We start from the raw sequence: 92897 nt of genomic DNA on the forward strand, positions 1-92897 counted from the left end.
GCAAGCGACGCAAAATGCGTTGTCAAAACAGTTTGCGAACAGTGAAAAACAGCAGGCGGACTTGCAGGCAAAACTCAGCCAGCAAGAGCAGAGTTATGCCACCGCACAAGCGCAGCTGAAGCAAGCCAACGCAGACCTGTTGAAGTTACAAAAAGATGTTGAAAAACAAACAGCGCTAATAGGGCAAGCAAGTGACAAGCAAGTTAAAGAGCTAACAATAAACTTAAATAAACAGATTGCCCTATTGAAACAGAAAGAATCAGCTTTAGCTAAGTTAGAATCTGAGAAAAAATCAATTAATGATGCTCTTACTGCCCAAGAAAATGAGAAGAGAAAACTTGAGCAGCAAAATCAGCAATTTGTTAAGCAGACTAAGTCTCAAGAAGACAAAATTAACAAACTTGAAAGTGATATAGCGGCTAAAACAAAGAAACAGTCTGAGGTTGAGCAAAAACTGGCAGACACAAATAAGCTTTTTGGTGATTTAAAAACGACTTCTCAGAAAGAATTAGCATTAGCACAAGAGAAATTGAAAAAATTACAAACAGAGTTAGATTCGCGTAAATCCATTTCGAGTGATGAAACTTTAAAATTACAAATTGCGGACTTGAACCGATTGATAACTCAACTACAAGATGAAAATGATGCATTAAAAGCGAGAAGTGGATCAAAAACGAATACAGGTTTGGCTGGACGAGTTCCGCCTAGTAAAGATTTAAAAGCGATCGCTGCAGAAAATGCGAAGAAAAACCAAAAGATTATTGAACAAATTACTGCTCAAAAATACAGTAAGCTCGATAACAACACTTACTATAAGATCATGCAAGCAGGCTCACCGATAAAAGACGTCAAAAATAAAGATGTAACTTTTATTATGAGGGAACAATTGACGGATGGTAAGGTTACAGTATTGTACACCGATCAAAACCCTGTCACATTGCCTTATAGCCAGTTACCAGCTCCATTAAATTCCTTTGTAGAACGAGCAGGGGAAGGGGGCATGGTTAAGGTATATATTAAGCCTGAAGGAGGGTATGGTGTTGAAGGTATACCTGGTGAAGTACCACCAAACTCCATGTCAATTATTGATTTGAAAATAATTAAAGCAAAATAATATAATTTTTGTCTAAGTTTATCTTAAAGGTAATTTGTCACTGAAAAGGCAAATTACCTTTTTTGTGATGTATTAATTTAAAAGGGAGTATAAGAAGTATAAGAAGTATAAGTAGTATAAGAAGTATAAGAAGTATAAGAAGTATAAGAAGTTTAGGTGAATACTTAAAAGGGGGAGAGCTGCTTGCCGTTCTGCCAGATTATATTTCTATAACTGACAGGGCATGAGTTTGAATATTACTGAGCGGTTAAGCTGCTATTCTTGACCGACTCGGAGTGTATCCAAATCTTTTTCGATAAGTTTGAGTGAAGTAAGATTGACTTGAAAAACCAGCTTCCATTGAAACTTCAACAATACTCATTGTTGTGTTAATTAATAACTGGTGTGCATACATAATACGTTTTTCACTAATCCAAGAACGTGGTGATGTAGCATAAACGGTATTGAACAGCTCTTTAAAGGTTGTTAACCCCATGCCAAAAGTACGTGCAAACTCACTTAATCTCCACTCCTTAAGATAATTATTTTCCATAAATAATTGCAAACGCTCTACTTGGCGACTACTCAGCTGTCTAAAATTAGATAACAATAAAGCACCTTGTTCACTGTAGCTCAGTAATAATAATAACTCGCTTACTCTGAGTGAGAAGATAACATCAGGGTATTCATTATTGATAAATGCATTTAAGCTTGCTTTAATTTCGTTAATGAGAGGAGAAGAATTAAATTTAATTACATCACATGGTAAGCCTTCACCGCGGTCTATTCCACTTAACTCAGCACCATGATTGGAGATGAAGTTACGTAAAAACTTATCATCTAAAGAAATCCAAAGTAAATCACAATTTGTTGTTTCAGCGAGCTGCAATGAGTAAGCGCCTTGTTTGTGATATAAGATATCACCTTCATTTAAACGTTGAGAGTTAGATGGGGTTTCTAGTAATACCGAGCCTTGCTCTACGATTAAAAGCCCTTTGGTTTCTAAATCGATAATGTGATGAGCTGCGTTACTATTAACTTTTATTTGTTTAATTACGTATTGATTTGGTGAATTTACTACTTGCATGACGATACCTTCATTAATTGTATTTAAATATAACTTCAAAATTAAATGTTCAACAATTTCCACCTGGTGATATAAAGCATGGATGTTATTAGTATGTTTGAAATTATATAAATCGATTAATTTTGTGTCACATTGTAATTCCAAATATAAATAAATGTTTCCAAATATATATTTTCCGATCTTTTTCTGCAATTAGCTCGGTATTTATTGGTTTTAAAATGGTATTTTTTCTGTTTATTCCTATAATTTTAATTAGTTTAGATTAAAATTCTAAATTAATAAAATTAGTCGGTTGTTAATATATTATTGTTTATTACACATAAAATGTGTTTTTTTTCTACTTTCTGCTCACTTATCATTTTTAGTATAGTAATATGAATTTTAGCTATGCTAATGATGATATTAGAATTCGTTAAAACTATTATTGATTAATTTCATTAATGTAATAATTAATTACTAACTTCATTTATTTTTGTTTATAATCGTATCGATTAATATTATTTATTAATATGAGGGTAATTGCTGTTAAGGTGTGACTTGAGTCTCATTTTTTAGTAGATAGGTTTGAATGATGGCTCTGATAGGTATTTTAAATATATGTTTTGATAAATAGTTTTTTCTTGTTATTACTTTTCTCGCTTATTATTGTTTAATATACCCGTATTTTATTACTTCTCCTTATACTGTATTTTGCTTAAGTAGAGGGTTAGTTTGAGTTATGGTTACGCTTATCGAGGTTCTTGCTTCCGAGCTGTGCGTTTATTTACTTTGGTAGGTAAATCAGGAACAGGTTTACGATCATCAATTAAATGGCGTATAGCGAGTATTGGGTGATGGATTAACATTTTAGGGCCAGCCCAGCGCATAACTAGCTTCATTTGTTCCCGCATTTTGGGTTGGTAACAATGGATTGGACATTGTTTACATGCTGGTTTTTCTTCCCCATACCGGCATTTTTCTAGCCTATTAACGGCATAGGAAAATAATTTTTGATAAAAATCAGGAGATTCTAGTGGCGCAGGGTAGGCTTTTTCATAGATTTTTATCATTTTTTCAATCGTTTTAATTTCACGATGAATGCGTTTGCCAACCATAGAAAGTCCTTAGAGAATTAAAACATATATTTAATATACAATTTTAAGAGGCGAATGGTTAGCTAATGATGATTTATTCGTGTTTTTATTGATAGAGCTCAATTAAATGGTGAATTTTTAGACGCAATAAAAAGAGGGTAAAAAATTACCCTCTTATATTAGTGTGAAAAACCACTTAGCTAAGACTAAATGAATCAATATAATATCGTCATTTTTAGAATGTTAGCTAAGTTTGTGATTTTCGTTATGTGAGAAAAATACCAGATATTATTATCGTGATAAGCTATTGACTCGAGAGCATTATCTTTTGCATTTCATCTTTAAGATGTAATTTTTCTTTTTTTAGCTTAGCGACATGCTCATTGTAACCAGCTCCAGAAGGACCTTCTAATTTACTGATTTCTTTGTCGAGTTGATGGTGTTTTTCATAAAGAGTCTGAAAACGGGGATGTGTAGAGATTAATTTTGAAACTAAATCTTGATCTGCTGATAACATACTACCTCCTCAGAATGTATTAAGCCTCAGATTCAGTATAAACATTGCGTACATTTTGTACATCCAAATAGCTTGTAATTTACATAATTTTTATTAGTTTTATGATCTTTCTACTAGAATTAAGTCGTATTACATTGCTTTACCTGAGTTATCTCTATTTTTGTAATTAAGAATCATCTATAGTGATAATTACGACGTAAATGACTTAATATGTATAAAAGTCTGGTTTTAAAAATTAGTTTTATGTTCTTAAATAGGAATAAATAATGAAAAAAGCGATTTTATCTGTAATGGCAGCGGCACTAATTTCATCTTGTGCAGTAGCAACGGAAGATTTGGAAAAGATCGCGCCATATCCAAAAGCTGAATCGGGTATGACTCGTCATGTAATTGAATTAACCAAGCAACAAAATGAAAATGACTTTATGGTTGAGTTAGTTATTGGAAAAACGATCAAAGCAGATTGTAACCGCCAATGGTTTATGGGTGACCTAGACAAAAAGACATTAGAAGGTTGGGGTTATGATTATTATAAACTCGACGAAGTAAAAGGCCCTGCGTCTACCATGATGGGATGTTCTGAGCCGGCAAAAGACCGTTTTGTGACAACTCAGTTAGGTGATGATGCATTTGTGCGTTATAACAGCAAGCTACCAATTGTGGTTTATGCTCCAAAAGATATGCAAGTGAAATATCGCATCTGGTCTACAGACGATAAATTAATTGATTCAGTTAATAAATAAATATTCAAGAAAATGCCGCATTTAGCGGCATTTTTTATAGCAATTAATTTAGCGAATAACAAATACAGATGTTTTCGCATGGCGCACAATAGCGGATGCTGTGGAGCCTAATAGGTAGGTTGAAGTGCTTGGGTGATGAGAGCCAATAACTATTAGGTCGGCACCAATTTCTTGCGCATAATCCAAAATTTCGTCTTTGGCGGAACCAATACCAACTTTGCAGTTAATACGTTCATCAGCAACTTTGATATCTTTAATGACCTCTTCTAATGCACGCATTGCGAGAACTGAGCGTTCTGCAGAATCTTTATTGCTTTCTGGTAAGGCGGCAATTTCAATACCAAAAAATAATTCAAGACTTGGAATAACGGATAGAAAATGAATTTCGGCTGAGCTTAGTTGTGCTAGTGCCTCAACGTGTTTGATGATCTCTTGGTTCAACTCATCTTCTAACAAATCAATAGGAACTAGGATTTTTTTATACATAGCGACCTCATTTTCGTGTTATTTGAAATTAATTACAAAGGCTTATCTTCAATATATCATAAGTTAAATGGAAAGTAATAAATGCTATAACGTGCGTATTTATCGCTTAGAGTTAAGGTAAATATAATTAATTATTTGAAAATAAAGGATAATTATTGTTGAGTCACCCTTTGTTTACAATTATTAGTGAGACTTTTAACAGGAACTATGCGATTATTGATTTTAAATATCATTAACCAATTGATTTAAAAGGTTTATTTGAATGATAATTATTTTGTTTTTCATTAAAGAATACATCATATGAATATGAATAATGCCTCGCCCAAGAAAAAAAGTGAGCTCGAGCTACAGCAAATAAAATTTAATGCAGCGAAGAAAAGTACACTCATCAGTGTCGTTGTTAATACACTCTTATCCATTTGGCAGATAATTATTGGTGTTATTTCACATTCTTCAGGGCTAGTTGCTGATGGTATCCATACCTTGTCTGATTTAATTGCTGATTTTGTCGTATTAATCGCGAATAAAAAAAGCCATAAAAAACCTGATGAAGATCACCCCTATGGCCATTTTCGTTATGAAAATGGTGCCTCATTAATATTAGGAATAATTTTATTAATTGTTGGTGTGGGGATGGTTTGGTCTGCTATTGAAAAGTTACTCAACCCAGATTTAATTCCTGAAGTACATACCATAGCTTTGGTCGCTGCACTGATCGCTTTAGTGGCAAAAGAAGGTTTATTTAGATATATGCTTCATGTTGCTAACAAAGTGAATTCGAGTATGTTAGTTGCAAATGCTTGGCATGCACGCTCTGATGCCGCTTCTTCATTAGTTGTTGCCATCGGTATTATTGGGAGTTTATGCGGTTTACGTATTTTTGACCCGATTGCTGCCCTCATTGTCGGGACTTTTGTTTTTCGCATGGGGTTCAAATTTACGAATCAATCGATGCAAGACTTAATGGATAAAGGCGCGAATGAGGAAACTTTGCAGGAAATTCGTTCTGTTTTAGATAATATAAGTGAGTTATCGGGATATCATGATTTAAAAACACGTAAGTCGGGTGATTTTTTATTAGTAGATGTGCATCTAGAACTTGATGGAAATATGAGTATTACTGTTGGCCATGAGATTGCGGTAAATGTACGTAACAAGTTGATGGAAAACCCATTAATTTTAGATGTTATGACTCACCTTGACCCTTATGATAAAGATGTTAAGCATTAATCATACGTTTATTTTATTTTTCGATAAGAACCGAGCTTTAAAGTGGCTCGGTTTTTTATTGCAAGCTATTATATAAAAACGACTTATTAATTATTGCACCCAGTTGATAACAAGGCGAAAATTAATACGTTGTTTCATAATGGCACAATATAGTATTTGTTCAAAGTATAGGGAACATGTAGCAAACTCTACAAATTTGTACTCTATAGTGATTATTGAATGATTGAGGAAAAAATGCGGTTAACTCAAGAACAATGTCAGACATTTCGCGCCCCAAAAGTTATTGCTCTTACAAATAAAAATGGTATGAAGGTCATTCTTAGTAGCCTTGGGGCTAGTTGGGTTAGCTGTATACTTCCGGTAGCAGCAGGAAAACGAGATGTTATTTTGGGTTCACCCAATATGGCGAAACAGATGGAGCAAGGGGTATATCTTGGTTCGATAGTCGGGCGAGTAGCTAACCATATAAATAACTCACAATTTATGCTAAATGAACAAAAATATCAGGTAACGAATAACCAAGGTATACATTATCAGCGTGGTGGAAAATATAATTTTAGTCATCGTATATGGGGTATTTTTCAACCAACTCCACAGAAAGCTATTTTTTCTTTGGCGTCTCCTGCTGGCGAACAAGGTTTTCCGAGCCAGTTAGACGTTGAAGTGAGTTATGAACTTACAGAAGATAATCAAGTGGTTATCCATCATAACTACCAAGTTACCGAGGCTTGCCCTGTTAACCTTGCGAATCACATCTATTTTAACTTAGCAGGAGAGGATTCGGTTAGAACGGCTTTAGAGCATGATTTATATATTGATGCAGACCAATATTTGCCAACAGATATGGACGGTATTCCAACGGGGGAATGGCATAATGTTGCAGAAACAAATTTTGATTTTCGCCAAAGTAAGCGAATTGGCCGGGATTTTTTACAAGCTGATGTGCAGCGTCGTGTTGGAGGATATGACCATACGTTTATATTAAATAACGCATTAACTGATGGCGAGCAGACAGTCGCAACTCTCAGCGCACCAAGTGGTGATGTATGTCTCAATATCGCCACTACGCAACCTGCATTACATGTGTACAGTGGAAATAACTTGCTTGCAACGTCAGGGAAAACCCGAACGTATGTCCCTTATTCAGGGGTAGTGATGGCTACTCAGTTTCCAACAGACGCCATTAATCATTCGGAGAGGGGCACGCGATACAGCTCGATTGCTCTTTCTCAACAAGTGTATCGAAGCCAAACTCGTTACCAATTTATTTTCTAATCTAGCAGGTGAATATTCAGCGCCTCTATATTAAGGCGCTGAATTGAATTACTGGTTAATAATTATTTAGACTTAAATAACAAACAAATCCAGATATTCATTGACGGGCATTTTTTCTAGCATGGGTTTATCGAGAGAGGCTTTTAGAATTCGAATTTGTTGGGCTTCTGGGAATTGCCTTGCTAAATTAATTCTAAATTTATTCAATAACAATGGCATACCCTCTTTGCGGCGGCGTTTGTGACCAACTGGGTATTCGATAACAACTTCATCAAGCACTTGCCCATCTTTCAATGTGATGGTTAACCCGTTGCTAATCGAACGTTTTTCAGGATCATGATAATCTCGAGTAAACTGTGCATCTTCGGTGCAATACATTTTTGCACGTAATGCATCAATACGCGCATCTTTGGCAATATTGTCTTCATAATCAGCAGCGGTTAAACGGCCAAAAATTAATGGGATAGCAACCATATATTGGATGCAATGATCTCTATCTGCCGGGTTATTTAATGGGCCTTTTTTATCAATAATACGAATACAAGCCTCATGGGTACGAATGGCAATAGACTCAATATCTTGTGCCGATTTCCCTAATTTCTCAAGGGTTTGATAGAGTTGTAAAGCTGCTTCTACCGCTGTTTGGGAATGAAACTCAGCAGGGAAAGAAATCTTAAACAACACATTTTCCATGACATATGAGCCATAAGGGCGTTGAAAACGCAGTGGTTGTCCATTAAATAAAACATCGTAGAAGCCCCATGTTTTTGCGGTTAGCGCCGTTGGGTAGCCCATTTCTCCTTTTTGAGCCATTAAAGCCAACCGAACTGCACGGGATGTGGCATCACCGGCTGCCCATGATTTACGGGACCCTGTATTGGGGCTATGGCGGTAGGTACGTAAGCTGTGCCCATCAATCCATGCTTGGGAAACGGCATTGAGAATTTGATCTCTTTCCAGCCCTAATAAATGTGCAACAACCGCAGTTGAGGCTACTTTAACTAAAATGACATGATCAAGGCCAACTTGGTTAAAGGCGTTTTCTAACGCAATACAACCTTGAATTTCATGCGCTTTAATTAATGCAGTCAAAACATCTCTAATGACTAGTGGCGCTTTGCCTTTAGCAATGTTTTCACGTGAAAGCCAGTCAGCCGTTGCCAAAATACCGCCAAGGTTATCTGATGGATGGCCCCATTCGGCAGCAAGCCACGTGTCATTAAAATCGAGCCAGCGGCACATGGTACCAAGATTAAAAGCGCCTTGCACAGGATCTAATTGAAATTGTGTGCCTGGGATTTTTGCTCCATTTGGCACAATTGTCCCTGGCACTATAGGCCCTAGTAATTTTTTACATGCGGGATATTCAAGGGATTCCATACCGCAACCCAGCGTGTCGAGCAGGCAATGATAAGCTGTATCATAGGCTAGGTCAGAAATAATCGGGTAATCCATTACATAATCAACAATATCGCTGATCACTTTATCAAATTCAATTTGTTGCGAACGCACGGTTTGTGTTGTCATTAGGTTACCTTTTAACGCTGTTCTATAGGAGTAAATAATTGATTTTCAGGCCCAATGTAGTTGGCTGAAGGACGAATAATTTTGTTATCTTGTCGTTGTTCAATAATATGGGCTGACCAGCCAGCGGTACGCGCCATAACAAATAACGGGGTAAACATAGCGGTGGGGATGCCCATCAGGTGATAAGCCACAGCCGAAAACCAATCTAAGTTGGGAAACATGTTTTTCTCACGTTTCATCACGGACTCAATGCGATCCGCAACGGTATAAAGATGCCGGTTTAAGCTTTGTTCTGATAACTGTAAAGCAACAGATTTGATAATGGGATGGCGAGGGTCTGCGAGGGTATAAACTGGATGGCCAAAACCAATGATAACCTCACTATTTTTAATGCGTGCGGTAATATCGTGTTCCGCTTCGTCCATCGAGGCATAACGTTGCTGAATTTCTAAAGAAACTTCATTTGCGCCGCCATGTTTTGGACCACGCAGCGCGGCAATTGCCCCTGTCATCGCTGAGTAAAAATCCGTACCTGTCCCAGCAATAACCCTTGCTGCAAATGTGGATGCGTTAAATTCATGTTCCGCATATAAAATTGCCGTAATATGCATGAATTTTTCCCATTGAGCAGGAGGTTTTTTACCGTGTAATAGGTGTAAGAAATGCGCACCAATCGAATCATCATCTGTTTGGGTTTCAATACGCCGTCCATGGTGGCTAAAGTGGTACCAGTACAACAATATCGACCCTAATGATGCTAATAAGCGATCAGCGATATCTCTAGCACCAGAAAAAGGGTGCGATTCTTTTTCTGGTAAAACACAGCCCATCATTGATACGCCTGTGCGCATGACATCCATCGGGTGTGCGTTAGCGGGTATTGATTCTAACGTCTGTTTAACGTTTGCCGGTAACCCTCGAAGGGATTGCAGTTTTTCTTTGTATGCAACGAGTTCAGTTGCCGTAGGGAGCCTTTCATGGATGAGCAAATGTGCGATTTCTTCAAATTCACATTGTGTTGCCAAGTCGTGAATATCAAACCCGCGATAATGCAGGTCATTACCATTACGCCCAACGGTACAAAGGGCCGTGTTTCCGGCTGCTACACCAGAAAGTGCAACTGATTTTTTAGGTTTAAATTGAGGAGTTTCAGTGTGGTTAAGTTGTTCATTCATCATTTATTCCTTGTAGGGGACTGAGGTAATGCAACTTTCGGTAATAATAAGTAATTAAAAATTAAGATTTTTTCTGTGAAAATAATGCATCCAGTTTTTGCTCATAATCGTAATAATGAATACTCTGATACAGCTCTTCTCGAGTTTGCATTAGCGGAATGACACTTTTTTGCGTGCCTTCTTTACGTAATGTTGTATAAACCTGTTCAGCCGCTTTGTTCATGGCGCGAAATGCAGAAAGTGGATATAGTGCGATGGCAATGCCAACACTGCGTAATTCATCAAGAGTAAACAGTGGGGTTTGGCCAAATTCAGTTAAATTGGCCAGTACGGGAGCAGAGGTGTTATTTGTAAATTTTTGATACATAGAGAGTTCTGTAATAGCTTCTGGGAAAAGCATGTCCGCGCCTGCGTCTAAGTAAGCTTGTGCACGTTCCAGTGCGGCATCAATGCCTTCTACCGCTAATGCATCAGTTCGAGCCATAATCACAAAACTGTCATCGGTTCGTGCATCAACAGCTGCTTTGATGCGGTCGACCATTTCTTGTGTCGAAACAATTTCTTTATTAGGGCGGTGGCCACAACGTTTGGCACCCACTTGGTCTTCAATATGTAACCCTGCTGCACCTGCTTTACAAAAGGATTTCACGGTACGGGCAACGTTAAAAGCGGAAGGGCCAAAGCCAATATCGGCGTCAACCATTAGTGGTAAGTCACAGACGTCGGTAATGCGTCGAATATCAATTAAAACATCATCTAACGTTGAAATACCTAAGTCAGGCATACCTAATGATCCTGCGGCTACGCCACCCCCTGATAAATAAATAGCTTTATAGCCAGCTTGTTTTGCAAGGAGTGCGTGGTTGGCATTGATCGTTCCAACAAGCTGCAATGGCGACTCTTGCTTGATAGCCTCGCGAAATTTGTGTCCTGCACTAAATGATGACATAGCGGCCTCATAAAATGTTAATCAGTTGTAATGAGATTAGGGTAACAATAGTCATATAGCAATTGGCGTGCCAACCTTGAATTAAGAGGCGTGGAAATATAAATGTATTAAAAATCAATTGGATATTGATTTTTCTGGTTTGTGATAGAAAAAACAAAGTTAAAATAATCAGTTGGAATGTTTCATTGAAACAATATATTGTTAAGTGAAACGGAAATGAAACACGATGAGAAGGTATGGCGATGATGGATAAACCGATTATTTGGACGGTTTCAGTGTCCCGGTTATTTACACTGTTTCGAGATATCAGCCCAGAATTTAGTGAACAAGCGGAAATCACACCACTTAATCTTGGTTTTGAACAGGCGGTAGAGGCTGTTCGCCAACGATTACAGGAAGGGCATTGTGACGCCATTATTAGTGCGGGTTCAAATGGTGCTTATTTAAAAAGTCATGTTTCAGTTCCCATTATTAACGTAAAAATCAGTGGGTTCGATGTTATGCAGGCATTAACCAAAGCCCGGGAGATTAGCGATAAAATTGGGATTATTAATTATAAAAAACCGCTTTCGTCATTAGATGAATTTCAGCAGCGTTTTGGTTTGCAAATTGAACAGCGTAGCTATGTTACCGCAGAGGATGCGAGGGCTCAGCTTAAGGCACTGAAAGCTTTGGGGATCTCCGTTGTGGTGGGCGCAGGGTTAATCATGGACTTAGCAGATGAAATGGGGATGACAGGGGTTTTTGTTTATTCCACACAAACCATACGGCAAGCATTTTCAGATGCTATCGAATTAAGCCTGATGTCGAGGCGTGAAAACCATTCGCAAGACAAATATCTCCCCCCTAATCCTGCAAAAGTTCGTTATACCATTAATGACCTGATTGGTTTGTCATTACAGATGGAGCGTGTTAGGCAAACCATTATGTTATATGCACGCTCTGATGCAACGGTATTGGTTCAAGGTGCGAGTGGAACAGGGAAAGAGATGGTGGCACAAGCCATTCATCACGAATATACCTTATTTAATCAACATAAGCGAAGTAAACAACAAATGCCTTTTGTGGCCGTAAACTGCGGAGCAATACCTGAAACATTATTAGAAGCCGAATTATTTGGCTATGAAGAAGGTGCTTTTACGGGGTCTCGCCGCGGTGGCCGAGCAGGCTTATTTGAACTGGCGAATGGGGGAACACTGTTTTTAGATGAAATTGGTGAAATGCCTATTGCATTACAAACAAAGTTATTACGAGTGCTCGAAGAGCGTTCGGTAGTGCGAGTTGGTGGGTATAAACCGTTACAAGTCAATGTTCGGGTCATTTGTGCAACCCACTGTGATTTAGACGGTTGGGTAAAAGAAGGGCGCTTTCGAGCTGATCTATTTTATCGGCTCGGGGTACTAAGAATGCGAGTACCAGCGCTCAATGAACGTGGCGATGATATTTTTGTATTAGCGGAGCGGCTGCTTAAATTAGCCTTTGCAGGATTAAGATTGCCTTTACCTTCCTTTCGTGTACAGCAACTAATTGTATGTAAAGAATTTTTTCTTGAGTATTCATGGCCCGGCAATGTTCGAGAACTCAGAAACTTAATGGAGCGGGTCGCGCTGTATTGCAGTGCTTACCCGGAAAAAGCGATCACAACACAAATGCTAATAAGTTTATCCCCAGAAAGGCAGGGTAGCGAACACAAGGATGTCGTAATAAAAGATAAATCACATGAACCATTAGAAGACGTAATGGCAAGATTTAATGGGGATCGTAAAGCGGTGGCCGAGTATTTAGGAATTAGTAGGACTACGTTATGGCGCCGACTTTCCTCCTATTCCTCCAGACCGAATTCTCGTATTGCACCAAGGAAGAGTAAGAATTAGTATTTTTATGCATTCCCTTAATTCGATTTATAGTGTTTTCACTAAATTTTAATGAATCTCCATTAATTTTTAAATAAAAAGAAAAAATAAGGGAATAACAAACAAAAAAGTGAAATAAATTGTTTTAGTAAATTGAGCAAGGCAAATTTGCTTTATCAATCAGCTTATGCAGCAGGAGAAAACAATAAATAATTTTTTTTGTGATTAAGCACTTTTTAGGTTCCTTATATTTAGTTTAAGTTGTATCTAAAAGTAACAGGGGTGGTTTTGCATGTTGTTTTTATAAATAACTGTTATTTAAGTAATTAGTTTCTTTTTCTTGCCGTTTTTGAACAGGGTTTACCTACAAAAAAAACGTGATTTTTCTCACATAAATTATTTTGTTAGTCACCATTAGATTTTCTCATTTTAACTTCGTGATTGAACGTTCTATATTGCGCTCAAATTAGTCTTATCTTTGTTTTTTTACTACTGCACTAATCGCCGAAATGTATTCTTTCTTGGGAACACAATGTTGTCGTATTCTACGATGTAGTTGCAGCGCATATTATTTATTTTGTTAGTTGGAGAGTGGGGCGTGAATCAGTCCACTACTATTATCATGCGCAAACGCGACAATGCATTCGTTCCTGTTGCAGGGTTAACGATTTTTGCTATTGCATCGGGTTATTTAATGAGCTTAATCCCATTATCGATGGGAAGCTTTGGTATTGATACGCAATATGCCGGCTGGTTAGCGAGCGCGTATTATATTGGTTTATTAATTGGCTCAATGTTAATTGAACCTATTATTGCCAAAATAGGCCATCGTCTTGCGTTTATTGGTTTTTTATTGATGCTTGCCGCAACAGTTATCGTATTGCCATGGACGCCAACCATTGAAGCTTGGTTGCCAAACCGCTTAATTGCAGGGGTTGCGGTGGCGGGGATTTTTGTGGTTGTCGAGTCTTGGTTATTGATTGGCGATAATCCGAAAGAGCGTGCTAAACGTTTAAGTTTTTATATGACGTCATTGTATGGCGGAACAACACTTGGCCAGCTTGCTATTGGTGTCATTGGAACCCATGGTGCCTATCCATTTATGGTGGTATTAGGGTTATTATTATTAGCGGTAATGCCACCGTTATTAGTGCGCCAAGGTCAGCCAGAAAGTGGTTCTCATCAGAAACTCTCATTGAAAAAAATTGCTCGTTTAAGTAAACCTGCAATTATTGGCTGTATGGTTTCTGGTATTACTATGGGAACTATTTATGGGCTAATGCCGTTATCATTGAAAAAAGACCAATTCACCACTGACCAAGTCGGTGTGTTGATGGCCTCAATTATTCTTGGTGGGATGTTAATACAGCCAGTTGTTAGTAAATTATCTATCTTAATGAGTAAAACCTTGTTGCTTGCAATGGTTTCATTATTAGGTGTTTTTGCGATGGGTGTTATTTATATTTCGAGTGATTATTTGGTGATGATCGTTGCTTTAGCGTTACTCGGTATGTCAACTTTTGCCTTATACCCGGTAGCGATAACATTGGCGTGTGATAGCCTAGATTCCTCCTACATTGTGGCAGCAACTCAGGTGATGTTGTTTAGTTACAGTATCGGTTCAGCAATGGGGCCTATCGCCGCCGGAACATTTTTAGGCCAACATAATGGTTTAGTGAATTTTTTCTTTATTGTGCTGTTAGTAACTGCAATTTATATGTTAATTGCCAGCTTACGTCGCAAGGCTAGTGTGTTAGCAAATTAATTTTATCAACAAATAAAACCAATAAATAAAAAGCTCTGTGAATTATTGCAGAGCTTTTTTGTATTCTAATTATTTCTTTTTATTCACGGTTGAAGGTGCCAGTTGTGCTTCAATGGGGGAATGCCTAGTGTTACGTACAATACGTTGTTCCCAAAGCTCCCCTAATTTGAAATCCCATGACAGCGGTGATATTTTTGTTCTACCTGCATTTGGAGCGAAAGTGAGTTCGCTGAAATACAACGTATTTTCATCAGACATCAAAAAATCAGCTCGGCAATAATCAAAAGGAGTGACGAGTATTTCTGCTAACCGTAACATCTCTTTGAATAATGGCGGTTCAGATACGGGTTCTAGCATGTTTGGATAACCAAAAGTCACGGGTTGTAACTGCCAGTTGATATCATAAATATTAATAAATTCATTACCAAATTCGTCGGTATAGTCAATTTCTGCATAGACAGGCTTACCGGAAAAACAATGAACCCGGCATGTTTCTGGTACTAACTTCCGGTTTTTATTAGCGAATAAATCAATATATTCTTCACACATAATTTGTGCGGGAATAGTTTTATAATGACGCTCTCGAGTAATATAGTAAAGATTTTTAGTTAAATGAAAATCCAATTTGTTTTTAGCTTTTAGCCAATTAAATTGTGCTTTGTTTCGACAAATAATACTACTGCCACTGTCGTGATTACATTTTAAAACAAAACGCTCTGGCAGTTTGCTTATATCAATTTCATCGACATTTTTATAAGTATCAATGATAGGAACTAAATATTCATTTCCTATTGTACGTGAGATATATTCCCTTACCGTAAGTTTATCTGCAAATTGTGAATATAATGGGTTTTTATCTCGCAACATTCTAAAATTCACTTTCTCATTAAAGCTTTTTGGGGCTTTAAAGTCAGGGCGGTAATTGAGTTTTTTAGTAAATTTATTAGTGAGATATGTTTTGTCACTCATAATGAGTGTACGTAATTTTTTTATAAAATACTCTGCTTTTTTCATGCGAGCACCAACCATTCTAAAATTGTAGTGTGTAAATGAAATCTAATTTTTATTTGATTATATTTTTTATAACTTAAATAAAACATCAATAAATGTAACGGTCAATTTAATAATTTCTTAATAAATAAATAGTAAACAAAAGATAAATAAAGGTCATTTTGTTAATAATAGCCGGGTATCTGTATGCTTTTATATCAATAATTAAATCAATCGTTTTAATTATTCGTCATTAATAATAAGGGTATTGCCTATTTAAAGTGTAACATAGGCAAGAAAGATAGACCTTAAGGGTTTATTTAGATAATGACCTCTAAACCAATGGATTTAGAAATGGCATTTTAGAAAGTTGTTATTTTTTAAATTACTAAAATTGTTATTGCAGTGGCGGTTGTCCCATTTGTTTTAAAAATCGTATTTGAGCTGCAACGAGTTGTTTGTAATCAATACAACGGTATGGCATATCGTACTGTTGGGCCAATTTGGCTAAGATGTGTGCTAGAGCAGGGTAATGGCGATGGTGCCAATGAGGGAAAAGATGATGTGTAAGGTGATAATTTAGTCCCCCAGTTAAGCGCCATAAAAAATGGGGGGTTGTAGCCAGTCACAAGCCGTGACAAAATTATGGTGGTACCAGCCATGCGTAATTTGTTTATTCTCAGGTGCAGTAAAAAACTGTGTCTCTGCCCAATGTGTTCCTAATAATAAATAAATTACAAAAATGGAAGCAACCATTTGGCTCAACAAGTATGTGATAAATATTGCAGTTAAGCTGCTCCCATGATGGTGAGCCACTATTACTGGGATACCAAGCATCAATATTAAGTGTCCTATCTTGCTACCTAAAAATAACCCCCAACCTAGTTTACCTTCTAAAACTTTCTGTGTTTTTAAGCGTGTTTTCCCCGTTCGATCAGACCAATCAAACACCAGAGCTATCCATGTGAGTGACAATGATGCGACGAAAGGCCAATAAATATGTTGATATTTCATAAAAGGTCGCCAACGCTGAAAGGGTGTTTGGCGGAATATGCCATTTTCTTCAGTGTCTAAATCATAATGTTCGATATTGGCATAATGGTGGTGATAATGAACGTGGCGTGTGCGCCAAAATTCCGGTTCTAATCCTAAGGGTAATGTAACTAAACGCCCAAATAACCGATTTTTCCAGCCGGATTTAAATAAGGTATTATGGCAGGCGTCATGTTGGCCAATCACATTTAATAGCATGATGAGTAAGACAAATACAAAATAGGACAATATGTAAACTGTGGTAGATGTTGTAATGAGAATTGGAAGATAACTCAGAACAGCAACAATAAACAAGACGCCAATTGCAGCAAGGTCAGCTAGGCTGGCATACACGTGATCGTGCTTAGTTTGCAGATATTCCTGACTTGCTTGTTTTAATGCGGTATGAAATTGTTGTTCGTTAGCATTGGCGAACTTGAGTTCGAATTCGGTGTGATGCATGTGATTCTCATTTGAGGTTATCTTCTTTATATTCAAAGAGTATATCTTTACTCAGTAAACCGTCGTAAACAAATATGAAAGGAGGTGGGAGTTTAGGCTTATTCTGAATCAGATATCATCGAAAAAATTAAATCTCGAAAATTTAAATGCGTTTTTTTGATGAAAATAGTAGAAATTAATATTAATGCGGATAAGAGATTAAATACGAGATATGGATTAATTAGATTGATATGTTGTTTTATGAAGCATTTGGTAATAATACGTATTGCTTACCTACTGAGGTACGGAAACTAGCTACATCCTTGTAGAATAATCCTTTAATATTAAAGTATCAGGGAAAAATGTGTCTGTCTGTAATAAATCATGTAAAAAAAACATTTTAACTTAATACTCATCATTAATAATAAATGATTGTTATCATTTTAGGTGGGTTTATTTTAATTACTCGTTATATTTGTTTAGCCTAAGCTAAATTAGGAGCTTACCTATATTAATAATGTGCCAAAATGATGAAATAGCCACAGGTAAATTATTTTTTGAATTAGGAATGTGACATGAAAAAAATACTGTTAATAATTTTATCAACACTGATTATTCCAGTATCCGCTCAAGCCGGTTATAAATATTATGGTTGTGATAAAAAAATCTATCAATTAGAAAAACAGCTAAAATATGCCAAAATGCACGGTAATCGAAATAGAGTCATGGGGTTAGAGCGTGCTATTTCAAATGTACAAAATAACTGCTACGACCATTATTCCGGAGCCACAGGCCCAACTAAATTAAATCATCGATATAGTTTTACTGAAACGGATCATTTAGAGCAGCAGATAGAAGCGTTACAAAGTGAAATTGAACGTTTAAAATCCGCAAAAAATTAGTTAACTAAGTAATATTAAAATCAAATATTATTTATAAACGAAAACCGTGTTGGATGAATTTAGCGCTATTGCCACGTGTCATCATTATTGTGATATTCACTTTAATTTTTGTTTGGCTATAGCGCATTGAATTAATCAATGAAATAATAAGTTAATGTCGTTATCTTAATACAATATGTCTTCTTATGGTTATTCGTCCTCATCAGCACTGGTTTTTTCGGTTATTCGACTGGCATGGTTCTGTACTGTCAAAAATAACATTTCGGCTTTCTCTAAATATAATGATATCTATCGTAGCAGTACTCAGTTTTCAATGGTACGAACGATTAGGTATACACTTAACGATTGCTCCTTTTAGCTTACTGGGGATTGCCATCGCAATCTTCCTCGGTTTTCGTAATAATGCCTGTTACAGCCGTTTGATTGAGGCGCGAACGCTTTGGGCTTCATTATTAATTAATCAAAGAAATATTTTAAGGAATATTAAAGGGTTATTACCTAATGACCAATTAGCTCAAAAGGAGTTTGCGAATCTGTTGATTGCTTTTGGTTGGAGCCTTAAACACGAACTAAGAAAAACCAGTCCAATCATTGACTTGTACCGGTTATTACCTCGAAATATTTTTGATGAGGTTATCCGAAGTCCGTTTCCCACTAGCCGAATATTGTTGCAGATTGGCCTAAAGGTGGGGGAATTACGTGATAAAAAAGTCATCAGCGATGTACTCTTTCAAGCCATTAATAAAGATATTAATGCATTATCGGACGTACTTGGTGGCTGTGAACGTATTTCGAATACGCCGATCCCGTTTGCGTATACGTTAATTTTACAGCGAACAGTCTATCTATTTTGTTCGTTACTTCCTTTTGCATTAGTCGTAGACCTACATTTTATGACGCCATTTGTTTCTGTTTTTATTTCTTATACCTTCCTAGCGTGGGATGCATTAGCAGAAGAACTCGAAGATCCTTTTGGGATTGCTGCAAATGATTTACCGCTTAATGCTATTTGTAATAGTATTGAACGTAATGCATTGGATATGTTAGATATTCAACCACTTCCCCCTCAGTATCAGCCAGATAAATACTTTAACTTGTTGTAGCGTTAATCTATTTCTTATTGAAGACAGTAGAACGTGATATTCACGTTTTACTGTTTAACCTTTATACCTAATATTATTTTGTATTTTGGGGGCATAAAAATAAGCAATTCTGTACAGATAATCCTATAGATACTATACTCCCCCTATGTATATTAAAGAGGCTTAAATATGCCACATTCCCCAAAGGAAAAAAAAGCAGTCCTTACTCGGGTTAGAAAGCTGAAAGGGCAATTGTTTGCCTTGGAGTCGGCCTTGGAGGATGAAGTTGAATGTGCTGCCATTTTACAACAAATTGCTGCTATTCGCGGTGCAGTTAATGGTTTGATGGCAGGGGTATTAGAAAGTCATTTACGAGAAGGGCTTCAAGAGTCTGCGACAACACAGTTGCAAAAAGACTCAGTAGACGATGCTATCTCATTAATTCGTACCTATTTGCGGTAAATAAAGAAGGAATAACGATGAAATCACGTGCAGCAGTCGCATTTGGCCCAGGTGAGCCATTAAAAATTGTCGAAATTGATGTCATGCCACCAAAAGCTGGGGAAGTGTTAGTTAAAATTAGCCATACAGGTGTTTGTCATACTGACGCTTTTACATTGTCAGGAGATGACCCAGAAGGTTTGTTTCCTGTGGTATTAGGGCATGAAGGCGCAGGTGTTGTTGTCGAAGTCGGTGAAGGTGTTACCAGTGTTAGTGTGGGTGACCATGTCATTCCACTTTATACGGCAGAATGTGGGAAATGTGTTTTTTGCGAATCAGGTAAAACAAACTTATGCGTCTCTGTCAGAGAAACACAAGGTAAAGGTGTGATGCCAGATGGAACAACACGTTTTTCTTATAATGGTCAGCCAGTTTATCATTATATGGGCTGTTCAACATTCAGTGAATATACCGTTGTTGCCGAAGTCTCTTTGGCGAAAATTAACCCTCAAGCCAACCATGAAGAAGTTTGTTTACTAGGTTGTGGTGTGACGACCGGTATTGGCGCGGTACATAATACGGCTAAAGTACAAGAAGGCGACTCCGTTGCTGTTTTTGGGCTTGGTGGTATTGGCCTAGCGGTTATTCAAGGGGCAAGGCAAGCAAAGGCTGGCCGTATTATTGCCATTGATACTAACCCCTCTAAGTTTGAATTAGCACGTCAATTTGGTGCGACAGAATGTTTGAATCCTAATGATTTTGATAAGCCAATTCAACAAGTTCTGATCGAGAAAACCCAGTGGGGTGTTGACCATACCTTTGAATGTATTGGTAATGTGAATGTCATGCGTGCAGCACTTGAAAGTGCACATCGCGGGTGGGGGCAATCGATTATCATTGGTGTCGCAGGAGCAGGGCAAGAAATTTCAACTCGTCCATTCCAATTAGTGACAGGGCGTTCATGGCGCGGTACGGCATTTGGTGGTGTGAAAGGCCGTAGCCAATTACCAAAAATGGTTGAAGATGCCATGAAGGGGGATATTGAACTGTCTCCCTTTGTGACGCACACATTGCCATTAGACAGTATTAATGACGCATTCGATTTAATGCATGAAGGTAAATCAATCCGTACCGTTATTCACTATGATTAAGGAGTCTTTGATGGAGAGAATTGAACGCCATGCGTGTTTTGGGGGCTGGCAGGATGTTTATCAACATCAATCCACTGTGCTCGGCTGTGAAATGAAGTTCGCAGCCTATCTACCACCACAAGCGAAAACAGTCGCCTGCCCGGTGATTTATTGGTTATCAGGGTTAACCTGTAATGAGCAAAATTTTATCACTAAGGCGGGAGCCCAACAATTTGCGGCAAAATATGGCGTAATTCTTATTGCACCGGATACCAGCCCTCGCGGTACTGAAGTCGCTGATGACGAGGCCTATGATTTAGGGCAAGGTGCAGGTTTTTATGTGAATGCGCAGCAAGCTCCGTGGCGTAATCATTACAAAATGTATGATTATATTGTGTCTGAGCTACCTGATTTAGTTGAAACACATTTACCTGTATCTGAAAAACGCGCTATTTTTGGCCATTCCATGGGTGGGCACGGGGCTTTAATGATTGGCCTACGCAATACAGGTCGATATTGTAGTTTATCTGCATTTTCTCCGATTGTTGCTCCAACTCAGGTTCCTTGGGGGCAAAAAGCGTTTATGGCTTATTTGGGGGAAGATACGGTTAGTTGGTCTCAATATGACACCGTTGAATTGCTCGAAAAGGCTGAGGCTATTCCACCTATTTTAGTGGATGTCGGTACTGCGGATCCTTTTTACCAAGAGCAACTGAAACCGGAGTTATTTGCGGATATTTGTGATAAAAAACAATTTGAATATTGTTTGAATCTACGTGATGGCTATGATCACAGTTACTACTTTATTAGTAGTTTCATTGGTGAACATATTGCATTTCATGCACGATATTTAAGCGATAATAATTAAATATCATAATAAAGTGAGACCGCTAATGGGTTTCACTTTACTATTTCCATTATTTTATCGTAATAATGCTCAAGTCACCATTCGACCACCTCATTGGAGAGCTTGCTGATTGCTTTAATCGCGCTGATTGCGACATCTTTATTTGGGTCATTACATAATTCAAGTAGGCGGTTAATCGTAATATGTTGTTTCAGTCGTATCTTACAGTCACCTAAAGCGGATATAGCGGCTATTTTTACATCATCATTTTTTCTTTTTGTTAAATCAAGTAATGTATTTATGACTTTGTTATCCCTTTATTATCCTGCTAATAGGTATTAATAAATGAATTAAAACTCATTTATTTATTAATAGGTTAATTTCAATGTTTAAAATGCTACTAGAAGGAGGTGTTTATTGATATCAAAAAACACAACTAATTTGAGTGTAGTGTGGCTGAGCTAGCGTATGAATAGGTAGTAGATATTATTACCTATTCATATTTAGTGACTAGAGAGATCGAGAAAGTTAAATAAGTTTAATTAATAAGTTTTAATTTCAAGAAGCGTATTGATAAAAAGATATTGTTTGTATATTAAAAATGGTCGGAGAGTTTACTTAGCGCTTTTATTGCAGACACTGCGACATCTTTATTTGGGTCTTTACAGAGTTCAAGTAAGCGGTTGATTGCATTTTGTTGTTCAACGGTTACTTTATAATCTCCTAAGGCAGAAATAGCTGCAATTTTAACATCATCATTTCCACGATGCGTTAACTCAATTAATGTTTCAATAATATTGTTTTCCATGTAAACCCTTTGAAATACCTGCGCGATGCTTAGGTATTCTAAGTGAAATTACTTGAGATTTATTTTTGAAATTTACGGGTTTATTAACGGATTATATAGATTTTACACTTTTTTGGGCTAATAACTATTTTATTAACTGAAGTGCATCAAGAGAGTAAATACTATTGATGTAAAAACTAACACTATTAAAAGTTATTGATAACATATTAAAATCGGTATGATTTAATAATTCTTTATTAAGATAAGAATATTAAAGTACTTTACCCTTAAAGTGAGTTGAATAAAGTACTTTTTAGATCTTAGTTAGTGGCGTAAATAAACGTGAGGTGTGTTATTTTCTGGGTGTTGAGTAACACCTAGATCAGCTTGATACCATTGAGTTAAATTTTCAGTTGTTAAAACTTCAATAGGGGAACCTTGAGCAACAAGCTTTCCATCATGAATTAATAACACTTTATCTGCATACAGAGCGGTTAAGTTAAGGTCATGCAATACACAGCAAACACCTAATGGTCGTTGACGCGTCAGTTGATGCAGTAACCGCAAGCTATGCTGTTGGTGATATAAATCAAGTGCTGAAGTGGGTTCATCAAGAAACAAACAAGCGGGTTGAGCTGTTGGTTGCCATAATTGTGCTAATACTCGTGCTAGTTGAACGCGTTGCTGCTCTCCTCCTGAAAGCTGGCGGTAATCCCGTTGCCGTAGTGATTGGCAACTGGTTTGCGTTAACGCTTCATCGATGGCGGTATTTTTATATTCAGAACCGTAGGGGGTTCTTCCCATAGCAACAACATCTTCAACAGTAAAAGCAAATTGTAAGTGGCTATGTTGCTTCATGACGGCACGTTTTTGCGCTAATTCGTTATGATCCCAGTCACTCATCGCTCGGCCTTCAATAAAGCACGTACCATGAGTTGGGGTGTTATAGCCAGTTAGTAATTTTAATAGGCTGGATTTCCCTGCGCCATTTGGCCCAATGATCGCGACAAATTCCCCTTGATCAATGGATAAACTCACATTATCTATCAGTGTCTTTTCACTGATTTTATAAGATAAATTTTGTGCTTCTAACAAGAACGGTTTGGTTTGCATATTTAGATCCTCCCTGCAGGCTGCCGTAAAATTAGCCATAAGAAGTAAGGGCCACCAATCAAGCCTGTCAGCAAGCCAACAGGAATTTCAGCAGGCGCAACCGCAGTTCTCGCTACCGTATCTGCAATCAGTAATAACCCCGCCCCTACGATAGCTGAACCAGGAATGAGCCAGCGATGGTCAGGGCCGAGTGTCATACGAATAAGGTGCGGAACAACGAGACCCACAAAACCAATAACACCACTCATTGCAACAGCACAACCGACTAACATGGCGCTGAGGAATAATAAAATAAATTTGGTGCGTTCAACATTAAGCCCAAGGTAATGTGCATCTTCATCCCCTAATTGCAGAATGTTGAGCTTATTTCCCTGCATTAGGCAGATAACACAAATAGGAAGAATAACTGAAGCGGCAATGGTCAGTGACGTCCAGTCAACATTACCGAGTGTGCCCATCATCCATAAACTAAATGTCCTTAGCTGTTGATCATTACTGATATAACTAAGAACACCGATGAATGACATACACAGTGCATTGATTGCGATGCCCGCGAGAAGTAATTTTGCGAGGTTGCCATTTGATGAACGATTTAAGCTAAAAATAATAAAAGAAACGGTTAGGCTACCAATAAAAGCGGCAGCAACATGGCCATAACCTTGTATCACAGTCGGTAATGAAACAGAGAAAACGATAAATGCGGCAACGGATAAAGCCGCACCACTACTGATACCGAGTAAGCTAGGGTCGGCAAGTGGATTACGAAATAACCCTTGCATAATGGCACCAGACACCGCCAAGGCAAGACCAACTAAGATGGCAATTAACACACGAGGAAGGCGAATATTCAGCCATATCTGCCAATCCGAGTCTGTGGCAGAAGCCTGCCACAGTGCTTTTAATGAAAAGTTCATGGCGCCTGCATTCGACGCGATGAGAACTAAACCACCAAGTGCTAACAATAAAATGATAATCACCAAAAATGGGTTTTTAAAGCGACTCATTGGGATTTTTCTAATGCCTCACGTAGTTGTTGCATGACTTTAGGCGTACCTAAACTGAAGGTGAGCATACCGACATCATCAACAACCAAAAGCGCTTTATTTTTTCCTGCGGGGGTCATTGACATTCCTTGTAAGTTCCACACTTTTTCTATCCCACCTAATGATTTAACCCCTTCCTGAGTAAAAATGATTAAATCAGGCTGGCTTGATAGCAAACCCTCTTGGGATAAAGGACGGTAACTGTCGAAGCTGCTCATGGCATTTTTTGCACCGACTGCGTTAATCACGCTATCTGCAGCAGTGTGCCTTCCTGCGGCTAATGGTAGAACGCCGCCATGACTCATAATGAATAGGACTTTTTTATCGATAGGTGCCGTATTTACTTGGCTAAGTTGTTGGTTAAATTGATTAACCAATTGTTTTCCTTGCTCTGTTTTACCGACCACATTAGCGATAGTGGTAATTTTTTCTGGAATGGCTTCTAAGCTGGGCTTCCCTGTTACCTTAATAATTTTTACGCCACTTTTTTCGATTTGCGAGAGAGCCATTGAGGGTTTAGCTAACTCACTCGCAAGTACTAAAGTCGGACGCATTGACAGCACGCCTTCCGCGTTAAGCATACGCATATAGCCCACGTCAGGGAGCTTGGTCGCTTGCTCTGGATGAAGACTGGTGCTGTCACGGGCAACGAGCTGTTCTTGTGCTCCGAGTGCATACACAATTTCAGTCACATCACCACCTAAGGTGACGATACGTTCTGCTGCATAAGAACTAACAGAGATAAACAGCGTTGATAAGATTAGAAGCCATTGTTTCATAATAAGTTACCTAGGTTTAAATACGGGGTAATGCGGTGACTTGTTGGCGCCATTGCTCTTGCTCTGGAGTCCCTTCCGTACGCTGCCCATACATTTGTGCGATTTGATTTCCTTGGTTATCGAAGACTTCAAGGCTTGTCACATGGCCATCTTGCGTTGGCTTACGTGTAATCCAGCATTCGGCGATACCATTTTCAATCATGTGCAAGGTGAAATCAGGATTGAAAATATTTAGCCACTTTAAGTCTGAACCTTCACTTTGGTATGGCATGATTTTTTTGATTTCACCAGTGAAAATTTGCACACATCCGCGGTTGCCCACAAAAATCATAATTTCGTTTTGATCTTTGAACGCAGTGTTAATCAGCTGATTGAAGGAATCATTAGGCACTTTCCAAGCCAAATCATCACTGACTGCGGCGAAAACTTGCTGGCGGCTGAGGTTATTTTTCTTCAGGAGAACAAAAAATTGGTGAACGTCTGTCATGTTGCGCCATTCTTGTTCTAGTTGTTGTTTTAGCTCTTCACTAACGGGCTGGCTGGTAAATGGAGCTGCTGCTTCATGGATGAGTTCCGGGTTATCTTGGGTAGCATATTTTTCAATCAGTGCTTGCCATGCCGCCATATCCGTTTCATCGGTGGTGTAAACTTTATGTAGCGCATCACCTTGTTTATCAAAGAATTGGATACTATGGCGCTCACCGTGTTTGCTGTCTTCTGTTAAAGCAAAGATAGCGTCCCAATGACTAAAGAACATCCGTAAATCAAGGGCGCGTGGGTTTAAAATCAACCCGCCATGTGGGCTAAATGTCGCATTGTCATAACGGCCAACTTGCTCATGAACCACATATTCGTTGCGTGTAATCGCTTTCACTTTTCCAACAGTGGCTAATTCTGTCAATAAAGTGGGGGCGTCGACGTTTAAACGAACAGCTTTGTCGTGACCAACACGACTATGCAGGAGCTGAGCTTCAGATACATTTAAATAGGCGGCGAGATCGCGAGCGTATTTGGCTTTGTTCTCTGTTTTTGCTTGTTGGTAACGCTCGTAAAGTGCTGAATTCACGTTTATCTCCTTAATATTGTGTGAATTACCATTGGAAGCTGACAAGCAGCTTGGCATTACGTCCATCTTGAGGAATGCCTTGTGATGAGTAGTATTCTTTATCAAAGGCATTACCTAATACGACACTGGTTCCTAACCCTTTGAGCTGCCCGTCACCTTGGTAGCTGACGTAGAAGTCATGCACGGCATAGCCGGCTTGTTGTTCAGCTTTAGAGGCTTTATTGAAGTCGGTATGGCGCGTAAACTCGCCTAACCAGCCCACTGAAAAACCGCTGTCTGCGATAGGCACAGCCAAATTACTGGTGACAGAATCAGGTTTAATTGATGTTATTGATTTTCCATTAGATTCATCTTTTCCTTCAGTATGGTTATAAGCCAAACTCCAATTGAAATAGTCGGTTTTATAATCCATCGAGGCATCCCATCCCCAAATTTTTGCACGTTTAGTATTGATTGATGTGGTGTAGTTATTTTGCAGAACATATCTATCAACATTCACATATGTGTTGATGTAATCTTTCGCTTTGGTATCAAAATAGCTGGCTTTAAATTGCAGGTTATCCCTTTCCATCAATAAGTCATCGAAACGCAGACCAAAACCATATTCTGCCGTACGGGTTGATTCAGGTTTCAGATTAGGGTTTGGTTTCCATCGATTAACGATTGGCCCCATTTGGAAGTGGACCTCGTCGTTATACATTTCCATCATAGAAGGGGCTCGGAAGGCTTCTGAATATGACGCAAATAGCATCGACCACTCTGTTGGTGTGATGCTAACGGCCCCTTTAGATGACCATTTGCCTTTTTTCACATCTTCATTGCCATCGGATGTGGCTTTATAGTGGTCATAGCGCGTACCGACAATAAAGGAAACAGGCAAATCTTTTAGGCTAATTTCATCTTGTAAAAATCCAGATGCAAAGGTGATGTCCGCATCGGGGAATTGGGTGGTATTTGCATAAGGGGTTTGTTTTTGCTTATAAGCTTCACTGCCGTAAGTCAGGTTATGTGACGCTAATGGCAAGTTATAAAAGTTAGAGCGGTTATCTGCTTTTATGCCATAAGTTTTTTGTGTACGGCCTTCATAGGGGGTTCCTTGGCCTTTTGCTGTGATATTAACATCGGAGTAATAAGGCGTGACTTTAAAATTTAACCATTCCTGTGAGCCTGGTTTGATTTGATAAGTCATCTGCGCATCACGTTGGCGGGTGGTGCGGTTCACTTTTAGATTGTCACTCCCCGCATTAATTTCTTGCGGATTTTTCGGCTCATTGGCATCGTTATTATAATAACGCACTTGGCCAGAAAGCTTTTGTGCATCATCGATTTGCCATGTACCTTTCGCCAGCAGGTTACCGATGGTTTCTTTGTTTTTCATGTCATCGCCATTACTCATGCGGACATTACCAGTTTCTTTTGTCACAAAGCTGAATAATCCATCAAGGTCATCACTACGGCCAAATGCGGTACCACCGAAACCGAAGCTATGATCGCCTGTAGCGGCTTCGGTAAAGACACGGAAACCGTGGTCTTGGCCTTCACGCAACAAATCTTTGGCATCAACCGTTTCCCAAGCAATCACACCGCCCATAGCACCACTGCCATAAAGCAAGGCTGAAGGGCCACGGATGATTTCAACTTGCTTAATCAGAGCCGGGTCGATAAACGTGCCATTAACATGGCCTGTATCTGTGCCTTGGCGAATACCATCAACTAAAGTCAAAATGCCGCGTCGATCAAACCCGCGCATATAAATATCTTGCCCATTCGCTCGGCTGGTACCGGTGACGCCAATTCCAGGGACTTTGCGTAAAATATCATTGACCGTGCTGGCCGTTTTTGTTTCAGGTGAATCGTTTTTAATCACGGTAACCATCATCGGAGTTTCGAAGCTGTCACGTTCGCTACCTGTGGCATAGACGGTCATCACATCATGATGATTTTTTTTTGGTGTTGGCTCTGTTGTTTGTGCTTGAGCACTTGCTATCACGCCTAAAATGGCACTGGTCAGGACTGACATTCGCAAAACAGGGGACATAATTGTGATACTCCATATAGTTTTTATCTGTATTAAGCAGAGTGAATTCGCATTAATTGATGACGATGCGTTGGTCTGGAGGACCTGAATTCGGTATGACACAGGAAAAATTGCATGTAAGCAGTGTCTGAACATAGCAAGAGGAGTGAACACATAATGAAAGTATAAAGCTGAGGTAATAGCAGACTACTGGTTTGTGTTCAGCAGGGCTATTTGGGATTTTGCACATGAAAGCGACCGCTGTGCGATAGTAAAGTATCGAGTGACTATCCTTGCTAATTCGATATTTAGCGGTACAAATGTGGAATACAGACGTCAGTTTAAACTCCATAAGAAACCTTTTCCTATGTTTAGATTAAGCTGGCTGCCTGGATAATTGACCTAGGTGGCTTGCGAATTAAGTTTTGGTGCGACTTACTTTGGGTTCGGTTTTACTTAGTTAAGATCAACTTACCTGTACGCGTTTGTCTCAATTGATAAAGTTCGCCATTATGTTGAATTGAGACCTTACCGGCAGGGCCCAATAACTGTTGGCTTTCTATCACGTCAGTTTTAACGGTTTGCTTTGCCGTTTCGACGGTATTTTCTGCAACTGGGGCTGTCATATTATTTACCATACTCAGTTTGTTGATAATCGAAATGATATTGAGAATGATTATCTTTAGAATGATTGCTAATATCAAGCAATTTTCACAATCAAACAACAAAAGAACCACAAACAACTGAGTTCGTACGAAAAAACAGCATTAATCTAGTGGAACCCCACTGACAAGGCTATAATTGAATTTCTCCATTCATTGCATGGGTGAATAAAATGAAAATATTACTGTTAGGCGCGACAGGGCTTGTGGGAAGTCATGTTTTATCCTTGGCTCTTGCAGACTCTCGTGTGACTCAGGTGATAGCACCAACACGACATGCATTAGCAGAACATGAGAAATTACAAGCACCTATTGTAGATTTTAATCATCTGCCTGATGAGGCTGCATTATGGGAAGTCGATGCGGTGATTTGTGCACTGGGTTCAACTCTCAAAGCAGCAGGGTCGAAAGCGGCATTTCGTCAAGTAGACTACACTTATCCTTTAACTTGTGCAGAGCTGGCCAAAAAATGGCACTGCCCGACATTTGTGTTGACTTCTGCTTTGGGGTCAAATGCGAAGTCACCTTTTTTTTATAGCCGAGTAAAAGGGCAGCTCGAACAAGATTTAATGTCACTGGGTTTTGATTCTTTAACTTTGGTTCGGCCGAATGTGATTAGTGGTGACCGCCAAACAGCGCGTTTGGGTGAAGTCGTTGTGATCCGTATTATTTCTTTTCTATCACCTATACTGCCAGCTAGTTGCCAAGTTAGCCCCGCAACAAATATTGCGAAAGCATTATTTGAGGCCGCTGTGGCTCCCTCTAAAGGGGTTCATGTTATTTCATCTAAACAGCTGATATAACACTGAGTCGTTCATTTTTGTTTAGGGTGTTATAGAGGATAGATAAAAATATTCATTTTTGGCCCTCAATTTTTGATTGCTATGGCTGCCGCTGAAAATTCACATAAAAATGCCGCTGGGGCTTCAACCGGGTTTGTCAGCTTATTTGCCTATATTGGGGCATCAATCGCAGGATATCCATTATCAATCGTTATTGAAAAATACCAATGGAATGGTTTCTATTCCTTACTATTAGCCTTATCCATTTTCTTAATTTTACTGCTAATTATTGCAATGGTAATGACGAAGAAAAAAGTCAACATAGAAGGTTGATTCAGACTGGTTTGTTAACGACAGAGCCCACAAATGTGGGCTTTTCATTTTTGAAGATTACCCCTGAATCTGTGCTAATGAACCGTATAAATCATAAAGTATTTCATATTCATCTTGCTGATAAAATCGAATTTTATCCCAGCAAAATTGCTTAGCAACTTCAACGGTAAAGCGTGTGGCATCGATTAACTCACTTTCATAACTAGCGCCTGTTTCACTGCCGGGAACAATCGATTTAGCCGTAATGGCAAGGCCAACAACAGGTGCCTGTGTTGCAATATGCGGTTGCATTATAGAATTAAAGTGATAAACACCGTTATCATAAGGAGAAATGTCTTGTGTGGTGATAGGAAACGTCTTTGCTACATCTCCTGTTGCATACTCCAGTAAGCGTACTAAATCAGGTGCGACGCGTAAAATATAGCCTTGCATAGCCGTGGGAGAAATCGCAATCCCTCGTTGCTTAATGAGGCTGTTTCCCTTTGATGTATCAATGGATAAAATAGCATCCATCTGTTCATCGACTTCATATTGGTTCATGGTATTGGATGAAACTGGCATCCCCATAAAATCAACAGGGTCATGCGGCGTAATTGAAACATGTGTCGCAATGTGGGAGGTAATAATCACATCCCCTTTAAGGCGTTGCCCCTTTGCTGCCATATCCAACAACTTCATCGCGCTGGCAAAAGCGACAATTGAGCCATCCGCATCAGAAACTATCCCAATACGATTTGGTTGTGCCTGCTGTGCACCTAAACGGCCGATAATGCCTAAAGTCGGGTAAGTGCCTCCACGGTGTTTGCCCTCAGAGCCTGGAATTAATACTTTTATAAAATGGCATAACTGACTTATATCCTCTGGGGATTCATAAGGAATAGAAGTCACAGTGATGATGGCATCATTTGAGCCAACAGAATGAAGTAGCGCTGCCATTTTTTCGCCATCAACATCAGGGATGTCTAATAAGTCATAAACTTGGCTTAGATAATTCAAAGACATTATTGTACTCCTTTAATAATATTTAATTTGAATGGCTTGTTGGTGGCAATTTCTTCAATCTTATTAGCTCCCCGTAACCATAGGGCATTTTGCTCACCTAAAATGGTGCCATGGTCGTTTTCAATAAATAATGCAGTTCCTTCATACAGTGCGATCAATTCTTCCATGGGGTTAATCGTTAAAAACTCATTTAATCGCTCTTCACGACTTTCGCCATTATGACCAATCGGTTTACCAGAAATAAAATGAGGGTTAATTTGAAATGGGCAAATATTCAGTGCACTAAATGTAGGAGGTTGGACAATTGGCATATCATTGGTGGTGCGAATACTTGGTGTTGCAACATTACTGCCTGCACTCCATCCCATATAGGGAATGCTTTCATATTTAACTCGTTGTGAAATCAACTCCACTATATTGGCATCATATAGGCGTTTTAATAAGGCAAAGGTATTTCCGCCGCCAATAGCAATCGCTTGTGCTTGTTTAACTGCCGCAACAGGGTCGCTAAAGTGATGAATTGATGTTAATTCATAACCTAAAGCATTAAATACCAGTTTTACAATTGCTTCAAAATCATCAAAACTGAATGTAACTGCGGCATAAGGAATAAATAAAATATTTTGCTTTTTATGTTGTAATAAACGATGAATTTGTTCGTCCGCATGTTGTAAGTAATTCATATTCCCCATACGTGAACTACTCATTAATAACGCATTAGCCATTTTCATATTCCTTTTTTATTTCTTTCATTGAATTAATTAATAAATCGATTTCTTTTTCACTATTAAAATAATGAAGTGATAAGCGGGCCATTTTTTCTATTTGATAGAACTTTAAAATAGCGGTTGCCATAAAGTGACCTGATTCAATAATGATGTTTTTAGCTTCTAATTTTTGCATTAATACATCAGAGGGAATTCCGTTAATATTAAATGGAATTATTCCTATTCGCTGGTGGCTATTATTAGGGCCATAAATTTCGACACCAGAAAGTTGAGATAATTGCTTCATCGCATATTGAGTGAGTGCTTGGTTGCGATTTTCAATTTGTTCAATACCGATATTTACAGCATAGTCTAAAGCTGAATCTAAACTAATAATGGCCGGAACATTTGGGCAGCCTGCTTCAAAACGTTTTGCTGTTTGAGGCAGAATAATGTCCCCTGTTTGTGGGTTAATTGAGCTATTCCACCAACCGACCAGTGTGGGGGTTAATGATGATATCAATGCTTCACGAACAAACAGAATGCCGCTGCCTTCTATCGCTCTTAACCCTTTTCGGCCACATGATGACATAAAGTCACATTGCCATTTTTGAACATTAACGTTATACATTCCAATGGCTTGTGAAGCACTAATATGGCTAAGCACACTATGCTTTCTGGCTATCTCACAAATAGCCTGCACAGGTTGAATTACCCCAGTTATGTTAGATAGTGCAACGAAACTGATGAGCTTTGTCTTAGAGGTTATCGCTTGCTCGATAGATTCAGGTGAAAGGACACCATAGCTATCCGCATTCACCTTAATAATTTTTATTCCTATTTCATGCGCTAACAGTTGCCAAATTGCAATATTGCTGAGCATCTCAGTATCAGGAATTATCACTTCATCGCCAGCTTGCCAAGAAATACCTCTAGCAATCAAGCTGATAGATTCTGTGCCATTTTTGGTAAATGCAATTTCACTGGGTTTTGCACCGATAAATACAGCCAATTTTTGTCGACAAATTTCAACTTGCTCATAAGTTTGCTTGCGGAAGCTCGGTAAATAAATCCCTTGCTCCGCGGTTTTATCAAGATAGCGCTTTACTGCATCTATTACCGGCTTTGGCGGTGGCGCCGCGGCTCCCGTATCAAAATAAGCGTAATGTTGTGAAACTAGAGTGTCTTTTTGCACTTGCGACCAGATATTCGTCATTATTATTCCCTATAAAGTTATTTAGCCCAGAAGGAAAGCAGTTTCGCTTTGAGGGTTGGCAGGAATGCTTTCGCCGTGGAGTAAAGAGCATCGCCGGCAATAAGCCCACCAGCGAAAGTTGAAATTTTATCGGAACTGATATTGAAGAAACGCTCAATGATAATTCGAACCGCGAGTGCAGTAAGAACCGTCCAACCTGCAATAGGGTAGTTGATCATCAAGCCAGTTGAGAAGAGTACGCCAATCTGGTTTTTAGCACCGCCAATTAACTGAATGATGGCACCCGGTATGGCCCACAATAACAACATCATCGCCACATTTGAGGAGCTTCCTGCTTGGATCGTAGCAGCATAAAGCCTTGATGCAGGAACGATTTTATCTTGTTCGAAATAAAAATCGTAGGTAAGTGCAACCACTACCAAGGCGCAGCAAAAACCGATAATAGCGGCAAAATATTGTTGTTTTCTCCCATAATGTTCTGCAGATTGGTTCTTACCATAACCGCGGATCATAAATCCCGTTTTTAGGTCAAAACCCATATCGGCAAAAGCAGGGCCTGTTGCGGCACAAAACCCGACTAAAACGGCTAATGCTTCAGGGGGAAACCCCAGTAAAATACCAATCATCAGTGAGATAAGAGCTGCTGCAGTTGCAGGAAACCAGCCAGAGTGCATAGCCGCCATCCCCACAATCATCTCTTGGATTAAAGCGGCTAAGGTCGCAAAAATGAGGAATCCAATAAGTTGTGGTAATGTCATAGTGACAAATATTTGGCTAATAAATGTGAGTGCTAACGCGGTTAAAAAGTAGAAAGTTGCCCCTTTGATTAAGGTTGATTTGATACGTTTGCTACTTTGGCGTAGCTCATCACTTTCTTCGCTTTGTTGCTGGTTATCTTTCTTGTTACGAAAAACAATGGCTCCGATTTGGATTAATGCGACGATACCTGCACCAATCATCACACCATGTGGGACATAGTTTTCATATAAATTATAAGTAATTAGCCCTGACTCAGAAAAACCACGAATAAGTAGTCCAACAGCAAACATGAATAACGCGAAAATACTGCCAATCAGCGCTATCCCTGCGGATGCCGTTGGAATACCAAAACCTGCACCGATGGCTCCAGCAGCAAAGCCTGTCAGCAATGCGCCAAGCCGCTTTCCACCTTTATTTCCTGCCCACAAAGTTTCTGCGGTGGCAACACCGGCAGGCCAAGAAGCACTGGCAGGATAGGCGCGGGTATTAAACAAGCCATATAAAATAGTGCCATCAATGATAATCGCAATGAAAGCGCCCGCCATCATTGGATAAATTAATTCAGGCATACCCAATACCCAAGGCACACCAATGGCTACTATTAAACCATTTGCTGCAGCAAAGGTTGCGGCAGAGATACTCGTTTGAATTAAATTTTGCGCATCGATAAATTTAAATGATGCGAAAATAGAAAGTGGGACACGTGATAATAAAATAGCAAGAACAGCACCGATAATTGATGTGTTTGCGGAGATACCTAGTGTGACAATAATCTGAATACCAATAATAGCACCAACAAAAGATAATATAATTATTGCGATGAGTAGTGCTGGAGAAAAAATAGATACACGTACCTCAGTATCATTTTTATCATGAGATATATTCATAGAGTTACCTATTTTATTTTAATAATTAATAACTGCTTTCTATCTTATTAATTTCACCATAGATTTAAAATACGGCAGATAATTTACTGGCTGTGGATTTTAATAATGGATAAAACTCGGTTAAATTTTTACTTTGGCTTGATGCTGCAATGCATAACGAGCCTAATACCCCTTTTTCAAAAGAAAATATAGGAACGGATAACCCTTGTGTTCCTGCTAAATAAGCTTCTTTTGAATAGGCATATCCTTCTTCAGCATAGAGACTTAATTGCTTTTTTAATAAGGTGTTATTTTGCAAATTATGTTTAGAAAGATATTCATCAATATATGAAATATCCATTGAGCTTAAAATGATTTGTGTAAATGGGGCTTCATGCAAGCTCAACGCTTCTCCTTCTTTAGATGTAAAGCGGATAAGATGGTCACTTTCTAAAATGAAATTACAAATAGCGATATCATTGTAACGGCGATAAATAAATATGGTTTCATGGGTTTTATCAGCGAGAGGGCGTAAGTAGTCACTCGCTAATTGTGAAAACTGGCGTGTGTTATTGGCTAAATGACCGATTTCAATACACCGCAAGCCTAATAAGTATTCTTTATTCTTATTTTTTTGTAAGAAACCTTGCTCTTCTAGAATATTAAAACCCCGCTGTACGACGGAAGGGCTCTTATCAAGATGACGAGCTAACTCACGCACTCCCCATATGGGCTTGTTGATTGAAAAGCAATCTAACAAGGTTAATACGAATCCAGCGGATTGTAGTCGGTTATTCATAGTTTCCCCTGTTGTAATCAATTGAATTAGCACTATTGTTATATTTTTGTTCCTTATACGGGAACAGTGTGCCGTTTGGTAATACAAACATATTTAGATGAAACAATATGCAAAGTAAATGATTTGTTGCGTCCGTGTTAAGTGGGTCACTAAAACAGTTCTTATCATTTATCTATTTTTTCTTGCTTTTTTTATAATCATTTGAAGTTAATATGTTTTTTTTAGTTTTTAGCTGTTCCTACTAGCGAAACAATAAAAAGGATGCAAATGGACAAATGAGTTATTGGTGAGAACAGGAGAATTTGTTTTCCTTGAATGATCTTTTCCTGATGCGGTTCATCTATGTGAGAAATAGGTTATTTTATATTTTTGTGTAAACGTTTACACTAAATCGAGATTGATCACAGATTCTTATCTAAACTCGTTGTTATACTGCGTAGTAATGACAAGTTGGAAGACAGAGTGCAATTTAAGCAGTATTGGGAGATGAGAGATGCAACAGGATCAACGATTGATGATAGGGCTGTGGGTGGCTGCGGATAGCAATCAAATATCCCCAATGGTGATGAAGTTGAGGAGACAGATAAGATGAATACAATGCCATTTAACCCTTCGGATTGCCCCCATCGTCGCTATAACCCATTAACGGGCCAATGGGTGTTAGTGTCTCCTCACCGAGCAAAACGTCCATGGAGCGGTAAAGATGAAAAGCCATCAATAGAAGATTTACCTCAGTATGATGCACATTGCTTTCTTTGCCCGGGTAATACAAGGGTTTCAGGGGAGAGCAATCCTAACTACCAAGGGACTTATGTATTCCAAAATGACCATGGTGCGTTATTAGCACAACCTTGTGCCCAACCTGATAATCAATCTGAGTTGTTTCAATCACAATCGGTGAGTGGTGTTAGCCGAGTGATCTGTTTCTCTCCTGATCACAGTAAAACACTGCCAGAGCTGTCTGTGCCTGAACTTGAAGACGTTATCGAAACATGGCAGCAACAAATCGCTGAATTAAGTGAACACTATACTTGGGTTCAAGTTTTTGAAAATAAAGGGGAAATAATGGGGTGTTCTCAACCTCATCCTCATGGGCAAATTTGGGCGAGTGATTTCTTACCTAATGAAATTGCACGTAAGGACCACTTTCTCGCTCAATATTATCAACGTCATGGCTGTAACTTATTAATTGATTATATTAAAGCAGAACAACAAGATGGCTCACGAATTGTTGTTGAAACTCAAGAGTGGATTGCACTTGTCCCTTATTGGGCGGCTTGGCCATTTGAGACGCTGTTACTACCAAAACGACATATTCGCCGCATGGATGAAATGAATGAAACCATTCGCGCAGACCTTGCTATAGCGCTAAAAAAACTCACAAGTCGCTACGATAACCTATTTCATTGCTCTTTCCCTTATTCAATGGGATGGCACTTTGCGCCTTTTATGAATGAAAGCCAAAGTGTCGAACATTGGCAATTGCATGCTTTATTTTATCCACCATTACTGCGTTCAGCGACAGTGAAAAAGTTCATGGTGGGGTATGAAATGTTAGCGGAAACCCAGAGAGACCTCACGCCAGAACAAGCCGCGCAACGTTTACGTGAGGTAAGTGACTGCCATTATAAACAAAGTCAAACCGCTAAATAATTTATCAAATTGTAATTAACTTGGCTGTTGGCTGGGTTACCAAATGACGTATTAAGGATAATTAAAAATGGAAACGTTAAAGCAAACAGTTGCCACATCGTTTGAACAAACCTTTGGTTATCAACCTGAAATATATGTTCAAGCGCCAGGGCGAGTGAATCTTATCGGCGAACATACAGACTACAATGATGGTTTTGTTTTGCCTTGTGCGATTAACTACCAAACGATGACTGCAGCGGCAAAACGTGATGATCGTATCATTCGAGTCGTTGCGGCTGACTATCATAATGAGTGTGATGAATTCAGCTTGGATAGCGATATTACATTTTTGCCTGAAAAAATGTGGGCGAACTATATACGCGGTGTAGTGAAGTTTCTTTTACAAAGAGGGTTTTCGTTTAATGGTTGCGATATTGCAGTCAGTGGAAACGTACCGCAAGGAGCGGGCTTAAGCTCTTCAGCTTCACTAGAAGTTGTGATTGGACAAACACTTAAAGCCTTGTATCAATTAGATATTAGTCAACAAGATATCGCGCTGAATGGCCAACAAGCTGAAAACCAATTTGTTGGTTGTAACTGCGGTATTATGGACCAACTGATTTCAGCTTGTGGTGATGCAGGCCATGCTTTACTTATTGATTGCCGTAGCTTGGCGCTATTTCCTATTTCCATACCTGATGATTTGGTTGTGATGATAATCAATTCAAATAAGCAACGAGGCTTAGTTGGGAGTGAATACAATACACGCCGCCAACAATGTGAAGAAGCCGCCAATTTGTTTGGAGTGAAAGCGTTGCGCGATGTCACATTTGATGATTTTTTGCAGCAGCAACACCAATTATCTCCTGTCGTTGCTAAGCGAGCCAAACATGTGATCAGTGAGAACGAGCGTACTTTGGCGGCAGCAAAAGCATTAACGCAAAATGATTTGTTGCAACTAAGCGAATTAATGGCGCAGTCACATATTTCCATGCGTGATGATTTCGAAATCACAGTTAAAGAAATTGATACTTTAGTGGATATCGTTAAGTCCGTTTTAGGTGTTCAAGGCGGGGTACGTATGACCGGAGGGGGCTTTGGTGGCTGTGTGGTTGCGGTGATGCTGCAGCAATGTGTTCAACCAGTGATTGATGCGGTAGAAGCGCAATACCAGAAAGTGACAGGCTTACAAGCCGATATTTATGTATGCCAACCTAGCTCAGGTGCGAGTGTGGTGCGTTAAAAGCAAATCAACACATTGAGAAGTTGAAATAACATGATGTTTACTCAAGAAAAAAATCAGGCATTAGGTTCACCCAAAGTCGTCGTGTTAACCAATAAAAATGATATGGAAATTACCCTGACAAGTTTAGGGGCAAGTTGGCTAAGTTGTATTTTACCGCTAGCGAGTGGGAAACGAGACGTTGTCCTAGGTTCGCCAAATATGGATAAACAGAAGGAACAAGACGTGTATTTGGGGGCGACAGTGGGGCGCGTGGCTAACCGTATCGCGAATGCACGCTTTTCTATTCATGGTGAAAATTATTTAGTATCAGCCAACCAAGGGGTGAATTGCTTACATGGTGGGAAAGATAATTTTAGCTATCGAGTTTGGGCAGTTTCACAGCCTAGTGCTCAACAGGTTATTTTTTCACTTATTTCGCCAGATGGTGACCAAGGTTTTCCTGGGGAATTGAACGTTGAGGTGAGTTATGAATTAACGGATGAAAACCAAGTGATTATCCGCTATAAACACCAAACTACAAAGAGCTGCCCTGTGAACCTAACCAATCATGCTTATTTTAATTTGGCAGGTGAATGTAGTGAAAAAACAGCTCTAGATCACGCTCTTACGATTTACAGTGATTGTTATTTACCGACAGATAAAACAGGGATCCCCAGTGGAGAGTGGCGTAATGTGACTGGTGGCAATTTTGATTTTCGCCAAAGCAAACTCATTGGCCGTGACTTTCTCCAAGATAACGACCAAGTTTCTGCCGGGGGATATGATCACACATTTATTCTCGATACAGCTCGTATTGATGGACGGCAAACGGTGGCATCGCTGTGTGCTCCTGAAGGGGACGTAAACATGAATATTTCTACAACGATGCCCAGCATGCAGCTTTATACAGGGAATTATTTGATTTCAGTTGCGGGTAAAACAAAATCGTATACGCCTTTTTCTGGTGTTGCATTTGAAACGCAATTTCCACCTGATGCGATTAACCACCCTGAATGGGGGGAGCGATACAGCCCGATTTCACAGCCTAATCAAATATATTGTAGTGAAACGTGTTATCAATTTATTTTCTAAGTATATTGTTGATTAACACCGCTGAAATGCGGTGTTTTGTTTTTCTATATTATGCATTGATGAGTTTTAGCTAAATAATTTTAATATGCGCTATGCCATTGTTTTTAATTCTAGCTCATTGTTTAATAAGCCATCCTAATTGTAGAGGTGCACGATGGCGACAATCAAAGATGTGGCAAAAGAAGCAGGTGTTTCTGTTGCAACTGTTTCACGGGTGATTAATCAATCACCTAAGGCAAGCCAAGCTTCTATTGCATCAGTAAAAAATGCAATGAATAAGCTAGGGTACCGCCCAAATGCGGCGGCTCGCGCGTTAGTGAACCAAAGCTCAAATACAATTGGGGTGCTCGTTAACGATGTGTCAGACCCATTTTTCGGTGTTATGGTTAAAGCTGTTGATGCGGTAGCCCATAAAAATGGTAAACATATCTTGATTTGTAACGGTTATCATAATGCAAAAGAAGAACGCCAATCTATTGAGCTGTTGATTAACAACCGCTGTGATGCTTTGGTCATTCACTCTAAAGCCCTTGATGATGCTGAACTACTCCAATATGCGAACGAAGTCCCGAGTATGGTACTGATCAACCGCCATATTGATGAGATTGCAACCCGCTGTATTTCATTAAATAACTACAAAGGTGCCTATTTAGCGACGGAACACCTTATTCGACATGGGCACACTAAAATTGCGTACATCTCTTCAAATCACCAAATTGAGGATGCGATACAACGTTTACAGGGCTATCGAGACGCATTAAAAAATAATGGTATTCAACTGTCTGATAGCTATGTTGAATATGGTGCTCCTTATGGGGAAGGTGGCGAGCAAGCGATGACTAACTTGCTGATAAAATCACTCGAGATCACTGCGGTCGTGGGCTACAACGATTTTATGGCTGCGGGGGCCATCGCGGTATTAGATGAAAATGAAATTCACTCGCCAGAACAAGTTTCGGTTATTGGTTTTGATGATGTATTGATTGCCCGCTATATCCATCCACGCTTAACAACGATTCGTTATCCCATTCAAATGATGGCAGAAAAAGCCACTCAGTTAGCACTTTCCTTAGCAAGAGGGGAAAAAACGACAGTTGAAAGTTTGATTTACTCACCGACACTGGTTCAACGTAATTCAGTTAGGCCTTTGCACGCCTAGTGATTTTATAGGTACAGGATTACGGTTATTTATGTAAACGTTATCATTAATATTTGATGAGCTTCACGGAACCATCAAAAAGTAGATTACTTTCCAGTAATTCGCCTTCGTTATTTTCTGAAAATTTGCATTAAAATCTGTTATTTAACCCACTAAGTTAACGTTGTTGAGGATATTGTGAAAATATGTGATTCATTTAACGGTGATATTTTGTGGTAACGTTTACACTTACTTCGTTATCATTTAGCGAAGGAATTTGATTATGCAAACTGAAGGGGTTGGGTTAAGCACATTAGATTACGGAATATTCATTCTGTATGTGCTTATCATTATTAGTGTGGGTCTTTGGGTTTCTCGAGATAAAAAAGGGCAAAAAAAAGGTACAAAAGACTATTTTCTGGCAGGAAAAACATTACCTTGGTGGGCGATAGGTTCTTCACTGATTGCGGCAAATATCTCTGCAGAGCAGTTTATTGGTATGTCCGGCTCTGGATTTTCAATTGGTTTGGCCATCGCATCCTATGAATGGATGGCAGCACTAACTCTGATTATTGTCGCAAAATACTTTATGCCCGTATTTATTGATAAAGGCATTTTTACCATTCCAGAATTTGTTGAAAAACGCTTTAATAAAACGTTAAAAACGATCTTAGCCGTATTCTGGTTGGCACTATTTATCTTTGTTAATTTAACTTCAGTTCTCTATTTAGGGTCGTTAGCATTACAGACAATCCTAGGTATTCCAATGCATTATGCTATTTTTGGCTTAGCATTATTTGCAGTGATTTACTCTCTTTATGGCGGGCTATCTGCGGTTGCGTGGACGGATGTCGTACAAGTTTTCTTTTTAATTTTAGGCGGTTTTTTAACCACAATAATGGCGGTGAGCTATATTGGTGGTGATGCGGGTTTATTCGCGGGTATGAGCCGTATGGCAAGTGAAGCGCCTGCACATTTTGAAATGATTTTAAGCCAAGACAACCCGCAATTTAGCAATTTACCCGGTATTGCCGTATTAATTGGCGGACTATGGGTTGCCAATTTATATTACTGGGGCTTCAACCAATATATTATTCAACGTGCATTAGCGGCCAAATCTATTAATGAAGCTCAAAAAGGCTTGGTTTTTGCGGCATTTCTCAAACTGATTGTCCCAATCCTTGTTGTTGTACCGGGTATTGCTGCATTTGTGATTGTTTCTGACCCTGCATTACTGGCGGGATTAGGAACAATGGCACAAGAGCATATACCAACACTGGCCCAAGCGGACAAAGCCTATCCATGGTTAACTCAATTCTTACCTGTCGGCGCTAAAGGGGTCGTATTCGCGGCATTAGCTGCGGCTATCGTTTCTTCTTTAGCTTCCATGTTGAACTCAGTGGCAACTATTTTCACCATGGATATCTACAAAGAATACATTGCTCCATCAACCGCGGATCATAAGCTAGTGAATGTCGGGCGGATTAGTGCAGTTGTTGCGTTAATTGTGGCATGTTTTATCGCACCATTATTAGGCAACATTGGACAAGCTTTCCAATATATTCAAGAGTATACGGGGTTAGTTAGTCCGGGTATTTTAGCGGTATTCTTACTAGGCTTATTTTGGAAGAAAACCAATGCAAAAGGCGCGATTATCGGTGTGCTGCTCTCAATTCCGTTTGCACTATTCTTAAAACTGATGCCATTAGGCATGCCATTCCTTGACCAAATGATGTACACCTTCTTCTTTACTGCGGTTGTGATTGGTTTAATTAGCCTGACAACGGCAAAAGAAGATGACTGTGAGGGGGCGATTATTTTAACGTCCGAGACCTTTAAAACGTCGACAGGTTTCAATATCGCATCCTACGCAATTATGGTTATCTTGTGCGTGTTATATGCGTTGTTTTGGTAGCGCAATATTTCTAACAACCTGATAAGTAAATGATAGCACTAGGCGGGAAGGAACACTCCCGCCTTATTTTTTGCATTTATTAACTTAAATAATGACCTAACATTTAGTATCGAAATCATTTTCGTTATTCTCGCTTAATAATCTCCCTTCCTTATGTATGGTTAATTGTGTCTAAATTGATTTTTTTAATAACTATTTGTTATAAGTAAATATGCCAAATTGATTTTAATTTGACTTATTTTTAGGAATAATACTGAGACTTATTATTATTATCATTGGAACTATTTTGTGAAAAATTTAGGTTTATTTCGTTTACATCAGGTTGCCATTTTCACCTTGTTAGCGCTGGCTGTTCAAAACCAATCCATGGCAAATGAACAAAATAGCGACAAACAAGACTCTTTCGTTGTCAGTGCGCAAGCACTCAAAGTGAATACTGCGCTGCAAGAAACGCCAAAATCTGTTTCGATTATTACGGAACAAGATTTGACTATACATGCTCCACAAAAAATTGATGAAGCACTTCGTTATACCTCGGGGGTTGTTGCACAACCTTACGGGGCTGATAATGATACTGATTGGTTCAAAGTTCGCGGTTTTGATGCCGCAACCTATTTAGATAATAGCCGGTTATATAGAGATGGCTACTATACTTGGTTGCTTGAGCCTTATGGGTTGGAAAGTATTGAAGTCGTGAAGGGGTCATCAGCCGTTCTCTTTGGCGAATCCACTCCTGGAGGCGCTGTTAATTTAGTAACGAAAAAACCATCTATTAATGCAAAAAATGAAATATTTTTAGAAGCGGGTAATAACGATCACCAAGCGCTAGGTTTTGATCTTTCTACGGCGTCAGTCGATGCAGGTGCCCGCTACCGTTTAGTGGGAACGATGAAAAAATCAGATGGGGAACTCAAAGACACAGATAATAAACGTATTTATCTGGCGCCAAGTGCGGCATTTGACTTGTCTGATCAGACTATACTTACGTTAATGGGAACGTATCTGCACGATGATGGTACGCCCACGAATCCTTTTTTCCCAGCAGCGGGAACATTAATTCACTCTAATTATGGCAAAATTAAACCATCAACCAATTTAGGTGAGCCTGATTACGATAAATATAAGCGAACTCAGTTCTCAGTGGGTTATTTATTAGAACATCAATTTAATGATGAGTGGCGTTTTGCTCAGCGTGTGAATTATGGTTACAACGACCTAACACTCAGAAGTGTTTATGCTTTCTTTAATGCAGACCCTACCGTGCAGGAATTGGGGCAAGGTATTGTTTTTCGCGATGGTAAAAACCAAAGTTTTAGTTTTGATAACAATATCGTCGGTGAATGGGATAGTGAGCGGTTTGAAAATACCTTACTTTCGGGTATTGAATTCCAATATCATCAAACCAAAGGCGATGAACAGGATAATTATGCTTTTGGTAAAATTAACCCGTGGAAGCCAGTTTATGGGCACTATACCCCACTTGACCCATCAAATAACATTCATCGCACTATTGATAAAACACAAGCTAGTATTTATTCACAATACCAAACAAAGCTTGATAGCAAATGGATTGGGGTCGTTGGTGCACGTTATGATTGGGTAAAAACTGAAAATAAAGCACATAAAAAAGCAGAAGATGAGTCTAGAAATGATGGGCAGATGAGTTTAAATGCGGGTTTAATGTATATTGCTGACAATGGCATTTCACCTTATTTAAATTACTCTCAATCTTTTGAAGTTCAATCGACAATCGACCCAACCACCCAAAAACTATATAAACCACTTAAAGGTGAGCAATTTGAAGCAGGTATCAAATATACACCTTATTTTATGGATGGTTATTGGAATATTGCTTGGTTCGATATCGAACAAAAAAATGCGTTAGTCACAACTCCTGAACACCCTGTTGCAACACAAACAGGTGAAGTCACTTCACAAGGTATAGAAACAGAACTATTTGCAAGTGTTACTGATAATTGGGATATTAAAGCGACATACACTTATACCAATGCGAAAACAGATCAAACAGGTGGTAAGGGACGTAAACAGGCTGGTATGATCCCCAAACATATGGCGACTGTCTGGACTGACTACGAAATTCCAATCGTGAGTAACCAGTCGTTAAAACTCGGAACTGGTATTCGCTATTATGGTCAATCAAAAGACAACCCAGCGAGCAGCAACCGTTCTGTTCCTAGTGCGATGCTCTGGGATATGGCCGCGATATATCAATTATCGAATAATTGGCAGTTCCAGTTCAATATGAATAACATTCTCAATAAAGAGTATGTTTCATCTTGTGATACCTGGTGCTACTACGGCCAATCGCGTTCATTTGTGTTACAAACAAAGTACACTTGGTAATTTTAAAAAAGGCATGCTAATAACCTTGGCATGTCTTGAGTCCTTTCTATGTTTCGATTAACAAATATTAATATCGTTCGCGATCATCGTGCTATTTTATCTATAGATTCGTTAAATATACCGACAACAGAACTCACAGTGGTTCTTGGTCATAATGGCTCTGGAAAATCTACACTGGTTAATCTTCTTTCAGGGCAGATGGCACCGGATAGCGGACAAATCGATTTAAATGGCATGAGTCTTTCTCGATATAAAACGAAAGAATTAGCGCAGAAAATCGCGTATTTACCACAAAAACTGCCAGCCTCAGCGGGGCTGTCTGTGAAAGAACTTGTACGGTTAGGTCGTTTTCCGTGCCGAGGTGCACTTGGTCGCTGGCAAGCTGACGATGAAATTATTATCCAGCAAGCAATGGAAAAAGCGGGAGTTGAGGGGTTTTCTTCGAGCTTAGCAGACAATTTGTCTGGTGGAGAGCGCCAGCGCGCATGGGTTGCCATGTTACTTGCCCAACAATCACCGGTTTTAATACTGGATGAACCGACTTCTGCATTAGATATTCACCATCAATACCAGTTAATGAATTTATTGAGTGAGCTTAATAAAGTTCATGGGATTGGTGTGATTGTGATCCTTCATGACCTCAACCTTTCTCTACGCTACGCAACACACATAGTGGCATTAAAAAAAGGGAAAATAGAATTTGAGGGAAAAAGTGTTCTTCTTCATGATGAAGCAAGGCTATCGTCACTCTACGATACCCCGATTAAGTTAATACCACACCCTAATTTTCCAGAGTCAGAACATCATAGGGTTGCTATCGTATGCGCTTAAGAATCAATTTGCTTGGCCTTATTTTATTAACAAGTACATTATTATGCTCATTTTATACACGGGCTTATTCTGTTACGGACAGTCGTGGTATTATCGAGTTCAATTCGCCGCCTCAGCGCGTTGTGGTTTTAGATTGGGATTTACTGGAGCAGCTATTAACCCTTGAAGTTACCCCTATTGGCGCCACGGAATTAGAGAGTTACCAGCAATGGGTTGTTGACCCTGTTGTTCCTTCTTCAGTCAAAGAGGTAGGAACCCGGGCTGAGCCTAATTTAGAGCAAATTGCCGCATTGAAACCTGATGTTATTATTGCAAGTAGCGCGCAAGAAGATTTACTGCCTTTATTGGAAAAAATAGCGCCAGTCGTTTATTTATCAAATTTTGCACGCCAAGATGACTCAGGGCTTGTAGCCATTGCGCATTTTAAAACGTTGGCTCGCTTATTTGACAAGACCTCTTTTGCTGATGAATATCTAATGAAAATGGATAAACGTTTTGCTGAATTAAGATCACAGCTTGAACGAGCTTTTTCCACGAAACCAAATGTTGCTGTTATCCGGTTTTCAAGTTTAAGCACTATTTTTCTTTATACTGAGAACTCAACGCTAAATTATGTTCTTGAACAGCTTGCATTAAAGCCCGCTATTTTAGTTCCCGCACGTGCTTGGGGAATAGAACAGAGACGAATAAATTCATTACAGTTTATTAATGATGGGTACGTGTTATATATCAAACCATTTGTAGAAGAAAAAAAACTAAATGATTCTATTTTATGGCAGTCGATGCCCTTTGTTAAACAAGGGCGGATAAATAGTGTTCGTCCCGTTTGGAATTATGGTGGTGTATTTTCCTTGCAATTAATGGCGGAAGCATTAACAGAAAGCTTATTACAGGTTGCTCCTCATAATGACAACTAAACAGTACTCAATACCTTTTTTTGTATTAATGGTGTTTGCGCTGATTAATCTTCAGCTCGAACCTGGGGTTATACTCAGTCAGCAATTATTTTTAATTATTCATCCTGCTTCAGCCGATACATTTGCTGATTATTTTTATTTATATGGCCAATTACCACGCCTTGCTATGGCATTATTAGTGGGCGCGACTTTTGGTTTATTGGGCAGTTTGATGCAGCAATTAACACAAAATAATCTTACTTCACCACTGACATTAGGTTCATCATCCGGTGCTTGGTTAGCATTAGTGGTAGTCAATATTTGGTTTAGTAATGAGATTGGGTTATATCAAACGCTAGCTGCGATGGTGGGAGCATTACTTGCATTTGGGTTGGTAATATTAATTGCAGGTATTCGCAATATGACAGGCATTCCGTTAGTTGTTTCGGGAATGGTCATCAATATTTTGTTTGGTGCTATAGCAACTGCATTAATTACATTAAATTCTCAATTTGCACAAAACATTTTTATGTGGGGAGCTGGAAATCTAGCGCAAGATGGCTGGCAAAAAGTGGTTGGTTTATTACCTTTATTGTTCCCTATCATTATTATTATCTGTTTTGCACCTCGTATTTTGACATTATTGAAATTAGGTCATGAGGGGGCTAAAGCTCGTGGCTTATCCGTTTTACCTACTTTCTTGTTTTTTATTGTTTTAGCATCTTGGTTAGTGGCGGCGACTATTTCAACTGTAGGGGTTATTAGTTTTATTGGTTTATTAGCCCCAAATATAGTACGGCGAATGGGTAATATGAGTGCAAGGCAAGAGTTATTAAACAGTGCAGTTGTAGGCGCTATTTTATTGCTTCTTGCAGACAGCGGGGCTATCGCACTAACAAACTACCTTAATATTGTGGTTCCTACGGGGGTAATGACTGCTGCTATTGGTGCTCCTTTATTGATCTGGTTTAGCCGCCGAGCAATGACAGCCCAAGATCAATTATCGATAGGTCTATTACCAACAAAAATAATACTTTCCAAAACCACGGTATGTATTCTTATTTTATTGTTAGCAAGTGGAGTTGTATTTTCACTTTGCTTACAAACGAATGGTGAACAATATTATTGGCAACTGCCATCAAGTTTTCAATGGGATATTAAATGGCCTCGTTTATTAGCGGCTATATTCTCTGGCTTAGCATTGAGTATTGCAGGCGTTTTATTACAAAGAATTATTTATAACCCGTTGGCCAGCCCAGATATTTTAGGGGTTTCTTCAGGTGCTACAGCGGCACTTGTTCTATTTAGTTTACTATTAGGCACTGCTATTCAAACCTCATTTTGGGGTATTGCTTTAATCGGGAGCCTGATTGTATTAGGGATATTGTTGTACCTAGGTAAGCGACACCAATACGCACCAGCAAGCTTAATTTTGACAGGGATCTGCCTAACGGCAACGTTAGAAGCTTTTGTTCAGTTCTTTTTAGCTCAAGGTACATTGAGTAGCTATCGGATATTATTATGGCTTTCAGGGTCAACTTATCGTGTGGAAGGGCAACAGGCCATTATTTTTTCAATCAGTATTGTTGTGTTAGCTATATTAGCGATCACGTTAAATCGTTGGCTAGTTTTATTATCAATTAGTCGGTCATTTGCACAGGGAAGAGGACTAAATTCACAATTAGCGACTATATTGCTATTAATCTTAGTTGCATTATTGTGTGCTTTTGTCACTTCTACTGTTGGCCCTATTGCATTTCTTGGTTTAGTTGCACCCCATATGGCTTTTTTAGTTGGCGCTAAAAAGGCGAAACAACAACTTATTATTAGTGGGTTGATCGGCAGTATATTAATGGTTTGGGCAGATTGGTTAGGACAAATTATTATTTATCCAACACAGATAGCTGCTGGAATATTTGTCGCCATTTTAGGTGGCGGGTATTTTTTATTGCTGATGGCGATGAATAAAATCAAGTCATAATTTATGGTGTAAATATGGCTAACCAAATCGCTACTCAAAAAGACCTAACTAATATTGATAAGTCAGGTCATATCGCGATAGCCATAAAAAAAGATAAATACGAAAAGAAAATAGTAGTATTTATCTTATCCGTATTATTTCAATACCACAGCCCCAGAATGGCAGTAAAAAGGTGAGTTAAGTTGAGCCACGCTCAATTAATTGCCATTCGAGGATTTCATGGCTGTCATCGAGTTGCGGGTGCTTAATTTTATTGAGTAGCAGTTGAACGCTACGGATGCCAAATTGATGCATCGGCTGTACAATAGTACTTAATGGCGGCGTGGTTACTTGACCGAAGGGCACACCATCAAACCCTAACACGGCAATATCATTGGGAATATGCAACCCCTGCTGATGTAAAACACTCATTGCACCGCCTGCGATGACATCAGAAATCGCGAATACGGCATCGGGTTTGGGCGCATTTTGCAGTAACTTTTCCATGGCCTTCGCCCCCGCGGTGTAATCTAATTCTTCTACATATTCGATTTTACAATACTCAAAGCCAAGTTCAGCGAGCGCCTTTCGATACCCTTGTTCCCGTTGTTGCGAATAGAGGTAACGCATATCACTGTTAATTAATGCAATGCGTTGGCGATTTTTCGTTGCTAAATGATAAACGCCAGCGCTAGCGGCTTGTGAATTATCAATAGTAACCGAAGAAGCACGAAATTCTGGATCTCCCTCACCACACTGTACCCACGGAAAATCCCCAATCATATCAGTAAGTCCAGGCAAACAACTCACTGCATCCATAGTGATGACGCCATCAACAACCTTACCTCTGAGTAAACTCAGATAAGCGGATTCACGTGTTGGATTGGATTCAGAATTACATAACAAAATATGATAGCCGTGGCGTTCCGCTTCTTCTTCAATACCTCGTACAACGAGTGAACAAAAGGGGTTAGTGATATTAGACACCAACACCAATAGCATACGACTACGCGAGGTACGTAGTTGGCGCGCTAATAAATTAGGCTGATAATTACACTGAGCGATGGCGGCGAGAACTTTATCGCGAGTTGCGGGTTTGACAATATGTTGATCATTCAATACCCGTGAAACCGTTGCGGCAGAGACTCCTGCGATTTTCGCCACTTTTTCTATCGACATTGTTCACTTTTCCTTTTGTCTATTGCCATGCACAGTATGCAACATCGTGATGAAAAGTACGATTGATACAAGCAACTTGTGATGCAGATTGCAAATTTACCTTTTAGGTCATTATTGAACCATTCAGCTAGTTGCTGAAAGAAACAATTTGGCTATATTTTATAAATGAAATCGATTTCAGTAAAAATGTAATCGATTTCATTTTGGAGTTTAGCTGCCATTTAGTGAAAAGCCTCATTTTATAAACAATAAAACATGAGAGGTAATGAATGGATATACAACTACAGCTTGCGAAATACACTGATCGGAGTGAAGTCGCGCATTTGATTTATCACTCAACGAATGTCTGGTATCAGCAACATGGTTTAGGCGCAATATTTCAGTCTGCGCCTGAAGAGTGCCACTTATTTGTTGATGTATACCAACAACTTGATCCTGACTACCACTGGGTAGCCCGTGATCCACAACTTAATATTCTTGGCTCGTGTTTTTTTCACCCACGTGAAACCCATTTGGGCCTTGGGATTATGAATGTCCATCCCGATGCATTCGGACAGGGTATTGCAAAGAAATTATTGTCCAAAGCGGATGAATTAGCAGGAAATTTACCCATTCGCTTAATTTCAAGTGCCCTGAATTTAGACTCTTATTCTCTTTATCGCCGTGGCGGTTTTACACCTTACGCAATATACCAAGACATGGTGATTTCAGTACCCGAGCAAGGTGTAAATTTCCCTCGTTTGACCGAAGGAATTGTGCGAGATGCTCGAACCGAGGACTTACCAGCTATTTTACAATTGGAAGCGGATTTATTGGGTATTAGCCGTCAGCGGGATATTGAATATTTTTTGAATGACACTAGCGGGTTATGGCGAATTGCAGTCTGGGAGCATAACCAGTGCATCGAAGGTTATCTTGCCTCTATCGCACATCCCGCATCGAGGATGTTAGGACCCGGTTGCAGCTATCGTGATGAGGTAGCACTGGATTTACTCGGTTGGATGTTAGACAAACATCATCGTGGTGCGATGCCAGTCGTTTTAGTTCCCGTAGAGCGAAATGCACTGTGCCAAGCGCTATTGCGATGGGGCGGTCTAATTTGTGAACTGCATCTTGCGCAAGCCAAAGGTTATGCGCAGAAACCAAGCGGCGTGGTTATGCCGTCCTTTTTACCTGAAAGTGGCTAATAAAGAATAGAAATTATTGGGGGTCTTATGGGTACAAATAGTCTTACTCAAGGTGGTAAAAATACTGCCCATGTATGGGTAGTACCGCGATTGGCGTTAATGATGTTCCTTCAATTTTTTGTGTGGGGGGCATGGTATGTCACGCTAGGGGTTGTCATGGGGAAATATGGTTTATCAGCAATTATTGGTGATGCCTATTCGACAGGGCCCATCGCCTCTATTTTATCTCCTTTTGTACTAGGGATGGTAGTTGACCGTTTTTTTGCATCACAAAAAGTGCTTGGCGTGCTGCATCTCATTGGTGCCGGTTTGTTATGGATGATCCCAAGTTACTTTACGGGGGACCATAGCGGTCTGTTATGGATAATCTTTGGTTATATGCTTTGCTATATGCCAACTATTGCTCTTAGTAACAACGTTGCCTTTTATAGTTTACCGAACAGTGAGAAAGCGTTCCCAGTTGTGCGTGCATTCGGTACATTTGGTTGGATTGTTGCGGGGCTGATTGTCGGTTCAACAGGGTTATCAGATAGTACAGAAATTTTCACCTTGGCGGCAGCGGCTTCGTTGGTACTAGCGATTTACAGCTTTACATTACCACACACGCCAGCACCAGAGCGTGGTAAACCTGTTGCGATGCGCGACTTGTTATGTGCGGATGCGTTTGCCATGCTTAAGCAACGTCATTTCTTAGTTTTCATCATTTGTGCAATGCTGATCTCCATCCCATTGGCGGCTTACTATGCCTATGCGGCGCCATTTGTTGCAGCGACAGGGTTTACTAACGTTGGTGGCGTGATGTCTTTAGGGCAGATGTCAGAACTGTTCTTTATGTTATTGATACCCTTCTTCTTTGCACGTCTTGGCATTAAAGTGATGTTACTCATTGGGATGCTGTCTTGGTGCTTACGTTATGTCATGTTTGCCTTAGGGATCGCTGAAGAACTGCGCTGGATGATTTATATCGGCATTTTCTTACATGGTATGTGCTATGACTTCTTCTTTGTTATTGGTTTTATCTATACAGACAAAGTTGCTGGCGAGAAAGTAAAAGGGCAGGCGCAGAGCTTGTTGGTTTTGTTTACCTATGGCGTGGGGATGTTAATTGGTTCACAAATCAGTGGCATGCTGTTCAATAGCATTGTTACAACGGAAGGCGCAGCGGCTCTGCCACAATGGCAAAGTTTCTGGTGGTACCCAGCGATAGGTGCGTTACTGATTGCCGCATTGTTCTTCTTCGCGTTCAACTATAAAGAAAAGCCAGTGGAGGGGAAATAAGATGGCTAATTTACGCGTCTTAGTCGTTGGTTGCGGCAATATGGGAGCCTCTCATGCAGAGGCTTACCACCGAATGGAAGGGGTTGATATCTGCGGGCTGGTGGCTCGTGGTCATTCAAAAGACATTCTCAATGAACATTTAGGTGGTGAATATGCCACGTTTGATAATTACGAACAGGCATTAAAAGCAACGCAACCAGATGCGGTTTGCTTAACGACATACCCTGATACTCATGAAGCTTATGCATTGCTAGCACTCAAGGCAGGCTGTCATGTGTTTATTGAAAAGCCATTAGCCACTACGGTTGAAGGGGCTAAGCGTGTCATTGCTGCGGCTAAACAAGCCCATCGACAAGTGGTGGTAGGTTATATTTTGCGTCATCACCCATCGTGGCAACAATTCATTCATCTAGCTCATGAGCTGGGTAAGCCATTAGTGATGAGAATGAATTTGAATCAACAAAGCCATGGTCAGATGTGGAATGTACACCGTAACTTGATGCAATCACTATCACCGATAGTTGACTGCGGCGTTCATTATTTAGATGTGATGTGCCAAATGACACAAGCTCAACCAGTGAGTGTCAGCGCTATTGGCGCAAGATTGACCGATGAATTACCAGACAACATGTATAACTATGGTCAATTACAGGTTCGTTTTGATGATGGCTCAGTGGGTTGGTATGAGGCGGCTTGGGGGCCAATGATCAGCGAAACGGCGTATTTTATCAAAGATGTCATAGGCCCTCGAGGTGCGGTTTCGATAATGGCTCGCCATGGAGAGGGAAATAGTGATAATGTCGATGGGCACACGCGCACTGACTCTTTACGTATTCACTATGCAGAGCTTGATAAAAACAATGCCTTTAAGCATCCCGACCGTTGGGTTGACTGCCAAGACGAGCCAGGCCATTTGGCGCTATGCCTAAGTGAACAACGTTATTTTGTTCAAGCGATTACGGAACAATTTTCATTAGAACAGCATTTACAAGACGCACTCAATAGCTTGCGAATTGTTCTTGCTGCGGATGAAGCTGTGCGTACACAGCGCACCGTGATTTTAGGGAGTGAGTCATGAAAACAATCCAAGGCCCCGGAATCTTTTTGGCACAATTTATTGGCGAAAAAGCCCCTTTTAACTCATTAGAAGGCCTCGCTGAATGGGCATCAAGCCTAGGTTTTACCCATATCCAAGTGCCAACGATCGACCCACATATCTTTGATTTAGATTTGGCCGCCACAAGCCAAACTTATTGCGATGAGCTGGTTGCCATGTTACAGCAATATGGTATTCAGATCAGTGAGTTATCGACCCATATACAAGGCCAATTAATTGCGGTACATCCAGCGTATGACACGGTTTTTGATGGTTTTGCACCAGCGAGTGTTAGAGGTAATCCTCAAAAGCGCCAGCAGTGGGCGGTAGAGCAACTCATCAAAGCGGCAAAAGCCTCGCAGCACCTAAAGCTAACTACGCACGTGACTTTCTCAGGCGCGCTGGCGTGGCCTTATTTTTACCCTTGGCCCCCTCACAATGCACAACTGTTTGATGAAGCATTTGCTGAACTTGCGCTGCGTTGGTTGCCTATTCTGAATGTGTTTGACGAGTGTGGCGTTGATGTGTGTTACGAGTTGCATCCAGGGGAAGACTTACACGATGGCGTGACATTTGAGCGTTTTCTCGGCCTTGTCGATAACCACCCGCGTTGCCATATTCTCTACGACCCAAGCCATTTATTGCTCCAGCAAATGGATTATCTCGCGTTTATTGATTGCTATCACCAACGCATTCGCGCATTTCATGTCAAAGATGCGGAATATTCACCAAATGGCCGTAGCGGTGTCTATGGTGGCTATCAATCATGGGTTGAGCGCGCAGGGCGTTTTCGTTCGTTAGGGGATGGCCAGATTGATTTTGTCTCTATTTTCAGCAAATTAACCCAGTACGGTTTTTCCGGTATCGCCACAATGGAATGGGAGTGTTGCCTTAAATCTCCAGATGTCGGGGCGAAAGAGGGAGCTGATTTTATCGCCAATCATATTATTCCAGCGGTTGATCATGCCTTTGATGATTTTGCAGCGGTAGATACTAATCTTCAACAAATCAGAGCGTTACTTGGGATCGTGAGTGATAAATAAAGGATAAGGCGATGAGACTAAAGCTGGGAATGGTTGGAGGTGGGGAAGGTGCATTTATTGGTGCAGTGCATCGATTAGCGGCTCGTATGGATGATGAGTTTGAGTTAGTCGCAGGCGCATTTTCTTCGAACGAGCAAAATTGTCAACGTACAGGGCAACGGCTGCACCTTGCGCCTGAACGATGCTACGCTAGCTATCAGCAAATGGCGCAAAGCGAGGCGGCACGTGGTAATGGCATTGATGTGGTTGCGATTGTCACGCCTAATCACTTGCATGCCCCTATTGCCGTTGAATTTTTGCGCTCAGGTATCGACGTGATCTGTGATAAGCCATTGTGTACATCATACTCAGAAGCTTTGCAGCTTGCCGATGTTGTGAGAGAAACGGGTAGGCAACTGATTCTCACGCATAATTACAGTGCTTATCCGCTAATTCGCGAAGCGCGCAGCCGGATATTAGCAGGGGAACTAGGCGAAATTCGTTATATTGAAGTGGAGTATTTGCAGCAATGGCTAGCAACACGATTAGAGGAAACTGAAAACAAGCAAGCGAGTTGGCGTACCGATCCACAAAAAGCGGGAGCGGGCTGTATCGGCGATATCGGTACTCATGCGTGGCAGTTAGCTTCATTTGTCACAGGGATGTTGCCAGAGGCCATTTGTGCGGAACTCACATCAATGATCCCTGAAAGAGTGCTAGATGATGATGTGCGTGTGCAAATGCGTTATCACAACGGAGCAAAAGGGCGTCTATGGGCGAGCCAAGTGGCCTGTGGTGAAGAAAACGGGCTGCGACTACGCATATATGGCAGCCAAGGGAGTCTTTCATTTTCCCAAGAAAATCCTAACCAGTTATGGTTAAAACCGTTTGATTCGCCAATGTATTGTGTGACACGGGGATCAATGTCTCAATGGGAGGAAAACCGTGCGATGTCAAGGGTTCCAGCCGGGCATCCCGAAGGATATTTAGAGGGTTTTGCTCAGGTTTATCGTGAGGCGGCAACTCGTTTACGCGAGGGAAGCGGTGCATCACCGTTATTACCAGGTATTGAAACTGGCCTACAGGGGATGGCATTTATTGATGCCGCAAAACGTAGCCATGATAGCTGCGGTCAATGGATTGATTTTACGCAATATCGTTGCTCATCATAATCTCTGCGATGGATGGTCTGAGGTTAATGAGTTGGTATAATCTATAACCTTTATGAAATATATTTCGGCACAGAGGCTGTAATAATGATTTTTTCTTTGTAATACGGATAAGCAAAAGCGACGAGGGGGAGTGAGCCGGAAAGCTATACTGCTTGATAGAATCAGTTAAAAGGAGAGGATACCTCTCCTAGTGATGTTACACCACCAGCGTGGTGTAACAAAAAATGTTTCAATGTCGGTATGTATCTTGTTACGTGTGCAACTTAATGTCGTTATTTAATCCATTCTTGTTGAATAATTTCGACACTCAATGAGTAATTGATTTAGAGAACAGCTGGATAATAACAATTCCCAGCGCAATGCATGCTAGACCAATTAATGCTGGAAAATCAAGTTTCTGTTTATAAACAAAAAATGATAATGCTGAAACAAGAAATATTCCCGCTCCAGCCCATATCGCATAGGCGATACCAATATTCATACTTTTTACAACTTGGGATAATCCATAAAAAGAAATGGCATAACCAATAACGACAATAATACTGGGTACTAACTTAGTAAACCCATCAGACGCCTTCATCATGGTTGTCGCGGTTGTTTCAGCTATGATAGACACCATTAAGATTGCGTACACTTTCAGCATAAAAACCTCTTTAACTTATTTAGCAAACATTCCAAAATGACAATTTTAAACTATGTTTGAGATAAAAATGTCTAATGGCTATGAAACTCAACGCCTAAGTAAGCGTTTATACCAAGGGACTGGAACTGGGTGTACAATAGCCCGCAAAGCACGTGCATAATCCATAATTAATCCAGGGGTCCATGCCATCATCAGTGCACGCCGACGAATTTGAGCCGCAATCCATAACTCTGGCATGCAAAGTACATTTAAAATCCCGATAAAATCACTTCTCTTTTGCATAGACAAAACACCATCTAATGCAGCCTCCAAACCATATGCAACACTGCTGGAGCAGTTTTGGTATGTTAGGTTATAAATAGGATATTGGCGATATTTTTCCCAAAAACTCAATAAAGAAGCATAGTTATAAACATTGAAAACAATCTGTCTGTCAGATTCACACCATTCGGATGCTTCAGTTTGATAATTAGGCAAGAAACGCCCCGGAACATTATTATCAGCGGTTGCTTTTAGTAGCCTGAAAAACTCTGATGGAGAACGATCAATATCTTCTTCAGGGTACAAGCTGATATAGAGGTGCGGGTAGAGTTCTAGAGATGCATGCCCCGTCGAGATTACTCCTTCAGAATCAACAGCCGCAATATAACGATTAATAATTGGCCGTGGTACAGGGCGTTGGTTTGCGGAGCCTTCGGGGGTCCAGATATGAACAGTCAAAATAGTATCTTGTTCAGTTTCTCTACTTATAGTGGAAGATTGTGGGGTCTCTGTTATGGGTCGCATTGCCCCTTTTTTCTTAAACGACACAGGTAAAGGACGCATCAGTTCAAATATGGATGTTCCTCGTTGGATATGACGGGCTCGAAATGCTAACTTCAGGCATCCAAATCCACTTCCTATCATCAAAAAACCGATAAAAAAAGAAATTGTTGCTTGGTGATGGGTAAACAGAAAAAAGGCAAACAGCATTTCAATTACGCCCCATAATAGGATTAATTGCCATCCAGGAAAACGTACGATCCAAGCTGATGCAACAACAAATAATCCGGTAATAAAAAAAACAAAACCGAACATTGCTGACAATAATACATTGCTATATGTTTGATTAATCAAGATAACCAATGCACAGAACAAAAATAGACCACCTTTAAAGAAAAGTATCGTTTTTTGTGTTCCAATTCCGCTTGAAGCGACACTTAATGTGATCAGACTTTCAAGTAACAATAGAATACCAAACAAATGTATTGGAAAAAAAAGAATACCATCAACACCATCGATGAAAATAAATATACCAATAAAACACCAAAGGAGCCCAATCCCCCAGAGGTAATGTGCTTTTCCTCTGATAAATTCGGCACCGAAAAGTAATAATGCAATTTGTAGCATCACTTATCCTTTGTTATTACATCAATTTTAGGATACTTCACCTAAAATAAACCAATTCCCAACAATCATTACTGGCTTGTTATGACTAAAAATAACACTTCCACGATCTTCTATATTCCACCAACGACCTTCTTTATCTTTCAGACAAAAGGTTATTATTGGAAGAGTGGTTTGAGCTTGCTCTTGTTCCCAATGTCGAGCGAGTTTTTCTCGGTCGTCAGGATGAATAGATTCCATAATTTGCCTTAGATCGGAAAGGGTTGTTAAATCAGCCTTCGGATATGAACAATCTGTATTTCCCCATTCTATAGCACCATTATCTAGATTAAGTTGATATACTAGGTGCTGCGGTTTATAAGCTCCTTGTGTGTCATCAATACTATGAGTACTTCGAGCGACAACTCGTAAAAAAACCATTAATAATGATATTACGGTCAAATACCCCTGTATTAACCACAGTGACTCATGGCGAAATAGGCCATGAAGATAAAAAGGCCCGTGCTGATTACGAGTGTAATAGATTGTAATAGTGGCAAGTATTAATAGTGCTATTGATCCCCCTCTGTTTCCCCACAGCATAGACAGGGTAACAGCAAGCAAAATAGGGATACAGAGTAGCGATAATTTAGCAGTATTACGATGATGATAAAAATAGGAATGGTATATCTGTATCGCAGTATCATTGAATATTAATATAGTGCTAATAATAAGAAGAATAAAAACAATACTTCCCCAAACTATATTAATTTTGAAAGAAGGCACCACCCTTTTGAAATGGGTATTAATTAGCCCCATAATCACTGTTGTGGCAAAGATGTTGCCAGTAATATCAGCAATAAAACCATCCCAAAAAATATCATTAAGTGATGTATTATCAAGCCAATACAAACTGATAGAAAATAGAACTGCATCTGCAAAACTGACAATTATTGTTGCCGATAGCCATAACAATATTAGTTGCAGATCATCTCCTCGTTGAGCATACCTACGGACAATCCAAGCAATAGCAATACAAGAAAGTACTGCCAGAGCGGCGTATATAAGTGAAAGGGTGATTTGCTCACTATCAAAGCCATTCAGAATTAAGTTTAATACAATGAAGCCAATCAGTAATGGTAGCCATTGGCGTTTGTGCATACATAAAAAAGCGGTTGTTGCGACCCCCGCAGGAAACCAAACAACAGAAATATCTGAGTTCTCTGGTGTCAGTATTTCGGAGATTTCACCTGTTACGTAATAAAGTAATAGCCATCCTATTATTACGATTAACGTAGTCTTATTTGATAGTAAAGATGTTTTCATAGTTTATTTCAGGTTATGCATCATAAAGTTATGTTTGGCCTTATCTTAATGCGAAAAGGTCTACATCATTTCTCTTTTCAAAAAATATCAAAATGATATCTTGAGGTATAGCTATTATTATATTTTTTCCTGTATTTTTAGACACTTTTTATTTTATTCTGAGTTCGGCGCTGTAGGTACTTCAATGAACATTACGCGTCTAGAAAAAGCCAATAGCGCACCTAATCTGAATTTCTTAAAAAGAAAAACACGGCTTGTTGTTTTCATAGACAGCTATTCGTGAAAGATACCCACGTTATATAAAGCAGTAGCCGAGCAATAATGGCAAAAATTGAGCGTGTCCACCACAATTAAAAATAGCTAACAAGAGTTAGCTATTTTTGAGACAATACCAATGAGATAACACTATAAAAATACTAAAATAAGTATCTGACACCAAATACAACTTCTTGAGATTTAAGGTGTGCTTTCATTTGCTCGTCTTGTAAGCCTCGAGCATTAGCAAATCGGTTCATGCCACTTTCGATTTTACCTAGATCCACATAACGGTAGCTTAAGTCAAAATTGAGTTTATTAATAGGTTCATAGCTGACGCCGCCACCGAGAGAATATACCAAGTTTGTATCAGTGTTACTTGCGTATTGACGTGAAACATTTCCTTGCCATCCAGACGATTTTACTTTTGCGATACCAACACCAACGGTTCCATAAATAGAAACTCCCTGATAAATTTCATAATCACGGTAAGCATTTAGCATTAATCGTTGGGACTCTGTTTTATGGTGATTCAAGCTGGTCGGAAAAGTGGTTGATCCACTTGTATATTCTGCCTTTTTATTGAAAGTATATTCTGCTTCTGTACGCCAACCATTACCAAATTGATAGCCAGCAGCTAAAGAGCCATTATAAAAATCATCTTTATCATCACCCGAGACAAATTGACCAATACCAGGTCTACTACTGGTATCCATATTATCTGCTTTTTGCCATACCTTCGAGAGCCTTGCAGCACCATAATAGCCCTCATCATTCGTAGAGGCTAAGGCATTTCCAGCTGCACTTCCAAATACAGCAATTACTAATAATAAGTGTAATTTAGTCATGTTATAGTTTCCTTTGTGTATTATATTGAGATGGGATTATTGCAGGTAGTGGTTATTAGTAAAGGGGAGTTATTTGATTGATATGTTCAATTTATTTCAACAAAATGATATAGATGTTACTTGGATTACCGCATTCTTCATGAAATGAGCATTTCATCTTCTAATTAATGCTTCATATTGCTAAGATTTTTTTATCCTTAAAAGATATAAAACTTGCCGTTCTTTTTTGCTGGCGGGGTTGAACCCGTGTCCGTAATTTTTTAATTGGTTGATTATTAAAGGGTATCTTTACTAAGCTTCAATCATGTGCACTTGGCGTGCACATGGAGGTCATTGTGTAAGTACTTTGGAGGTATTTTACATTCAGTTTATACGGCTTGATTTATAGAGAAAATATTCATAAATTCTTTTTTTAGCTGAATAGCTATTTCTCTATAATCAATTTCATTATTTTTACTATTCTTATGCATAAATAAACGTTTATCTCTCATTATATCTGAAAAGTAGAAATCTATTTTTTCTCTAATAAGAAGCTCACATAAATATGTTTTTGATGTATCTAAAACTTGGACTGGTTCAACTTCGAGCAATGATGTGCACACTTATACCTATTCAGGGAATACGGAAACTTAGGTTTAGGAACAGCTTTGGTAGTAACAAACGCCTATATCATGCTGATGGGGCGGTATCGAGTTAGTTAAAACTAATAACTACAGAGATACATTATTGTTTGGCTTTCTATTTTTTAATTGTGAAAGCCAAATATTATTACCTCTTTTCCCTTTTATTTTTAAAATCGTGTATAGAACATAATGATAAAATGATGATAAATATTTTTCTTTGTATCTAAAGTGCTTAGACGCATACTTGTGGTGTGTGATATTTTGAGGTGTCATTAAATCTATATCTTTCCATGGAGATTTTTCTTTGGCGTTTAGGAAGCAACGAACTTCATGATAATACTTAGACCAATTATGCCAAGGTTTAGTCGAACCAATGAAGTGTACAAAAACAGCATTAGAAATATCGTTGTTTTTCTTATGCTTATATCTATCATTTAAGTTTATTCTATGATATAAAAATATTATCTAATTTTAACCAATCACCATGAACAGCGATGTTAATAGCATCTTGGTCATAATATTTGATAACTGGTTGTAATTTTTTATCAGTAAATACTGACATTGATTTTTCAGTTAGCTGCCTATAATTCCACTCATCAGGGTTTATCAGCATAACGCCCGAGTTAAAATATCCTTTTTTAATCCCTTCAACGTTAAATAAGTTAGCCATTTCTACCGAATGAGGCTCACTGATATCCATAACAGCAGCGATAGGCATAGAGGATAAATTTAGTGATTTAAGAATTTGAATACTTCCGGTGCAAACCACATCAGAATCCAAATACAAAACTTTGTCACATTTCTTATAAAAATAGTCGGCAATAATAAGCCTGAAATAAATAGCATGGGACCATACCTGGTTTGTTGGTAGTTTTTTTAATATATCCATATTTAACGTATGGAGTGTGACGCTAGTTTTGTACTGCTTACTAATTTGACTAAATAGTTGAATATCTTTATCGCTTAAAAAGTCAGTAAAAACATGAAAGTGGAAATTTATATCTTTATTATTTAGCAGAACAGAGACAATGGATACTCCTGTGCCGAACAAGAAATTTTTATCGGCACCATATGCAACATTAAATTTTTTCTTTGATAAATCTTTATTTACATCTTTGTTGGTGAATGACGTTTTTCCCTGTACTGCATTTTCAAAAAAAATCATTTATGTATCCAATTTATGTTTAGTTTATCATGAATTATAGCTCTGAAATGAGATGTGTCATAGCCCTTATTATGTGTTTAAATGCTGATTTAGCATAGGTTGTCAAGGTTTTTCATGTTTTTAAATGACATTTAATTAATGGATATAGTACTACATTGGAAAAACTCTAGTATGTAGTGGTATAGTTAACAGATGAAAAATTCTAGTTTAGGCCAGTATAAGGAATGATTGGGTCTTAATTAAGATGAAAAGCGCAAAGTTAACTTAACGCATTCCTATCATTCAATATTCTCTTTAATGGTAAAGTAGAATTTCTTTAATAGCATATCTCGTATTCGATAGTATTGATAATTTTTGAACATTTTTTTTAGATTGCTTCTATAACGCTCTCTAGCTTTTAATAAAGGAGCTCTACCTTCCTCCAAGGATGAATTTAGTTTTGATTCATCATCAGAGATAACCAGAGTAGGGATATGCCCATAAATATTCGCGCAATTAAAATATCTAAAATACCTCCACATATCAGACTCATATTTGATGGGGCTTTGAATTTTAATGATGTTTTTTGCTGCTTTTACGTTTATAACATATGCATGGGAGCCAATAGCTTGATAGACTTTAAAAATATTATCATTTAGGTTTTGATTTTTTATGTAACTATCTATTTTAGATAATAAAAATATGTTAGGCTTTCTGATTTTATCAAAAAATTTTATTTGTGAAATTATATCTTCGATGTTATGAGGTAATATAGCATCGTCTTCTAGCACTAATGCCTGTTCGATATTCTCATTTGCCATTTTTTTATAAATAGATAAATGGCTTAGTGCGCACCCAATTTCACCTTTTGTTAGCATGCAATTTGGGTAGTCATGAGTAGCCTTTTTAAGTTCAGTGTCTGATAGATTTTTTCCGTTTACCGCATTGATGAATTCATATTTTAGTTTAGTTTTATCGAGTTGAGCTTGCATTTTCATTCGACGCTCAGAACTTTCTTTTAGGTTGATAATAAAAACAATCACTTGAATACCTAAGTAGGGTTGATTTAATGATGTATTATAGCGCCGAGAATATGGCACTTACACAAATGGCAATCACTGAACCGATAATGACAATTACTCTCAAGTTACATGCCTAATTTTTTAGCTTTTCTATCAGTATGTAAAAAGTAGTAAGCTATTTACACCATCGAGAAAAAATAGAGGATTTATACTATCAAATAGTAACGCTATCTAACAGCAAAAAGCTACCGTTATGGTGTGGCTTATCACCTATTTCAAAATACAAGTTGATATTCAGGTGAAATGAGATATCTAATTTCACTTTTTTACAAAAAAGAAAACCCGCACTTTGAAGTGACCCCCAATAGTTGGACTACCAATTATTGGGGGTCTTTTAATGTCAAAATACAGCCGCGATTTAAAAATTATCATCGCTAACCAATGCTTAGCAGGAGAAGCATCTCGAAAGCTTTCTAAAATATATTCCATATCCTCTCGCCAAATTCGATATTGGGCACAAGTCGTTGCCATCCATGGTGATAAAGTGTTCCTCCCCACTCCCCATTTACGTTGTGCAAAAACAAGGTTATAGGCACTGAAACTTATGTGGACAAATGATTGGTCTAGCGCCATTCTGAACTTAACTACGTCTGGCATCCTCTCTATCTGGCTTGATAGATATAATGAAAATGGATTCAAAGGGCTTGAATGTGGACCTAGAGGAAGACCACCAATGAAACTCCCCCGCACAGCAGCTGTTTGTTCTGACGATGAAAAACACTTGAGGAACTTAAAGAGGAACTTGCGTATCTGCGTGCGGAAAATGCTGTCCTAAAAAAGTTGGAAGAGCTGAAACAAATGAAACGACGACAAACAAAGAAAAAACGTTAGTTGTTTTAGCTCTGAAAGATAAATACCCATTGAATCACTTACTTCATGCCATAAGGCTTGCAAAAAGTGTCTTTTATTATCATGTTAGCGCGCAGAAAAGACCTAAACAGTATACGCAAGAACTTGTGCGTATTGAGAGTATTTACCATGAACACAAAGGGCGTTATGGTTACCGCCGCATCCATTTAACACTGAGAAATGAAGGTATTTTGCTCAACCATAAGACGGTACAGCGGTTAATGAAACGGCTTAACTTAAAATCGACAGTAAGAGCCAAAAAATACCGTTCATATCGTGGTGACGTAGGAAAAACAGCACCTAATCATCTTAAAAGAGATTTTACGGCATCAAAACCGAATGAAAAATGGGTAACCGATGTGACAGAGTCTAAAGTGAATGAACAAAAAGTGTATCTTTCACCTATAATTGACTTATATAATCAAGAGGTTATTGCATATAAAGTGGCTAAAAACACACACTTAACGTTGGTTATAGAGATGCTAAAAAGTGGATTATCTCGATTAACCAAAACACAAAAACCGTTATTACACAGTGATCAAGGTTGGCAATACCGAAACCCTAGCTATCAGAAACAGCTCGCTGATAATGGGATTAAACAAAGTATGTCAAATAAGGGTAATTATTTCGATAGTGCCGTTGCTGAAAATTTTTTCGGGTTATTAAAATCAGAAATGTGTCATGGTCATCATTTTCAAAATGCAGATGAACTCATTGATAAAATTGACGAATACATAGAGTGCTACAATACCAAGCGGATCAAAGTCAAATTAAAAGGCCTGACTCCGGTTGAATATCGAAATCAGGCCTTGCAAGCCGCTTAACTAAAAGTGTCCAACTTTATGAGGTCACTTCAGAATGACCTGAATGAAGTGGGCTTTTAGTAACTCGCTGGCGGAGTCTGAATTCGTCGCTTAACTAAATGATTTTATAGTGCTAATGTTCAATTCAACTTTTCAAAAGTGCCTAATAAGGTGCCTAAAAATGAATTAGTTTATTTCTTGAGTCTATGATTACTTAAATTCACGTAAAAAACTATATTTTTTTCGGTTAGCTTTAAATAAGGTATAATTTTTCATATTGGAAATATTCATAGTGGCTGTAATACTATTAATTTTCTAATAACCTTTAAGGTTTATTCATTATTGGCTCTTGTATAAAACATAATGGATGTTGTTCAGGATATGAATAATGTTGTTTAAAACCTAGAATAACATCCTTAGTTCTTACGGTATTGAATATTATTGGCCATAATTTAAATTAACCAGAAACTTTAACTTATTGATAATTATTGTGAAATGTGGGTTTTACTGAAGGTAAATTATAATTAGTCAATTAGAAATTAAACTAAAAAAGGCCCACATGCCTAATGCGGGCCATAATATTTTTCGGTTAACATAAGTTTTAATATCTATCTTCATTAATTGAGACGTATTCATATAGATATTAATAGTACCTTCGATAGATTCATTGGTGTAATTTTAACTAATCTGTTGTTTTTTTTAAAGAAAATCAGAAAGTTCTGGTGATAAATTTTGGCTGCCCATTTTAGGTGATGGCGTTTGCTGGTTACGATTTGGCTGGGGAACGTACTTTGCTAGAGTGAGTGCCGTTGAAATGGTTACTGCGAGATTATCAATCAGTGGAACACTTACTCGCTCATGAAGGATTGCGGGGAAACCTGCGAGTGCAGCTCCCCCCAAAATGACACAGGATGCCCCATCTTTTTGTGCACAGGTATCGCTGAGTTTCACTATCATTTCATAAGCTTTATCTGGATTGTTAACGATTTCTGCGCCTGTCATTGAAACAGTTCTCACGGAAGCTAACCGGTTTGCTAGGCCAAAATTTTCAACTTGTTTTTCCAAACTGCTTACGTTGAGCATTTGACTGTAGTTGTGCTAAATCTTTACAACTATAAATGCCAAGATCGAAATCAACGCCTTCATACTTTAAGTTTCACTGTGATGGAAAGGTAATGTCGTAGTTCTTTGAATTAGAATATTGATTTGAAGTGATGGCACTTTGACAATTGATACTAACTGTTACAAACGATACCGTGGTTTATGCTATGCTTTTAAAGTTCATAAATAATCCCAATAGTGATTTTTTCTTTATGTAGCCATAAGTAAGTCTTAAGGTTACATTTATTTGTTTTCGAGTATTATCTTTCGGTTTTATAAACCCTTGGCCCGCAAGATTATTAATTTGTTTACCGAATACTTTACCTGTGGTACCTCCAATTCCACCACCGATAATTATGCCAACACTAGGGAGGATGAATGAACCGATGATTGCACCTGCTTTGGCTCCTACAACAAATCCACCTACGTTTGAAAAGAAGAAGAATTAGGCTTGATAGTGTTGCATTACCTTTACGGAGTATCTAAATGTAGTATTGCAAAAAATAGAAACTGAGTGAAGGACGAATTCGTCAAATGATCAAAGTCGCTGAGGGATTTGTTGATGGTTGTTTAGCTATGCTGGATGTGACTCTAGAAATGGATAACGAGGTAGTTAATAAAGTAAAAGTGATAGATAGTAAAAAGGTATTAGTGAACTACGCAAATTTGATGCTATTGTGATAAGAGTGAATGCGTTGCAACCAAAATCATAGAATGAAATATCGGAATGCGGGGTTCTTTATTGCCTCATCATTTCATCTTTAATAATATTATCGACCTAAATTAAATAGATATCGGATGTTCATATTTAATGAGGGATAATTAAATGAGTAGATTATTCTCAGTAGTACTAACCATCTCAATTATGGCTGTATCAAGCAGCACTTTAGCAGCGGAGAGAGATCTGAATAAGGAGGAAGAAGCAAAGGTAGTTAGCCTAATAAAAAACCACCTTAAATTACCAGCATCTGCAAAGTTTAAACTCGGCAAAATGATTGCTAATCCATATGATGCATACTGCGGGTCATTCGCTGAATCAAATAAAGAGACAATCCCTTTTATTCTTTCAATGCCTGCGCCTATAGGTCAGATTGACTTACGTCGAGTTGTCCTCGTTGGTGATAATGAATACAAGTACAACAGTATTATTGAGCAATGTGCAGGGTATGGATATAAATTAAATTAATGCTGTACGGCGGCCTTGAAAAAAATAAATACCACTCCGATTTACTTAATCATGGCGTCCCATACTAGGTAAATCTGGATTGCGGTATAGAGCCGTCAGCAATGGCGGTTTTTTTGCTTTCTGATTATTAATCGCGCTAATTTATAGTTGATGTGTTATAGTGTCTAAGTTATCATACCTCATTGCAATAAAAAGCAAATCTTGCACTTGCGAGTTTTTATCTAAACAAGAAATGTGGTATCCAAGGGAGTAACTCCCAAGGAGCTCCTCATGAAATGGTCAACCTTCTATAGGCGCGTTGTGATATTCTCACAGAATATGATTATTGCTGTTGTAATGGTTGTGCTATTCATTCTTTTTGTTTCCTATCTGACCAATCTAGCTAAATAACTTTATACCGCCATTAGCTCAACAGGAAGACCAATTAGTCTTAGCAAAACTAAGAGTCGGGGTTAGATGCCTCGATGGCGGTTCATATTAGCTGTACCCCTTTGTATATAAATGGGAAGGCATATTAACTATTACATTCATGCGACAGCGAAATTACACAAGAGTTATCAAATTCATAAAGTTGAATGCTTCCTTTTCATTGTGGAAAATACTAAAGCCACTTTATACCAGTAATAGCCTGATGTAATGAACGAAAGGGGCGCAAGATTTGTGAATATCCGGCAAAAGGATAGATATAAAGTTTATAGATTAATTGTAAGTCAAAAGCATATCTAAATAAGATATGCTTACATTTATGTAGAAGTCATTAATAGATTGGAGGATTAAATTACGGCATCAAGAATTTTACTAAGAGTCTCATGGCGTATAGCAGAGCCCTTTTCCGCTTCTGAATCTCCATTTTTAGCGATGAGGTTATTGTACTCATAAGCTCTTAACTTAACTCGCGACTTTTGCTCATTGCTTAGCTGGTGAATAACCATAGTTAACAGTATTTCTATGGCACTATTTTCAGCCTTAATCTCATCAATCTGAGAAACCAACTCATTTAAAGATAATTCATTGATTGTGCTAGACATACAATTCATTCCTTGTTTACGTTGGTGATTAAATTATACACAAGTTAGTGGCATTAGGGAATGAAATAACCACTCAGTCTGAAGTGGTTACATGCAATGGGAACCTAAATAAATACACTCTCAGTATGTGCCTCTACAACACCATTTCTAACAACAAAATATTCCATAAATTATTACAAGAACTGCGCTTCACGTTCGCTTTAGACTGTTGTGATCGAGAAGCCCTTCATTGGGCAGCTAGCACGGGAGGCTTTGACAGTGAAACCGTGCAAGATGTCATGATGGGTGCAGTGGAGTATCGCTTCGGTAATGGGTTACCGACAAAATCAGTAGAGTGGTTGACCGATAATGGTTCAGCATATCGAGCCCATGAAACGCGCTGGTTCGCTAAACAAGTTGGTTTATCCCCTAGACATACGACGGTACGTAGTCCACAAAGTAACGGTATTGCTGAAAGCTTTGTAAAAATCATGAAGCGAGACTACATAAGTTTAATGCCAAAACCTAATGGATTAACGGCAGTAAAGAATCTTGCGGCAGCCTTCGAGCATTACAATGAATGGCATCCTCACCGTGAACTGGGTTATCGTTTTCCGCGAGAGTACCTGCGGCGTCGAACTCATAATGAAATAAGTGATAAAAAGTGTCTGGAAATATAGGGGCAATTACAGTGGATTTCTGTTAACTAAGCATCTGAACACTCTGTAGGGAAAATATTTATTCTTGGTTTGTTGATTTTTGCTGCTGATGTTTATGATATTAATGATTTAATAGGGAGAAAGAGACTAATATCATAAAAATATTGCTGGAGAATAAATGATGTTTAGCCTAACAAAAATAACGAAAGCAGATTGGGATTTTTTTAGGAAGTTATATAGCGACGCTGGAATAATGAGGTTTATTTCTGACCCACTAAGTGATGAGCAAATTAAAGATGCCTTTGAAGGCCGTCTACCAGAGTGGGACTTGGAGTCTTCTCATTGGTTATGTTTAGTGATCAGAAGAGAAGTTGACGGGATTCCAATGGGGCTAATTGGCTTAAAGATGGTTCGAGAAAGTGGCAAGCCAGTGGCTGAGGTTGGTTATATGATAGCGAGTGAGTTTTCAGGTATGTCTTTAGCAACGGACTCATTAGCAGCCTTATTGGCATTACCTGAATTATCCGCCATTTCACGGTATCAAGCTGTGGTTACTGGCGGAAACAATGCATCAGCTCGAGTTCTGGGAAAAAATGGATTTACCCTTACAGAAATCATTAAAGATAATTACGCTATTGGCGGAGTTTTGTTCGATGACTGTATTTATATATTGGAACAATAAATAACAATATAAAATCATCTATCAGATAGCTCTGAGTGGCAAGTTAGTTTAATTAGCAATCAATTACAAAGGTTACCTAGTGTGGCCTTTCTTTGTAAATAGTCACAGTAAATCATCCACATATAGTTTAATTACTGCAATGATCTTGCGGATGGCTACTTATTAATTCAATAAACCGGAACACTCCGCAGGGTGGGGATATGCGTATGCATGAAAAAAACTCAAGCCCTTTTTCCTATGCTCTCGGAGTAATTACTACAGCGGCAGGAGCATTATTCCTAGGTCAATGTGCGCCGATCTCCAAAACACTAACCGAACCAGTACCACTACTGCCAGCACATTAACTTATTGCCAAGCGGTACTATGGATAACTCTTTGTTATCAGCTTTAGATAAAGCTAATGAGCAATTAAAAGGTATTCGAGAGATTGAAGCGACTAGAAGCAATAACTAAAAGAAGGAAAGCATCATGTTTAATGATTCATATGTGTCAGCTTTCCTTATCCTCGGTATTGTATGTGCGGTGCGCGGATGGGGAGTCATTGAAGGTCTGATTTATCTCTGCTGCAAGTGGATGTTTTAGACAAGAAAGCAATATGGGAAATAGAACAACAACGAGCCTCCAATTAGGGTGCTTTTTAATATCAATAGGAGTACTAAATGTCTAACCCAATTATGAAATATTTTGAATACCAACATTTACTCGCTCACTTACAAGAAGTTAGTAAGCCGATTGGCGATCTATCTAAGCAGATGGGTGCACAGTTACCTGATGATACTGAAAAGTCAGTAGGGCTTCGCAAGTTACTTGAAGCTAAAGACTGTCTTTTTCATACAAAATTAGGTTAAATTTCCATTTAACTACTTCTTAATACGAATAAATAGCGTATAGCGGCTCATTGGATTTCGACTGTCCTCCTCAAATGTTTCATGCAGTATTACGATGTCGCCTCGTTTAAGGCTTAGCTTTGGATCTCCCACTGATAAAGATTGTCGATATTTTTTGTCTATATATTGATGACATCCCTTATCCGCGCGGCCAGAGGGCCTTGTATTAATTATTTTCCCACTAACTAGAATAGATATTTCCTTGTGGCTACAAATATTTTCATCCATATCAAGACAAGACGTTTGTGCGGAAGTATTTTCTAGAATATTAATATCCAGATTGCATGAGTTGACATATGAAGCCCATGATAATTGGGGTATTGATATTAAAAACAATAGTAGAATTCGTTGCATCATAGATCTCTATGGTTAGCATGTGTTTATAATTATTTATAATTACAAGTTAGTTTTGTCCTCTGTTGTTATAATTAGAGGCGATTTAAGATGTTGGAGTGGAGAGAAAAAATAGACCCACGTGTCTAATGAGGGTCTGAATTATGGGCTACAGTATGTCTTATTATTATGCCTAATGAGTAGGTGTACTACATGAGTTAGTCAACAGTACATTACTGATCAAATAATAGCCAACTTATATTTGTAAAGGTTTATAGTTATCAGCTGATCACTGGTGGTTTTTTCATTTAAGGTAATTGATAAAAAGTGTCTGGAAATATAGGATCAAATACAGAATTGTATTAACACTAGAATAAATTAACTCTTTTCATGGGTTTGAACAAGAAGGAGGGTAATCATCTTATAGTATTGGAGTGGCGATCATTTTTGCTGGTACTGAAATCTATTATGAAGGTTTGATTGCTTATTTAGGCTCGGAAGAACATGGCGCTCTGCAACTGGAGGACTAAAGATAAAAAAATAGCCCATCATGGATGAGCAAATAATGCAGTAATTTCACTATATCCTTGTCACGGGATAGTAAACAATGAGTTAGCATAAATCTTATTGTTATTCCCAATGACACTGGGTGTACTGCATGAGGCCAATGACAATACGTGTTTATTCAAACAATAGCTATCTTATATTTGTAAATATTCATAGCCATAAGCTAATCGTTGGTAGCTTTTATTTATGAATAAAGTCATGTGAAACAAAGAAAAAACAAGAGGAATTGACTCGATAAAGATTAAAAAAAAGCCTACTTTGTGAGTAGGCTAAAGGATAAATAATTCTTAATAACATACTTAAGTTAACAATGACGAATGATACATATGAAAATGATGAGATATTGTAATAAAGAGTAATAAAGAACGAGTACTCTTGCATTTACTGGGTCATTTTTAATGAAAAAAAGCTTACACAGGAGTAGGCTAAGAGATGTTACTTCATACAATTGAATATCATTTTAAACATAATAGGTGTTTTAAAGTATGCAAATTATTTCTAAGTATTTTAAATTGATAGTCGATTAAGTGTACAATGAGCCTCCATTTGGTGGCTTTTTAGTAGCCAGATATTGAATAGCCCTCTCAGCAGCCTTTAAGTTGATATGACCAATCATTAATAATTTGAAATATCTAGGTTTACATCTACCCTTTAATTACTCATAATTAGTGTAATTAACATTGGTTTTTTTAGCTATATTATAGATTAGTTACGGTGAATAAAAAATTAGTAAGAGTAAAGCAGTTAACTTACGAAATTTAATCTATTGATTAAAGTTATATAATTAGCTAAATCAATTAGATAGTTATTTCAATTAAATTACTCTGCGATGGATAATGACATTCAGAGGTTATTAACCAAGTAAAAGTATGGCTAATGTGTTATAGTGATTTAAATAATTATACCCCATTGCTATAAAAAGCAAACCTTGCATTCGTAAGCTTTTATCTAAAAAATAGATGTGGTATCTAAAGGAATCGTTTCCTAAGGAATTACCTATGAATTTATCTGCATTATATCATCGTTTTTTATCATTTACAGAAAATGTGTTAATTATAACGGTATTACTTCTGGCTACTTTTGCACTTGTATACTGGATGTAAAATTATTTGACAGTTAGCTAAAACTAAATGAGTAATGAGTTTTAACAACGCTGATATTCGAGGACTAATTTATGGTGGAAAAATATTGGTATAGCACCTTTGAAAAATAAAGGAGAGATAAATGAATTATTATATTCAGACTATAGTTGAACCACTGGGTGGTTATAAAATACATAAGGTTGGATGCAAGAATATGCCTATGGCTGCAAATAGATTTTACCTTGGTAACTTTTTTAATGCTATGCAAGCGATTGAAGCTGCTAAAAAATCACGCTATAAGATTGTTAAGATATGCTCTGATTGTATAAAAAATAGAATGAAACACTAAATTATAAGCAATAAAATTAAAAAAACTGTAGATTTTTTACATTTATTCCAGTAAGACAGGTGCTAACTCAGAGAAAAAGTCGTCATTTTCAAAGTAATTTCTTTTTTAAGATTTGTATTGAAAAGGAATTCGTTAAATAATAATTTATCTTATAAGTGGAGTGAAAAATAAAACTTGCTATAATCGGGGGGGTGTGGCTTAATGCCCTTACTGTTTTGGACGTACAAACCTATTTATGTTAGTCAGTTTCAAGTTGTTCACCATTTAGCGTTATCCCTGATATCACTTCATCGCGAATTCCTTCTAATTAATTCCCATAAGTAAAAATTGAAAACAAACGCTATTATGCTTTATGGCAAATATTAAATAATTAAAGGAATTTCTATGTCTAATATATTAACTGGTTCAGTAAAATGGTTTAACGATGATAAAGGCTTCGGTTTTATTACTCCAGCAGATGGTAGTAAAGATGTATTTGTCCATTTTTCTGCTATTCAGAGCGATGACTTTAAATCGTTAATTGAAGGCCAACAAGTCTCATTCACCATCGAGAATGGAATGAAAGGCCCTGCAGCTGGAAACGTGGTGGCACTATAAAAATCTATTTGTATTTTAAATGTCCTTGCTGTAGTGGATCCCAGTATAGAACTTCACAGTTTGATGTTTCGATCAATAATCCACATGGTGCAAAATGTATCTTTTGTAAAAGTGTCATGAAAGCTCAAGTTAGCTGATAAATAATTTGATTCATATTTAAATCTCTTTTTAATGAGGTTTTATCGCATTAATCGTATTTATTTAAGCTGACGTGGTATGCTTGTTTGATAATTATACCCCATTGCTATGAACAGCAAATCTTGCCTCTGCAAGCTTTTATCTAAAAAATAGATGTGGTATCCAAGGGAATCACTTTCCTAAGGAAACACGAATGAATAAGCAAACATTTTATAGTCGAGTTCTAAGTATCTATAAAAAAATTCTCATTGTGGCTGTACTAATTATCGTCGTTCTTGGTGTAATTTATTTGTTCGATAGTTCATCATGGAGCCAGCTCGGTGGTGGATACATTTTCCCTAAAAACTAACACTAATCAAATGTAATAGCTTTTCTAAAGTATTATGTTGTTGTGAATAAAGATCCTATTAACCAGTGTATGCTCTATGTCATGTTTTAAAGCGAGTAGTATTCTTAATTCAGTTCTTATAGTAATTAATTGAAAAATTACAATTCTCTGAGTGTTAGCAATTTAAAGTATCTCATTACCATAACTCTTGCATTTACAAAATATTATCTGAAAGGTAAGTGAGATTTCTAAGGTATTATTTATGAAATGGTCAAATCTTTATCAACGTATTTTGAATTTTTCACAAAACATGCTTGTTGTTCTTGTACTGATTATCATATTCATTCTAATTATTGCATATATTATAAATTTAGCTAAATAAATTTATTCCACCATTAACTCAATTGGAAGAGTATTTAGTCCTGACAAAACTAAACGTCGAGGTTCGAGGCCTCGATGGTGGTCCATTTAAATATTTAATGATGCTATATTCTTAATGAGAAAGGTTAAACTCCTGAGGAGTTACCATGTCAGGACTAAGTCAATCAAAATTAATATGTAGAGTGTTGCAGTGGATTAGCAGTGCTGCGCTGATTTTACTTGCTATTATATTAATTTCTTTTTTAATAAAAGAAACTATTATTTTATCGAAGCTACTATTTTCCGCTAGTGATTCCATTTCGATTTATTTGCTGGTCGATGAGCTTATTATATATTTTCTATATTTTGAATTTGTTGCTTTGATTATCAAGTACTTTCAGTCAAATTACCATTTTCCATTACAATATTTTATTTATATTGCAATTACAGCAGTAATTCGGCTTATTATAGTTGAACATAATGAACCTCAGATTTTTATTATTTACTCTGTTTCAATACTAATACTTATTATTGCCCTGTACATTGCTAATGCTGATAGACTTAAACCCAAAGAATAAAAATTGTCATAAGGTGGCTACTTTTATCTTGAAAAATATTTAACTGGTTATATTTTATTTAGCACTATTTTAGTTAACAGCGTAAAAATTAAATTTCTTTTATAAATATAATGCTGTAGCAAGAATAATTTTTTCGGTGTGGAAATATATAATTTTTTATAAATTATGTTCTATAAGGAATTTTTATTATTCTTTAGGTGGTATTTGTTATCAAAGGCTAACTTCATAGTGATAATGCATTTAAAACAAACGAAATTAAATAATAATTGTCTAAGCTTCATACAATAAAGAGGGGTGAGTTATGGCTGATAGCAGAACAAGTGAAATAATGATTGAAATCGGATATGCAACCGTCAAGTTGTTGTTTGGAAATATGATGGTATTTAAGTCGACACTAGTGAACGAGTTAACCGAAAGGATGGTAGCATCAGGAGATGATGAATATAAAAAATTATTGAATGAGTCCATTGAGTTTTTGCATAGAAATGTTGGTTAGATTGAAAACTATACAAATCTTATCTGGGCATTATATCAATAAAGTGCTACTGTCGAGTGAATAGGCAGAGGTGATTATGGATACAGACAAAGATGTAATTTATATGCGGATATGCCAAGTAGTTGGTAGGGCTGTTATGTTGCTAAATGAATCAAAACATAACATCACAGGAGAGCGTATATCTGCAATTTTAAAAGAGCAGAGAGAAAGTGAGCAAGAAAAATACATGATTGTCATATATGGTATAGCAATTGATTTAATGGAGTCTAGGCGTTGGAGTTAGGTTTTAATCATTAAATAGTATATAATAATGTTTTATATTTGAATAAATAGTGGTTATCAAAATTAATTTTTTATGTTATCAATGGATTAGAAAATATGTTTTTAGCATACTAAAAACAATAAATTATTAATAATAACAATAAATATCAGTTGATTATGAACTATTAGGCTATGTACTGCTACGTCAAATGGGGTGGATTTAAATTATAAATGACTGTAATATTCGATAGGCAATAAAAAAACCCACCGAAGTGGGCTTTTAGTAACTCTCAAATGCGCGTGCATTCCACGAGTACTTTCTAGTCCAACTGATTTTGCTAACTTCCTATTTTTAAATCTGTTGTCTTATTACTGAGCCATAATTTGGCGGAATCTGGATTAGCCGATTAAATAATTGATTTTATATTGATGATGTTCAATTCAACTTTTTATTTGAGCCTAAAGTTTGTTTTGCTAGTTGTTACATTCTACAAAGCTATTTAATTATATTAGAGAGCTGATTAATCGTTATCATTAGGAATGTTGGATATGGTTATAAAAGCAGACAAATCCAAACTTTGTTAATTATTTTTATTATAATATCAATGGATTATATTATAACTTTTTGATTGGTTTTTTTAGGATTAATTTTATTTTAGATGAATCTTTCACTTTTCTCTTAACTTAAAGAATTTTGTTTAGTTAACTTGTTTTTAACACTAGAGCTTAATGAAGTCTAATTATAAAGATAATGGTTTTATATCCCAGATATTTTCTGCATAATCACTTATTGTGCGATCAGAAGAAAAATAGCCCATACCACCAATGGTCAACAAGGTTTTTTGGGTCCACTTATCAGGTAATTGATAGAGTTTATCAACCTGCTCTTGTGCCTCAATATAACTACGATAGTCGGCAAGTAATTGGTAACTATCTCCAAAATTAATCAAGGTATCAAATAAGTTATCGTAACGTGTTGGTTCTTCATTATTAAATACTCCCATCTTAATTTGGAGGAGAGTTCTTTTTAGCTCTTCATCCTGCTCATAAATATCCCGGGGTTTATATTTATTTTGGTGTAATTGTTTAACCTCTTCGGCAGTATGTCCAAAAATAAACATATTTTCTTCACCAATATGCTCGCAGATTTCAACGGTGGCACCATCCATGGTGCCGATAGTGAGGGCTCCATTCAAGGCTAATTTCATATTACTTGTGCCTGAAGCTTCTGTTCCTGCAAGAGAAATTTGCTGAGATAAATCTGCTGCTGGTATAATTTTTTGAGCTAAACTCACACCGTAGTTTGGAATAAAAATGACTTTTAATGCATCATTTATCCGCTCATCATGATTAATTGTCTTTGCAATGTCATTTATCAGGTGAATGATTTGCTTAGCAACGGCATAAGACGAGGCTGCCTTGCCTGCAAAAATGACAACTCGAGGAACCCAATTCATATTTGGGTTTTCCAAAATACGGTTGTAACGAGTGATAACATGTAATACATTGAGTAATTGACGTTTATATTCATGAATTCGTTTAACTTGTACATCAAATAAAGCATGAGGATTAACATCGATATTTAATGTTTGTTTTATATGATGCGCTAACCGTTGTTTATTGATAAATTTCGCATTCTGTAGTTTATGGATCAATATTGAATCATTAAGATACGGTTTGATCTTAGAAATTAAATTGAGATCGATACGCCAATGAGGGCCAATATAAGAGTCCAATATTTGAGATAACGGTTTATTTGCCAAGCTTAACCAGCGTCGTGGTGTAATACCGTTAGTTTTATTACAAAATTTATGAGGAAAGATTTTCGAGAAATTAGAAAATAGAGATTTAACCATTAAGTCACTGTGTAGTATGGAGACCCCATTCACTTTACGACATGCGATAACAGCCAACCAAGCCATTCTTACTAAACGTTCATTTGTTTCATCTATAATGGAAACTTGGCGAAGAAATTCAGTATCAGCAGAAAATTGCTCTTTTACTTGCCTCAAAAACTGATCATTTATTTGAAAAATAAGTTGTAAATGACGAGGTAAAATTTTTCCTATCATATCTACAGGCCATGTTTCTAGCGCTTCTCTCATCAACGTATGATTTGTATAAGAAAAAATTAATGTGGTTTGTTCCCATGCAGTTTCCCAATCGAAATGATGTTCATCAATTAATAATCGGAGTAATTCGGGGATGGCTAAAACGGGGTGAGTATCGTTCAGATGAATGGCAACTTTATCGGATAAATTGTTATAAGTGTTATGTATAACCCAGTGATTATTAAGAATATTTTGTAAGGATGCGGAAACTAAAAAGTATTCCTGCCGTAGACGTAATTCGCGACCTGAATACGAGGAGTCATCAGGGTATAATACTCGTGAGACGTTTTCTGAAATGTTTTTATCTTCTACAGCTGCAAAATAATCACCTTGATTGAATTTATCTAAATTAATTTGATTACTGGCTTGGGCACTCCATAATCGAATTGTACTTGTTGTATCTGTTTTAAAGCCAGGCACAATTTGATCATATGCACAGGCTAAGATTTCTTCAGTACCGACCCAATGAGGCATATTACCTTCTTGCTGAATTCTCCCTCCGAATCGGATAGAGTAACGAATATGATACCGAGAAAACTCCCATGGATAGCCGAATTCTAACCAATTATCAGGGGATTCTGCTTGTTTTCCATCAATCAAACTTTGTTTAAACATGCCATAGTCATAGCGAATACCATACCCACACCCTGGCAAGTGTAAGGTTGCTATCGAGTCAAAAAAACAAGCGGCGAGTCGACCTAAGCCACCATTGCCTAGTCCAGGATCCATCTCTTGTTCGATTAAAGTTTCGAGGTCCAATCCTATTTCATCTAATGCTTGTTTGACTTCATCGTATATATCTAGTGACATCATTGCATTTGAGAGTGTTTGTCCAAGAAGAAACTCCATAGATAAATAATAAACTTGACGAACATCTTGTGAATATTGTGCGCGATTTGAACGTAGCCACCGTTCAACCATTCTATCTCGAATTACAAATAGAGTAGCATTTAACCAATCGTGGTCGTTAGCGATCAGTGGGTCTTTCCCTATTGAAAAAACAAGTTTATAAGTGATTGCTTTTTTTAGTTCATCAACGGAAACCATTGGGGATATGTAATTGGACTGAGAAAATAATGTCATAACACAAAAATCCTTAATCTGATGAAAGTAATTGTTGATAAATCGATAAATAAGCGTTAGCAGAGATATGCCAGCCAAAATCCTGTGTCATCGCATTATGCTGAACCTGCTCCCAAATATTTGCTTTTTCCCAAAGTGTAAATGCTCGCTGAACCGTACTATATAAAGCATCTGAAGTTGCCATATCAAATGTAAAGCCTGTTGCGATACGTTTGGTTAAGTTTTTTGATGTACAATCTATTACCGTATCTGCTAAACCACCTGTATGACGAACAAGTGGTAAGGTTCCATAAGCCAGTCCATATAATTGAGTTAATCCACAGGGCTCAAAACGGCTAGGTACCATTATGATGTCTGCGCCTGCAATAATTTGATGAGATAAGGATTCGTTATAGCAAATATTAACACTGATGCTATGAGGATAAAGTTTAGATATTTCTTTAAAGCAATTTTCGAGCTGTGGATCGCCATTTCCCAACAGAACAAACTGCCCGCCACGATGAATAAGTGCAGGTAAAATAGCTAATACTAAGTCCAAACCTTTTTGCTCGGTTAAACGGCTGATAATGCCGAATATGAGTTTCTTGTTATCGACAGTTAATGATAGATTAGCCTGAAGTTTGGCTTTATTGCGTAATTTGGTTTGAATATTTTTGGTATCATATGGATATGATAGTATTTTATCATTTTTGGGGTTCCATACAGTGGTATCAATACCATTTAAAATCCCATGCAAACACCCTTGCTCATAGCGAGTTTTTAATAGCCCTTCAAGGCCATACCCGTATTCTGAATAGGTAATTTCTTTTGCGTAAGTAGGGCTTACAGTTGTTACTTGATCTGCGTAATAAACTCCTGCTTTTAAATAAGACATTTCACCGTAAAACTCTAATCCATTAATACTAAAAAATGAATTTGCTAATCCGATTTTATGGAAGAGAGCACTCGGAAACGACCCTCTGTATGCTAAATTATGGATTGTGAAGACTGAGGGAATCGGTCGACCACGAGCGATCAAGTATGCACATGCTAATCCAGCATGCCAATCATGAGCATGTAAAATATCGGGTTGCCAATTATCATCAATACCACATGAAATCTCACTTGCTATCCATCCTAATATAGCAAAACGGAGATAATTATCTTCATGGTCTTGTTTATGAGCATCTTGATAAGGACCTCCAGTTCGTTGGTACAAATGAGGTGCATCAATCAAATAAATGCCTACATTGTTATAAGTACCGTAACGCAAAGTTACAAAACCTGCAAAAGTATTTAGGTTTACGACATGTGTAGTATAAGAAAACTCTTCTTGTAAAGCTGGATAAGCAGGGATCAATAAACGGACATCTGCTCCCGCTTTTATTTGAGCTGCAGGTAAAGCTCCCATAACATCTGCAAGTCCTCCAGTTTTTAATAAAGGGAAAAACTCTGCACAAATATGTAAAATTTTCATATTTATTCCCTTTAATTTGTTAAGCGGGCTAGCATTTCTCGTGTTACTAAGACCGTACCCTCTTCAGAACGATAAAAACGTTCACTATCATCTTTGGCATTTTCACCAATAATTGTGCCTTCTGGCAGGATACAAGCACGATCAATAATGCAGCGCCGTAAACGGCAAGATCGTCCCAGAGTGACATCGGGCAGTAATATGACAGAATCTAATGAACAGAATGAATTAATTCGGATACGAGGAAAAAGAACAGAATTGAGCAGAACAGACCCCGAGATAATGCATCCACCAGAAATCAATGAATTTATCGTTATGCCATGACTCCCCTGAAGGTCTTGAACAAATTTTGTAGGAGGTAACGGTTCCATATAGGTATGGATTGGCCAATTTCGGTCATACATATCAAGTTGTGGCGTTACAGATGCTAAATCCAAATTCGCTGACAAATAGGCTTCTAGTGTCCCCACATCTCTCCAATAGGGGGGAGCATCTGGTGTACTTACTACGCAAGATAATTCAAATGGATGAGCAAATGCCTGACCTTGTTTAGTTATCTTTGGGATAATATCGTTTCCAAAATCATGGCTTGAATTAGGATCACGATGGTCTTCCTCTAATAATTCGAATAAGTAATCACGGTTAAAGACATAAATTCCCATACTTGCGAGTGAGTGGGTTGGATTATGAGGTAATCCGGGCGGATTTTCTGGTTTTTCCAAAAATTGAAGAATATGGCGATACTCATCTATTTCCATTATACCGAATGCATATGCTTCTTGGCGTGGCACAGTAATACACGCCACCGTGCATTTAGCATCGTGTTCAACGTGGTCTAATAACAATTGAGAGTAATCCATTTTGTAAATGTGATCACCCGCTAAAATGACAACAAATTCAGAATTATAGCGGTAGATAATATCTAAATTTTGATATATTGCATCAGCAGTTCCTTTATACCATTCATCAGTTGTTTCTCGTTGCTGAGCAGGTAAAAGGTCGACAAATTCATTCATTTCTTCATTTAAGAATGACCAACCGCGTTGAATATGTTGCACCAATGTGTGGGAATGGTACTGAGTAATTACACCAATTTTACGGATCCCAGAGTTCAAACAATTTGATAAAGCAAAATCTATAATACGAAATTTACCACCGAAATGAACGGCAGGTTTTGCACGCCTAGCTGTTAGATCCTTTAAGCGACTTCCGCGACCACCAGCTAGAATGAGTGCGACAGCTTTTTTCGGCAAATGCCGAGCTAGCATTAATTGGTTATTATTTTTTAATTGAGCCATAATTTCTCCTGACCGAAGAACAGATCCTATTTTTGAATTAAACGAAGACGATGTTAATTTATTACGGTGCTGGATATCTGCGAGTATTACATTCAATAAATGATGAAATTATTTGATGTGAGCTACTGATTGTAATAGGAAATTTTGCAAATAATTACCTAACATCTTGAATTAAATAAATAGTGGTGAGTGGTGGCAGAGTAAGACGTAGTGAATACGATTTTCCATGACTGTCATATGCTTCACTTTGTACACCACCTAGATTACCTCTGTTGTTCCCCCCATAAAAAAAAGAATCTGTATTTATTCGTTCTCGGTAATATCCCCAATCATTAACACCAATTCGATAATTGTGATAAGTCTGTTCTGCAAAGTTACTCACCACAATGATTTCACGATGTTGATCATCATATCGGGCGAATGCAAATACTGAGTTTTTATCATCATCGACAACTAGCCATTCAAAGCCTTCAATTTGGTAATCACAGGCATAAAAAGGCGGGTTCTCTAGATAACAATGATTTAAATCGCGAATAAGATTCTGTATACCAGAATGAAGCCCATGCGGTTTTTTTAATAGATCCCAATCAAGGGCACAATCATGATTCCATTCTTTTTCTTGTGCGAATTCACATCCCATAAAAATTAATTTCTTACCTGGATATCCCCACATGAAACCAAAATAGGCTCTTAGATTGGCAAATTTTTGCCATAATGTTCCAGGCATTCGATTCAGCAATGCCTGTTTACCATGTACGACTTCATCATGAGAAATGGGTAAAATGAAGTATTCGCTGAAAGCATACAGCATGCCAAAAGACATTTTTTGATGATGATGTTTGCGTAATTCAGGAGGTTGTTGCATATAAAATAAGGTGTCATTCATCCACCCCAAATTCCATTTGTATTGAAAACCTAATCCAGAACTACCATGCGCTATCGTGACTTGTGGGAAATCTGTTGACTCTTCGGCAAAGGTTGCAACACCTGGACATATTACTGAGAGGATTCGGTTAGTTTCACGTAGAAATTCAATAGCCTCAAGATTATGATTTCCACCATATTTGTTCGGCAGCCATTCTCCTTCTAAGCGGCTATAATCGCGATACAAGATAGAGCTAACTGCATCAACGCGAAAACCGTCAACCCCAAAACACTCTTGCCAATACAGTATATTTCCTGAGAGGAAATTACACACTTCAGGGCGAGCGTAATTATAAATTAGGGTATGCCAATCCTGTTGAACTCCCTCTTTAGGGTCGGCATATTCATATAAGGGAGTACCATCAAATAGAGCTAATCCATGGGGATCTTTAGGAAAATGACCAGGAACCCAATCCAATAATACATTAACTCCTTCTGTGTGTGCTATTTCTACAAATTGGCGAAAGTCCGCTGGAGAACCAAATCGACTTGTTGGCGCATATAAGCCAATAGGTTGATAGCCCCAAGAACCATCAAATGGATGTTCGTGAATTGGCAGTATTTCAATATGAGTAAATCCCATATCTTTTACATAGTAAATAAGCTTCTCGGCTAGCTCTTGGTAATTTAGCCAAGTATTATTTTTTGTATGTCGGCACCAAGATCCTAAATGTACTTCATAAATTAGCATCGGCTCGGTAGGGAAGTTTGCTCTACTTTGGATTTCAGTCATTACTATTTTAGTAGGTAACTCACATATGACGGATGCAGTTTCGGGGCGTAATTGAGATTGAAAAGCATAGGGATCTGCTTTTTGTATTGTATTACCTTGTTTAGTGATTAATTGATACTTATATAATTGTTTTTGCGTCGCTTCTGGAATGAATAATTCCCAAATACCACTTTCTAAATGAAATCTCATTGGGTGACGTTGTTCATTCCAAGCATTGAAATCACCGATGACAGAAACACACTGGGCATTTGGGGCCCACACACAAAAGCGGATTCCAGCGATGTTTCCAATATGTGCAGGGTGTGCCCCAAGAATTTCATAAGGACGTAAATGCTTTCCTTTTTTAAGTAACCAATGGTCAAAAGGGGATAGCAATGAAGGAAATTGGTAGGGGTCGTCAATTAAATAGTCACAATCATCCCATTGTACAAGGAGTTTATAAGGAAATGGCTCGGAACGACAAGGAATGATGCCAACAAAAAAACCTCCAGAATCGACTTGGGTTAACGTTACTATTTTTTCGTTATTATGCATATCAATTAATTGAATTTGAGTGGCGCCAGGGAATAACACTCGGATCTCAAGTGCTGACGCTGTTTTATGCATGCCTAAGGTTGCAAATGGATCAACATGCTTCCCCAACTTAAAACGGTCGATTAAAGTTATGTCTGGGAGTTTAGGCATATTATTATTCCTTTTATGTTATGAATATTGTGGTGTTGGCGAATATCCTTAAAAATGTTTACTATGTTAATAAAATAGTAAACTCATTTAGTATGTCATAGGTTGATGCTGTTCAAATTTTAATCTTTTGGTTTTCTTGTTTCGCACAAAAAGTATAGTAATAGAGCAAGTTGCTTAGCGTTGAATACATTAGCTCAAAATTGGTTTGTTAATTTTCTTTCTAAAATAATGTCTAAACTAGATAGCTAGCTTTTAACAAATATCATAAATATAATGCTAGGCTAACGAGATTAGTTTGACTGGCTGAATAATTTTTTAGCCCTCGATGAATAGGCCTAATTAATTGTTTATATTAGATATTGGCTAATATATTTGATGTAATATATAGAAATATAAGGCATTTACATGTAGGGAAAATTGTTTAGCATATTCCTATATTTTTTAAGGGTTATTGGGGATGTTTATGATGTTTTATTCTATTGTTTGTTCTGTAATTATCCAACCCAGGAGCGGTGTAATTTTGAATGATAACCAACTGAGTTGCTTCATGTTTAAATCGCTATCTTAAAATTTCTTTTTTCATTGGGACTTTAGTGTTTTCTGGGGTGAGTATATCATGACTGTTTAGGAAGCTAACTTTATTAAATCACAACAAATTTATTATTTTATGAAGATAAATAATAAATTGAAAATAGATTCACATGACTAATGAGGGGCTAAACATTCTAGATTTACTTATGTCTTATTATATGTTGCCAAATAGTCTTTTCGTGCATGCTCGCTTTTAGTGTTAGCTTCTTTAATGAGCTGTTTGAATCTATACCTTTATTTAAATGATAGCCAGTTTATATTTGTAAAGGTTTAACACTACCCGTTTTCGTCGAGAGTTTCTTCTATATGGGTTTCACTTTGAGAACAATATACTCGTATCAAAATACGTTATGTTGACCTCTAGGCAATAATACCTTGATGTATTATTTTTTATCTCGATAGCTGGTGGAAAAAACTCATCAATAACGTTAACCATGAGTAAGTACACTGAAGTAACTTATTTAAAAAACAGGTAATCAGATAGTAGTTATAACTAATATCATCGCTAGTGAGTTCTAATATGGAATGATAACGTATTTCAGTATATTTGTTTAGTGATAGGATGTATTCATATCGGTTTAGATATCCACATTTTTCATGGTCTCATCGAGAATTTTTCGATTAAACAGTGATATTGATATACATCTAATCAGATTTTCTGAATTTAAATTGAAAGTAACAGTCTTAAATGCATTGCATATCGCAAAGACTAAGTATTGAGAAATATGATGTATGCCAAGAATTTGTTTTCTATAAAATTATTCCATCCTAAATATACTATGACATGGTTAGCAATTGTATTTTTGTTTTTATTGGTTCAATTTCCTTATAAATGGCAAGTTAAACTTGGTATATTTTGGGGAGATAATTCGAAGTATTTTATTAAAAGAATAGCTTCAACTATAAAAAGAAATTTAGAGCTATGTTTCCCAAATAAAAGAACCAGAGAGATAGATGTCCTAGTTACTAAAAGCTTAAAGTCGTTAGGTATTGCATTATTTGAAACAGGTATTGTATGGTTTTGGATTGATAATAAAATAAAAAACTATTTAAAGTCAAAGGGATGTCTAACTATCAAGAAGTAATTACCAAAAATAAAGGGGGGTAATTATAGTTGGCGTTCAATTTATGTCTTTAGAGTTGGCGGTAGGATAATGGGAATTTTTTCCTGTTTAATGCGATGTATAGGCTACATAACAACAAAGTAATGGAATACATTCAAACAAAAAGGACGATGTAGATCAGGGAAAGGGATGATAGACCGAAAAATTTTAAGATTTATGGTGTAAAAGTTGAAAGGTGGGAAAGCGATATGGTTTGCGCCAGACCAAGATTTTGGTAGGAAAGGGACGGTATTTGTACCATTTTTTTCAGTTAAACATACCTCTACCTCAAAAGGTATATCAATGCACGTTCAATTATCTTTCTCACCAATACTCATTGTGATATTACTACGTAATCATAATGATGTTAATTATAATTCAGTGCTAGGAAAAGAGATAGTTGATTATTCATGCAATGATGTCTTGCTTGAGGCGACGATCATTAATTCAATTTTAGATAAACAAATAATGAAATCGTATGACCTGATTAAAAGCAGGTGTAGTTAAAAAATCGGCTGGCGGAGTCTGAATTCGTCGCTTAACTAAATGATTTTATAGTGCTAATGTTCAATTCAACTTTTCAAAAGTGCCTAAATAGAAGTTAATGGCTATACTCAGTGCTAAAACGTTTTTTAGAAAGTGGTGCTGAATATAATTCTCTCAATTTAATAAGCTAATCTATTTATCAGTAATATGCGCACCTTTGTAAAAATGCATGTGTATTTTGATAACCGATAATATTTTTCGAAATTAACAATATTATTTAACTGATTACTTAACCGTTCTATAGGTAGCCATATATGAAAATTATCATATCCCCTGATTATTTCAAGGAAAGCATGAGTGCAGAATGTACCGCAAATGCCATAACTAAAGGATTTAAAAGTGTATTCCCTGATGCCCAATACCTTTGTTTACCGATTGCTGATGGTGGTGAAGGAACTGTTGATGCATTGATTGCAGCCGCAGGTGGTGAGTATCGCAGTGTTATTGAACAATGTGAAGAGTATGGATACAAATTGAACTAATGCAGATCGGTGAGTCTTGAAAAGAATAGCATCCCGAAGTATAAATATATCATATTACACGTGTTATAGACTCGTCAGTAATGTCAGGTTTTATACCTAAAACAAACATAAGACTTGCTGTTACGATTGTTCATAGTTACATGTGTAGTTATGCACAATAAAAGAAAACCCCACCAGAGGGGTGGGGTCTTTAGATTACATTTTTTTCAAATGAGCTTCGACTTTTTGAATAAATGATTCTTTGGGAGCTTTTTCGCAAGCTTCAACAATTAACGGAGTGGATGTTTCAATACCACTAATATCTAAAGTAGGGTCTTCTACCTTACCTTTCTGGGTAATAATCTCAGCAGCACCAATTGCTGTTGGATAAAATGCATCATCGATTGCTAAGAAATCTTCGCATGTCCATTGAGATACAGGTTTTGCATCTGTTGCGGCGAAAGCTGAAGTGGTCATTAACGATGTTGCAATGATGCTAGCAAATAATATTTTTTTCATAAAATATCCTCATTGTTTTTAGTGAGACTTGCCTAATGCTTATTTTAATATAACTTATTATTTTAAAAAGCAAAATAATCATTATTTGAATGTTGTTTTTTGATGGCTATTATGTGTCGGATTATTGAAATAATAAAAATATATCTTCAATTTTTCTCTATAACGATAAAGTAATTTCAAGTGGTAGGTCTGCCGTTCTTGAAATCCACACGCAAAGTTGGGAGTTACTTTTTCATTCTGGTGCATGTCAAGGCTGACTGGCTAAACCCTATGACAATTACTCAGGGATCTGAGCAGGGGTATCGATTGAATTTTTTATTGTCGTTGATTTTTTATTTATATTTAATGAGCCATCTTTTGTTACTATGCTTCAAGCATCCCAACACATTAAAAATAATAATTATACTAATAATAAACAATTGTCCTTTTCTCTACTATATTCATAATATCTATTCATAAGGCGTGTATGTATAATGATTGATCTATTTAAATTGACAAAGAAAAGCTCTAGGCATATTTGTATAGCAATATATGTTGGTATTATTGCGGGTATATTATCCGCTTTAGTTAAATCTGGCTTTGAAGGTTTGATTCCACCGAGAACGCTAGAAACAACCCCACCTCCCATTGTCTTGTTAGAAAAGCTTGGGCTAAATATAGATACTATGACTTATCATTGGATGGGATATAGTATTAATTGGGGCGGGAATGGTGTTCATATATTATTTTCGATAGTTATTGCAGTTATATATTGTGTTATCGCTGAATACTTACCTAAGGTGAAATTATTACACGGTATATGTTTTGGTATCGGTGTTTCTGTTTTTGCTCATGGCTTAGTTGTACCATTATTAGGATTGTCTGGCTGGCTTTGGACTGCTGGTTATCAAGCACTAATATCTGAGTTTGTTGGAACTGCTTTTTGGATTTGGTCTATTGAAGCTATTAGGCAAAACTTGCGTTATTGTTTAACTAAAGAAAAAGACGCTGAGTAGAGAGTGATGTTCACTCTTAATCTTTAATAAACTTATGGTCAGGTTAAACTTTTCATCTGAGCTATATCAGTTATTCATAAAAGATCGCTTAGGCGGTCTTTTTTATAGTTAAAATAAACATAAGATTTTCTGTCACGATTGGTCAGAGTGACATGTGCTGCTATGTGCAATAACCGATCTAAAGTGTTAATTATTTGCCTTAAGATTCTGTTAAGGTTTAATTGATAAACTATAAAAAATTAACAGACAAAAGGAATTATTATGAATAAGACAGTTATTGCGCTCGTATTATCAGCAGCTTCATTTGGCGTATTAGCTAATAACCATGCTGGTGGATTTGTTTCGAATGAGGGTTCTGTTGGTCCAAAAGGTGGGTTTGTTGCAACAGCTCAAGCAGTAACAACTGTCGTTCAAGCGAAAGAGCTTCCTGATGATGCATGGGTTTCACTTGAAGGTCATATTGTTAAACAGATTGGTAAAGAGCTTTACGAATTTAAAGATAGTACTGGCTCAATTGCTGTAGATATTGATGATAGGCGCTGGCGTGGACAGGTTGTGACACCTGAAACAAAAGTTCGTTTAGATGGTGAAATTGATAAAGAGTGGGCTTCATTAGAAGTTGATGTAAAGCGAGTAACCATTATCAATAAATAGCTGTAAATTTTTAATGAGCCCCATGATTGGGGCTTTTCTGCAATGAAAACTCGCTTACTAGCTTCTGTCTAATTCATATGTTAGATAGCTTTATCTATAGCTCTTTCAATCGCTTTACATTCGGGACTATTTCCACTGGACTGCTCTATTTTCCCAGGCAAGTTACCTTCGGGAGTATCCATTTTTATCTCGCAAGTATCTGACTTAGTTAGGGGTTTAGTGTTTGATGAACAAGCTGTTACTAAAGCGATAACAAAACATACTAATATAGCTTTGTTTTTATGCATACTGTCTATCCTGTTTTTAAAGGGCTATTCTTGATGCTATCAAAGGTTAAGCGTGAAGTGCAAAGTAATCAATAAAGCTGGTCAGTACGGCTTCTTTATCTTCTATAACGATGAGGTAATCGCAGAGAAGCGGAGGCGGCTATATGTCATGGAAACTTATAGTGGTAGTAATTTGCTTTATGTTACTCGCGATATCAATGATTGTATTTGGCGCCAACAGACTCACTGACAATACATGCGGTATTGATAAAGCCAGTTTAGAAAAACGCGCCAGAAAGTTATAGAACACTACAAAAGTCGGCAAGTTAACTTTTAATTATCTATATAGTGGATACCATGAATACAGTCAGTGCATTGTTATATATCGCTGCGTGGGTGGCCATATGGGGAATGTGGAAACAACACGAGAGGATAGGTGAGTTAAATACCAAAAATGCCGGACTACTCGTTGAGTTGACAGAGTAGGTCAAAATTAATGAGGATTACCAAAAACGTATTAACTCACTTCACGAACTCGACAAAACTCACACAATGGATCTCTCAAATGCAAAAGCTGAAATTGATAAGCTGCGCAATGATGTTAGTAATGGTACTAAGCGCGTGTACGTCAACGCCAAATGTCCAAAACCCGAAGCGAATACCTTCGAAAGCGGAGGCAATGAAAGCTCCGCACGACTTAGTGAAGCAGCTGAACAAGATTATTGGCGTCTCAGAAAAATGATAGTTGAGAACGAAAAACAAACTTTGTATTTGCAAGATTACATTAGAACGGAGTGCTTACATTAGTTCCAGCCAATGAAAGTTCTAATTAAAAAAAGTAAGTTTAAGAAGGAGATAGCTGCAAGTAGATATATAAAAGCTTTAAAGAATAGAGTTGTCACGTCTGCTTGATAGTTATCACTAATAAGAATAAATACAACGCAAAGAAATAGGGAGGTAACGATAAGTATGGTTGTGATCGGGAGGTTGTGTATAAGGTTCATATTTTTGAAAACGTGATTTTATCTTGATTCTGTAATGGTGAGAGCCTTAAAAGTTATAGTACCAGAAATTGTATGGATAAAAAAAGCCCACACAGCGTTGGGCTAAATATGTTGCTTTATACAATTAAATATCGCCTTAAATATAGTTGGTATTTCAAAATACGCAAAAGTATTTCCAAATATTTTAAATTGATGGCTGTGTAAGACAGCAACAGCGAGCTTTTAAGAAAACAGAGGCTTTTTAAAGGCAAAAAATAGCCCCTAGGTTGGGGCTTAAAAGGGATGGTCTATTTAACTGAGGGTAACTCTTGTAAATAGTTATACCGCTAAATAGGTCATTTTTTGAAAGTGAAAATAAAAGAACTCATTGTTTTGTAAAGATAGTAATCAAACCACTTTTCACTCGGTATATAGCAGACATATTTAAAACACTAAGAACCCACAGAAGGGAGCATCGGAACTGTTGCTATAAATGGCGATCTCTCTTGGGAGCTTTTTTGTGCTAACAGGTTGCTTTTATTTAACTAAGTATTGATAAGTTTCTTATATCAAAAAAATGGATTTTTCATATTTTATAGGCGTACACTGATAGTTATGGCTAGCATGTATTTATTATTAAGATGGAGCTATAACATGGGGTTATTAAGTAGTGAATACGAACCTTTTGGAACTTTACTCGGATATGCTCCAGGAGGCGTAGCAATATACTCATCAGATTATGATTCATTGCCTAATGTGGAAAATAAAAAAGATATTTCTTTTCGAAGTTATATTGGCAATGAATATATGGGCTATAAATGGCAATGCGTTGAGTTTGCTCGTCGTTTTTTATACCTCAATTACGGTACTGTTTTTAGTGATGTTGGTATGGCCTATGAAGTATTTTCTCTGCGCTTTCTACGACACGTAGTTGATGATGACATTTTACCGTTAAAAGCTTTTGTTAATGGGAGTCCTGTTAAGCCTGCCGCGGGGTCATTGTTAATTTGGGATGAGGGGGGTGAGTTTAATAAAACAGGCCATATAGCAATTATCACCAAGGTTTATGATGATAAAGTACGTATCGCTGAGCAAAATGTCATTCACCATAAATTGCCCATAGGCCAGCAGTGGACAAGAGAATTGTCTCTGAAAAGAGATAAAGGAAGATATACACTATCAGATACTTTCCCAAACACTAAAATTTTGGGATGGATGATACAAACAGATAGTGATGAGCATGCTTATTCAGGCCCGTATACTAATCCTGAGTTGCTAAAGATTCATGCTGCTAAAATAGATAATAAGATTGACTATAATAACGAATGGTTGAATAGCTCAAATCCCATAGAAAATAAATATATTCAAGCTAGACAAGGTCGCGCGCTAAATAGCGCTCTTCATGAATATTTTACAATATCTAGTACCGCTGAAAATAAACTGATACAAGCAACCAATGAAGTTCATCTTATGTATCTGCATGCGACAGAAAAAGTATTAAAGAGTGATAAGTTATTGAAACTTTTTAATATTCCAGAAATACTTTGGCCTCGCATACGTTTATCCTGGAAGAATCGACGTCATGATATGATCACAGGAAGATTAGACTTTTGTTTGGATGAGCGAGGGTTAAAAGTCTATGAATATAATGCGGATTCAGCTTCTTGTCATACAGAGGCAGGGGTAATTATTGATAAGTGGGCAAAAGTAGGGCAGCTGAAAGATGGCAAAAACCCAAGTGGTTACTTAACTGAATTACTTTCTAGTACATGGGAACATTCTTCAGCTAAACCGTTTATTCATATTATGCAGGATGTAGATAGTGAAGAAGATTATCATTCGCAATACATGGCGCATGCAATTACTGAAGCGGGATTCGATTATAAAATTATTCATGGTTTAGACGAATTATTTTGGAATGAAACAGGTCAAGTCGTTGATAGTGATGGCCGTATATTAGAGTGTGTTTGGAAAACATGGGCGTGGGAAACTGCTCTTGAGCAAATTCGGCAGGAATGTGAGAAAGACTATGAGCATTCAGCGCTACAAATTCGTACCGGACACTCAGAATATAATGACGTCAGACTAGTTGATGTATTATTAAAGCCTGAGATTCGTGTCTTTGAGCCTTTATGGACAGTCATTCCAAGTAATAAAGCGATATTACCTATTCTTTGGTCGTTATTTCCCTATCATCCCTATCTTTTGAATACAAGTTTTGATATCAGTGACGAGTTACGCTCGAGTGGTTATGCAATAAAGCCAATAGCAGGCCGCTGTGGTGACAATATCGGTTTGATAGGTGAGTGCGACACGATTTTAGATGAGACTTCTGGCCAATTCGATAAACAGGAAAATATTTACCAACAATTATGGTGCTTGCCAAACGTTGCAGGGCGTTTTATTCAAGTCTGCACATTTACTGTCGGAGGTCACTATGGTGGAGCATGTTTACGTTCAGACCCATCATTAGTTATCAAAAAAGATAGTAATATGGAGCCATTATGGATACTTGATGATAATGATTTTTTGGAAAAACCATTATGTTAGAAAGTGTATTTTAAAATTAATATAGTTATATTTTGAAAGTGGCATTATTAAAATCTGATTTTTTGTAGTTTCTTAGGCCTTCAGTTAATAGCTGATGGCCTTTATTTATAAAAAAATTGAAAAGCAAAGAAAAGCCCCAAATATCGAGGCAAAATAAACTGATACAATAGTTTAGAACACACTATCAGCATAGACATATTTATAAATGTTTTACATGAATAAAGTGTAAGCAAATACGGAAAAGAAAATACAAATTGGAGTCTCGTTAAATGAATAAGGAAATACTAGAGGATTCAAAATAAATATACCCTCTAGCATTTGAAATAAGAGCATTAATGTTTACTGGGCTGCTCTTTGTATTGCTTCTCCTCCTGCTTCTATATCTTCACCAACACCTTTAGTGGTATTACAGGCAGTTAATGTGAAAGCAACAACTAATGAGCAGATGAGGAAACTGATTTTTTTTAACATATTGTCTTCCTTTAAAGTTTGAAGTTATAAGTTTCAAAAGATCATTTTTAATTATAGCAGAACAATTCGATGACTATTTCTAGCTGTATACAGTAGTAAGATTGGGGTTAAACCCTCATTTTTATGTGGAATTGCCGTAGTTAGTGATACCTGACAAATGAAAATGAGCTGCTATATTTTAAGTGTTAGTACTTATTTTGGGCGATCAATCTACATTAGCAATAAAGGGTATACTCTATGATATTAAAAGAGCTATTTATCCGTATGCTTTATATTTTTCAATACTTATTATTTGGTTTTCTTTTGTTATTATCATCAATAGCCTTACCTAATTGGTTAGGTAACGCCACAAATTTTTTGTAGGATA

Annotated in this window: 85 protein-coding genes and 6 pseudogenes; 51 read left to right on the forward strand and 40 right to left on the reverse strand. The window is 37.8% G+C overall.

Translation table 11 applies throughout. The features are described from left to right. The coding region (locus PSE72_RS18010; protein WP_272691045.1) for a hypothetical protein at positions 1-1114 on the forward strand (1114 nt) is incomplete at its 5' end. A 247-nt stretch (positions 1115-1361) separates the two neighbouring features. Here the strand turns inward: PSE72_RS18010 and PSE72_RS18015 are convergent. The 3 genes from PSE72_RS18015 to PSE72_RS18025 form a co-directional block, all read right to left on the reverse strand. Next, the gene (locus PSE72_RS18015) at positions 1362-2180 is read right to left on the reverse strand and encodes a helix-turn-helix transcriptional regulator (RefSeq protein ID WP_115168261.1); all 819 of its coding nucleotides are present in this window, start codon (positions 2178-2180) and stop codon (positions 1362-1364) included. A 728-nt stretch (positions 2181-2908) separates the two neighbouring features. Beyond that, complete coding sequence (locus PSE72_RS18020) at positions 2909-3274, reverse strand: nitrous oxide-stimulated promoter family protein (RefSeq protein WP_004913005.1); 366 nt, start codon at positions 3272-3274, stop codon at positions 2909-2911. Positions 3275-3557: 283 nt separating this feature from the next. Then, positions 3558-3770 (reverse strand): DUF465 domain-containing protein, encoded by a 213-nt coding sequence (locus PSE72_RS18025; RefSeq protein WP_004261774.1) that lies wholly within the window; start codon positions 3768-3770, stop codon positions 3558-3560. A gap of 266 nt (positions 3771-4036) precedes the next feature. Here PSE72_RS18025 and eco point away from each other — a divergent pair, with 266 nt between their 5' ends. Beyond that, entirely contained in the window at positions 4037-4513 is a 477-nt protein-coding gene (gene eco / locus PSE72_RS18030; protein ID WP_004913002.1) for a serine protease inhibitor ecotin, read from the forward strand. Between the two features lie 48 nt (positions 4514-4561). Here eco and PSE72_RS18035 read toward each other — a convergent pair whose 3' ends face one another. Then, the gene (locus PSE72_RS18035; protein ID WP_115166897.1) at positions 4562-4999 is read right to left on the reverse strand and encodes a universal stress protein; all 438 of its coding nucleotides are present in this window, start codon (positions 4997-4999) and stop codon (positions 4562-4564) included. Between the two features lie 300 nt (positions 5000-5299). Between PSE72_RS18035 and PSE72_RS18040 the strand changes: the two genes are divergently transcribed. Together PSE72_RS18040 and PSE72_RS18045 are read left to right on the forward strand one after the other, a co-directional pair. After that, positions 5300-6229 (forward strand): cation diffusion facilitator family transporter, encoded by a 930-nt coding sequence (locus PSE72_RS18040; RefSeq protein WP_004912996.1) that lies wholly within the window; start codon positions 5300-5302, stop codon positions 6227-6229. Between the two features lie 219 nt (positions 6230-6448). Further along, on the forward strand, positions 6449-7504 hold the full coding sequence (locus tag PSE72_RS18045; protein ID WP_336298880.1) for a galactose-1-epimerase: 1056 nt from the start codon (positions 6449-6451) through the stop codon (positions 7502-7504). Positions 7505-7576: 72 nt separating this feature from the next. Here PSE72_RS18045 and PSE72_RS18050 read toward each other — a convergent pair whose 3' ends face one another. The 3 genes from PSE72_RS18050 to prpB form a co-directional block, all read right to left on the reverse strand. Continuing rightward, a complete protein-coding gene (locus PSE72_RS18050) occupies positions 7577-9031 on the reverse strand; it encodes a bifunctional 2-methylcitrate dehydratase/aconitate hydratase (protein WP_004912992.1) in 1455 nt (484 codons plus the stop codon). A gap of 11 nt (positions 9032-9042) precedes the next feature. After that, positions 9043-10206, reverse strand: a complete 1164-nt coding sequence (prpC, locus tag PSE72_RS18055; RefSeq protein ID WP_115166898.1) for a bifunctional 2-methylcitrate synthase/citrate synthase — start codon at positions 10204-10206, stop codon at positions 9043-9045. A 61-nt stretch (positions 10207-10267) separates the two neighbouring features. Then, positions 10268-11155, reverse strand: a complete 888-nt coding sequence (gene prpB, locus PSE72_RS18060; protein ID WP_115166899.1) for a methylisocitrate lyase — start codon at positions 11153-11155, stop codon at positions 10268-10270. A 245-nt stretch (positions 11156-11400) separates the two neighbouring features. On the opposite strand from prpB, the gene prpR reads away from it, so the two are divergent. Further along, positions 11401-13029, forward strand: coding sequence for a propionate catabolism operon regulatory protein PrpR (prpR, locus tag PSE72_RS18065; protein WP_115166900.1), 1629 nt, complete (start codon positions 11401-11403; stop codon positions 13027-13029). A gap of 601 nt (positions 13030-13630) precedes the next feature. Continuing rightward, positions 13631-14773, forward strand: coding sequence for an MFS transporter (locus PSE72_RS18070; RefSeq protein ID WP_004912983.1), 1143 nt, complete (start codon positions 13631-13633; stop codon positions 14771-14773). Between the two features lie 69 nt (positions 14774-14842). On the opposite strand, the gene PSE72_RS18075 is transcribed toward PSE72_RS18070, so the two are convergent. Together PSE72_RS18075 and PSE72_RS18080 are read right to left on the reverse strand one after the other, a co-directional pair. Continuing rightward, positions 14843-15787, reverse strand: coding sequence for an ATP-grasp fold amidoligase family protein (locus PSE72_RS18075; RefSeq protein WP_109913350.1), 945 nt, complete (start codon positions 15785-15787; stop codon positions 14843-14845). A gap of 373 nt (positions 15788-16160) precedes the next feature. Next, positions 16161-17257: pseudogene (locus PSE72_RS18080) on the reverse strand (fatty acid desaturase family protein). 554 nt (positions 17258-17811) lie between these two features. On the opposite strand from PSE72_RS18080, the gene PSE72_RS18085 reads away from it, so the two are divergent. From PSE72_RS18085 to fghA, 5 genes are all read left to right on the forward strand, one after another. Next, entirely contained in the window at positions 17812-18138 is a 327-nt protein-coding gene (locus PSE72_RS18085) for a DUF1090 family protein (RefSeq protein WP_198641453.1), read from the forward strand. A gap of 185 nt (positions 18139-18323) precedes the next feature. Further along, positions 18324-19241, forward strand: coding sequence for a bestrophin family protein (locus tag PSE72_RS18090; protein WP_004912973.1), 918 nt, complete (start codon positions 18324-18326; stop codon positions 19239-19241). A gap of 168 nt (positions 19242-19409) precedes the next feature. After that, positions 19410-19682, forward strand: coding sequence for a formaldehyde-responsive transcriptional repressor FrmR (gene frmR / locus PSE72_RS18095; protein ID WP_109913133.1), 273 nt, complete (start codon positions 19410-19412; stop codon positions 19680-19682). 17 nt (positions 19683-19699) lie between these two features. Next, positions 19700-20812 carry an S-(hydroxymethyl)glutathione dehydrogenase/class III alcohol dehydrogenase gene (locus PSE72_RS18100; RefSeq protein ID WP_004912967.1) on the forward strand — a complete coding sequence of 371 codons (1113 nt, stop codon included), beginning with the start codon at positions 19700-19702 and terminating at the stop codon, positions 20810-20812. A gap of 10 nt (positions 20813-20822) precedes the next feature. Further along, positions 20823-21659 (forward strand): S-formylglutathione hydrolase, encoded by an 837-nt coding sequence (gene fghA, locus PSE72_RS18105; RefSeq protein ID WP_109913134.1) that lies wholly within the window; start codon positions 20823-20825, stop codon positions 21657-21659. A gap of 74 nt (positions 21660-21733) precedes the next feature. On the opposite strand, the gene PSE72_RS18110 is transcribed toward fghA, so the two are convergent. From PSE72_RS18110 to hemP, 8 genes are all read right to left on the reverse strand, one after another. Further along, on the reverse strand, positions 21734-21940 hold the full coding sequence (locus tag PSE72_RS18110; RefSeq protein ID WP_115168263.1) for a HEAT repeat domain-containing protein: 207 nt from the start codon (positions 21938-21940) through the stop codon (positions 21734-21736). A 293-nt stretch (positions 21941-22233) separates the two neighbouring features. After that, complete coding sequence (locus tag PSE72_RS18115) at positions 22234-22446, reverse strand: HEAT repeat domain-containing protein (RefSeq protein ID WP_004912957.1); 213 nt, start codon at positions 22444-22446, stop codon at positions 22234-22236. Between the two features lie 303 nt (positions 22447-22749). Next, a complete protein-coding gene (locus PSE72_RS18120; RefSeq protein WP_115166902.1) occupies positions 22750-23538 on the reverse strand; it encodes a heme ABC transporter ATP-binding protein in 789 nt (262 codons plus the stop codon). Between the two features lie 2 nt (positions 23539-23540). Next, a complete protein-coding gene (locus tag PSE72_RS18125) occupies positions 23541-24542 on the reverse strand; it encodes a FecCD family ABC transporter permease (RefSeq protein WP_004912953.1) in 1002 nt (333 codons plus the stop codon). Continuing rightward, positions 24539-25360: a heme/hemin ABC transporter substrate-binding protein gene (locus PSE72_RS18130; RefSeq protein ID WP_198641455.1), complete on the reverse strand. Its 822-nt coding sequence runs from the start codon at positions 25358-25360 to the stop codon at positions 24539-24541. Before PSE72_RS18130 ends, PSE72_RS18125 begins: the two co-directional genes overlap by 4 nt. 16 nt (positions 25361-25376) lie before the next feature. Further along, entirely contained in the window at positions 25377-26426 is a 1050-nt protein-coding gene (locus PSE72_RS18135) for a hemin-degrading factor (protein WP_254178907.1), read from the reverse strand. A gap of 25 nt (positions 26427-26451) precedes the next feature. Further along, entirely contained in the window at positions 26452-28464 is a 2013-nt protein-coding gene (locus tag PSE72_RS18140; protein ID WP_115166903.1) for a TonB-dependent hemoglobin/transferrin/lactoferrin family receptor, read from the reverse strand. A gap of 431 nt (positions 28465-28895) precedes the next feature. Continuing rightward, on the reverse strand, positions 28896-29069 hold the full coding sequence (gene hemP, locus PSE72_RS18145; RefSeq protein ID WP_004912942.1) for a hemin uptake protein HemP: 174 nt from the start codon (positions 29067-29069) through the stop codon (positions 28896-28898). A 209-nt stretch (positions 29070-29278) separates the two neighbouring features. On the opposite strand from hemP, the gene PSE72_RS18150 reads away from it, so the two are divergent. Together PSE72_RS18150 and PSE72_RS18155 are read left to right on the forward strand one after the other, a co-directional pair. Continuing rightward, complete coding sequence (locus tag PSE72_RS18150) at positions 29279-29908, forward strand: NAD(P)H-binding protein (RefSeq protein WP_004912939.1); 630 nt, start codon at positions 29279-29281, stop codon at positions 29906-29908. Between the two features lie 81 nt (positions 29909-29989). Then, on the forward strand, positions 29990-30220 hold the full coding sequence (locus PSE72_RS18155) for a hypothetical protein (protein WP_371021460.1): 231 nt from the start codon (positions 29990-29992) through the stop codon (positions 30218-30220). 57 nt (positions 30221-30277) lie between these two features. Here the strand turns inward: PSE72_RS18155 and PSE72_RS18160 are convergent, their stop codons facing one another. From PSE72_RS18160 to PSE72_RS18180, 5 genes are all read right to left on the reverse strand, one after another. Then, on the reverse strand, positions 30278-31222 hold the full coding sequence (locus PSE72_RS18160) for a DUF1177 domain-containing protein (protein ID WP_115166904.1): 945 nt from the start codon (positions 31220-31222) through the stop codon (positions 30278-30280). Beyond that, positions 31222-31947, reverse strand: coding sequence for a dipeptidase PepE (pepE, locus tag PSE72_RS18165; protein ID WP_115166905.1), 726 nt, complete (start codon positions 31945-31947; stop codon positions 31222-31224). The genes PSE72_RS18160 and pepE overlap by 1 nt, the downstream gene beginning before the upstream one ends. Further along, a complete protein-coding gene (locus PSE72_RS18170) occupies positions 31940-33145 on the reverse strand; it encodes an aminotransferase class V-fold PLP-dependent enzyme (protein WP_115166906.1) in 1206 nt (401 codons plus the stop codon). Before PSE72_RS18170 ends, pepE begins: the two co-directional genes overlap by 8 nt. Positions 33146-33162: 17 nt before the next feature. Continuing rightward, positions 33163-34791, reverse strand: coding sequence for an OPT/YSL family transporter (locus tag PSE72_RS18175; protein WP_115166907.1), 1629 nt, complete (start codon positions 34789-34791; stop codon positions 33163-33165). Positions 34792-34855: 64 nt separating this feature from the next. After that, a complete protein-coding gene (locus PSE72_RS18180) occupies positions 34856-35569 on the reverse strand; it encodes an IclR family transcriptional regulator (RefSeq protein WP_198641456.1) in 714 nt (237 codons plus the stop codon). A 588-nt stretch (positions 35570-36157) separates the two neighbouring features. On the opposite strand from PSE72_RS18180, the gene PSE72_RS18185 reads away from it, so the two are divergent. From PSE72_RS18185 to PSE72_RS18230, 10 genes are all read left to right on the forward strand, one after another. Further along, entirely contained in the window at positions 36158-37222 is a 1065-nt protein-coding gene (locus PSE72_RS18185) for a UDP-glucose--hexose-1-phosphate uridylyltransferase (protein WP_267690210.1), read from the forward strand. 67 nt (positions 37223-37289) lie between these two features. After that, complete coding sequence (gene galK / locus PSE72_RS18190) at positions 37290-38444, forward strand: galactokinase (protein ID WP_115166910.1); 1155 nt, start codon at positions 37290-37292, stop codon at positions 38442-38444. Between the two features lie 33 nt (positions 38445-38477). Further along, positions 38478-39518 (forward strand): galactose-1-epimerase, encoded by a 1041-nt coding sequence (galM, locus tag PSE72_RS18195; RefSeq protein ID WP_217007919.1) that lies wholly within the window; start codon positions 38478-38480, stop codon positions 39516-39518. 154 nt (positions 39519-39672) lie between these two features. After that, on the forward strand, positions 39673-40677 hold the full coding sequence (locus PSE72_RS18200; RefSeq protein ID WP_198641459.1) for a substrate-binding domain-containing protein: 1005 nt from the start codon (positions 39673-39675) through the stop codon (positions 40675-40677). A 262-nt stretch (positions 40678-40939) separates the two neighbouring features. Further along, positions 40940-42571 carry a sodium/sugar symporter gene (locus PSE72_RS18205; RefSeq protein WP_198641460.1) on the forward strand — a complete coding sequence of 544 codons (1632 nt, stop codon included), beginning with the start codon at positions 40940-40942 and terminating at the stop codon, positions 42569-42571. 288 nt (positions 42572-42859) lie between these two features. After that, positions 42860-44935: a TonB-dependent siderophore receptor gene (locus PSE72_RS18210; RefSeq protein WP_115166912.1), complete on the forward strand. Its 2076-nt coding sequence runs from the start codon at positions 42860-42862 to the stop codon at positions 44933-44935. 48 nt (positions 44936-44983) lie between these two features. Further along, positions 44984-45766 carry an ABC transporter ATP-binding protein gene (locus PSE72_RS18215; protein WP_272691046.1) on the forward strand — a complete coding sequence of 261 codons (783 nt, stop codon included), beginning with the start codon at positions 44984-44986 and terminating at the stop codon, positions 45764-45766. Further along, the gene (locus PSE72_RS18220; protein ID WP_115166914.1) at positions 45757-46683 is read left to right on the forward strand and encodes an ABC transporter substrate-binding protein; all 927 of its coding nucleotides are present in this window, start codon (positions 45757-45759) and stop codon (positions 46681-46683) included. Before PSE72_RS18215 ends, PSE72_RS18220 begins: the two co-directional genes overlap by 10 nt. Beyond that, the gene (gene fhuB, locus PSE72_RS18225) at positions 46673-48643 is read left to right on the forward strand and encodes a Fe(3+)-hydroxamate ABC transporter permease FhuB (protein WP_115166915.1); all 1971 of its coding nucleotides are present in this window, start codon (positions 46673-46675) and stop codon (positions 48641-48643) included. Before PSE72_RS18220 ends, fhuB begins: the two co-directional genes overlap by 11 nt. Positions 48644-48657: 14 nt before the next feature. Further along, a complete protein-coding gene (locus PSE72_RS18230) occupies positions 48658-48819 on the forward strand; it encodes a hypothetical protein (protein ID WP_198641464.1) in 162 nt (53 codons plus the stop codon). Position 48820: 1 nt separating this feature from the next. On the opposite strand, the gene PSE72_RS18235 is transcribed toward PSE72_RS18230, so the two are convergent. Then, positions 48821-49801: a LacI family DNA-binding transcriptional regulator gene (locus tag PSE72_RS18235; protein WP_115166916.1), complete on the reverse strand. Its 981-nt coding sequence runs from the start codon at positions 49799-49801 to the stop codon at positions 48821-48823. A 269-nt stretch (positions 49802-50070) separates the two neighbouring features. Here PSE72_RS18235 and PSE72_RS18240 point away from each other — a divergent pair, with 269 nt between their 5' ends. Genes PSE72_RS18240 through PSE72_RS18260 form a run of 5 tightly spaced genes read left to right on the forward strand, consistent with a single transcriptional unit; the run spans position 50071 to position 55556 of the window. Next, complete coding sequence (locus PSE72_RS18240; protein WP_115166917.1) at positions 50071-50988, forward strand: GNAT family N-acetyltransferase; 918 nt, start codon at positions 50071-50073, stop codon at positions 50986-50988. Positions 50989-51015: 27 nt separating this feature from the next. Beyond that, positions 51016-52266, forward strand: coding sequence for an MFS transporter (locus PSE72_RS18245; RefSeq protein WP_198641465.1), 1251 nt, complete (start codon positions 51016-51018; stop codon positions 52264-52266). Between the two features lies 1 nt (position 52267). Next, positions 52268-53344: a Gfo/Idh/MocA family protein gene (locus PSE72_RS18250; protein ID WP_004912903.1), complete on the forward strand. Its 1077-nt coding sequence runs from the start codon at positions 52268-52270 to the stop codon at positions 53342-53344. Then, a complete protein-coding gene (locus PSE72_RS18255) occupies positions 53341-54405 on the forward strand; it encodes a sugar phosphate isomerase/epimerase family protein (protein ID WP_109913146.1) in 1065 nt (354 codons plus the stop codon). Before PSE72_RS18250 ends, PSE72_RS18255 begins: the two co-directional genes overlap by 4 nt. Positions 54406-54416: 11 nt before the next feature. After that, complete coding sequence (locus PSE72_RS18260) at positions 54417-55556, forward strand: Gfo/Idh/MocA family protein (RefSeq protein ID WP_117162492.1); 1140 nt, start codon at positions 54417-54419, stop codon at positions 55554-55556. A 307-nt stretch (positions 55557-55863) separates the two neighbouring features. On the opposite strand, the gene PSE72_RS18265 is transcribed toward PSE72_RS18260, so the two are convergent. The 7 genes from PSE72_RS18265 to PSE72_RS18290 all read right to left on the reverse strand — a co-directional run bounded on the left by PSE72_RS18265 (position 55864) and on the right by PSE72_RS18290 (position 62803). Continuing rightward, the gene (locus PSE72_RS18265; protein WP_371021498.1) at positions 55864-56196 is read right to left on the reverse strand and encodes a DMT family transporter; all 333 of its coding nucleotides are present in this window, start codon (positions 56194-56196) and stop codon (positions 55864-55866) included. A 90-nt stretch (positions 56197-56286) separates the two neighbouring features. Then, complete coding sequence (locus tag PSE72_RS18270) at positions 56287-57588, reverse strand: HdeD family acid-resistance protein (protein ID WP_004912893.1); 1302 nt, start codon at positions 57586-57588, stop codon at positions 56287-56289. 27 nt (positions 57589-57615) lie between these two features. Further along, positions 57616-58890 carry an MASE1 domain-containing protein gene (locus PSE72_RS18275; protein WP_213942751.1) on the reverse strand — a complete coding sequence of 425 codons (1275 nt, stop codon included), beginning with the start codon at positions 58888-58890 and terminating at the stop codon, positions 57616-57618. 416 nt (positions 58891-59306) lie between these two features. Then, complete coding sequence (locus tag PSE72_RS18280; protein WP_198641468.1) at positions 59307-59993, reverse strand: outer membrane protein; 687 nt, start codon at positions 59991-59993, stop codon at positions 59307-59309. Positions 59994-60703: 710 nt separating this feature from the next. Continuing rightward, positions 60704-61081, reverse strand: coding sequence for a glycosyltransferase family 8 C-terminal domain-containing protein (locus PSE72_RS19980; protein ID WP_442958894.1), 378 nt, complete (start codon positions 61079-61081; stop codon positions 60704-60706). Continuing rightward, entirely contained in the window at positions 61062-61781 is a 720-nt protein-coding gene (locus PSE72_RS18285; RefSeq protein WP_115166923.1) for a glycosyltransferase, read from the reverse strand. The genes PSE72_RS19980 and PSE72_RS18285 overlap by 20 nt, the downstream gene beginning before the upstream one ends. Before the next feature lie 278 nt (positions 61782-62059). After that, positions 62060-62803, reverse strand: coding sequence for a glycosyltransferase family 25 protein (locus tag PSE72_RS18290; protein WP_115166924.1), 744 nt, complete (start codon positions 62801-62803; stop codon positions 62060-62062). Between the two features lie 376 nt (positions 62804-63179). Between PSE72_RS18290 and PSE72_RS18295 the strand changes: the two genes are divergently transcribed. Continuing rightward, on the forward strand, positions 63180-63374 hold the full coding sequence (locus PSE72_RS18295) for a hypothetical protein (RefSeq protein ID WP_254178908.1): 195 nt from the start codon (positions 63180-63182) through the stop codon (positions 63372-63374). 328 nt (positions 63375-63702) lie between these two features. Further along, entirely contained in the window at positions 63703-64515 is an 813-nt protein-coding gene (locus tag PSE72_RS18300) for an IS3 family transposase (protein ID WP_254178909.1), read from the forward strand. A gap of 678 nt (positions 64516-65193) precedes the next feature. Here PSE72_RS18300 and PSE72_RS18305 read toward each other — a convergent pair. Next, positions 65194-65559 carry an aspartate/glutamate racemase family protein gene (locus PSE72_RS18305; RefSeq protein WP_272691047.1) on the reverse strand — a complete coding sequence of 122 codons (366 nt, stop codon included), beginning with the start codon at positions 65557-65559 and terminating at the stop codon, positions 65194-65196. Between the two features lie 196 nt (positions 65560-65755). Further along, positions 65756-66004: pseudogene (locus PSE72_RS19985) on the reverse strand (glycine zipper domain-containing protein); the annotation flags it as partial. 125 nt (positions 66005-66129) lie between these two features. Here PSE72_RS19985 and PSE72_RS18310 point away from each other — a divergent pair. Both PSE72_RS18310 and PSE72_RS18315 read left to right on the forward strand, forming a co-directional pair. Continuing rightward, positions 66130-66276, forward strand: coding sequence for a hypothetical protein (locus PSE72_RS18310; RefSeq protein ID WP_272536581.1), 147 nt, complete (start codon positions 66130-66132; stop codon positions 66274-66276). A 145-nt stretch (positions 66277-66421) separates the two neighbouring features. After that, positions 66422-66781, forward strand: a complete 360-nt coding sequence (locus PSE72_RS18315) for a hypothetical protein (RefSeq protein WP_272536582.1) — start codon at positions 66422-66424, stop codon at positions 66779-66781. Between the two features lie 773 nt (positions 66782-67554). On the opposite strand, the gene PSE72_RS18320 is transcribed toward PSE72_RS18315, so the two are convergent. Continuing rightward, positions 67555-67809: a hypothetical protein gene (locus tag PSE72_RS18320; protein ID WP_272536583.1), complete on the reverse strand. Its 255-nt coding sequence runs from the start codon at positions 67807-67809 to the stop codon at positions 67555-67557. A 176-nt stretch (positions 67810-67985) separates the two neighbouring features. Between PSE72_RS18320 and PSE72_RS18325 the strand changes: the two are divergent. The 10 genes and pseudogenes from PSE72_RS18325 to PSE72_RS18370 form a co-directional block, all read left to right on the forward strand. Then, positions 67986-68468, forward strand: a pseudogene (locus PSE72_RS18325) (integrase core domain-containing protein); the annotation flags it as partial. Positions 68469-68628: 160 nt separating this feature from the next. Then, positions 68629-69129 (forward strand): GNAT family N-acetyltransferase, encoded by a 501-nt coding sequence (locus PSE72_RS18330; protein WP_272536609.1) that lies wholly within the window; start codon positions 68629-68631, stop codon positions 69127-69129. A gap of 659 nt (positions 69130-69788) precedes the next feature. Continuing rightward, the gene (locus PSE72_RS18335) at positions 69789-69977 is read left to right on the forward strand and encodes a hypothetical protein (protein ID WP_180312529.1); all 189 of its coding nucleotides are present in this window, start codon (positions 69789-69791) and stop codon (positions 69975-69977) included. 2163 nt (positions 69978-72140) lie between these two features. Further along, the gene (locus PSE72_RS18340) at positions 72141-72347 is read left to right on the forward strand and encodes a hypothetical protein (RefSeq protein ID WP_180312530.1); all 207 of its coding nucleotides are present in this window, start codon (positions 72141-72143) and stop codon (positions 72345-72347) included. Between the two features lie 384 nt (positions 72348-72731). Continuing rightward, the gene (gene cspE / locus PSE72_RS18345; protein ID WP_123381878.1) at positions 72732-72944 is read left to right on the forward strand and encodes a transcription antiterminator/RNA stability regulator CspE; all 213 of its coding nucleotides are present in this window, start codon (positions 72732-72734) and stop codon (positions 72942-72944) included. Continuing rightward, positions 72941-73063: pseudogene (ymcF, locus tag PSE72_RS18350) on the forward strand (cold shock small protein YmcF); the annotation flags it as partial. The gene cspE and the pseudogene ymcF, both read left to right, overlap by 4 nt. A 212-nt stretch (positions 73064-73275) precedes the next feature. Then, positions 73276-73431 (forward strand): hypothetical protein, encoded by a 156-nt coding sequence (locus PSE72_RS18355; RefSeq protein ID WP_272536584.1) that lies wholly within the window; start codon positions 73276-73278, stop codon positions 73429-73431. A 506-nt stretch (positions 73432-73937) separates the two neighbouring features. Continuing rightward, positions 73938-74348, forward strand: coding sequence for a phosphate-starvation-inducible protein PsiE (gene psiE, locus PSE72_RS18360; protein ID WP_272536585.1), 411 nt, complete (start codon positions 73938-73940; stop codon positions 74346-74348). Positions 74349-74649: 301 nt separating this feature from the next. After that, positions 74650-74844 (forward strand): hypothetical protein, encoded by a 195-nt coding sequence (locus PSE72_RS18365; RefSeq protein WP_117162315.1) that lies wholly within the window; start codon positions 74650-74652, stop codon positions 74842-74844. A gap of 76 nt (positions 74845-74920) precedes the next feature. Beyond that, positions 74921-75127, forward strand: a complete 207-nt coding sequence (locus PSE72_RS18370; RefSeq protein WP_180312533.1) for a hypothetical protein — start codon at positions 74921-74923, stop codon at positions 75125-75127. Positions 75128-75845: 718 nt separating this feature from the next. Here PSE72_RS18370 and glgP read toward each other — a convergent pair. The 4 genes from glgP to glgB all read right to left on the reverse strand — a co-directional run bounded on the left by glgP (position 75846) and on the right by glgB (position 83391). Beyond that, positions 75846-78299, reverse strand: a complete 2454-nt coding sequence (gene glgP / locus PSE72_RS18375) for a glycogen/starch/alpha-glucan family phosphorylase (protein WP_272691048.1) — start codon at positions 78297-78299, stop codon at positions 75846-75848. Positions 78300-78312: 13 nt separating this feature from the next. Beyond that, positions 78313-79755, reverse strand: coding sequence for a glycogen synthase GlgA (gene glgA / locus PSE72_RS18380; RefSeq protein WP_272536587.1), 1443 nt, complete (start codon positions 79753-79755; stop codon positions 78313-78315). Between the two features lie 11 nt (positions 79756-79766). Next, positions 79767-81050: a glucose-1-phosphate adenylyltransferase gene (gene glgC, locus PSE72_RS18385; RefSeq protein ID WP_272691049.1), complete on the reverse strand. Its 1284-nt coding sequence runs from the start codon at positions 81048-81050 to the stop codon at positions 79767-79769. Positions 81051-81204: 154 nt separating this feature from the next. Next, positions 81205-83391 (reverse strand): 1,4-alpha-glucan branching protein GlgB, encoded by a 2187-nt coding sequence (glgB, locus tag PSE72_RS18390; RefSeq protein WP_272536589.1) that lies wholly within the window; start codon positions 83389-83391, stop codon positions 81205-81207. A gap of 1319 nt (positions 83392-84710) precedes the next feature. On the opposite strand from glgB, the gene PSE72_RS19990 reads away from it, so the two are divergent. The 3 genes and pseudogenes from PSE72_RS19990 to PSE72_RS18400 all read left to right on the forward strand — a co-directional run. Then, positions 84711-85067: an LpxL/LpxP family acyltransferase gene (locus PSE72_RS19990; RefSeq protein WP_371021499.1), complete on the forward strand. Its 357-nt coding sequence runs from the start codon at positions 84711-84713 to the stop codon at positions 85065-85067. A 207-nt stretch (positions 85068-85274) separates the two neighbouring features. Continuing rightward, positions 85275-85592 carry an LpxL/LpxP family acyltransferase gene (locus PSE72_RS18395; RefSeq protein WP_272536590.1) on the forward strand — a complete coding sequence of 106 codons (318 nt, stop codon included), beginning with the start codon at positions 85275-85277 and terminating at the stop codon, positions 85590-85592. 293 nt (positions 85593-85885) lie between these two features. Continuing rightward, positions 85886-86077, forward strand: a pseudogene (locus tag PSE72_RS18400) (glycerate kinase); the annotation flags it as partial. 231 nt (positions 86078-86308) lie between these two features. Here the strand turns inward: PSE72_RS18400 and hdeA are convergent. Further along, the gene (hdeA, locus tag PSE72_RS18405) at positions 86309-86611 is read right to left on the reverse strand and encodes an acid-activated periplasmic chaperone HdeA (RefSeq protein ID WP_180312535.1); all 303 of its coding nucleotides are present in this window, start codon (positions 86609-86611) and stop codon (positions 86309-86311) included. A gap of 473 nt (positions 86612-87084) precedes the next feature. On the opposite strand from hdeA, the gene PSE72_RS18410 reads away from it, so the two are divergent. Together PSE72_RS18410 and PSE72_RS18415 are read left to right on the forward strand one after the other, a co-directional pair. Beyond that, complete coding sequence (locus PSE72_RS18410) at positions 87085-87606, forward strand: YagU family protein (RefSeq protein ID WP_272536591.1); 522 nt, start codon at positions 87085-87087, stop codon at positions 87604-87606. Positions 87607-87867: 261 nt separating this feature from the next. Next, on the forward strand, positions 87868-88260 hold the full coding sequence (locus PSE72_RS18415) for a YgiW/YdeI family stress tolerance OB fold protein (protein ID WP_115167616.1): 393 nt from the start codon (positions 87868-87870) through the stop codon (positions 88258-88260). 80 nt (positions 88261-88340) lie between these two features. Here the strand turns inward: PSE72_RS18415 and PSE72_RS18420 are convergent, their stop codons facing one another. Next, a complete protein-coding gene (locus PSE72_RS18420; protein ID WP_115167615.1) occupies positions 88341-88547 on the reverse strand; it encodes a thiamine biosynthesis protein ApbE in 207 nt (68 codons plus the stop codon). A gap of 143 nt (positions 88548-88690) precedes the next feature. Here PSE72_RS18420 and PSE72_RS18425 point away from each other — a divergent pair, with 143 nt between their 5' ends. From PSE72_RS18425 to gss, 4 genes and pseudogenes are all read left to right on the forward strand, one after another. Continuing rightward, positions 88691-88831, forward strand: a complete 141-nt coding sequence (locus PSE72_RS18425; RefSeq protein WP_164564164.1) for a hypothetical protein — start codon at positions 88691-88693, stop codon at positions 88829-88831. Between the two features lie 52 nt (positions 88832-88883). Beyond that, entirely contained in the window at positions 88884-89012 is a 129-nt protein-coding gene (locus PSE72_RS19880) for a hypothetical protein (RefSeq protein WP_336298231.1), read from the forward strand. After that, positions 89013-89333 (forward strand): annotated as a pseudogene (locus PSE72_RS18430) (lysis protein); the annotation flags it as partial. It lies immediately after the preceding gene. Positions 89334-90163: 830 nt separating this feature from the next. Continuing rightward, the gene (gene gss / locus PSE72_RS18435) at positions 90164-92059 is read left to right on the forward strand and encodes a bifunctional glutathionylspermidine amidase/synthase (protein ID WP_180312537.1); all 1896 of its coding nucleotides are present in this window, start codon (positions 90164-90166) and stop codon (positions 92057-92059) included. Between the two features lie 339 nt (positions 92060-92398). Here the strand turns inward: gss and PSE72_RS18440 are convergent, their stop codons facing one another. Beyond that, positions 92399-92530 carry an entericidin A/B family lipoprotein gene (locus PSE72_RS18440; RefSeq protein WP_004261473.1) on the reverse strand — a complete coding sequence of 44 codons (132 nt, stop codon included), beginning with the start codon at positions 92528-92530 and terminating at the stop codon, positions 92399-92401. Positions 92531-92897 lie beyond the last annotated feature (367 nt).

The sequence above is a fragment of the Providencia sp. PROV116 genome, assembly GCF_028482485.1.
GTDB lineage: Bacteria > Pseudomonadota > Gammaproteobacteria > Enterobacterales > Enterobacteriaceae > Providencia > Providencia rettgeri.

Excerpts from the sequence above, each read along its gene's own strand:
- PSE72_RS18015 (WP_115168261.1), bottom strand. The coding sequence starts at position 2,180 with ATGCAAGTAGTAAATTCACCAAATCAATACGTAATTAAACAAATAAAA.
- PSE72_RS18020 (WP_004913005.1), bottom strand. The coding sequence starts at position 3,274 with ATGGTTGGCAAACGCATTCATCGTGAAATTAAAACGATTGAAAAAATG.
- PSE72_RS18025 (WP_004261774.1), bottom strand. The coding sequence starts at position 3,770 with ATGTTATCAGCAGATCAAGATTTAGTTTCAAAATTAATCTCTACACAT.
- eco (WP_004913002.1), top strand. The coding sequence starts at position 4,037 with ATGAAAAAAGCGATTTTATCTGTAATGGCAGCGGCACTAATTTCATCT.
- PSE72_RS18035 (WP_115166897.1), bottom strand. The coding sequence starts at position 4,999 with ATGTATAAAAAAATCCTAGTTCCTATTGATTTGTTAGAAGATGAGTTG.
- PSE72_RS18040 (WP_004912996.1), top strand. The coding sequence starts at position 5,300 with ATGAATATGAATAATGCCTCGCCCAAGAAAAAAAGTGAGCTCGAGCTA.
- PSE72_RS18045 (WP_336298880.1), top strand. The coding sequence starts at position 6,449 with ATGATTGAGGAAAAAATGCGGTTAACTCAAGAACAATGTCAGACATTT.
- PSE72_RS18050 (WP_004912992.1), bottom strand. The coding sequence starts at position 9,031 with ATGACAACACAAACCGTGCGTTCGCAACAAATTGAATTTGATAAAGTG.
- prpC (WP_115166898.1), bottom strand. The coding sequence starts at position 10,206 with ATGAATGAACAACTTAACCACACTGAAACTCCTCAATTTAAACCTAAA.
- prpB (WP_115166899.1), bottom strand. The coding sequence starts at position 11,155 with ATGTCATCATTTAGTGCAGGACACAAATTTCGCGAGGCTATCAAGCAA.
- prpR (WP_115166900.1), top strand. The coding sequence starts at position 11,401 with ATGGATAAACCGATTATTTGGACGGTTTCAGTGTCCCGGTTATTTACA.
- PSE72_RS18070 (WP_004912983.1), top strand. The coding sequence starts at position 13,631 with ATGCGCAAACGCGACAATGCATTCGTTCCTGTTGCAGGGTTAACGATT.
- PSE72_RS18075 (WP_109913350.1), bottom strand. The coding sequence starts at position 15,787 with ATGAAAAAAGCAGAGTATTTTATAAAAAAATTACGTACACTCATTATG.
- PSE72_RS18085 (WP_198641453.1), top strand. The coding sequence starts at position 17,812 with ATGAAAAAAATACTGTTAATAATTTTATCAACACTGATTATTCCAGTA.
- PSE72_RS18090 (WP_004912973.1), top strand. The coding sequence starts at position 18,324 with ATGGTTATTCGTCCTCATCAGCACTGGTTTTTTCGGTTATTCGACTGG.
- frmR (WP_109913133.1), top strand. The coding sequence starts at position 19,410 with ATGCCACATTCCCCAAAGGAAAAAAAAGCAGTCCTTACTCGGGTTAGA.
- PSE72_RS18100 (WP_004912967.1), top strand. The coding sequence starts at position 19,700 with ATGAAATCACGTGCAGCAGTCGCATTTGGCCCAGGTGAGCCATTAAAA.
- fghA (WP_109913134.1), top strand. The coding sequence starts at position 20,823 with ATGGAGAGAATTGAACGCCATGCGTGTTTTGGGGGCTGGCAGGATGTT.
- PSE72_RS18115 (WP_004912957.1), bottom strand. The coding sequence starts at position 22,446 with ATGGAAAACAATATTATTGAAACATTAATTGAGTTAACGCATCGTGGA.
- PSE72_RS18120 (WP_115166902.1), bottom strand. The coding sequence starts at position 23,538 with ATGCAAACCAAACCGTTCTTGTTAGAAGCACAAAATTTATCTTATAAA.
- PSE72_RS18125 (WP_004912953.1), bottom strand. The coding sequence starts at position 24,542 with ATGAGTCGCTTTAAAAACCCATTTTTGGTGATTATCATTTTATTGTTA.
- PSE72_RS18130 (WP_198641455.1), bottom strand. The coding sequence starts at position 25,360 with ATGAAACAATGGCTTCTAATCTTATCAACGCTGTTTATCTCTGTTAGT.
- PSE72_RS18140 (WP_115166903.1), bottom strand. The coding sequence starts at position 28,464 with ATGTCCCCTGTTTTGCGAATGTCAGTCCTGACCAGTGCCATTTTAGGC.
- hemP (WP_004912942.1), bottom strand. The coding sequence starts at position 29,069 with ATGACAGCCCCAGTTGCAGAAAATACCGTCGAAACGGCAAAGCAAACC.
- PSE72_RS18150 (WP_004912939.1), top strand. The coding sequence starts at position 29,279 with ATGAAAATATTACTGTTAGGCGCGACAGGGCTTGTGGGAAGTCATGTT.
- PSE72_RS18155 (WP_371021460.1), top strand. The coding sequence starts at position 29,990 with ATGGCTGCCGCTGAAAATTCACATAAAAATGCCGCTGGGGCTTCAACC.
- PSE72_RS18160 (WP_115166904.1), bottom strand. The coding sequence starts at position 31,222 with ATGTCTTTGAATTATCTAAGCCAAGTTTATGACTTATTAGACATCCCT.
- pepE (WP_115166905.1), bottom strand. The coding sequence starts at position 31,947 with ATGGCTAATGCGTTATTAATGAGTAGTTCACGTATGGGGAATATGAAT.
- PSE72_RS18170 (WP_115166906.1), bottom strand. The coding sequence starts at position 33,145 with ATGACGAATATCTGGTCGCAAGTGCAAAAAGACACTCTAGTTTCACAA.
- PSE72_RS18175 (WP_115166907.1), bottom strand. The coding sequence starts at position 34,791 with ATGAATATATCTCATGATAAAAATGATACTGAGGTACGTGTATCTATT.
- PSE72_RS18180 (WP_198641456.1), bottom strand. The coding sequence starts at position 35,569 with ATGAATAACCGACTACAATCCGCTGGATTCGTATTAACCTTGTTAGAT.
- PSE72_RS18185 (WP_267690210.1), top strand. The coding sequence starts at position 36,158 with ATGAATACAATGCCATTTAACCCTTCGGATTGCCCCCATCGTCGCTAT.
- galK (WP_115166910.1), top strand. The coding sequence starts at position 37,290 with ATGGAAACGTTAAAGCAAACAGTTGCCACATCGTTTGAACAAACCTTT.
- galM (WP_217007919.1), top strand. The coding sequence starts at position 38,478 with ATGATGTTTACTCAAGAAAAAAATCAGGCATTAGGTTCACCCAAAGTC.
- PSE72_RS18200 (WP_198641459.1), top strand. The coding sequence starts at position 39,673 with ATGGCGACAATCAAAGATGTGGCAAAAGAAGCAGGTGTTTCTGTTGCA.
- PSE72_RS18205 (WP_198641460.1), top strand. The coding sequence starts at position 40,940 with ATGCAAACTGAAGGGGTTGGGTTAAGCACATTAGATTACGGAATATTC.
- PSE72_RS18215 (WP_272691046.1), top strand. The coding sequence starts at position 44,984 with ATGTTTCGATTAACAAATATTAATATCGTTCGCGATCATCGTGCTATT.
- PSE72_RS18220 (WP_115166914.1), top strand. The coding sequence starts at position 45,757 with ATGCGCTTAAGAATCAATTTGCTTGGCCTTATTTTATTAACAAGTACA.
- fhuB (WP_115166915.1), top strand. The coding sequence starts at position 46,673 with ATGACAACTAAACAGTACTCAATACCTTTTTTTGTATTAATGGTGTTT.
- PSE72_RS18230 (WP_198641464.1), top strand. The coding sequence starts at position 48,658 with ATGGCTAACCAAATCGCTACTCAAAAAGACCTAACTAATATTGATAAG.
- PSE72_RS18235 (WP_115166916.1), bottom strand. The coding sequence starts at position 49,801 with ATGTCGATAGAAAAAGTGGCGAAAATCGCAGGAGTCTCTGCCGCAACG.
- PSE72_RS18240 (WP_115166917.1), top strand. The coding sequence starts at position 50,071 with ATGGATATACAACTACAGCTTGCGAAATACACTGATCGGAGTGAAGTC.
- PSE72_RS18245 (WP_198641465.1), top strand. The coding sequence starts at position 51,016 with ATGGGTACAAATAGTCTTACTCAAGGTGGTAAAAATACTGCCCATGTA.
- PSE72_RS18250 (WP_004912903.1), top strand. The coding sequence starts at position 52,268 with ATGGCTAATTTACGCGTCTTAGTCGTTGGTTGCGGCAATATGGGAGCC.
- PSE72_RS18255 (WP_109913146.1), top strand. The coding sequence starts at position 53,341 with ATGAAAACAATCCAAGGCCCCGGAATCTTTTTGGCACAATTTATTGGC.
- PSE72_RS18260 (WP_117162492.1), top strand. The coding sequence starts at position 54,417 with ATGAGACTAAAGCTGGGAATGGTTGGAGGTGGGGAAGGTGCATTTATT.
- PSE72_RS18270 (WP_004912893.1), bottom strand. The coding sequence starts at position 57,588 with ATGCTACAAATTGCATTATTACTTTTCGGTGCCGAATTTATCAGAGGA.
- PSE72_RS18275 (WP_213942751.1), bottom strand. The coding sequence starts at position 58,890 with ATGAAAACATCTTTACTATCAAATAAGACTACGTTAATCGTAATAATA.
- PSE72_RS18280 (WP_198641468.1), bottom strand. The coding sequence starts at position 59,993 with ATGACTAAATTACACTTATTATTAGTAATTGCTGTATTTGGAAGTGCA.
- PSE72_RS18285 (WP_115166923.1), bottom strand. The coding sequence starts at position 61,781 with ATGATTTTTTTTGAAAATGCAGTACAGGGAAAAACGTCATTCACCAAC.
- PSE72_RS18295 (WP_254178908.1), top strand. The coding sequence starts at position 63,180 with ATGTCAAAATACAGCCGCGATTTAAAAATTATCATCGCTAACCAATGC.
- PSE72_RS18310 (WP_272536581.1), top strand. The coding sequence starts at position 66,130 with ATGATCAAAGTCGCTGAGGGATTTGTTGATGGTTGTTTAGCTATGCTG.
- PSE72_RS18315 (WP_272536582.1), top strand. The coding sequence starts at position 66,422 with ATGAGTAGATTATTCTCAGTAGTACTAACCATCTCAATTATGGCTGTA.
- PSE72_RS18320 (WP_272536583.1), bottom strand. The coding sequence starts at position 67,809 with ATGTCTAGCACAATCAATGAATTATCTTTAAATGAGTTGGTTTCTCAG.
- PSE72_RS18330 (WP_272536609.1), top strand. The coding sequence starts at position 68,629 with ATGTTTAGCCTAACAAAAATAACGAAAGCAGATTGGGATTTTTTTAGG.
- PSE72_RS18335 (WP_180312529.1), top strand. The coding sequence starts at position 69,789 with ATGTCTAACCCAATTATGAAATATTTTGAATACCAACATTTACTCGCT.
- PSE72_RS18340 (WP_180312530.1), top strand. The coding sequence starts at position 72,141 with ATGAATTATTATATTCAGACTATAGTTGAACCACTGGGTGGTTATAAA.
- cspE (WP_123381878.1), top strand. The coding sequence starts at position 72,732 with ATGTCTAATATATTAACTGGTTCAGTAAAATGGTTTAACGATGATAAA.
- PSE72_RS18355 (WP_272536584.1), top strand. The coding sequence starts at position 73,276 with ATGAATAAGCAAACATTTTATAGTCGAGTTCTAAGTATCTATAAAAAA.
- psiE (WP_272536585.1), top strand. The coding sequence starts at position 73,938 with ATGTCAGGACTAAGTCAATCAAAATTAATATGTAGAGTGTTGCAGTGG.
- PSE72_RS18365 (WP_117162315.1), top strand. The coding sequence starts at position 74,650 with ATGGCTGATAGCAGAACAAGTGAAATAATGATTGAAATCGGATATGCA.
- PSE72_RS18370 (WP_180312533.1), top strand. The coding sequence starts at position 74,921 with ATGGATACAGACAAAGATGTAATTTATATGCGGATATGCCAAGTAGTT.
- glgP (WP_272691048.1), bottom strand. The coding sequence starts at position 78,299 with ATGACATTATTTTCTCAGTCCAATTACATATCCCCAATGGTTTCCGTT.
- glgA (WP_272536587.1), bottom strand. The coding sequence starts at position 79,755 with ATGAAAATTTTACATATTTGTGCAGAGTTTTTCCCTTTATTAAAAACT.
- glgC (WP_272691049.1), bottom strand. The coding sequence starts at position 81,050 with ATGGCTCAATTAAAAAATAATAACCAATTAATGCTAGCTCGGCATTTG.
- glgB (WP_272536589.1), bottom strand. The coding sequence starts at position 83,391 with ATGCCTAAACTCCCAGACATAACTTTAATCGACCGTTTTAAGTTGGGG.
- PSE72_RS19990 (WP_371021499.1), top strand. The coding sequence starts at position 84,711 with ATGTATGCCAAGAATTTGTTTTCTATAAAATTATTCCATCCTAAATAT.
- hdeA (WP_180312535.1), bottom strand. The coding sequence starts at position 86,611 with ATGAAAAAAATATTATTTGCTAGCATCATTGCAACATCGTTAATGACC.
- PSE72_RS18410 (WP_272536591.1), top strand. The coding sequence starts at position 87,085 with ATGATTGATCTATTTAAATTGACAAAGAAAAGCTCTAGGCATATTTGT.
- PSE72_RS18415 (WP_115167616.1), top strand. The coding sequence starts at position 87,868 with ATGAATAAGACAGTTATTGCGCTCGTATTATCAGCAGCTTCATTTGGC.
- PSE72_RS18420 (WP_115167615.1), bottom strand. The coding sequence starts at position 88,547 with ATGCATAAAAACAAAGCTATATTAGTATGTTTTGTTATCGCTTTAGTA.
- PSE72_RS18425 (WP_164564164.1), top strand. The coding sequence starts at position 88,691 with ATGTCATGGAAACTTATAGTGGTAGTAATTTGCTTTATGTTACTCGCG.
- PSE72_RS19880 (WP_336298231.1), top strand. The coding sequence starts at position 88,884 with ATGAATACAGTCAGTGCATTGTTATATATCGCTGCGTGGGTGGCCATA.
- gss (WP_180312537.1), top strand. The coding sequence starts at position 90,164 with ATGGGGTTATTAAGTAGTGAATACGAACCTTTTGGAACTTTACTCGGA.
- PSE72_RS18440 (WP_004261473.1), bottom strand. The coding sequence starts at position 92,530 with ATGTTAAAAAAAATCAGTTTCCTCATCTGCTCATTAGTTGTTGCTTTC.